This is a genomic window from Pseudomonas sp. WJP1 (genome assembly GCF_028471945.1).
GTDB lineage: Bacteria > Pseudomonadota > Gammaproteobacteria > Pseudomonadales > Pseudomonadaceae > Aquipseudomonas.
This window is the reverse complement of record NZ_CP110128.1, coordinates 4,765,341-4,880,683: the sequence shown is the minus strand read 5'-3', so window position 1 is coordinate 4,880,683 and position 115,343 is coordinate 4,765,341. Positions and strand designations below refer to the sequence as shown.

100 protein-coding genes (2 of these 100 cut by a window edge) are annotated in these 115,343 nt (G+C 61.1%); 57 read left to right on the top strand and 43 right to left on the bottom strand.

Going from position 1 to position 115,343, the window contains the following annotated elements; genetic code table 11:
* From OH720_RS21915 to OH720_RS21820, 20 genes are all read left to right on the top strand, one after another.
* Positions 1-774, top strand: the 3' portion of a protein-coding gene (locus tag OH720_RS21915; protein ID WP_272602891.1) for a VOC family protein. The gene continues 132 nt to the left of window position 1, outside the view; only the last 774 of its 906 coding nucleotides appear in the window; its start codon lies off the left edge, out of view; its stop codon occupies positions 772-774.
* On the top strand, positions 771-1,646 hold the full coding sequence (locus tag OH720_RS21910; protein ID WP_008056573.1) for a CoA transferase subunit A: 876 nt from the start codon (positions 771-773) through the stop codon (positions 1,644-1,646). The genes OH720_RS21915 and OH720_RS21910 overlap by 4 nt, the downstream gene beginning before the upstream one ends.
* An 11-nt stretch (positions 1,647-1,657) precedes the next feature.
* Positions 1,658-2,455: a CoA-transferase subunit beta gene (locus OH720_RS21905; RefSeq protein WP_272602890.1), complete on the top strand. Its 798-nt coding sequence runs from the start codon at positions 1,658-1,660 to the stop codon at positions 2,453-2,455.
* Between the two features lie 16 nt (positions 2,456-2,471).
* Complete coding sequence (locus tag OH720_RS21900; RefSeq protein ID WP_008056570.1) at positions 2,472-3,383, top strand: enoyl-CoA hydratase; 912 nt, start codon at positions 2,472-2,474, stop codon at positions 3,381-3,383.
* Entirely contained in the window at positions 3,380-4,510 is a 1,131-nt protein-coding gene (locus OH720_RS21895) for an NAD(P)H-dependent flavin oxidoreductase (RefSeq protein WP_272602889.1), read from the top strand. Before OH720_RS21900 ends, OH720_RS21895 begins: the two co-directional genes overlap by 4 nt.
* An 18-nt stretch (positions 4,511-4,528) precedes the next feature.
* The gene (locus OH720_RS21890; protein WP_008056567.1) at positions 4,529-5,281 is read left to right on the top strand and encodes an enoyl-CoA hydratase family protein; all 753 of its coding nucleotides are present in this window, start codon (positions 4,529-4,531) and stop codon (positions 5,279-5,281) included.
* A 9-nt stretch (positions 5,282-5,290) separates the two neighbouring features.
* On the top strand, positions 5,291-6,451 hold the full coding sequence (locus OH720_RS21885) for an acyl-CoA dehydrogenase family protein (RefSeq protein ID WP_272602888.1): 1,161 nt from the start codon (positions 5,291-5,293) through the stop codon (positions 6,449-6,451).
* 9 nt (positions 6,452-6,460) lie between these two features.
* Positions 6,461-7,519: an acyl-CoA dehydrogenase family protein gene (locus tag OH720_RS21880; RefSeq protein WP_272602887.1), complete on the top strand. Its 1,059-nt coding sequence runs from the start codon at positions 6,461-6,463 to the stop codon at positions 7,517-7,519.
* Between the two features lie 3 nt (positions 7,520-7,522).
* Positions 7,523-8,674: an acetyl-CoA C-acetyltransferase gene (locus tag OH720_RS21875; RefSeq protein ID WP_272602886.1), complete on the top strand. Its 1,152-nt coding sequence runs from the start codon at positions 7,523-7,525 to the stop codon at positions 8,672-8,674.
* Between the two features lie 34 nt (positions 8,675-8,708).
* The gene (locus tag OH720_RS21870) at positions 8,709-9,587 is read left to right on the top strand and encodes an SDR family oxidoreductase (protein ID WP_272602885.1); all 879 of its coding nucleotides are present in this window, start codon (positions 8,709-8,711) and stop codon (positions 9,585-9,587) included.
* A 556-nt stretch (positions 9,588-10,143) separates the two neighbouring features.
* Positions 10,144-10,929 (top strand): SDR family oxidoreductase, encoded by a 786-nt coding sequence (locus OH720_RS21865; protein WP_272602884.1) that lies wholly within the window; start codon positions 10,144-10,146, stop codon positions 10,927-10,929.
* 10 nt (positions 10,930-10,939) lie between these two features.
* Positions 10,940-11,410, top strand: a complete 471-nt coding sequence (locus OH720_RS21860) for a MaoC family dehydratase (RefSeq protein ID WP_008056561.1) — start codon at positions 10,940-10,942, stop codon at positions 11,408-11,410.
* A gap of 8 nt (positions 11,411-11,418) precedes the next feature.
* A complete protein-coding gene (locus OH720_RS21855; protein WP_272602883.1) occupies positions 11,419-12,627 on the top strand; it encodes an acetyl-CoA C-acyltransferase in 1,209 nt (402 codons plus the stop codon).
* Between the two features lie 202 nt (positions 12,628-12,829).
* A complete protein-coding gene (locus tag OH720_RS21850) occupies positions 12,830-13,828 on the top strand; it encodes a WD40/YVTN/BNR-like repeat-containing protein (RefSeq protein WP_272602882.1) in 999 nt (332 codons plus the stop codon).
* The gene (locus OH720_RS21845) at positions 13,815-16,205 is read left to right on the top strand and encodes an efflux RND transporter permease subunit (RefSeq protein WP_272602881.1); all 2,391 of its coding nucleotides are present in this window, start codon (positions 13,815-13,817) and stop codon (positions 16,203-16,205) included. The genes OH720_RS21850 and OH720_RS21845 overlap by 14 nt, the downstream gene beginning before the upstream one ends.
* Before the next feature lie 48 nt (positions 16,206-16,253).
* Positions 16,254-17,504, top strand: a complete 1,251-nt coding sequence (locus OH720_RS21840; RefSeq protein WP_272602880.1) for a helix-turn-helix transcriptional regulator — start codon at positions 16,254-16,256, stop codon at positions 17,502-17,504.
* Positions 17,505-17,636: 132 nt separating this feature from the next.
* Positions 17,637-18,401 (top strand): SDR family oxidoreductase, encoded by a 765-nt coding sequence (locus tag OH720_RS21835; RefSeq protein ID WP_272602879.1) that lies wholly within the window; start codon positions 17,637-17,639, stop codon positions 18,399-18,401.
* A gap of 23 nt (positions 18,402-18,424) precedes the next feature.
* Positions 18,425-19,258, top strand: coding sequence for an SDR family NAD(P)-dependent oxidoreductase (locus OH720_RS21830; RefSeq protein ID WP_272602878.1), 834 nt, complete (start codon positions 18,425-18,427; stop codon positions 19,256-19,258).
* 120 nt (positions 19,259-19,378) lie between these two features.
* Positions 19,379-20,416, top strand: a complete 1,038-nt coding sequence (locus OH720_RS21825; protein WP_008056553.1) for a Rieske 2Fe-2S domain-containing protein — start codon at positions 19,379-19,381, stop codon at positions 20,414-20,416.
* A gap of 24 nt (positions 20,417-20,440) precedes the next feature.
* On the top strand, positions 20,441-21,619 hold the full coding sequence (locus OH720_RS21820; RefSeq protein ID WP_272602877.1) for an MFS transporter: 1,179 nt from the start codon (positions 20,441-20,443) through the stop codon (positions 21,617-21,619).
* A 27-nt stretch (positions 21,620-21,646) separates the two neighbouring features.
* On the opposite strand, the gene OH720_RS21815 is transcribed toward OH720_RS21820, so the two are convergent.
* Positions 21,647-21,805, bottom strand: coding sequence for a DUF2986 domain-containing protein (locus OH720_RS21815; RefSeq protein ID WP_272606501.1), 159 nt, complete (start codon positions 21,803-21,805; stop codon positions 21,647-21,649).
* A gap of 112 nt (positions 21,806-21,917) precedes the next feature.
* Entirely contained in the window at positions 21,918-22,922 is a 1,005-nt protein-coding gene (locus OH720_RS21810) for an amidohydrolase family protein (protein ID WP_272602876.1), read from the bottom strand.
* Positions 22,923-23,249: 327 nt separating this feature from the next.
* Between OH720_RS21810 and OH720_RS21805 the strand changes: the two genes are divergently transcribed.
* The 3 genes from OH720_RS21805 to nahK all read left to right on the top strand — a co-directional run bounded on the left by OH720_RS21805 (position 23,250) and on the right by nahK (position 28,384).
* On the top strand, positions 23,250-24,434 hold the full coding sequence (locus OH720_RS21805; RefSeq protein ID WP_180206737.1) for a porin: 1,185 nt from the start codon (positions 23,250-23,252) through the stop codon (positions 24,432-24,434).
* A 217-nt stretch (positions 24,435-24,651) separates the two neighbouring features.
* Positions 24,652-25,815, top strand: a complete 1,164-nt coding sequence (gene nosP, locus OH720_RS21800) for a nitric oxide-sensing protein NosP (RefSeq protein WP_272602875.1) — start codon at positions 24,652-24,654, stop codon at positions 25,813-25,815.
* Complete coding sequence (nahK, locus tag OH720_RS21795) at positions 25,745-28,384, top strand: hybrid sensor histidine kinase/response regulator NahK/ErcS' (RefSeq protein WP_442967214.1); 2,640 nt, start codon at positions 25,745-25,747, stop codon at positions 28,382-28,384. The genes nosP and nahK overlap by 71 nt, the downstream gene beginning before the upstream one ends.
* Positions 28,385-28,489: 105 nt before the next feature.
* On the opposite strand, the gene OH720_RS21790 is transcribed toward nahK, so the two are convergent.
* The 6 genes from OH720_RS21790 to OH720_RS21765 form a co-directional block, all read right to left on the bottom strand.
* Positions 28,490-29,155 (bottom strand): response regulator transcription factor, encoded by a 666-nt coding sequence (locus OH720_RS21790; protein ID WP_008056546.1) that lies wholly within the window; start codon positions 29,153-29,155, stop codon positions 28,490-28,492.
* A gap of 56 nt (positions 29,156-29,211) precedes the next feature.
* Positions 29,212-29,769 (bottom strand): PQQ-dependent catabolism-associated CXXCW motif protein, encoded by a 558-nt coding sequence (locus OH720_RS21785; protein ID WP_272602874.1) that lies wholly within the window; start codon positions 29,767-29,769, stop codon positions 29,212-29,214.
* A 246-nt stretch (positions 29,770-30,015) separates the two neighbouring features.
* Complete coding sequence (locus OH720_RS21780; RefSeq protein WP_272602873.1) at positions 30,016-30,807, bottom strand: ABC transporter permease; 792 nt, start codon at positions 30,805-30,807, stop codon at positions 30,016-30,018.
* Positions 30,804-31,532, bottom strand: a complete 729-nt coding sequence (locus tag OH720_RS21775) for an ABC transporter ATP-binding protein (RefSeq protein WP_272602872.1) — start codon at positions 31,530-31,532, stop codon at positions 30,804-30,806. Before OH720_RS21775 ends, OH720_RS21780 begins: the two co-directional genes overlap by 4 nt.
* The gene (locus tag OH720_RS21770) at positions 31,529-32,488 is read right to left on the bottom strand and encodes a YVTN family beta-propeller repeat protein (protein ID WP_272602871.1); all 960 of its coding nucleotides are present in this window, start codon (positions 32,486-32,488) and stop codon (positions 31,529-31,531) included. The genes OH720_RS21775 and OH720_RS21770 overlap by 4 nt, the downstream gene beginning before the upstream one ends.
* Positions 32,489-32,516: 28 nt before the next feature.
* The gene (locus OH720_RS21765) at positions 32,517-33,701 is read right to left on the bottom strand and encodes an ABC transporter substrate-binding protein (RefSeq protein ID WP_272602870.1); all 1,185 of its coding nucleotides are present in this window, start codon (positions 33,699-33,701) and stop codon (positions 32,517-32,519) included.
* A gap of 157 nt (positions 33,702-33,858) precedes the next feature.
* On the opposite strand from OH720_RS21765, the gene OH720_RS21760 reads away from it, so the two are divergent.
* The 15 genes from OH720_RS21760 (at position 33,859) to OH720_RS21690 (ending at position 49,356) form a co-directional block, all read left to right on the top strand.
* A complete protein-coding gene (locus OH720_RS21760) occupies positions 33,859-34,023 on the top strand; it encodes a hypothetical protein (protein WP_272602869.1) in 165 nt (54 codons plus the stop codon).
* A gap of 56 nt (positions 34,024-34,079) precedes the next feature.
* On the top strand, positions 34,080-34,541 hold the full coding sequence (pedF, locus tag OH720_RS21755) for a cytochrome c-550 PedF (protein ID WP_272602868.1): 462 nt from the start codon (positions 34,080-34,082) through the stop codon (positions 34,539-34,541).
* Between the two features lie 3 nt (positions 34,542-34,544).
* A complete protein-coding gene (locus OH720_RS21750) occupies positions 34,545-35,420 on the top strand; it encodes a substrate-binding periplasmic protein (protein ID WP_272602867.1) in 876 nt (291 codons plus the stop codon).
* Between the two features lie 9 nt (positions 35,421-35,429).
* The gene (locus OH720_RS21745; RefSeq protein ID WP_272602866.1) at positions 35,430-36,191 is read left to right on the top strand and encodes a quinoprotein dehydrogenase-associated SoxYZ-like carrier; all 762 of its coding nucleotides are present in this window, start codon (positions 35,430-35,432) and stop codon (positions 36,189-36,191) included.
* Between the two features lie 16 nt (positions 36,192-36,207).
* Positions 36,208-37,146, top strand: a complete 939-nt coding sequence (locus tag OH720_RS21740) for a quinoprotein relay system zinc metallohydrolase 1 (RefSeq protein ID WP_272602865.1) — start codon at positions 36,208-36,210, stop codon at positions 37,144-37,146.
* A gap of 257 nt (positions 37,147-37,403) precedes the next feature.
* The gene (locus OH720_RS21735; RefSeq protein WP_272602864.1) at positions 37,404-39,179 is read left to right on the top strand and encodes a PQQ-dependent methanol/ethanol family dehydrogenase; all 1,776 of its coding nucleotides are present in this window, start codon (positions 37,404-37,406) and stop codon (positions 39,177-39,179) included.
* Between the two features lie 164 nt (positions 39,180-39,343).
* Positions 39,344-40,864, top strand: coding sequence for an acetaldehyde dehydrogenase ExaC (exaC, locus tag OH720_RS21730; protein WP_110754382.1), 1,521 nt, complete (start codon positions 39,344-39,346; stop codon positions 40,862-40,864).
* Positions 40,865-41,109: 245 nt separating this feature from the next.
* Entirely contained in the window at positions 41,110-41,181 is a 72-nt protein-coding gene (gene pqqA, locus OH720_RS21725; protein WP_003253598.1) for a pyrroloquinoline quinone precursor peptide PqqA, read from the top strand.
* Positions 41,182-41,236: 55 nt separating this feature from the next.
* The gene (gene pqqB / locus OH720_RS21720; protein ID WP_272602863.1) at positions 41,237-42,151 is read left to right on the top strand and encodes a pyrroloquinoline quinone biosynthesis protein PqqB; all 915 of its coding nucleotides are present in this window, start codon (positions 41,237-41,239) and stop codon (positions 42,149-42,151) included.
* 123 nt (positions 42,152-42,274) lie between these two features.
* Positions 42,275-43,027 carry a pyrroloquinoline-quinone synthase PqqC gene (pqqC, locus tag OH720_RS21715; protein WP_272602862.1) on the top strand — a complete coding sequence of 251 codons (753 nt, stop codon included), beginning with the start codon at positions 42,275-42,277 and terminating at the stop codon, positions 43,025-43,027.
* The gene (pqqD, locus tag OH720_RS21710) at positions 43,024-43,296 is read left to right on the top strand and encodes a pyrroloquinoline quinone biosynthesis peptide chaperone PqqD (protein WP_272602861.1); all 273 of its coding nucleotides are present in this window, start codon (positions 43,024-43,026) and stop codon (positions 43,294-43,296) included. The genes pqqC and pqqD overlap by 4 nt, the downstream gene beginning before the upstream one ends.
* Positions 43,274-44,416: a pyrroloquinoline quinone biosynthesis protein PqqE gene (gene pqqE / locus OH720_RS21705; protein WP_272602860.1), complete on the top strand. Its 1,143-nt coding sequence runs from the start codon at positions 43,274-43,276 to the stop codon at positions 44,414-44,416. Before pqqD ends, pqqE begins: the two co-directional genes overlap by 23 nt.
* Positions 44,417-44,618: 202 nt before the next feature.
* Positions 44,619-45,782 (top strand): alcohol dehydrogenase-like regulatory protein ErcA, encoded by a 1,164-nt coding sequence (gene ercA / locus OH720_RS21700; RefSeq protein ID WP_272602859.1) that lies wholly within the window; start codon positions 44,619-44,621, stop codon positions 45,780-45,782.
* Positions 45,766-47,505, top strand: a complete 1,740-nt coding sequence (locus OH720_RS21695) for a PAS domain-containing hybrid sensor histidine kinase/response regulator (RefSeq protein ID WP_272602858.1) — start codon at positions 45,766-45,768, stop codon at positions 47,503-47,505. Before ercA ends, OH720_RS21695 begins: the two co-directional genes overlap by 17 nt.
* A gap of 204 nt (positions 47,506-47,709) precedes the next feature.
* Positions 47,710-49,356 carry a phosphoethanolamine transferase gene (locus OH720_RS21690; RefSeq protein WP_272602857.1) on the top strand — a complete coding sequence of 549 codons (1,647 nt, stop codon included), beginning with the start codon at positions 47,710-47,712 and terminating at the stop codon, positions 49,354-49,356.
* A 112-nt stretch (positions 49,357-49,468) separates the two neighbouring features.
* Here OH720_RS21690 and OH720_RS21685 read toward each other — a convergent pair whose 3' ends face one another.
* Positions 49,469-52,093, bottom strand: a complete 2,625-nt coding sequence (locus tag OH720_RS21685) for a glycosyl hydrolase family 5 (RefSeq protein ID WP_272602856.1) — start codon at positions 52,091-52,093, stop codon at positions 49,469-49,471.
* Positions 52,094-52,567: 474 nt separating this feature from the next.
* Between OH720_RS21685 and OH720_RS21680 the strand changes: the two genes are divergently transcribed.
* Both OH720_RS21680 and OH720_RS21675 read left to right on the top strand, forming a co-directional pair.
* On the top strand, positions 52,568-54,607 hold the full coding sequence (locus tag OH720_RS21680) for an NADPH-dependent 2,4-dienoyl-CoA reductase (RefSeq protein ID WP_272602855.1): 2,040 nt from the start codon (positions 52,568-52,570) through the stop codon (positions 54,605-54,607).
* A 167-nt stretch (positions 54,608-54,774) separates the two neighbouring features.
* Complete coding sequence (locus OH720_RS21675; protein WP_272602854.1) at positions 54,775-55,701, top strand: 1-aminocyclopropane-1-carboxylate deaminase/D-cysteine desulfhydrase; 927 nt, start codon at positions 54,775-54,777, stop codon at positions 55,699-55,701.
* A gap of 8 nt (positions 55,702-55,709) precedes the next feature.
* On the opposite strand, the gene OH720_RS21670 is transcribed toward OH720_RS21675, so the two are convergent.
* The 3 genes from OH720_RS21670 to OH720_RS21660 all read right to left on the bottom strand — a co-directional run bounded on the left by OH720_RS21670 (position 55,710) and on the right by OH720_RS21660 (position 58,539).
* Complete coding sequence (locus tag OH720_RS21670) at positions 55,710-56,270, bottom strand: cytochrome b (protein WP_272602853.1); 561 nt, start codon at positions 56,268-56,270, stop codon at positions 55,710-55,712.
* A gap of 188 nt (positions 56,271-56,458) precedes the next feature.
* Positions 56,459-57,286, bottom strand: coding sequence for a phosphonoacetaldehyde hydrolase (phnX, locus tag OH720_RS21665; RefSeq protein WP_272602852.1), 828 nt, complete (start codon positions 57,284-57,286; stop codon positions 56,459-56,461).
* 143 nt (positions 57,287-57,429) lie between these two features.
* The gene (locus tag OH720_RS21660; protein ID WP_272602851.1) at positions 57,430-58,539 is read right to left on the bottom strand and encodes a 2-aminoethylphosphonate--pyruvate transaminase; all 1,110 of its coding nucleotides are present in this window, start codon (positions 58,537-58,539) and stop codon (positions 57,430-57,432) included.
* A gap of 109 nt (positions 58,540-58,648) precedes the next feature.
* Here OH720_RS21660 and OH720_RS21655 point away from each other — a divergent pair, with 109 nt between their 5' ends.
* Positions 58,649-59,512, top strand: coding sequence for a LysR substrate-binding domain-containing protein (locus tag OH720_RS21655; RefSeq protein ID WP_272602850.1), 864 nt, complete (start codon positions 58,649-58,651; stop codon positions 59,510-59,512).
* Positions 59,513-59,631: 119 nt separating this feature from the next.
* Here OH720_RS21655 and OH720_RS21650 read toward each other — a convergent pair whose 3' ends face one another.
* The gene (locus OH720_RS21650) at positions 59,632-60,504 is read right to left on the bottom strand and encodes a LysR family transcriptional regulator (protein ID WP_272602849.1); all 873 of its coding nucleotides are present in this window, start codon (positions 60,502-60,504) and stop codon (positions 59,632-59,634) included.
* A gap of 267 nt (positions 60,505-60,771) precedes the next feature.
* On the opposite strand from OH720_RS21650, the gene OH720_RS21645 reads away from it, so the two are divergent.
* Positions 60,772-62,097 carry an MFS transporter gene (locus OH720_RS21645; protein ID WP_272602848.1) on the top strand — a complete coding sequence of 442 codons (1,326 nt, stop codon included), beginning with the start codon at positions 60,772-60,774 and terminating at the stop codon, positions 62,095-62,097.
* A gap of 25 nt (positions 62,098-62,122) precedes the next feature.
* On the opposite strand, the gene OH720_RS21640 is transcribed toward OH720_RS21645, so the two are convergent.
* A complete protein-coding gene (locus OH720_RS21640; RefSeq protein WP_272602847.1) occupies positions 62,123-63,532 on the bottom strand; it encodes a type VI secretion system Vgr family protein in 1,410 nt (469 codons plus the stop codon).
* A gap of 224 nt (positions 63,533-63,756) precedes the next feature.
* On the opposite strand from OH720_RS21640, the gene OH720_RS21635 reads away from it, so the two are divergent.
* Complete coding sequence (locus OH720_RS21635) at positions 63,757-64,461, top strand: YebC/PmpR family DNA-binding transcriptional regulator (protein ID WP_008063883.1); 705 nt, start codon at positions 63,757-63,759, stop codon at positions 64,459-64,461.
* 988 nt (positions 64,462-65,449) lie between these two features.
* Positions 65,450-66,508, top strand: coding sequence for an IS110 family transposase (locus tag OH720_RS21630; protein WP_272606494.1), 1,059 nt, complete (start codon positions 65,450-65,452; stop codon positions 66,506-66,508).
* A 418-nt stretch (positions 66,509-66,926) separates the two neighbouring features.
* Here the strand turns inward: OH720_RS21630 and zapE are convergent, their stop codons facing one another.
* Positions 66,927-68,057, bottom strand: coding sequence for a cell division protein ZapE (zapE, locus tag OH720_RS21625; RefSeq protein ID WP_272602846.1), 1,131 nt, complete (start codon positions 68,055-68,057; stop codon positions 66,927-66,929).
* A gap of 244 nt (positions 68,058-68,301) precedes the next feature.
* Between zapE and OH720_RS21620 the strand changes: the two genes are divergently transcribed.
* The 4 genes from OH720_RS21620 to OH720_RS21605 all read left to right on the top strand — a co-directional run bounded on the left by OH720_RS21620 (position 68,302) and on the right by OH720_RS21605 (position 73,057).
* Entirely contained in the window at positions 68,302-68,775 is a 474-nt protein-coding gene (locus OH720_RS21620) for a MarR family winged helix-turn-helix transcriptional regulator (RefSeq protein WP_272602845.1), read from the top strand.
* A complete protein-coding gene (locus OH720_RS21615; RefSeq protein WP_272602844.1) occupies positions 68,772-70,241 on the top strand; it encodes an efflux transporter outer membrane subunit in 1,470 nt (489 codons plus the stop codon). The genes OH720_RS21620 and OH720_RS21615 overlap by 4 nt, the downstream gene beginning before the upstream one ends.
* Before the next feature lie 15 nt (positions 70,242-70,256).
* The gene (locus tag OH720_RS21610) at positions 70,257-71,459 is read left to right on the top strand and encodes an HlyD family secretion protein (RefSeq protein WP_272602843.1); all 1,203 of its coding nucleotides are present in this window, start codon (positions 70,257-70,259) and stop codon (positions 71,457-71,459) included.
* Positions 71,460-71,527: 68 nt separating this feature from the next.
* Positions 71,528-73,057 carry a DHA2 family efflux MFS transporter permease subunit gene (locus OH720_RS21605; RefSeq protein WP_272602842.1) on the top strand — a complete coding sequence of 510 codons (1,530 nt, stop codon included), beginning with the start codon at positions 71,528-71,530 and terminating at the stop codon, positions 73,055-73,057.
* A 125-nt stretch (positions 73,058-73,182) separates the two neighbouring features.
* On the opposite strand, the gene lpxH is transcribed toward OH720_RS21605, so the two are convergent.
* A complete protein-coding gene (gene lpxH, locus OH720_RS21600; RefSeq protein WP_272602841.1) occupies positions 73,183-73,935 on the bottom strand; it encodes a UDP-2,3-diacylglucosamine diphosphatase in 753 nt (250 codons plus the stop codon).
* The gene (locus OH720_RS21595) at positions 73,932-74,435 is read right to left on the bottom strand and encodes a peptidylprolyl isomerase (RefSeq protein ID WP_008001184.1); all 504 of its coding nucleotides are present in this window, start codon (positions 74,433-74,435) and stop codon (positions 73,932-73,934) included. The genes lpxH and OH720_RS21595 overlap by 4 nt, the downstream gene beginning before the upstream one ends.
* 251 nt (positions 74,436-74,686) lie before the next feature.
* Between OH720_RS21595 and OH720_RS21590 the strand changes: the two genes are divergently transcribed.
* Together OH720_RS21590 and cysS are read left to right on the top strand one after the other, a co-directional pair.
* Positions 74,687-76,384 (top strand): glutamine--tRNA ligase/YqeY domain fusion protein, encoded by a 1,698-nt coding sequence (locus OH720_RS21590; protein ID WP_272602840.1) that lies wholly within the window; start codon positions 74,687-74,689, stop codon positions 76,382-76,384.
* A 17-nt stretch (positions 76,385-76,401) separates the two neighbouring features.
* Positions 76,402-77,784: a cysteine--tRNA ligase gene (gene cysS, locus OH720_RS21585; RefSeq protein ID WP_110754345.1), complete on the top strand. Its 1,383-nt coding sequence runs from the start codon at positions 76,402-76,404 to the stop codon at positions 77,782-77,784.
* A gap of 190 nt (positions 77,785-77,974) precedes the next feature.
* On the opposite strand, the gene OH720_RS21580 is transcribed toward cysS, so the two are convergent.
* Positions 77,975-79,810: a sigma-54-dependent Fis family transcriptional regulator gene (locus tag OH720_RS21580; RefSeq protein ID WP_272602839.1), complete on the bottom strand. Its 1,836-nt coding sequence runs from the start codon at positions 79,808-79,810 to the stop codon at positions 77,975-77,977.
* Positions 79,811-80,112: 302 nt separating this feature from the next.
* Between OH720_RS21580 and OH720_RS21575 the strand changes: the two genes are divergently transcribed.
* The 6 genes from OH720_RS21575 to OH720_RS21550 are packed head-to-tail and all read left to right on the top strand — an operon-like array spanning position 80,113 to position 86,080.
* A complete protein-coding gene (locus tag OH720_RS21575; protein ID WP_180206855.1) occupies positions 80,113-81,207 on the top strand; it encodes an ABC transporter ATP-binding protein in 1,095 nt (364 codons plus the stop codon).
* On the top strand, positions 81,207-82,322 hold the full coding sequence (locus tag OH720_RS21570; protein WP_272602838.1) for an ABC transporter ATP-binding protein: 1,116 nt from the start codon (positions 81,207-81,209) through the stop codon (positions 82,320-82,322). The genes OH720_RS21575 and OH720_RS21570 overlap by 1 nt, the downstream gene beginning before the upstream one ends.
* A complete protein-coding gene (locus OH720_RS21565; RefSeq protein WP_020801179.1) occupies positions 82,319-83,185 on the top strand; it encodes a carbohydrate ABC transporter permease in 867 nt (288 codons plus the stop codon). Before OH720_RS21570 ends, OH720_RS21565 begins: the two co-directional genes overlap by 4 nt.
* Positions 83,186-83,212: 27 nt before the next feature.
* Positions 83,213-84,007 (top strand): carbohydrate ABC transporter permease, encoded by a 795-nt coding sequence (locus OH720_RS21560; RefSeq protein ID WP_442967213.1) that lies wholly within the window; start codon positions 83,213-83,215, stop codon positions 84,005-84,007.
* Positions 84,008-84,017: 10 nt separating this feature from the next.
* Positions 84,018-84,290: a DUF2160 domain-containing protein gene (locus OH720_RS21555; protein WP_008061969.1), complete on the top strand. Its 273-nt coding sequence runs from the start codon at positions 84,018-84,020 to the stop codon at positions 84,288-84,290.
* 47 nt (positions 84,291-84,337) lie between these two features.
* The gene (locus OH720_RS21550; RefSeq protein ID WP_008061970.1) at positions 84,338-86,080 is read left to right on the top strand and encodes an ABC transporter substrate-binding protein; all 1,743 of its coding nucleotides are present in this window, start codon (positions 84,338-84,340) and stop codon (positions 86,078-86,080) included.
* 199 nt (positions 86,081-86,279) lie between these two features.
* On the opposite strand, the gene OH720_RS21545 is transcribed toward OH720_RS21550, so the two are convergent.
* From OH720_RS21545 to OH720_RS21430, 24 genes are all read right to left on the bottom strand, one after another.
* The gene (locus OH720_RS21545) at positions 86,280-86,657 is read right to left on the bottom strand and encodes a type II toxin-antitoxin system VapC family toxin (RefSeq protein WP_008061975.1); all 378 of its coding nucleotides are present in this window, start codon (positions 86,655-86,657) and stop codon (positions 86,280-86,282) included.
* The gene (locus tag OH720_RS21540) at positions 86,654-87,085 is read right to left on the bottom strand and encodes a type II toxin-antitoxin system Phd/YefM family antitoxin (protein WP_272602837.1); all 432 of its coding nucleotides are present in this window, start codon (positions 87,083-87,085) and stop codon (positions 86,654-86,656) included. The genes OH720_RS21545 and OH720_RS21540 overlap by 4 nt, the downstream gene beginning before the upstream one ends.
* A gap of 207 nt (positions 87,086-87,292) precedes the next feature.
* Entirely contained in the window at positions 87,293-88,756 is a 1,464-nt protein-coding gene (gene nuoN, locus OH720_RS21535) for an NADH-quinone oxidoreductase subunit NuoN (protein WP_008061979.1), read from the bottom strand.
* Between the two features lie 7 nt (positions 88,757-88,763).
* Complete coding sequence (gene nuoM / locus OH720_RS21530) at positions 88,764-90,296, bottom strand: NADH-quinone oxidoreductase subunit M (RefSeq protein WP_008061980.1); 1,533 nt, start codon at positions 90,294-90,296, stop codon at positions 88,764-88,766.
* A 39-nt stretch (positions 90,297-90,335) separates the two neighbouring features.
* Positions 90,336-92,189, bottom strand: a complete 1,854-nt coding sequence (gene nuoL / locus OH720_RS21525; protein ID WP_272602836.1) for an NADH-quinone oxidoreductase subunit L — start codon at positions 92,187-92,189, stop codon at positions 90,336-90,338.
* Positions 92,186-92,494, bottom strand: coding sequence for an NADH-quinone oxidoreductase subunit NuoK (gene nuoK / locus OH720_RS21520; protein WP_007946416.1), 309 nt, complete (start codon positions 92,492-92,494; stop codon positions 92,186-92,188). Before nuoK ends, nuoL begins: the two co-directional genes overlap by 4 nt.
* Before the next feature lie 2 nt (positions 92,495-92,496).
* Positions 92,497-93,000, bottom strand: a complete 504-nt coding sequence (gene nuoJ, locus OH720_RS21515; RefSeq protein ID WP_008061982.1) for an NADH-quinone oxidoreductase subunit J — start codon at positions 92,998-93,000, stop codon at positions 92,497-92,499.
* Positions 93,001-93,009: 9 nt separating this feature from the next.
* Positions 93,010-93,555 carry an NADH-quinone oxidoreductase subunit NuoI gene (nuoI, locus tag OH720_RS21510; protein WP_007970449.1) on the bottom strand — a complete coding sequence of 182 codons (546 nt, stop codon included), beginning with the start codon at positions 93,553-93,555 and terminating at the stop codon, positions 93,010-93,012.
* Positions 93,556-93,567: 12 nt separating this feature from the next.
* Positions 93,568-94,575 (bottom strand): NADH-quinone oxidoreductase subunit NuoH, encoded by a 1,008-nt coding sequence (gene nuoH / locus OH720_RS21505; protein WP_272602835.1) that lies wholly within the window; start codon positions 94,573-94,575, stop codon positions 93,568-93,570.
* Complete coding sequence (gene nuoG / locus OH720_RS21500) at positions 94,572-97,286, bottom strand: NADH-quinone oxidoreductase subunit NuoG (protein WP_272602834.1); 2,715 nt, start codon at positions 97,284-97,286, stop codon at positions 94,572-94,574. Before nuoG ends, nuoH begins: the two co-directional genes overlap by 4 nt.
* A gap of 137 nt (positions 97,287-97,423) precedes the next feature.
* Positions 97,424-98,779, bottom strand: a complete 1,356-nt coding sequence (gene nuoF / locus OH720_RS21495; RefSeq protein ID WP_020799543.1) for an NADH-quinone oxidoreductase subunit NuoF — start codon at positions 98,777-98,779, stop codon at positions 97,424-97,426.
* Positions 98,776-99,273, bottom strand: a complete 498-nt coding sequence (gene nuoE / locus OH720_RS21490) for an NADH-quinone oxidoreductase subunit NuoE (RefSeq protein ID WP_008053447.1) — start codon at positions 99,271-99,273, stop codon at positions 98,776-98,778. Before nuoE ends, nuoF begins: the two co-directional genes overlap by 4 nt.
* 2 nt (positions 99,274-99,275) lie before the next feature.
* Positions 99,276-101,060 carry an NADH-quinone oxidoreductase subunit C/D gene (gene nuoC, locus OH720_RS21485; RefSeq protein ID WP_272602833.1) on the bottom strand — a complete coding sequence of 595 codons (1,785 nt, stop codon included), beginning with the start codon at positions 101,058-101,060 and terminating at the stop codon, positions 99,276-99,278.
* A 73-nt stretch (positions 101,061-101,133) separates the two neighbouring features.
* Positions 101,134-101,808 (bottom strand): NuoB/complex I 20 kDa subunit family protein, encoded by a 675-nt coding sequence (locus tag OH720_RS21480; protein ID WP_008061991.1) that lies wholly within the window; start codon positions 101,806-101,808, stop codon positions 101,134-101,136.
* A 10-nt stretch (positions 101,809-101,818) separates the two neighbouring features.
* Positions 101,819-102,232 carry an NADH-quinone oxidoreductase subunit A gene (locus OH720_RS21475; protein ID WP_003223812.1) on the bottom strand — a complete coding sequence of 138 codons (414 nt, stop codon included), beginning with the start codon at positions 102,230-102,232 and terminating at the stop codon, positions 101,819-101,821.
* Positions 102,233-102,706: 474 nt separating this feature from the next.
* Positions 102,707-104,032 (bottom strand): isocitrate lyase, encoded by a 1,326-nt coding sequence (gene aceA, locus OH720_RS21470; protein WP_007970439.1) that lies wholly within the window; start codon positions 104,030-104,032, stop codon positions 102,707-102,709.
* A 473-nt stretch (positions 104,033-104,505) separates the two neighbouring features.
* Positions 104,506-105,267 carry a secretin N-terminal domain-containing protein gene (locus tag OH720_RS21465; RefSeq protein ID WP_272602832.1) on the bottom strand — a complete coding sequence of 254 codons (762 nt, stop codon included), beginning with the start codon at positions 105,265-105,267 and terminating at the stop codon, positions 104,506-104,508.
* Between the two features lie 217 nt (positions 105,268-105,484).
* Positions 105,485-105,910 (bottom strand): GNAT family N-acetyltransferase, encoded by a 426-nt coding sequence (locus OH720_RS21460; RefSeq protein ID WP_032831798.1) that lies wholly within the window; start codon positions 105,908-105,910, stop codon positions 105,485-105,487.
* Positions 105,903-107,072, bottom strand: coding sequence for a ribosomal protein uL16 3-hydroxylase (locus tag OH720_RS21455; protein ID WP_272602831.1), 1,170 nt, complete (start codon positions 107,070-107,072; stop codon positions 105,903-105,905). Before OH720_RS21455 ends, OH720_RS21460 begins: the two co-directional genes overlap by 8 nt.
* Positions 107,073-107,158: 86 nt before the next feature.
* The gene (gene purB, locus OH720_RS21450) at positions 107,159-108,529 is read right to left on the bottom strand and encodes an adenylosuccinate lyase (protein WP_272602830.1); all 1,371 of its coding nucleotides are present in this window, start codon (positions 108,527-108,529) and stop codon (positions 107,159-107,161) included.
* Between the two features lie 124 nt (positions 108,530-108,653).
* Positions 108,654-109,277, bottom strand: a complete 624-nt coding sequence (gene hflD, locus OH720_RS21445) for a high frequency lysogenization protein HflD (protein WP_272602829.1) — start codon at positions 109,275-109,277, stop codon at positions 108,654-108,656.
* On the bottom strand, positions 109,274-110,407 hold the full coding sequence (gene mnmA, locus OH720_RS21440; RefSeq protein WP_272602828.1) for a tRNA 2-thiouridine(34) synthase MnmA: 1,134 nt from the start codon (positions 110,405-110,407) through the stop codon (positions 109,274-109,276). The genes hflD and mnmA overlap by 4 nt, the downstream gene beginning before the upstream one ends.
* A gap of 59 nt (positions 110,408-110,466) precedes the next feature.
* Positions 110,467-110,913 (bottom strand): NUDIX hydrolase, encoded by a 447-nt coding sequence (locus OH720_RS21435; protein ID WP_272602827.1) that lies wholly within the window; start codon positions 110,911-110,913, stop codon positions 110,467-110,469.
* Positions 110,914-111,127: 214 nt separating this feature from the next.
* Positions 111,128-113,353: an NADP-dependent isocitrate dehydrogenase gene (locus tag OH720_RS21430; RefSeq protein WP_008062015.1), complete on the bottom strand. Its 2,226-nt coding sequence runs from the start codon at positions 113,351-113,353 to the stop codon at positions 111,128-111,130.
* 494 nt (positions 113,354-113,847) lie between these two features.
* On the opposite strand from OH720_RS21430, the gene icd reads away from it, so the two are divergent.
* Positions 113,848-115,104, top strand: coding sequence for an NADP-dependent isocitrate dehydrogenase (icd, locus tag OH720_RS21425; RefSeq protein ID WP_007951441.1), 1,257 nt, complete (start codon positions 113,848-113,850; stop codon positions 115,102-115,104).
* A gap of 81 nt (positions 115,105-115,185) precedes the next feature.
* On the opposite strand, the gene cspD is transcribed toward icd, so the two are convergent.
* Positions 115,186-115,343, bottom strand: the 3' portion of a protein-coding gene (gene cspD, locus OH720_RS21420; protein ID WP_272602826.1) for a cold shock domain-containing protein CspD. 97 nt of this gene lie beyond the right edge of the window; only the last 158 of its 255 coding nucleotides appear in the window; its start codon lies beyond the right edge, outside the window; it ends in the stop codon at positions 115,186-115,188.

Genomic DNA, 115,343 nt, shown 5'->3' with positions numbered 1-115,343 from the left:
GACGAGCGACCCTTTCGCATGCTCATCGTCGAGGGTGCCGAAGCGGGTTACCTGGCGTCTGGCTGGGAACTGGCCAGCGAAAAGGCTTTCAACGCGGCGCTACAGGCCCTTAAGCAGAACGGCGTGCGCTGGCAGGCGGGCACTGCCGCCGAGGTCGAGCAGCGTGGCGTACAGGCGCTGGTCAGTGTCCTTGATCCGTCCGGCAACCGTCACGAGCTGAGCTGGGGGCATCGCTCCGATTGCCTGCCATTTGTCTCGCCCCAGGGTGTGCCGGGTTTCATCACCGGTGACATGGGCCTGGGGCACACGGTGCTGCCGGCCCCGGACTTCGATGCCACCCTGGCATTCGCCAAGGATGTGCTGGGGTTCGAACTGTCGGACATCTTCAACTTTCGCCCCGACCCGCTGGCGCCGCCGATCCGGATTCATTTTCTGCATTGCCGCAACAGTCGCCACCACTCGTTGGCGCTCGCGGAATTCGCAGTCCATTCGGGCTGTGTGCACGTGATGGTGGAAGTGGGCTCGATGACCGAAGTGGGGCGTGCCCACGACCGGCGCCTGGCCCATCAGGTGCCGTTGTCGGCGACCCTCGGCCAGCACCTCAACGATCTGATGACCTCGTTTTACATGAAGACCCCATCCGGCTTCGACCTGGAGTACGGCTACGGCGGCCTGCAAGTGAACTGGGCCGAACACTCGGCCTTCGAATTTACCCGCGTAAGCCTGTGGGGGCATGACTTTTCAGTCGGCCAACAACAAGGAGATGAGCAATGAACAAGCAAATGACGGCGGCTGACGCGGTGGCGCAACTGCGTGATGGCATGACCATCGGCTTCGGTGGTTGGGGCCCGCGGCGCAAGCCGATGGCGGTGGTTCGCGAGATCCTGCGATCCGATGTCAAGGACCTGACCGTGGTGGCCTACGGTGGACCGGAAGTGGGCATGCTCTGCGCAGCGGGCAAGGTGAAAAAGCTGGTGTTCGGCTTTGCCACTCTCGACGCCATCCCGCTGGAACCCTACTACCGCAAGGCCCGGGAAGCCGGTGGCCTGGAATTGATGGAAGTCGACGAGGGCATGTTCCAGTGGGGACTGCGTGCGGCGGCCATGCGCCTGCCGTTTTTGCCGACCCGCTGCGGCCTGGCCACCGATGTCACGCGCCTCAACCCTGAGCTCAAGACCATTCAATCGCCCTATGCAGACGGCGAGGTTCTGTTGGCCATGCCGGCGCTGAATCTGGATGTCGCCTTTGTTCACGTCAACGTCGCCGACCGATTGGGCAACACGCTGGTCACAGGCCCCGACCCGTACTTCGATCACCTGTTCGCCCGCGCTGCCGGGCAGTGCTTCGTGTCTTGCGAACAGCTGCATGAACGCCTCGAGTTGAGCACCGAACAGGCACGTTGCAACACCTTCGAACGCTACCTGGTCAGCGGCGTGATCCATGCCCCCTTTGGCGCCCACCCGACCGCCTGCCAGCCCGAGTACGGCTGGGACCTGAGCCACCTCAAGCGTTATGCCGCCAGTGCTGGCGAGGAGGGCGGCTGGCAAGCCTACGTCGAGGAGTACGTGGCGGCGGGCGAAGTGGCTTATCTGGATAAAAACGGCGGTGCCGAACGCATGGGCTCCCTGGCCCTGCCGGTGTTCTGAGGAAGATGAAAATGTCGACTACCTGTGAATTTACCCTCGCCGAACTGATGATCGTCGCGGCCAGCGAAGCCTGGCGCGACAACGGCGAATTGATCGCTTCAGGCCTTGGCGTGATCCCGCGCCTGGGCGCGAGCCTGGCCAAGCTCAGCCACAGTCCGCAATTGCTGATGACCGACAGCGAGGCCTACCTGGTCGAGGACCCCATCCCCCTGGGCCCGCGTGGTGATTTTGTACCGCGTTACTCGGGCTCGATGAACTTCGAGCGGGTGTTCGAGTGCGTCTGGGGTGGTCGTCGCCACGCCATGATCGGCCCGACCCAGATCGACCGCTGGGGCCAGAGCAACCTGTCCTGCGTGGGTGATTACCACAAGCCCAAGGCCGCCATGCTCGGTGTCCGTGGCCTGCCGGGCAACAGCATCAACCATATCAACTCGTTCTTCGTCCCCAACCACAACACCCGGGTGTTCGTCAGCGGTGAAGTGGACATGGTCTCCGGCGTCGGCTTCAAGGCCGAGCGCTGGCCGCAAGGGGTACGCCGCGACCTGATGGACATTCGCCTGATCGTCACCGACCTGTGCGTGATGGATTTCGACGGCCCGGACCGTGCCGTGCAGGTGCGCAGCCTGCACCCGGGCGTGAGCTTCGAACAGGTGCAGGAATGCACCGGCTTCCCGTTGCTCAAGTCGTCGGCGCTCAAGGAAACCGTGCACCCGACTCCCGAGCAGTTGGCACTGATCCGTCGACTCGATCCCCACGATTACCGCAGCACGGCGATCAAGGGCAACCCGGCCGGCATTCGCGCGGCTTAACGCGAGGGACACGAGCATGAACAGCCCTGACAGTGAATTCGTCCAGCGTGAAGACCATTCGGTCTACGAAACGCAGGAGCCGGTGTTGTACGCCGTGGCGGAGGGTATCGCCACGCTGACCATGAACCGGCCAGGCTTCAACAATGCGCAGAACTCGCAGATGACCTATGCGCTGGATGCGGCGTTGCGCCAGGCGGTCAACGATGATGCGGTCAAGGTCATTGTGCTGCGTGGGGCCGGCAAGCACTTTTCCGCCGGCCATGACATCGGCACGCCGGGACGGGATATCAACAAACCGTTCGAGCGCGCGCACCTCTGGTGGGACCACACCAACAAGCCTGGCGGCGAGCAGCTCTATGCCCGCGAGCAAGAGGTGTACCTGGGCATGTGCCGGCGCTGGCGCGAATTGCCCAAGCCGACCATTGCCATGGTCCAGGGCGCCTGTGTCGCCGGGGGGCTGATGCTGGCCTGGGTCTGTGACCTGATCGTGGCCAGCGACGATGCTTTTTTCCAGGACCCAGTGGTGCGCATGGGCATTCCGGGAGTGGAGTATTTTGCCCATCCCTATGAGCTCAACCCGCGTATCGCCAAGGAGTTTCTGTTCACCGGTGATCGCATGAGCGCCGAGCGCGCTTACCAGATGGGCATGGTCAATCGGGTATTGCCTCGGGAGGCGCTGGAGCAGGCTACCTACGCGCTGGCGGCCAACATTGCCCGTCAACCGCGCATGGGCCTGGCCCTGACCAAGCAGGCGATCAATCATGTTGAAGACCTGCAGGGCAAGCGCACGGCCATGGACGCCGCCTTTGCCTGGCACCATTTCGCCCATGCGCACAACGAGTTGCTGTCGGGTGACAAACTCGGCGGATTCGACGCCAAGGCCATGGCCCAGGCGAACAAAGCTGCCGCCAGCGGAGAGCAGGCATGAGCCGCTGGATGAGCACGCCGCTGACCGAAGCCCTGGGGTGCCGCTATCCGATTGTGCAGACGGCCATGGGCTGGGTCGCTGACGCCAACCTGGTGATCGCCACGACCCGGGCCGGCGGTTTCGGTTTTCTCGCCGGTGCGACCATTGCAGGCGAAGCCCTGGAGAGCGAAATCCAGAAGGTGATTACCGCCACCGGTGGCAGCAACTTTGGCCTGAACTTCCACATGTTCCAGGAGAACGCCGGGCAGTGCGTCGACCTCGCGATTCGCTACCGCTTGCGCGCAGTGAGTTATGGCCGAGGCCCGGACAAACAGACCATTGCCCGGTTCAAGGCGGCCGGGGTGCTGTGCATCCCGACGGTGGGGGCGCTCAAGCATGCCCTCAAGGCCGTGGAACTGGGCGCGGACATGATCACCATCCAGGGCGGTGAGGGCGGCGGGCACACCGGTGGTGTGCCGAGTTCGATCCTCCTGCCTCAAGTACTGGATGCGGTGTCGGTGCCGGTGATTGCCGCCGGGGGTTACTCCACCGGACGGGGCCTGGCCGCAGCGCTGGCCGCCGGAGCCTGTGGCATTGCCATGGGCACAAGATTCCTCATGACCCGTGACTCGCCGACACCTGCAGCCACCCTGGTGCATTACCTCAAGGTCAGCGACCCGCAGCGGGTACGGGTGAGCACTGCAGTCGACGGCATGCGCCACCGCATGATCGACAACCCGTTCATCAACCGCCTGGAGCAGGCCGGGTCACTCGGGCGTCTGCGCATCGCCTTGCGCAGCGCCTGGAAATGGAAACAGCAAACCGGCATGAGCCTTGGGCATCTGTTCGCGGTGCTGCGCCAGGCCCTCAAGGAAGACCCCGGTGCGGTGTCGCAAACGGTCATGGCCGCCAACCAGCCGGTGTTGCTGCAGCGCTCGATGATCGACGGCGTGCCGGACGAGGGGATTCTGCCCAGCGGCCAGGTCGCCGCCGCCATCAGTGAGCTGAAGACCTGCCAGCAGGTGATCGAGGAAATTGCCGGGCAAGCCGAACGCTGCCTGGATGCCCTGATGGCCCGACAACACGAACAAACGCCTGCGCGGGCGCAGGAAAACTGCAGCCCATCTTCAATCGAGCAGGCCCGCTGAGCACTGGAGAAGACAACCATGAGTCAAGCATTTACTACACAGATCGACGCGGGCATTGCCGAATTGGTGCTTGCCAAACCGCCAGTCAACGCCCTGGACAGCCAGGAATGGATGGAGCTGGCCGAGGAGGTCCAGGCGCTGGGTGCCAATCCTCAAGTCCGGGTGATCGTCATTCGCGCTGAGGGCCGCGGCTTTTGCGCCGGTGTCGACATCAAGGAACTGGACGCCCACCCCGATCGGATCATCGCGGTCAACGCCGGCAACTACGCGGCGTTCAAGGCAGTGCACCGCACCCCGGTACCGGTGATCGTCGCCGTGCATGGCTTTGTTCTGGGTGGTGGCATCGGCATTACCGGCGCCGCCGACATTGTCGTGGCCTCCGAGTGCGCCACCTTCGCCTTGCCTGAAGTGGACCGCGGGGCCATGGGTGGCGGTGCGCACCTGCAGCGATTGTTCCCGGTGCAGAAGGTCCGTTACCTGTTCTTCACCGGCGACAAGATCGGCGCCGCCGAGGCTGCGCAGTACGGTTTTATCGAGCGCGTGGTGCCCAGGGAACAGCTGCGTGAAACAGCGCTGGAAATCGCGGCCAAGATCGCCGCCAAGAGCCCGGCAATGATCCGGATTGCCAAAGAAGCCCTCAACGGTATCGAAGACGGCAACCTGGAAGACAAGTACCGCTGGGAGCAGGGCTTCACCCTGCAGGCCTACACCAGTCCGGATTCTGCCGAAACCCGCCGCGCCTTCGTCGAAAAACGCGACGCGAAGTTCTGAGAGGCTGCCATGGAACTAGCTTATACCCCGAAACAAAAGGCCTTTCGCCAGGAAGTCCGCGAGTGGCTGGCGGCCAATCAGCCAACGGCACCCTTGGCCAACTACGACACCCGCGAAGGCTTCGAGCAACACCGTGCCTGGGAAGCGAAGCTGTTCGAGCAACGCCTGTCGATGGTCATGTGGCCCAAGGAGTACGGGGGCCGGGATTGTGACCTGATCGAGTGGCTGATTTTCGAAGAGGAATACTACGGCGCCGATGCGCCGATGCGCATCAACCAGAACGGCCAGCTGCTGCTCGGACCGACCCTGATGGAGTTCGGCACCGAGGCGCAGAAACAGCGCTTCTTGCCGCGCATGGCCTCAAGTGTCGACATGTGGGCCCAGGGCTGGTCGGAACCGAATGCCGGCTCCGATATGGCCGCGATCACCAGCAAGGCCATCCGCGATGGCGACCACTATGTGCTCAACGGACAGAAAACCTGGTCCAGCCGCGCCTTGTTTGCCGATTGGCTGTTTGGCCTGTTTCGCAGTGACCCGGCCTCGACCCGGCACAATGGCCTGTCGTTCGTAATGGTGCCGCTCGATGCCCCGGGGGTGACCATTCGCCCGATCCGGGCCCTGAACGGCAAGAACACCTTCGCTGAAGTGTTCTTCGACGATGTGCGGGTGCCGGTGGATAACTGCATTGGTGCCGAAGGCCAGGGCTGGCATGTGGCAATGGCCACCGCAGGTTTTGAGCGTGGCTTGCTGTTGCGCTCGCCGGCGCGCTTCCAGGCCACGGCGCGCAAGCTGGTGCAGCTGTACCACGCCCACCGCGAGAGTGCCGATCGCGACCCAAGCATTCGTGACGCGGTGGTCGATGCCTGGCTGGGCGCCGAAGGGTATGCGCTGTCGTCCTATCACACCGTCGGGCGCTTGAGTCAGGGGGCACAGATAGGTGCCGAGTCGAGCATCAACAAGATTATCTGGTCGGAACTCGACCTGAAGATGCATGACACCGCCATGCGCATCCTCGCCTCCCGCGGCGAGTTGTTGAACAGCGCACCGCAGTCGCCGGGTGGTGGCTGGCTCGACGGTTTCCTGTTCGCCCAGGCCGGGCCGATCTACGCCGGCACCAACGAAATCCAGCGCAACATCATCGCCGAGCGGATGCTCGGCCTGCCGAAATAGGAGCCGGCCATGGACTTTACCTTTACCGATGACCAGCTCACCTTTCGTGAAGCCATCAGCCGTTTCCTGATGACCGAGGCGGCCCCCGAGATGCTGCGCGAAATCTGGGAAACCGACGCCGGGCGCTCGGCAGAGTTGCGCGGCAAGATTGCCGAGCAGGGCCTGACGGCCTTGTCGGTGCCCGAGCAGTTCGGCGGCCTGGGCATGGACGATGTGGCCTGGTCGTTGATGACCCAGGAACTGGGTTACTACGCCATCCCCGACTCGCTGGCCGATACCGCTTATGTGATTACCGGCCTGCTCAATGGCCTGCCGGCGGACAACCCGCTCAAGGCCAGCCTGCTGCCACGCATCGCCGATGGCAGCGTGCGCATGGCGATCGGGCACCCGATCAACCCGCTGGTGCCCGATGCGGACATGGCCGAGTGGCTGATCCTGGCCCATGGCGATGAAATGCATGCGGTCCCACGCTCGCAGGTTGATGTGCAGGCCAACGCCAGTATCGATGCGTCCCGCCGCCTGGGCCAGGTGAGCTGGCAGCCCGGCCCCGAGACCCTGCTGGTCGGTGGCGAACAGGGCCGTGCCTTGTGGGCCCAGACCCTGAATCGTGGCGCCTTGTCGGTGGCCGGCCAACTGCTGGGGCTGGCCCAGCGGATCCTCGACCTGTCGGTGGACTACGTGGCCCAGCGCAAGCAATTCGGCAAGCCGATCGGCAGCTTCCAGGCGGTCAAGCACCACCTGGCCGATATCGCCAGCAAGATCGAGTTCGCCAAGCCGGTGCTCTATCGCGCGGCCCACGCCCTGGCCAAGGGTGAGCGGGGCGCCGACGTCTACGTCTCGCAAGCCCGGCTGGCCTGCTGCGACGCCAGTTGGCTGGCGGCGCGCCATGGCATCCAGGTCCATGGTGCCATGGGTTACACCTGGGAAGTCGACCTGCAAATGTTCATGAAACGTGCCTGGGCGCTGGACCCGTCCTGGGGCGACCGCGCCACCCACAAATCCCGCGTCGCCGCCTATGTGCTCAGCGACGAAGCCCGGCTTGGGCCGGGCACCACCTTCGAGGACTGAGCCATGCCCCAAGCGTATATAGTCGATGCCCTGCGCAGCCCCACGGGCAAGCGCAAGGGTAGCCTGGCCCATGTGCATGCCATCGACCTGGGTGCCCATGTGTTGAAGGCGCTGGTCGAACGCAACGCGATTCCCGCCGAAGACTACGACGACGTGATCTTCGGTTGTGTCGATGCCATCGGTTCGCAAGCGGGCGACATTGCCCGCACCAGCTGGCTGGCCGCGGGCCTGCCGCTGAATGTTCCGGGCACCACCGTTGACCGTCAGTGCGGTTCGTCCCAGCAGGCGCTGCACTTTGCCGCTCAGGCGGTGATGAGTGGCATGCAGGACGTGGTGGCGGTGGGCGGCGTGCAGACCATGACCCAGATCCCGATCTCGTCGGCGATGCTCGCGGGTCAGCCCCTGGGGTTCAGCGACCCGTTTTCCGGCAGCAAGGGCTGGCAGGCACGTTTTGGCAACCAGCCGGTCAATCAGTTCTACGCCGCCCAACGCATCGCCGATCACTGGCAGATCAGCCGCGCTGACATGGAAGGGTACGCCCTGGAAAGCCATCGACGCGCCCTCGCGGCCGCCGACGCCGGCTATTTCGCCAGCGAGATCGTGGCCTGTGAAGGCCTGGCGTTTGATGAAACCCCGCGGGTCAGCAGCCTGGAAAAGATGGCCAGCCTGGAACCGGTGAGCCCGCAGTTTCCGTCGATCACCGCGGCAGTGTCGAGCCAGACCTGCGATGCCTCGGCAGCGCTGCTGGTGGTCTCGGAAGCGGCACTCAAACGCTACGGGCTGACACCCAGGGCGCGTATCCATCACTTGTCGGTACTGGGTGATGATCCGATCTGGCACCTCACCGCACCGATTGCGGCCACCCGTGCGGCGCTGAAGAAAGCCGGCATGGGCATGGCGGACATCGACCTGGTGGAGATCAACGAGGCCTTTGCCTCGGTGGTCATGGCCTGGGCCAAGGAACTCGATTACGACCCGGGCCGTACCAACGTCAATGGCGGCGCCATCGCCCTCGGCCATCCGCTGGGTGCGACCGGTGCGCGATTGATGACCACGCTGCTGCACTCGCTTGAACGCACGGGCGGGCGCTACGGCCTGCAAACCATGTGCGAAGGCGGTGGCCAGGCCAACGTCAGCATTATCGAACGGCTCTGAAGCCGCCCCACACTCAGGAACAGGAAAACACTCCATGGGAATCTGTGCAGGTCGTACCGTGATCATCACCGGTGCCGGAGGCGGGCTCGGCCGCGCCTATGCGCTGGCCTTCGCTGCCGAAGGCGCCAACGTCGTGGTCAATGATATTCGGCGCGAGGCGGCCGAAGCCGTGGTCGACGAGATTTGCTCGAACGGTGGCCAGGCGATCGCCAGCGATGGCGATATCACCACCCTGAGCAGCGCCCAGGGCATCGTCGATGCCGCGCTCGCGGCCTTCGGCGAAGTCCATGTGCTGGTCAACAATGCCGGGGTCCTGCGTGACCGGATGTTCATCAGCCTCTCGGAAGAGGACTGGGACATGGTGATGCGCGTGCACCTGAAGGGGCATTACTGCCTGGCCAATATTCTCGGGCGGCGCTGGCGTGACCTGGCCAAGGTCGGTACACCGGTGGCCGCGCGCATTATCAATACCAGTTCCGGGGCCGGCCTGCAGGGCTCGATCGGGCAATCGAACTACTCGGCGGCCAAGGGTGGCATTGCATCCCTGACCCTGGTGCAAGCGGCGGAACTTCGGCGCTATGGCGTTACAGCCAACGCCTTGGCCCCGGCGGCGCGCACGGCGATGACCGAAAGCGCCATGCCGGATATGGTCAAGAAACCCGAAGACGACAGCTTCGATGCCTGGGCGGCGGAAAACGTCGCTCCCCTGGTGGTGTGGCTGGGCAGCGAAGCGTCCGGGCATGTCAGCGGCCAGTTGTTCGAGAGCCAGGGTGGGCGAATCTCCCTCGGCGACGGTTGGCGCACGGGCGTTACCCGCGACAAGGGCGCGCGCTGGCAGGTAGCGGAAGTGGGCGCGGCAGTTGATGCGATCCTTGACGAAGCACCCAAGGCCCAGAAGGTCTGGGGCACATGAGTCCTTCCTCCGTGTAGGGCGAGCCCGCTCGCGATGAACGTCAACCATAGAATCTCCCACAGGGGATCAGGTACAGCCGTAAAAGTCAGGTCGGCTGTCAGGCCGCCTCGCTTTGGCTTTAGATTTCGGCGCCCCGTTAAACCACGATGGCCGAACGCAGGCATTGTGCAGTGGGTAAACCGGCAGGACGCCGGTTTAGCCGCGCTGGGCCAGGGATGGCCCATCGCGGCGACCCACGGAGCAATGCCGGAGTGAGGGCATGCCGAGCCATAGCGAGGCACCGAGTGGTGGGGCAAGAGCCTTTTGGTTACTTTTGGGCTCTTTTCAAAAGTGACCCGCCGTAAGGGCGGAACCCTTAGTAGCCGTTACCGCAGCAATGGATATGTACTCGGTAAAGCAGTTGAGCGTTTTCCCCTCAACCATAGAATCTCCCACATTTGAAATGCATTCCCTTATAGACCCCCGCTGATACCTACCCCGTCCGTTTTGACGATGTGCCCGCTCCCGGCGGCCTTTATACCTGTAGACATCGTGTTTTCTGTCAGAGGTATAGATCGTGAAACAAGCCCCTCCCTATGTTCCTGGCCACCAGTTGCTGGCTGGCAAATCCGTTCTCATCACTGCCGCCGCTGGCGCAGGCATCGGCTACGCCGCGGCCAAGCGCTGTGCCGAGGAAGGCTGCCGCGCCCTGATGATTTCCGATGTGCATCCCCGGCGCCTGGAGCAGGCGGTCGAGCAGCTCAAGGCCGACACCGGCTTGCAGGCGGTGTACGGCCAACTGTGCAACGTCACCGTCGAGGCCGAGGTGCAGGCGCTGGTCGCCGCCGCCGAGCAGGCCCTTGGTGGCGTCGATGTGCTGATCAACAACGCTGGCCTCGGTGGTTCGAAGCGGGTGACCGAGATGAGCGATGAGGAATGGCTGCGGGTCATCGATGTGACGCTCACCGGCACCTTCCGCATGACCCGCGCGATGTTGCCGTACATGGAACGTCGCGGTTCGGGCGCCATCGTCAACAACGCCTCGGTGCTCGGCTGGCGTGCGCAGAAGGAACAGGCGCACTACGCCGCCGCCAAGGCCGGGGTCATGGCCCTGACCCGTTGCAGCGCGCTGGAAGCGGCCGAAAGCGGCGTGCGCATCAACGCGGTGTCGCCTTCGATCGCCTTGCATGAATTTCTCAAGAAGGCCTCCAGCGAAGAAATGCTGGCGAAGCTGGCCGACCGTGAAGCCTTCGGCCGTGCCGCCGAAGTCTGGGAGGTCGCCAACGTGATGATTTTCCTGGCCAGCGACTACGCCTCCTACATGGTCGGCGAAGTGCTGTCGGTCAGTTCGCAACAGGCTTGAGGACATCCCCATGAGCACCCGATTCAGCAGTGCCGAGCAAATGCTCAAGGCCCAGGGCCTGGACCTGGGCGTCACCGACTGGCTGCAGCTGACCCAGGAGCGGGTCAACCTGTTCGCCGATGCGACCGGCGACCAACAGTGGATACACGTCGATCCCGAGCGCGCCGCCAACGGGCCGTTCGGGGCATGCATCGCCCATGGCTACCTGACCCTGGCGCTGGCCAACCTGTTCATGCCGCAGCTCATGAGCATCGACAACATGGCCATGGGGGTCAACTACGGCACCGACCGCGTGCGCTTTCCCGCCGCGGTGAAAGTCGGCGCGCGGGTGCGCGGCCGAGGCCAGGTGACCAGCGCCGAGATGATCGGCAGCGCCGTACAGCTGGTGGTGCGCATCAGCGTTGAAATCGAGGGCGCCGAGCGCCCCGGCTGCGTGGTCGACACCATCAGTCGCTACACCTTCAATCCCATTACCGAGTGAGCCTTTGCATGGACAAGAATGACGTTGTAATCGTTGCCACCGCGCGTACTGCGCTGGCCAAATCCTTCCGCGGCTCGTTCAACGACACCGAAGCCCCGGTGCTCGGCGGCCATGTGGTGCGGGCCGTGGTGGAACGTGCCGGTATCGATCCGGGTTCGGTGGACGATGTGATCATGGGCGCAGCCGTGCAGCAGGGCACCCAGGGCTACAACATCGGCAGGCTCTGCGCCTACACCGGCGGGCTGCCGGACAGCGTGCCGGGCATGGCCCTGGATCGCATGTGCGCCTCCGGCCTGATGAGTATCGGCATGGCGGCGAAGAACATACTGGCCGGTGAAATGAGCATTGCCATCGCCGGCGGCGTCGAGTCGCTGTCGCTGACCCAGAACAAACACAAGAACACCTACCGCAATCAGTCGGAGGCGGTGCTGGCCCGTATGCCCAGCGCCTACATCCCGATGATCGAAACCGCCGAGATTGTCTCGCAGCGCTACGGTATCAGCCGCGCCGTCCAGGACGACTATGCGCTGCAAAGCCAGCAACGCACGGCGGCTGCCCAGCGTGATGGTTTGTTCGATGGCGAAATCGTGCCGTTGCAAGCGCGCAAGCAACTCTTTGACAAGGAAGGTCAGCCCGATGGCCATGAATCGGTGCTGGCCGATCGCGATGAATGCAACCGGCCATCGACCCGGCGCGAAGACCTGGCAGGCCTGAAACCGGTCTGGAAGCACGGTCAATGGGTCGTGCAGGGTGAGTTCATTACCGCCGGCAACGCCTCGCAGTTTTCCGATGGCGCCTCGGCCAGCTTGCTGATGAGCCGCGGGCAAGCGGCGGCGCTGGGCCTGCAGCCGCTGGGCATCTATCGCGGCATCGCCGTGGCTGGCTGCGCGCCGGAGGAGATGGGTATCGGGCCGGTGGTCGCGGTGCCCAAGCTGCTCAAGCGCTTTGGCCTGAGCGTGGCCGATATCGGTCTGTGGGAAATCAATGAAGCCTTTGCCTGCCAGGTGCTGCATTGCCGCGACGCCCTGGGCATTCCCCCGGAGCGCCTGAACGTCAATGGCGGGGCCATCTCCATCGGTCACCCGTTCGGCATGTCCGGTGCGCGCATGGTCGGTCACGCCCTGCTTGAAGGGCGTCGCCGCGGCGCGCGCTATGTGGTCGTGGCCATGTGCATTGGCGGCGGCATGGGCGCGGCGGGCCTGTTCGAACTTCCTTGATCACGGATTGGGTCGTTCGGCACCGGGGTAGGCCATTTGGACGATGCCCCGGGAGCCGGGCAGGACGACTATCTACACACCTCAGTCAAGAGCGGTTGCAAGCGCCGCACCTCGTGGGTGCGGTGATTCACTTCTACAAGAATAAGAGGGTGGGCTGTATGTCTATTGTCGAGCGCCTGGATGTTGCTGCAAGGAGTCGCCCATGCGCCAGTTGATCGCTTACCTGGTGTGCATTGCGGTCGCCGCAATCGTCGCGCTGGCGTTTACCCCGCGTGAGGGCGCGAGCGTCGGCGAAACGGCGCTGAACACCGACCGCATGCAAATCAATGGCCTGCTCAACCTGGGCAAGCGCCAGGTGGCGGTGGGCGAACGCGGCACCATTTTGATCAGCGATGACCGCGGCCATGCCTGGCGGCAGGCCAGTGTCGAGCCGCGCCGGCAGATTTCCCTCACCGCCATTACCGCATTGAGCGCCGGGCAACTGATTGCCGTTGGCCAGGATGGGTTGATCCTGCGTTCCTCCGACGAGGGCAGCAGCTGGCAGGAGGTTCACTACGAGCCTGAAGCCGGCGAGCCATTGCTGGGCGTTTGGGCGGCTGGCGGTGACCAGGTCTTTGTGTTCGGCAGCTACGGCAAGTTCTACCAGTCCGACGATGCCGGGCAGAGCTGGCAAGTGCTGGCGCTGGAAGTCGATCGCTCTCACCTCAATGCCATGGACGGCGGCAGTGATGGCCGGCGCATGCTGGTCGGCGAGCAGGGCCTGGTCCTGCGCAGTGCCGATAACGGCCAGCACTGGCAACAGTTGCCGACGTTCTACAACGGCTCGCTGTTTGGCGTGGTCCGCCTGAGTTCCCAGCGTTGGGTGACCTACGGCATGCGCGGTCATGTCTTCGTCACCGATGACTTCGGCGAGCAATGGCAGGCCATCAAGGTCGGCAACACGCAACCGCTCTATGGTCATGTGCTGCTACCGGACAACGGCGGGGTACTGATTGTCGGCGCGGGCAGTTCGATGGTGCGCCTCGATGGCCAGGGCCACCTGCTCGGCACCAGCCGGCAACCCGGGCTTGGGACCTTGACCTCAGCTGTTGTGGTGGAGGGCGACCAGGTGCTGGTGGCCGGTGAACGTGGTGTGTATCAGGGCAGCGGCAACAGCGTTGCCGTGCTGGGCAAAGGGGAGCAGCGTCATGAAACACGGTAAATCCTGGGTCGACCGCATGGTCGAGCGCTGTGCCGACCTGTTGCTTGGGCAACGCAAACTGCTGCTGTCGGTGTTTGTGCTGCTGACCCTGGGCCTGGGGTACAGCGCCACGCACACCCAGCTCGATCCTGGCTTCAACAAGCAGATCCCGGTAAGGCATGAGTACATGCTCAACTTCCTCGGTTTCAGTCAGTATTTCACCGGGGCCAACCGTTTTCTGGTCAGCGTGAAATGGAAAGGCGAAGGGGATATCTATAACCCGCAGTTCCTCGACACCCTGCGCAAGGTCACTGACGATGTGTTCTTCATCAACGGGGTCAGCCGCGCCAGCGTCACCTCGTTGTTTACCGCCAATGTGCGCTACATCGAAATCACCGAAGAAGGCTTTTTCGGCGATGTAGTCGTGCCGCCACGCTTTACCGGAACTGCCGAGGACCTGGCCCAGGTGCGCAGCAACGCCGCCCGCTCCGGGCAGGTCGGACGGCTGGTGGCCAACGACCTGAAATCGGCCATGGTGCGTGCCGACTTGCAGGACGTCGACCCGCAGACCGGCAAGGCGGTCAGTTATGTGGACGTGTCCCGGAGCCTGGAAGACATCCGCGCCAAATACGCCAGCGACCAGGTGGAAATCAACATCGTCGGCTTCGCCAAGCTGGTGGGCGATGTGGTCGAAGGCCTGATGACAGTGATCGGTTTTTTTGTCGTCGCCTTCCTGATCACCGGCCTGCTGCTGTGGATCTACTCGCGGTCGTTGCGCCTGACCGTGGTGGCCTTGCTGGTGGCCTTGCTACCGGTGGTCTGGCTCCTGGGACTGCTGCCGCTGATGGGCCTGGGTATCGACCCGATGTCGATTCTGGTGCCGTTCCTGATCTTCTCCATCGGCGTCTCGCACGCCGTGCAGATGACCAATGCCTGGAAGCAGGAAGTCCTGGCCGGAAAGGACTCGGTGCAGGCGGCGCGACTGGCTTTCTGCAACATCTTCATTCCCGGTTCCCTGGCGCTGCTGATGAATGCCCTGGGTTTTGCCGTGATCATGCTGATCGACATCCCGATCGTGCATGAACTGGGCGTGACCGCCTGCATCGGTGTGATGCTGATGATCATCACCAACAAGATGATGTTGCCGATCATCATTTCCCATTTGCGCCTGGAGCGTAGCGTGCTGGCCAAGGGGCGCGTCCAGCAGCAGGGCAGGCACCCGCTGTGGTGGCGGCTGTCGGCACTGGCCGAGCCGCGTCCGGCGCTGGCGGTGCTGGTGCTCAGCCTGATGTTGCTCGGCGTCGCGGTGCTCAAGGCGCGGCAGCTGGAAGTCGGTGACATCGGTGCCGGTGCGCCGGAGTTGCGCGCCGAGTCGCGCTACAACCAGGACAACGCGAAGATCGTGGGCAGCTATTCCATCGGCCTCGATGTGCTGGCGGTGTTCGTCGAGGCCCAGGGCCTGGAAGAGGCCTGCCTGTCGCCGACGGTGATGCGTGCCGTCGAGGCCTTCGACTTCAAGATGCGCAGCGTCACGGGGGTGCAGTCGGTGCAGAGTGTGGCCGGTTTCGGCAAGACGGTGATTGCCGGCAACAACGAAGGCAACCCGCGCTGGGCGGCCATTCCGGGCTCGTCCCGGGGGTTGAGCCAGGGTGCCCGGGCCTATATGCCCGATGACGGCCTGGTGACCGATGGCTGCCAGCAGATGCAGATCCTGGTGTTCCTCTCCGATCACGATGGTGCGACGGTGTCCCATGTGGTCAAGGAAGCCAAGCGGATTATCGACCAGGTCCAGGTCCCGGAAATCAAATTCCTCCTGGGCGGTGGCAACGTGGGGGTGATGGCGGCGTCCAATGACGCGGTCAAGCGCGCCGAGGTGCTGATGCTGGTGGCGTTGTTCGGCTCGGTGCTGCTGTTTTGCTGGCTGACGTTTGGCTCATTGCGCGCGGTGCTGTGCATCCTGGTACCGCTGGCCATCGTTGCGGTGCTGTGCAACGCGCTGATGGCCATGCTCGGCATCGGCCTGAAGGTGGCGACACTGCCGGTGATGGCGCTCGGGGTCGGAGTAGGGGTGGACTACGGCATTTACCTCTATGAACGGATCCAGCATGAAATGGCCGACGGCGCCGACCTGCGTAATGCGTTCTACCGGGCCATGTGCCAACGCGGAACGGCGGCCGTATTCACCGCCCTGACCATGTCGATCGGGGTCTGCACCTGGGCCTTTGCGCCGCTGAAGTTTCAGGCCGACATGGGGGTATTGCTATCGTTCATGTTTCTGGTCAATGTGCTTGGGGCGATTTTCCTGCTACCGGCGCTGGCCGCCTGGTTCAATCAGGGCAAGCCATTGGTGGCGGCCAGAACAGGCCGCGCGCCGAATGCGCAAGCGTTCGAATCATAACAATAAAAACGGGCATGGCCTGAGCTGTGTCCCGCGAGGAAACGAGCGATGGAAAATTCCAGTTTGAGTGTTCAGGCCCTGGCAGAAATGGGCGTGGAGCTGGCTGAATATGACAGGCTCATCGGCGAGTTCTACGACGGCTCGCTGGATCACAAGTTGATGGCCAAGACCCTGCGCCATGTCCGCAGCTTGTTCCAGGCCAACTATGTCACCTTGATCCTGCGAGTGCCTGAGCAGCCGGACCTGGGCCTGATGATTGTCGTCGGCGACATCGAAGGTGATGGAGAGGTGAGTTACTGGCCTTATCAACAATCGGTCACGCCCTTCAGCAACCCGCCGATCGACCAGGTGTTCACGGTCGAGGACCTGATGACCGAGGCGCAGTGGACCAGTTCGGTTTACTACAAGACCTATGGCACCCTCCACGACACCTTCCACATCATGGGTGCCGATGTTTCCACGCCCGATGGCGGCAAGCTGCGCTTTCGCATCACCCGGCCGAAAGCCGCGCCGAAGTTCAACGCCTCCGAACGCACCTTGTGCGCAATGCTCCTGCCGCACCTGCGCCGTGCGATGCATGTGCACAACCTGCTCGATCGCAGCGAATCGATCGGTGAGTTGTACTCCCAGGCCATCAGCCGCTTGTCAGTGGCTACCATCGTCCTGGACCAGACGGGTAGCGTGCTGCGCCTGAACCCCGTGGCCAGCGAACTGCTCAAACAGGCTGATGGACTCAAGCTGGTCGGCGGTCGTCTTGAGGCCACTTACCCCACCGATAATCGCGAACTGCAGCGCCTGGTGCGTAATGCCTTCGCGCGCGAAGCGAGCAGTGAGCAGGTCAGCACGGCGGCTGAAGCGATGTCGGTGTCCAGGCCATCGGGACAGATCAACCTGGGCGTCGTCGTCGAGCCGATTCCAACCCAGGACTGGGCCGAAGGCAAGAGCAAACCTGTGGTGGTGGTGTACATCCGCGACGCCGTCGGCCGTTCCATGGCCAGTGAAACGGTGACCAAGCAACTGTTCAACCTGACGCGGGCCGAAACTGCATTGGCCATGGAGTTGGCCAATGGCCTGTCGCTCGAAGAGGCCGCCGAAGTGCTGAATGTGCGTCGCAACACTGCCCGGGCGCACTTGCGCTCGATTTTCTCGAAGACCGGGGTCCGGCGCCAAACGGAGTTGGTGCGCATCATCCTCAATAGTGTGGTTGCCCTGGGAAAGCCCAAGTTGGCGATGCTGGCAAGCGATAAGCCCCAAACGCCGGCGTTGAAACTGGCTCAGCCGGTACGCAACCGCGCCTGAGCGTGGTCCTTGTCAACCGAACGCCCCGATCTTGCTCGCAAGAACGGGGCGTTTTAGTCCGTGCGGACGATGTTGGCGGGTTTGTACGGCCACAATACTAGCCGACACCATCATTCAATGAGGACGTACGTTATGCCAGTTACAGCGGTCAGCGGTTCTGCATCCGGTATTGGCGCGGCAGTCTGCCAGGCGCTGCGCGCCGCAGGGCACCGTGTCATCGGTATCGATCGGGCAAACGCCGAGGTCATCGCCGACCTGTCCAGCCCGAGCGGACGCCAGGCAGCCATCAGTGCGGTGCTTGAGCAAAGCGCAGGCGTGCTCGACGGCTTGGTGTGCTGCGCCGGGGTAGGTTCCAGCGCGACGTCCGATATCATTATCGCGGTCAATTACTTCGGCGTCAGTGAGCTGCTCGACGGTCTGGCCGATGCCCTGGCCAAGGGCGACAAGCCGGCCGCCGTGGTGATCGGCTCGATTGCCGCCACCCACGCCAAGCCTGATCAGCAGCCGATGGTCGCGGCCATGCTCGCCGACAACGAAACCCTGGCGCTGGAACATGCCAATGCCCTGGGGCTGTCCCACGTCGCCTATGCCAGCTCCAAGTACGCGGTGACCCGCAATGCCCGCAGCAAGGCGGTTGCCTGGGCCAAGCAGGGCATTCGCCTGAATGTGGTGGCGCCGGGAGCGGTCGAGACGCCGTTGCACCAGGCGTCGCTGAACGACCCGCGTTTTGCCAAGGCCGTCCGTGAGTTCGTCGCACCGCTGGGGCGCTCCGGTCACCCCGAGGAAATCGCTCAAGTGGTGGCGTTCCTGCAGTCCGCACAGGCCAGCTTTGTCCACGGCAGCGTGATCTTTGTCGATGGCGGTATGGATGCCATGGTCCGCCCGGCCAGTTTCTGACCCTTGCCACAGAGAGCATGACCATGACCAAGGTGGCATTCATTACCGGCGCCAGCCGCGGTATCGGCCGGGAGACGGCATTGGCTTTTGCCCGGGCCGGATTTGATGTGGCAATCAGTGCCCGTACATTGGAGGAGGGCGAGCACGCCAGCCATCGCTTGTGCGATGCCCAGGGCGTGCCCTTGCCCGGCAGTCTCAACAGCACCGCGGCGGCCATCCGCGAGTTGGGGCGCGAGGCGCTGGTGGTGCCCATGGACCTGCTCGACAGCGCCTCGGTGGTGGCGGCCGGGCAGGCCGTGCTGGCAGCGTTCGGGCGCATCGATGTGCTGGTCAATAACGCCATTTACCAGGGCAACGATTTGAATGCGGCGTTCATGACACTGCAGGCGCAGACCATGGAACGGGTATTCAAGGGCTACATACTGGCGCCGTTGCTGCTGACCCAGACGGTGCTGGCGGCCATGCTCGAACGGGGTTCGGGGGTGGTGATCAACGTGACCTCCGGAGCCGGCGAGGGCGACCCGCCCGTGGCCGCCGTCGACGGCGGCTGGGGGTACGCCTATGGGGCAGGCAAGGCTGCGGTTTCCCGGGTGTCCGGGGTGCTTGCCGCCGAGCTGGGAAAGCAGGGGATTCGCGCCTTCACGCTCAATCCCGGGGTGGTCACCACCGACGCACTGAAGGCCACGATTGGCGAGAGCGGCTTGCTGGCCATGCGCATCGGCACCGCTCCCCCCCAGGTGCCGGCCGCAGTCATGGTGTGGCTGGCGACTGCCAGGCAGGCGGTGGATTTTCAGCGGCGCACGATTGCCGCTCAGCCCTTTGCCCTGGAGCATGGAATCGTCGCGGACTGGCGCTGACAGTCTGGAAAGTCGTGGTGGAAGGCTCATCTAGTCCATGCGGAGGATGAGCTCCGGCATCTGCTCGGTGAAGATTGACCGGGCAAGTTATCGGGGATTTCCACACGAGGAACAATAACAATGACCAAGCTCGCTGCAATCAATGTCGAAAATGCTCTGGCCCCTCGCTTTGGTCGAGGCTGGCACTGCCTGGGTGAAGCGGCCGACTACCGTGACGGCCAATTGCACACACTGGATATCTTTGGCACGCGCTTGCTGGCGTTTGCCACGTCCAGCGGCCAGATCAGCGTCATCGATGCGCATTGCCCGCACATGGGCGCCGACCTGTCGCGCGGTACCCTGGAAAACGACCGCGTGGTCTGCCCATTTCACCACTGGCAATACGACGCGAGCGGCAAGTGCGTGGAGATCCCGTACTGCAAGCGCATCCCGCCCAAAGCCAAGACCCGCAGCTGGCTGACCTGTGAAGAGAACAGACTGCTGTTCGTCTGGAATAACCCGCAAGGCAAGGCTCCGGCAGACGAGGTGGTGATTCCTCATCTGCCCGAGCAGGACAGCGACGAATGGCTGCACGACTGGCACATGGACAAGCTGATCATCGAGACCAACCCGCGGGAACTGGTCGACAACCTGGCGGATGCCCAGCATTTCGGCCCGGTTCACGGCACTCCGACCAAGTATTTCGCCAACGTTTTCGAAGGCCACATCGCCCAGCAGATTTTCCACGGTGACTCCGAGCGACTGGGCGGCGACCTGGTGGCCGAGTCGGCTTACTACGGGCCGGCGACCCATTTCACCCGCATGCGCGCGGTGTTCGAAGGCATGGAAATCCACTCGATCCTGCTCAACTGCCACGTGCCGATCAATGGCAACAGTTTCGAACTGCGCTTTGGTTGCATGGTGAAAAAAATCCCGGGCTGGAGCGAGGAGCAGAACCGCGCCCTGGCTCAGGACTATGTGATGCGCAACCGCGAGTCGTTCTATCAGGACGTGGACATCTGGGCGCACAAGATTCGGGTCAACAACCCGGTCCTGGCTGAAGGGGATGGCCCGGTCTACCAACTGCGTGAATGGTACGACCAGTTTTTCATGGACGAAGAAAGCGTGCCGGCGGCCATGGCCGAACGCCGCGAAATCATCACCGTCGGCCAGCGCTGATAACCACCCGGGCAGGAACGCAAAATGAACATGAGTGGCCGTAAAACACTGGCGATCATGCTGGCCGCCAGCTTTGCCTCGACGATTGGTGGCTTGCCATTCAATACCTTGCCTATCCTGCTCGGTTCGATGGTTGACAGCCTTGGGTTCAGTGTCCAACAGATCGGCCTGCTGGGGTCGGTGTGTTTTGCCGGCTACCTGCTCGGCACGCTGGTGGCCGTGATGCTGATTGACCGCTTGAACTGGCGCTGGTTGACCCTGGGCTGTGCGGTCGGGGCTGCGGCGGCGTACTGGATGTCGTCATGGCTACCGGCTGCGGCGCAGTTGCCGGTGTGGGCCGTGATCGGTTTTTTTGCCGCGCTGATGACCTGCCTCGGCATGCGCATCATGGGCGAAATGGCCAACAAGGAACGCGCCTTGGGTATGCGTCTGGGCATCGAGCTCGGGGTGGTGGCTGCCGTGCTTTTCGCCTTGCCATCGCTGGTGATTGCGTATTTCCACTACGCCGGCGCGGCCTTGATGCTGGCCGCGATCATCCTGTTGTTGAGCCTCAGCGCATTGGTATTGCCAAAGCGCCAGGACTTTATTGGTGAAACAGAGCAACTGCATGGCGGATCGTTGCTCTCACGCTTTCGATTGCCGCCTGCAGCTTATGCCGCGTTGGCCTTTTTCTTCCTGTTCGGCGTGGGGCAAATCGGCCTTTGGGCGTTCCTTGAACGTTTGGGCCATGGCTTGGCGCTGCAGCCAACGGAGCTGGGTATCGTCTTCGCTGTGTTGAAGTTACTGGGCGGCGCAGCTTCGCTTGTCCTGGCCGTGGTGGGCGACCGCCTGGGCGTGCGCTTGCCCCATGTCATCGTCCTGGCGGTACTGGGAACGGGGCTGATGTTACTGGGCAACGCCAAGGGCTTCCTGATGTATGCCGCCGGTGCCTGGATCTGGGAGGTGGGGTTCACCTGGGGCTGTGTCTACCAGACCGCGGCGATTGCTCGCCTGGACAGCAGCGGTCGCTCGATCATGTTGATTCCCGGAGCCTTTGCCTTGAGCTCCATGGCTGGCCCAGCCGTGGCCGGGCAACTGGTCGGCCAGGGGTTTGGCGCTCTGCTATGGCTGGCGGCCGGCTGTGCACTGATCCCGGTACTGGCCTTTACCTGCCTGCTGGCGCAGCGTTTGAGAGGCCTCTACGCGCTAACGCCGCTTCGATAAATTGAACCGGCAGAGAAGATTCGCAGATCAGCTCTCTGCGGCAATGACCGAGTCCTGGCTGGCTTCAGCAGCCAGTTTCAATCGGTCCGCCTTACAAATGTACTTGGGCTTTTTCGGAGCCAGTTTGGCGCTGGCCTTCTTGGCCTTTTCCTTGAACAGCTGCTGCAGTTTTTTCTGACGGTTCATGTTTTTCCACCCGGCTTGTAAGTTCTCGAATGATATCAGCGTAGCCAATGCCTGGCAGGGCTTGTTGGTCACCTCTTTAGCCTGCCAGGCTGAAGTATCCGGGCTTTTTACATCAGGCGGTGAACCCGAACAGGCGTCTTGGGGTTTCCCACAGTATCTGGTGGCGGTCACTGGCACTCGGGAACATCTCGCCGAAGGTTGTCAAAACGGTGCCCAACTCCATGTGTTGACGCGCGCGCAAGAACGGCCAGTCGGTGCCCCATATGCAATTTTCGGCAGTGAAGGCCTGCAGCAATGCCTGCTGGTAGGGCTGGGCATCGGTGTAGGGGGAGCTCATTTTCGAGTATTGCGACAGCCCGGAAAGCTTGACGAAGGTACGTCCGTTGCCGGCCAGGGACAGCAGTGCCTGGAAGGCCGGCTGCTGCAAACCGGCACTGGCATCGGGCCGGCCGGAGTGGTCGATCAGCACACGGGCGCGCGTGCGCTGCAGCAAGGGCAGCAGCGTTAGCAACTGGTCGTCTTTGACCTGGACCTGGGCAAACAGCTCCAACTCGGCCAGGCGCTCCATCAGGGTGTCGACTTTCGCAAAGCGCTCGGGACCCAGCAGCGCAGCATTGAGTGCGACGCCGACCACGCCCTGTGCCTTGTACTGTGCGAGCGTTTCGCTGGAGACGTCGTTCGGCACCACGACCACACCTTTATGGCGGCCCTTGTTGCGAGCCAGCGTGTCCAGCAGGCAACGGTTGTCGAAACCATAAGCGGAGGTTGGCTGCACGATCACTGAATGGCGAATGCCATAGGCCTGCATGACTTGCTCGTAATACGCCGCAGGGCCGACCTCAGGCCCTGCGGGTTGGTAGGTGGAGTCAGCGGGATAGGGGTATTGGACGGGGTCGATCACATGGTGGCGGCAGTCGATCTTGGGTTGTGAAAACAGACTCAGTAGCTGGGCATCCATGGCCATGCCTGATGATTGTTCTGCGCCTTGCTGACTATGGCGTGAGGCGGCCTGGCTGAGGATCGGCAGGCCCAGCGCGGCGCTGGCAGTCAGTACGACGGAGCTGGTCTTGAGCAGCGAACGGCGGGAAAAACCGGATGCATCGAGGCGCGTGGTCATGTTCAAACCCTTGTTTTATTAGTATGTGCGGCTACAGCGAGTCGTGGCATCGACCTTAACCAAGCGCTTCCCGAGCGTCGTCTGTGAACTCATTAAGCGGGTATCGGTTTTTTTTATGGACGCCCCCGGCTCCTCTGGATGCCAGTCGGGTCTACAGGCCTACGCCCTAAGTTGTGAGCCCTGCAGACAGGCGGTCTTACGCCACAGTTGTCGCACGCTTGCGGCCATTCCAAAGCACCTCGAAACCACCCCCAAGGCAGCGTATGGCGCCGCCCGTCAGCTTTCGATAATCGCCTCCGACACCTCGTCCCAGTCGCGGAGCGCGCCATGCACAACAATAAGAACTTCACGCATCGTTTTTTACCGGCGTTGATCGCCAGCCTGTCTTCCTTCGGCATGAGTGCCACGGCCCAAGCCGAGATCATGCTGTATGACAAGGACCAGACCACATTCTCCACCGACGGCTACATCAACGCCTTCTATGTGAACAGTGATGTCGACCGCGCCGGCGACCAGTTCGACCGCCGTCAATCGCGGGTGAAAATGGGCTTTTTGCCCAACTACCTGGGCTTCAACATGGGCAAGCAGGTCGATGACCTCAAGCTCGGTGCCCGCGCCTCGTTCTGGGTGACCATCAACGACAGTGAAACCAATGGTACCGACACCGCCATCGATGTGCGGCAGTTCTACGGCACCGTGGCCAATCCGGGATGGGGCGAAGTGTTGATCGGCAAGGACTTCGGCCTGTTTGCCCGCTCCAACATCCTGCTCGACGAGATGCTCGCCGGTTACGGCCAGGTCAGCGATACCCTTGGATTGGTGGATGGCGGCGGGGTGTCGTTCGGCAACATCGGCACCGGTTACCCCTATCCGTTCCCGACCTCGCAGATTACCTACCGCACGCCGGTGATGGACGGTTTGCGCGTGGCGGTGGGGATCATGGACCCGGTGGACACCAATGACAGCAGCCCGACCGGCAAGGCCTACCAGGAAAACCCGCGCACCGAGAGCGAGATCACCTACCAGTTCGATCTCGCCGGGGCGCAGATCTACAGCTGGGTCAACGGCAGCTACCAGACCTCGGACAATACCGATTCCACCGTCGACACCGTCACCTCCAAAGGCGTCGGTTATGGCGTGCAGGCGAAAATGGGCGGCTTGTCCCTGACCGGGTCGGGCTTCCAGGCCAAGGGCATCAATCCGTTTTTCACCAACAACGCGGGCGAGCCGACCCTGCGCAACGTCGACAGCGACGGCTACCTGTTGCAGGGCTCCTACAAACTGGGCAAGAACCGCCTGGCGTTGTCGTACGGCAAGACCAATGACGATGGCAACGGCGTGGTCGGCAGCGGCGCAGACTACGAGACCCGCGGCATCGCGCTGTTCCATGACGTGAACGACAACCTCAAGCTGGTAGCCGAGTACAACCAGTTCGAAATCAACGGCCATGACAGCAGTGCGCAGAACGAAGACACCGATACCTTTGCGGTGGGGGCTGTGTTGACCTGGTAACCCGCAAACCCCTTGTAGGAGCCCGGCTTGCCGGCGAAGGCGATTTCGATGACGCCTTCGCCGGCAAGCCGGGCTCCTACAGGGGGTGGTGTTTGCTGGATCTGCGGCACAACTCTCATCCCATTGAAGCGGCTACCTGCTACCCAAGTAGCATTCGTGGCACTTGGCAGGCTTCGTACACTCGAGCCTCACACACACGCACCTGCGAGGGGCGACGATGGAGCAGGTCCAGAACGAAGGGATCGTCAGTGCGATGTCCCAGGCCACCGATCCGCAGCAGGTGGCGCAGGAGCTGGCGCGGCAGTTGCTGCATCCGCACCTGGGCTTCGTGCTGTTTTTCTGTTCCGCCGAGTACGATTTGCCGGGGCTGGGCCAGGCGTTGCAGCAAGGCTTCGGCGGCATACGCCTGGCGGGTTGCACCAGCGCCGGCGAAATCACGGCCCAGGGTTATGGGCGCAATTGCGTGACGGCGGTGGGCTTTGATCATCGGTACTTTTCCATCGCCCTGGAATTGATCGACGAAATGGAGCACTTCAGCCTGATCGACGCGCAGCAGATGGTCGAGCGCCTGGTCAACGGCTGTCGCAGTAACACCCTGGCCCCCATCAAGGGCAACAGCTTTGCCCTGACGTTGCTCGATGGCCTGTCCAGTCGCGAAGAAATGGTCCTCGCCGCCTTGAGTGCCGCATTGGGCGACATTCCGCATTTTGGCGGCTCGGCCGGTGACGACAACTACCTGACCCACACCCATGTCTACTTCGACGGCGGGTTTCACAGCGGCGCGGCGGTGGTGGTGCTGGTCAATACCTGGCTGGACTTCGAAGTGTTCACCACCCATCACATTCTGCCGCGGGCGGAGAAACTGGTGGTGACCGGTGCCGACAGCGCCTCGCGGCGGGTTTTCGAACTCAACGCCGAGCCGGCCGCCGCCGAGTACGCCCGGCACATCGGCGTGCCGGTGAGCGAACTCGACCACCGGGTCTTCGCCGCGCACCCCTTGGCGGTGCGGATCAACGAGCAGTATTACGTACGCGCCATCCAGCAGGTTCATCCGGACCTGAGCCTGAGTTTTTATTGCGCGGTGGAGAACGGCATCGTGCTCACCGCCATGACCCCGGGCCCGATGCTGCCGAACCTGCAAAACCTGTTCGACGGCTTGCAGCAACGGCTCGGCGATCTATTGCTGACCATTGGTTGTGACTGTTTCCTCAGGCGCCTGGAGCTGGAAGACAACGGCAGCCTGGACCTGATCGGCAGTTTTTTGCGCGAACAGCGGGTGATGGGGTTCAACACCTACGGAGAACAGTTCAATGGCATGCACATCAACCAGACCTTCACCGGCGTTGCCATTGCCCGCGGCAAGTCCCGTGGACAGCGCTGAACTGCGGGCGCAAATCGCCGTCCTGCAGCGCGACAACCAGAAACTGCAGCGCATCAACGCGGCGCTGATCGAGCGCATCGAGTCCGGCGTTACCCGCGGCAACGATCCGTATGCCGCCTTCCAGCACTCGGTGGTGCTGGCCGAGCAGGTGCGTGAACGCACCGATGCCTTGAACCAGGCCATGGCCGAACTCAAGGCCGGCAACCATCTGCTCAGCGACGCCCGCCTGCGCGCCGAGACGGCCCATCAACACCTGATCGATGCCATCGAGAGCATTTCCGATGCCTTCGTGCTGTTCGATGCCGAGCAGCGCATTGTCTTGTTCAACAGCCGGTTCAAGGCGTTCTGGAGCAACAGTCGCGTGCGGATCAACGCCGGCATGCGCCTGACCGAGGTCAAGCGCCTGATGCTCAATAACGGCCTGTTTACCGAAGAAACCCGCGGGCATGCCGACGAAAACCTGCTGTATCGCTTGCAGGACGGTCGCTGGCTGCAGGTCAGCGAACGGCCGACCCAGGAAGGCGGGCGGGTGATCCTGTTCACCGACATCACCGATGTCAAGCTCAGCGAAACCGTGCGCCGCGAACAGGCAGTGGCGCAGAAGTCGCACTTGCTGCAACGGGCGGTCGACAACTTGTCCCAAGGGGTGGCCATGGTCAACGCCGAGGGCATTCTCGAGCTGTGGAACCGACGCTTCCTCGAGCTCAGTGGCCTGGCGCCGGTGGCGGCCCATCGTCCGTTTGCCGAAGTCATTGCCGACAGCGAATTGACCCTGCTGACCCCGGCCAGCCGTGGCGCCAACGGGCGCCCCGTGCAGGAGTGCGAACAGCGCCTGTGCGACGGCCGGGTCCTGGAAATCCGCACCCATCCGTTGCCCACCGGCGGCTTCGTCAACACCTTCACCGACATTACCGAACGCTACCAGCACGCCGAAGCCCTGAGCGAAAGCGAGCGCTGGATTCGCCTGATCACCGACCACGTGCCGGCGTTGATCGCCTACCTCAATGCCGACCTGGTCTACGAGTTCACCAACAAGGTCTACGAAGAATGGTACTGCTGGCCGCGGGGCGTGATGCTCGGCCAGAGCCTGCGCGAAGTGCACAGCGAGCAGCATTACCAGCGCCTGGAGTCGTACGTGGCGCGGGCGCTGGCCGGGGAGAGCGTGACCTTCGAATTCGCCGAGACCAACGTGAACAACCAGGAGCGCTACATGTTGCGCTCCTATGTGCCCAATCGCCTGGCCAGCGGCGAGGTGGTGGGGATCTTCGTGTTGATCCGCGACATCACCGAACGCCGCCGTACCGCCGAGGCGCTGCACCAGGCTTATCAGAATCTCGAACTGCGGGTGCGCGAGCGCACCGCCGAACTGACCACCCTCAACGACCAGTTGCGGCGCGAAATCGACGAGCGTCGCCGGGTCGAGTCGCGCTTGCGTGAGGCCAAGCTGGAAGCGGAACAGGCCAACCTGTCGAAAACCAAGTTTCTCGCCGCCGTCAGCCACGACCTGCTGCAACCGCTGAACGCCGCGCGGTTGTTCACCAGTGCCTTGCTGGAACGGCGCGAGCCGATGGCCAGCGAGAACCTGGTGCGCAACGTCAGCAATTCGCTTGAAGATGTGGAAAACCTGCTGGGCACCCTGGTGGATATTTCCAAGCTCGACGCCGGGGTGATCAAGGCCGACATAGCGCCGTTCGCCTTGAGCGAACTGCTGGATAACCTTGCCGCCGAATACACCCAGGTGGCGCGCAGCGAAGGCCTGCAACTGCATTTCATCCCCTGTTCGGCCCTCGTTCGCAGCGACATCCAGTTGCTGGCGCGGATCCTGCGCAATCTGTTGAGTAACGCTATTCGCTACACCTACAGCGGTCGCGTGGTGCTGGGTTGCCGGCGTCATCACCAAAGCCTGTCGATCCAGGTCTGGGACAGCGGAATGGGCATCGCGGAAAATCGCCTGGAAGAAATCTTCCAGGAGTTCAAGCGCGGCGACGTGCAGCGCCCCGATCAGGATCGTGGATTGGGCCTGGGCCTGGCGATTGTCGAGAAGATTGCCGGCATCCTCGGGCACCGCATTGACGTGCGTTCGTGGCCAGGCAAGGGCTCGATGTTTTCAGTGGAAGTGCCGATGAGCGCCACCGCGCCCACGCCATTGCCGAGCCTGTTGATGAGTGAACCGATGCTCGAACGACTGCGCGGAGCGCGGGTCTGGGTGCTGGACAATGACGCGACCATTTGCGCCGGTATGCGCACCTTGCTCGAAGGTTGGGGGTGCCGCGTGGTGACGGCGTTGTCGGAAGAGGATCTGGCGCGGCAGGTGGACAACTACCATGCTGGTGCCGACCTGTTGATCGCCGACTATCACCTGGACAACGACCAGAACGGCGTCGATGCCGTCGCGCGGATCAATGCCCGCCGTGCCTGTGCGATCCCGGCCATGATGATCACCGCCAATTACAGCAATGAACTCAAGCAGCAGATCCGCGAACTGGGCCATACCCTGATGCACAAACCGGTGCGGCCGATGAAGCTGAAGACGGCGATGAGTCATTTGTTGGGCCAGGGGTCCCTGTAGGAGCGAGCCTGCTCGCGATGGTGGTGAACGATGACACTGGGTGCCTGACACCCCGCGTCGTTCTCACGTCCATCGCGAGCAGGCTCGCTCCCACAGGGGGGGAGGTCAACGGCGCAAATAAGACCCGAAATCGATATCCCCGGCACTCAGGATCGCCTGCACCCGGTTGTGCACGTTGAGCTTGCGCAGGATCGCCGAGACGTGGGCCTTGACCGTGGTTTCGGCGATTTCCAGGGTGTAGGCTATCTGTTTGTTCGATTCACCCTTGGTCATACGCTCCAGGACCTGCAATTGCTTGCGAGTCAGGGCCTGGAGCAGTTCCGGCGGGAAGCTCGGGGCATCGTTCATCCGCCGGTGCGTGCTGCTTTTGGCGGTGCGGATGATGTCCGGGGGCAGGTAGACATTGCCGTTTAGAATCTGCTGGATCGCCTCGGTCATCTGCGCGCGGGGCGAGGATTTGGTGATGAAACCCACCGCGCCGTAGGTGATGGCTTGCAGGACGATCTGCTTGTCCTGCTCGGCGGAGACGATGACCACGGGAATGGTCGGCGCTTCGTTGCGCAGGTTGATCAGGCCATTGAGCCCGTGCATGCCGGGCATGTTCAGGTCGAGCAGGATCAGGTCCAGGTCGTCGTGCTCCTGGGTCAGCGCCAGGGCACTGTCCAGGTCGGCGGTTTCCATCACTTCGCTACCGGCAAAGCCATCGCTGATGACGTTGTGTATGGCTTCGCGAAACAGCGGGTGATCGTCGGCAATCAGAATTTTGTACATAGCCTTTCACCTCATTATTTTGATTATGGTGTGGCAACAACACGCAGGCGTAAAGCTCAGGGAAAGGGTTCGGGCAGGGCTGGCGTGACCGGCAGCCTGGCCGCTTGCCAGGCGTCGAGGCCATCGCGATACCAGTACAAAGACTTATAGCCCAGGCTGGCCGCACGTTTGACCGCGTTCCAGCTCAACCAGCAGTCGGAGCGGCAGTAGAAGACCAGCGGTTGCGTCGGGTCGCCGCTGGTCAGCTTTTTCAGGTTGCCCGCGAAATAGTCCTGCCATGGCGGCGTCAGCTCACCGTCGCCGGTGTTCGCCAGCCAATGGCTGCCGGGCAGGTTTTCGTGGGGCTGGTCTTCGATGAAGCGGCCTTGCAGCCATTGGCGACGGTAGACGTCGATCAGCAGCGGGCGCGGGTTTTGTTCCAGCAGGGTTTGCAGGGCCGGGGTGTCGACGATGGTTGCGCCTTGCAGCTGGGTCGGCGTCGGGCTGCGGTACAGGTCGATGCGATAGCCGTCATCGGAAAACAGCGGGGTTTGTGCGTATGCACCGCCCAGCCACAGGCTCAGCGACAACGCAGCGAGTGTGGGACGCAACAGGTGACGTCGGGCACGCGGCATGGGGTAGGTCCTTATAGTTATGAACCCATTACATGCCAGTCGCGATGCGTTGGGAATGCGACGATAGACAGGTGGAACCAGTACTAAAGTCGTAATTTTTCCCCATGCCTCCTACACCTATCTGCACACAATGAAGATCAAATGTGGGAGCGGGCTTGCTCGCGAAAGCGTTGTGTCAGTCAACTCATTTGTTGAATGTGGCGCCGCTTTCGCGAGCAAGCCCGCTCCCACATTTGGATCGTGTTGTTAGTTGGATTTGCGCAGGGCGGCATGCTGCGGGTTGAAGGTGAGCACGGCGAGCAGAGCGAACAGCAGCGTCAAACCCACGCACACCGCCAGTGCAAGCGGATTGAACCGCTCATACAGCGCAAAGCGCACCAGCTCAACCGCATGAGAGAACGGGTTCACCGCGCACAACCAGTACAGCCACTCGCTGGCCTCGCGCATTTTCCACAGTGGATACAGCGCCGAAGACAGGAAAAACAGCGGGAAAATCACGAAGTTCATCACCCCGGCGAAGTTCTCCAGCTGGCGGATCGCGTTCGACAGCAACAGGCCCAATGCACTGAGCATCAACGCCACCAGCAACAGCGCCGGCAGGGCGATCAGCAAACCCATGGCGGGCGGTCGCACGCCGTAGAGCCAGGCGATCGCCAGGAAGGCGTACACCTGCAGCAGCGAAATCAGTGCGGTGGCCAGCAGCTTGCTGCACAGCAGGAAGGTCCGGGGCAGGGGGCTGGTCAGCAGCACGCGCATGCTGCCCATCTCGCGGTCGTAGACCATCGACAGTGACCCCTGCATGCCGTTGAACAGCAGGATCATGCAGGCCAGTCCCGGGATGATGTAGACCTCGTACGGAATGTAGGTGTCGTAGGGTTCGATGATGGCGATGCCCAGTGCGGCGCGAAAACCCGCGGCGAACACCAATAGCCACAGCAACGGCCGCACCAGGGCGCTGAGAAACCGCGTGCGTTGCAGCACGAAACGCAGCCACTCGCGCAGCACGATACCGCGCAAACATTGCCAATAAGCGTTCATCGGGCAGCTCCTGTGGTCAGGCGAGTGAAGGCCGAGCCCAGGTCGCCACCGTGTTCCAGGCTCAGTGCATCGGCTTGTCCGCTGGCGACCAGGCGGCCCTGATGGAGGATCAGCAAGTCATCGCCGGGCTGCACTTCGTCGAGCAGATGCGTGGTCCAGAGCACGCTGATGCGCTGCTCGTGGCACAGCGTGCGAATGTGCTGGTTGAGCGCCAGGCGACTGGCCGGATCGAGGCCGACGCTGGCTTCGTCGAGCAGCAACAGGCGCGGTTCATGCAGCAGGGCGCGGGCGATTTCCACCCGTCGGCGATGGCCGCCATTGAGTTCGCGCACCCGTTCGCCACGGCGTTCGCCCAGGGCCTGGCGAGCCAGTTCCGCATCGACCCGCAAGCCGGTCTGGCGACGGGACAAGCCATGCAGGGCGGCGTGGTAACGCAGGTTCTGCTCGACGCTCAGGTCCAGGTCCAGGGTGCTTTGCTGGAACACCACACCCAGCTGTTTCAGCGCCGGGCGCGGGGCGCTGCGCAATGAACAGCCGCCGACCCGGATGTCGCCGTGCTGCAGGTCATAGAGCCGGGTGAGCAAGGCGATCAGGGTTGATTTGCCGGCGCCGTTGGGCCCCAGCAGCGCGGCGAATCGCCCGGGTGCCAGGCTGAAGTTCACCTGGCGCAAGGCCTCCCGAGGCCCGTAGGCAAAGCTCAGGTCGCTGACTTCCAGGGCGTTCATGGGGTCACCACCACGCCCCATGGATAACGTCCGACCTTCACCGATTTGCTGACCTTGAGGTTGTCGACATCGATCACCGAGACATCGCCGCTGACGCCGTTGGTGGCGAGCAACTGCTTTTGATCCGGGGTGAACGCCAGTTGCCAGACGCGCCGGCCCACCAGCAGATAATCGAGGATTTCGAAGGTCTTGGCGTCGATCACAGCCACGTGGTTGGCCGGGCCCAGGGCGACGAAGGCGTACTTGCCGTCGGCGCTGAGCTTGATGCCCACCGGCTGCACTTTATCCGGGTGCACGCCCTTGATCTGGAAGTTCAGGGTCTTGAGGATGTGGCGGTTGGCGACGTCGAGAATCGTCACCGTGCCACCGATTTCCGCCGAGGCCCAGAGCTGCGAACCGTCGTTGTTGAACTCGACGAAGCGCGGTCGTTGATCCACCAGCGTGCTGTCGGCCAGGGTCTGGGTGCTGGTGTCGATCCAGTGCAGCATGTTGGTGGTTTCGCTGGTGTTCACCGCCCACTTGCCATCGGGGCTGACGGCCATGCCTTCGGGCTCGACGCCGACGTTGATCTGCCCGAGTACCTTGGACGTCTCGGTATCGATCACCGTGACCAGCGCATCGTCTTCGTTGGAGACGTACAGCCAGCGATTGTTGGGGTGCAGGGCGAATTGCTCGGGGTCTTTGCCGGATGGCAGTTCCTTGATGATCTTGCGGGTGGCCACGTCCATCACCTGCACCCGGTCCGAGTCGCTGGCGCAGATGTACAGCAACTTGTTGTCATGGGACAGCAGCAGGCCACGGGGGCGCTGGCCGACGGGCAGGGTGTCGGTGACTTGCAGGGTCTGCATGTCGATCAGGCTCAGGCTGTTGTCCTTTTCGTTGGAGACCCAGGCGGTGCTGGCGGCGGCGTGGCCGGCGGCGAGTAGCAGGGCGCAAGAAAGCAGAGTGCGGCGCATGGCAGTTTCCTTGTTGTAGTTGTTGTAATCACGGAAAGCGGCAGCTGACCTCGGGTTTGTCGTAACCCAGGCTGTCCATCTCGTTGAAGGGGTGCAGGAAGCCGTCCTGGGGCGAGGTGCTGACCAGGGCCCGCGGCTGTACGATCGGAATCGGTTGGCGCAGCTGGCCGTTCCACGGGCGGTAGCTGAGCTTGCGCCCCTTGAAACCGTCCAGCGGCAACTGGTCGCTGATTTCCAGGTCGCGGATCGCCATTGGCTCGGTCTGTCGCGATTTGCTCACGGCGCTGGCGATGCTGCGCACGGCGATCCAGGCCGCGAAATCGCGGTCATTCATCCAGCGTCCGGCCAGGGCTTCGAAACGCTTCTGCAACTGTGCGGCGCCGTAGGTTTCCACGGTCTTGTGCCAGCCCACCGGGGTCAGGCCCTGGGTACCGGCGACCGGGCGCGGGTACCAGGTCTGGTACGGCACGTACTCGCCGAAATCGCCGCGCTCATCTGCCACCAGCACCACGTCGTATTCGGCGGTCTGGGTAAACAGCGGCATGTCGGCCTGGGCGCTGCGCCGTTGATCGTTATCGAAGCTCCAGGGTTTTTCCGCCACCAATTGCAATCCGAAGCGCTTGGCCGCGCGGCGCAGGGCTGCGGCATAGGCTTGATCGTCCGGGGTCGGGCCGACAATCAGCAGCGCCCGTTGCCATTTGCGCAGCACCAGGAATTGCGCCAGCGCGTCGGCGAGCATCGCCCGGCTTGGCAGGCTGTGCAGCACGTTGGGCAGGCAGTCGGTGCTGCGCAAGCTGTCGTCGGGGCTGCCGGCGTTGAATAACAGGCTGTCGGGCAGCGCTGCACTGAGTTGGCGCAGGCTGCTGGCAGGTGCGTTCACCACGAACAGGCGCAGGCCTTGCTCGTGCTGGGATTTTGCAGCGTTAAGCAAGGCTTCGGGGCTGTCGACGCTGGCGCTGATCAGGCTGTAGGCATGATTGAGAAAGCGCCCGGTGCTATTGCTGTCGGTGATCGCCAGTTCGGCACCGCGCAGCCCGGCGTCGCTTGGTTCGGGGATGACGTTCGACAGCAGCGGGCCGGGGTCCGGGCGGTAGGCCAGGTAGCCGATGCGCACCTGCAACGGCGCATCCGCCGCCTGGCTCTGGGTGACCAGCCCGGCGGCGCAGACAATCGCCAGCAGGTAGATCAAGGCGTAAGGGGCAAGCTGGCGCATAGGGCACTCCATTACAGGTAGCGCCAGCATAGGAAGCCCATGCAGCCGTGGAAATATGCAGAAAGTACCGACCAGCCAGTACCAAGGTAGTAGCTCGCCCCTTGCGGCGCGGTTCTAGCATGGGCAACAACGGCCACTGATCTTGAGGGGACTGACCATGCGTATCGTCAAAGCATTGCTTCTGCCGTTTCTGCTGATCCTGACCCTGATAGGCGTCGACCGACTCCATGGCCCGCGTCCCGTGTCCAACGAACGCCTTACTACCAAGGGATTAGACGGCGGCCACCAAAGCAGCATGGGGCCTTCGTACCGGGCTTTCTAAGATGGCCGCCATAGCCTCTGCCAAGAGGTTTTGCGTGCAATCCTGAGGGCATAACAATGAAAACAAAACGCAACGCCTTGCTCGTCACCGGGCTGCTGGCCGGTCTTATCAGTGCAGGCTCCGTCTGGGCCCACGGCAATGTGGTGCCGCAGGCCGTGGAAACCAAGGGACTGACCCCGATCAAGGATGCCGGCGTGCAGCTCGATTCCGACGGTTGGGCCTCGGTGAATCCCTACCGCAAGTCCCCGGAACACGATAAGGCCGTGGAAATCGGCGCCTCGGCCTACAACCAGAACTGCGCGGCCTGTCATGGCCTGGAAGCCAAGTCCGGCGGCATCGCCCCCGATTTGCGCATGCTCGATGTCGCTGACGCCGGTGATGAGTGGTTCGTCGAGCGTGTGCGCAATGGTGCGGTGCGTGACGGTCGGGTGTACATGCCGAAGATGGCTGACTACCTGAGCCAGGAAGCCCTGTGGGCGGTGCGTACTTACCTGGACAGCGTCCACGTCGAGGAGTAATCCATGCGCCTGCTCGCGGTCTTGATCAGTGCTGTGTGGCTGTGCTGCCAGTCGGTGCAGGCGCAGGTTCGCAACTATGACGAAATGATTGCCGCCGGGGAGTTGAAGGTGGCGGTCTACAAGGACTTCGCACCCTACAGCTTTGAAGACGCCGGCCAGCCCCGTGGAGTTGATGTGGAACTGGCCGAGGCGTTGGCCAAGGCATTGGGCGTGCGCCTGACGCTGATCTGGGCACCCGCCGGGGAAAAACTCGACGACGACCTGCGCGATTACATCTGGCGCGCCAGCCCTCTGCACAATCAGCAACTGGCCGACCTGATGATGCGGGTGCCTTACGACAAGGATTACGCGCAGAAACGCAACGAGTTCGGCGAGATGGAAAACGGCCATGTGGTGATGTTCGGGCCGTATCAGAACGAGCAGTGGCAAGTCGCCTACGACCGGCGCCGCCTGGACAAGGTCGCCAGCGTCACCGTATTCGAACAGCACCCGATCGGCGTCGAGGTCGACAGCGTGCCGTCGTTCTACCTGACCTCGGTGTTCAACGGCATGCTCGCCGGCAAGACCCGCCACTATCCGGGTGTGCCCCAGGCGTTTGCCGCGATGAAGGCCGGCGAGGTCGACGCGGTCATGGCGATGCGCGGCGAGATCGACTGGCAAGTGCATGAAGCCGCCGACCCGCAATTGGCCCTGGCAGAAAATGCCTACCCGAACATGGGCAAGCAGCTCTGGGAGATCGGCATGGCGGTGCACGAAAGCAATCGGCAACTGGCCTATGCCGTGGAGGAGGCGCTGGAAAGCCTGATCCGCGAGGGCTCGGTGAGAACCATCTACGGCCATTACGGCCTGCGCTACGACGTGCCCGAAATGTACCAATAGGAGCAGGCTATGAATTGGCAAAGGAGTTGTCTGTTGGCCTGCTGTTTGAGCCTGGCGGCCCATGCCGCCGCTGTCGACCCCGGCAAAGACCCGGTGCCGTCGGTGATGTGGGGCTTCTATCACAAGCAAATGCTCGGTGATGCGCCCTTCGTGTTCGACAAGCGGGTCAAGCTGCTGGCGCCGCCGTTCGCCGAAGATGCCCGACAGGTGCCGATTGAAATCGATGCCCGGGCATTCACGGGCGAGGTGGTGAAAATCCTCGCCTGGGCGGAACTCAATCCCTTGCCGAAAATCGTCGATTTCGAACCGCTGGCCGGTGTGTTGCCGTGGCTGTCGATCCGTATCCGTGTCGAACAGGCCACGCCCTTGCGCGCGGCGGTGCTGACCCGTGACGGTGTGTGGCATGTCGGTTCGACCCTGATCGATGCGGCGGGTGGCGGCTGCACAGCGCCCAGCGTGGTGCGCACCCAGGCCGGTTGGGAAGAACACATCGGCGAAGTACTGGGCGGTCGGTATCCGCGCGAGGATTTCAGCCGTGTGCGCTTGCAGGTGGCGCATCCGATGGACAACGGCATGGTCAGTGGTATCCCGGAGTTTTTCCTCAACCATGCCGAACTGCGCGACCAGCACGATCAACTGCTGGCGCGCCTGGAACTGTTCCCCGCCGTCAGCGAAAACCCCAGCCTGGCCTTTGATCTCGAAGGGGCAGGGCAGACGCGCCTGTTGCTGCGCGATAACAGCGGCAATCAATTCGATGCGTCGATCCCCTGAACGCGAGGAGCCTGTCATGCGCTGGATGCTGCTGTTGTTCATCGGCCTGGGCCTGCCAGCCATGGCCGATCTCGAATACTCGCTCAAACCCCGGCAGATCGCCGAAGACACCTGGTTGCTGGAAGGCAGCACCGACAATTTCGCCAAGGACAATGGCGGCAACATCGTCAACACGGCATTCATCGTAACCGAGCGCGGCGTGGTGGTGATCGATACCGGGCCGTCCAAACGTTATGGCGAGGCCATGCGCCGGGCCATTGCGGCGACTACTGACAAGCCGGTGATCCAGGTCCTGTTGACCCATCATCACCCCGACCATGTGCTGGGCAACCAGGCGTTTGCCGACGTGCCGATTGGCGCCTTGGCCGGCACCAGCGAGCTCTTGCAAAAGCAGGGCGATGCCATGGCCGAGAACATGTATCGGCTGGTGGGCGACTGGATGCGCGGCACCGAAGTGCTGTTGCCGACCCGGACGCTGACGGCCGGTGTGGAAAGTTTTGGGAATCACGATTTTCGCTTGCTGAGCCTGGGTGGGCATACGGGCGCGGATCTGGCTATTCTCGACCAGCAAACCGGCGTGCTGTTTGCCGGGGACCTGGTGTTTTATCAGCGGGCACTGACCACGCCCAACAGTCCGGGGCTGTCGGTGTGGCTGGCCGACATCGCGACCTTGCAGGGGTTGCCCTGGACGCAGATTGTGCCCGGCCACGGACCGGTCGCCAGCAATCCGCAACCCTTCGTGCAGATGCGCGATTACCTGGGCTGGCTCGATCAACTGATGCGCGAGGGCGCGGCCCATGGCAACGACATGGCCGAGATGATCCGCAGCCCCATTCCCGAACGATTCGCCGGCATCAGCCTGAGCCGTTATGAGCTGATTCGCAGCGTCAGTCATTTGTATCCGCGGTATGAGCGTGCGCAGATGACACGTGTCGACACTGGCGCCATTCATTGAAGCATACCGATACCCTGTGGGAGCGGGCTTGCCCGCGATAGCGAACTATCAGTCGACAAATGTGTTGAATGTGCAGCCGCCATCGCGGGCAAGCCCGCTCCCACAGGGGGCAGTGTTGTCCATCACTACCGAACCTGTACCAAGGAACTAGAAATCTCCACATTGCGGGCAATTGTTGTCCGGGCGGCGGCGCCCAAGAATCTGCACCACACCGGGAAAATTTCCCGGAAATAACAAAAACTGCAGAGGAAGCCGTCATGACTCAACCCGCACGTCGCCAGCCCTTCGTCTTGAGCCTGTTGCTCAGTGCCATGCTGTTGTCCGGTCAGGCATTGGCCGGGGTTTCCGACCAGGACATTCTCCAGGACCCGAAAAACCCCGAGCAAATCGTCACCAACGGTCTGGGTGTGCAGGGACAGCGCTACAGCCCGCTGAACATTCTCAACGTCGACAACGTCAAGGACCTGCGACCGGCGTGGGCATTCTCCTTCGGCGGCGAAAAGCAGCGCGGCCAGCAAGCGCAGCCGATGGTCAAGGACGGAGTGATGTACATGACCGGCTCCTATTCACGGGTGTTTGCCGTGGATGCACGCACCGGCAAGAAACTCTGGCAATACGACGCGCGCCTGCCGGATGACATTCGCCCCTGCTGCGACGTGATCAACCGTGGTGTCGCGCTGTACGGCGACCTGGTGATCTTCGGCACCCTCGACGCCAAGCTCGTGGCGCTGAACAAGGACACCGGCAAAGTGGTCTGGAGCAAGAAAGTCGCCGACCACAAGGACGGCTACTCGATCAGCGCCGCGCCGCTGGTGATCAACGGCAAGCTGATTACCGGCGTGGCCGGTGGCGAATTCGGCGTGGTCGGCAAGATCGAAGCCTACGACCCGAAAAACGGTGATCTGCTGTGGACCCGGCCGACGGTCGAAGGCCATATGGGTTACGTCTACAAGGACGGCAAAGCCGTGGAAAACGGCATCTCAGGCGGCGAAGCGGGCAAGAGCTGGCCGGGCGACCTGTGGAAGACCGGCGGCGCGGCACCTTGGCTCGGCGGTTACTACGATCCCGAAACCAACCTGCTGCTGTTCGGTACCGGCAACCCGGCGCCCTGGAACTCGCACCTGCGCCCTGGCGACAACCTCTACTCGTCGTCGCGCCTGGCGCTCAACCCGGATGACGGCACCATCAAGTGGCACTTCCAGAGCACGCCCCACGACGGTTGGGACTATGACGGCGTCAACGAACTGGTGTCGTTCAACTACACCGAGGGCGGCAAGGAAATCAAGGCGGCGGCCACCGCTGATCGTAACGGTTTCTTCTACGTGCTCGATCGCACCAACGGCAAATTCATCCGTGGTTTTCCGTTCGTGGACAAGATCACCTGGGCCACCGGCCTGGATAAAACCGGCCGGCCGATCTACAACGAAGCCAGCCGCCCTGGCGCACCGGGTACCGAAGCCAAAGGCAGCTCGGTGTTCGTAGCGCCGGCATTCCTCGGCGCGAAAAACTGGATGCCGATGGCCTACAACCGCGACACCGGGTTGTTCTACGTGCCGTCCAACGAATGGGGCATGGACATCTGGAACGAAGGCATCGCCTACAAGAAAGGCGCGGCGTTCCTCGGTGCCGGCTTCACCATCAAGCCATTGAATGAAGACTACATCGGCGTGCTGCGGGCAATCGATCCGAAAACCGGCAAGGAAGTCTGGCGGCACAAGAACTTCGCGCCGCTGTGGGGCGGTGTGCTGACCACCAAGGGCAACCTGGTGTTCACCGGCACGCCGGAGGGTTTCCTGCAGGCATTCAACGCCAAGACCGGCGAGAAGGTCTGGGAATTCCAGACCGGTTCCGGCGTACTCGGCTCTCCCGTGACCTGGGAAATGGACGGCGAACAGTACGTCTCGGTGCTCTCCGGCTGGGGCGGCGCCGTGCCGCTGTGGGGCGGCGAAGTGGCCAAGCGGGTGAAGGACTTCAACCAGGGCGGCATGCTCTGGACCTTCAAGCTGCCAAAAGACCTCGTAGCCAAGCACTGATTCCGAGTCTGCCGCATGGATCGTTCCCACGCAGAGCGTGGGAACGATCACCTACTACCAAATAACGAGAGCCCCTCCTGCCAACGATGCATTCGTCTGGCGCGCGGGGCTCTCTAGTATCGGTTCATCGCCTGTACAGGCATCGACCCAGACAGAGGCCCATCATGATCTACGCCCAACCCGGAACACCCGGCGCCGTCGTTACCTTCAAGCCACGCTACGGCAACTTCATCGGCGGCGAATTCGTCGCGCCGGTCAATGGCGAGTACTTCACCAACACCTCGCCGGTCAACGGTGAAGTGATCGCCGAATTCCCGCGCTCCAGCGCCGCCGACATCGACAAGGCCCTCGACGCCGCGCATGCCGCCGCTGATGCCTGGGGCAAAACCTCAGCCCAGGACCGCTCACTGGTGTTGTTGAAAATCGCCGATCGCATCGAGCAGAACCTGGAAATCCTCGCCGTCACCGAAACCTGGGACAACGGCAAGGCGGTGCGTGAAACCCTCAACGCCGACGTGCCACTGGCGGCCGACCACTTTCGTTATTTCGCTGGCTGCATCCGTGCCCAGGAAGGCGGCGCTGCCGAGATCAACGAGCTGACCACCGCCTATCACTTCCACGAACCCCTGGGCGTGGTCGGGCAAATCATTCCGTGGAACTTCCCGCTGCTGATGGCCGCCTGGAAACTCGCGCCGGCACTGGCCGCCGGTAACTGCATCGTGCTCAAGCCCGCCGAGCAAACGCCGCTGTCGATCATGGTCTTCGCCGAACTGATCGCCGACTTGCTGCCGGCGGGTGTACTGAACATCGTCCAGGGCTTCGGTCGCGAAGCCGGCGAGGCCCTGGCCACCAGCAAGCGTATCGCCAAGATCGCCTTCACCGGCTCGACCCCGGTGGGTGCGCACATCATGCATTGCGCCGCCGAGAACATCATTCCGAGCACCGTCGAACTGGGCGGCAAGTCGCCGAACATCTTCTTCGAAGACATCATGAACGCGGAACCTGCGTTCATCGAAAAAGCCGCCGAAGGTCTGGTGCTGGCGTTTTTCAACCAGGGCGAAGTGTGCACCTGTCCGTCGCGGGCATTGGTCCAGGAGTCGATCTACGAGCCCTTCATGGCCGAGGTCATGAAGAAGATCGTCAAGATCAAACGCGGCAACCCGCTGGACACCGAGACCATGGTCGGCGCCCAGGCATCGGAACAGCAATACGACAAGATTCTTTCGTACCTGACCATCGCCCAGGAGGAGGGCGCCGAGCTGCTCACCGGCGGCGCGGCCGAGCGCCTGGAAGGCGACCTGTCCAGCGGCTATTACATCCAGCCGACGCTGCTCAAGGGCCACAACAAAATGCGCGTGTTCCAGGAAGAAATCTTCGGCCCGGTGGTGGGCGTCACCACCTTCAAGGACGAAGCCGAAGCGCTGGCCATCGCCAACGACAGCGAGTTCGGCCTCGGCGCCGGCCTCTGGACCCGCGACATCAACCGCGCCTACCGCATGGGCCGGGCGATCAAGGCCGGGCGCGTGTGGACCAACTGCTACCACCTGTACCCGGCGCATGCGGCGTTCGGTGGCTACAAGAAGTCTGGCGTCGGCCGGGAGAACCACAAGATGATGCTCGACCATTATCAGCAGACCAAGAACCTGCTGGTGAGCTACGACATCAATCCGCTTGGGTTCTTCTAACCCTTTCAAAAACACCACAACCCCCTGTAGGAGTGAGCCTGCTCGCGATAGCGGTCCGACATTCAACATCAACGTTGAATGTCCAGACCTCATCGCGAGCAGGCTCACTCCTACATTGTTTTTGTGTGTCAGCACCCCCTACCAACGCACCCCCAAACCTCCTTCGAAAGTAGCATTCGGGCGCCCGGCGCGCCGTGCATTAATGGTGCTACCGGACTCACCCGGCACAAGAAGAGGAATGACCCATGTGGACTAAACCCGCGTTTACCGATCTGCGCATTGGCTTCGAAGTGACGATGTATTTCGCCAACCGTTGATTGTCCGCCCGGCCAGCCGTTGCGTTGGCCGGGCCTGCCTTCTGGAGCATTGCCCATGCACATCCGCGTTCTCGGTTCCGCCGCTGGCGGTGGTTTCCCGCAGTGGAACTGCAACTGCCGCCAGTGCGCCGGTGTGCGCAATGGCAGCCTGCGGTCCCGGCGTCGCACACAGTCCTCGATTGCCCTGAGCGACAACGGTGTGGACTGGGTGCTGTGCAATGCTTCGCCGGACATCCGCGCGCAACTCGAGGGTTTTGCGCCGCTGCAACCGGCGCGCCGCTTGCGTGACAGCGCCATTGCTGGCGTGGTGTTGCTGGACAGCCACATCGATCACTGCACCGGTCTGCTGAGCCTGCGTGAAGGCTGCCCCCATAAGGTGTGGTGCACCGAGCGGGTTCATCAGGACCTCAGCAGCGGCTTCCCGCTGTTCACCATGCTCAGGCACTGGAACGGTGGATTGCATTGGCAACCGATAGCGCTGGAGCGTGAGCCGTTCAGTATCGGCGCCTGCGCGCACCTGCGGTTTCATGCGATTCCATTGGTCAGCAACGCACCGCCGTATTCGCCCAATCGCGGCGATCCGCAACCGGGCGACACCATTGGTTTGTTCGTTGAAGACCAGCGCAGCGGTGCCTCGCTGTTTTACGCACCTGGCCTGGGGCAGGTCGATGATCAGGTACTGGCCTGGATGCAGCGCGCCGATTGCCTGTTGCTGGACGGCACCCTGTGGCGCGACGACGAGATGCGCATTTGTGAAGTCGGCCAGAGCCTGGGCAGCGAAATGGGCCATCTGGCACAAAGCGGGCCCGGCGGCATGCTGGAAGTGCTGGAAGGTTTCCCCCGCCAGCGCAAGGTGCTGATCCACATCAACAACACCAATCCGATCCTCGATGAAGACTCGGCCGAGCGGGCGCTGCTGGAGCGGCGGGGGATCGAGGTGGCTTATGACGGCATGAGTATTGAGCTGTAGCTGATGGCCCTATCGCTGGCAAGCCAGCTCCCACAAGGATCAGCGGCGTACACAAAACCTGTGGGAGCTGGCTTGCCAGCGATAGGGCCGGATCAGACACCGAAGATTCCCGGGAGACCCGAAATGACCAACACACCGATGACCCCCACTGAATTCGAGCAGGCCCTGCGCGCCAAAGGCGCCTACTACCACATCCACCACCCATTCCACCAAGCCATGTACGCCGGCCGCGCCACTCGCGCACAGATCCAGGGCTGGGTCGCCAATCGCTTTTACTATCAGCTCAACATCCCGCTCAAGGATGCCGCCATCCTCGCCAATTGCCCCGACCGTGAAGTGCGCCGCGAATGGCTGCAACGCATCCTCGATCACGACGGCGTCCCTGGCAGCGAAGGCGGCATCGAAGCCTGGTTGCGCCTGGGCGAGGCGGTGGGGCTGGATCGCGAGCAAATTCTATCCCAGGAGCTGGTGCTCCCCGGCGTACGTTTCGCCGTGGATGCCTACGTCAATTTCGCCCGTCGTGCCTGTTGGCAGGAATCGGCCAGCAGCTCGCTGACCGAGCTGTTCGCACCGCAGATCCATCAATCGCGACTCGATGCCTGGCCGACCCATTACCCGTGGATCGACGTCGCCGGCTACGACTACTTCCGTACGCGGCTGAGCCAGGCCCGGCGCGATGTCGAGCACGGCTTGCGCATCACCCTGGCACACTACGTCACCCTCGAGGCCCAACAACGCATGCTGCAGATCCTGCAATTCAAGCTCGATGTGCTGTGGAGCATGCTCGATGCCATGAGCATGGCCTACGAGCTGGAGCGCCCGCCGTATCACACCGTCACCCGCGACAACGTCTGGCACCGGGGGATTGCCCTGTGAACCTGATCAACCGCGAGCAGTCACCTTCATTGCGCCGCGGCTTTCGCCTGCAATGGGAACCGCGCCAGGACTGCCACGTGCTGCTGTACCCCGAAGGCATGATCAAGCTCAACGCCAGTGCGGGGCAGATTCTCGATCTGCTGGACGGCCAGCGTAGCGTCGCGGCGATCATCGATCGGCTGACGGCGAGTTTTCCCGACGTGCCGGGAATCGACGAGGACGTGCTGGCCTTCCTGGAGGTGGCCCATGCGCAATTCTGGATCGAGTGACGCGCTGCCGGGGCCACCCTTGTGGCTGTTGGCGGAGCTGACCTATCGCTGTCCGTTGCAGTGTCCGTATTGCTCCAACCCTTTGGATTTCGCCCGGCACGGCGAGGAACTGAGCACGCAGGAATGGATTCGCGTATTCCGTGAGGCGCGGGACATGGGCGCCGCGCAATTGGGCTTTTCCGGTGGCGAGCCACTGGTTCGGCAAGACCTGGCCGAGTTGATCAAGGCCGCGCGGGACATGGGTTACTACACCAACCTGATCACCTCGGGCATCGGCCTGACCGAGCAGAAAGTGCGGGACTTCAAGGTCGCCGGGCTCGATCACATCCAGATCAGTTTCCAGGCCGCCGACGAAGCGGTGAACAACATGCTCGCCGGCTCGCGCAAGGCCTTCGCGCAGAAACTGGCGATGGCCCGGGCGGTGAAAGCCCAGGGTTATCCGATGGTGCTCAATTTCGTCACCCACCGACACAACATTGATGACATCGCCAGGATCATCGATTTGTGCCTGGAGCTGGAAGCGGACTTCGTCGAGTTGGCCACCTGCCAGTTCTATGGCTGGGCCGAGCTCAACCGCGTCGGCCTGTTGCCGACACGCGAGCAATTGCAGCGCGCCGAGCGCATCACCAACGAGTATCGCCAGCGTCTTGAGGCGCAAGGCCACCCGTGCAAGCTGATATTCGTCACCCCGGATTACTACGAAGAGCGTCCGAAAACCTGCATGAACGGCTGGGCCAACCTGTTTCTCGACATCACTCCGGACGGTACGGCGTTGCCGTGTCACAGCGCCCGGCAACTACCGGTGCAGTTTCCCAACGTGCGCGAACACAGCATCGAACATATCTGGAACGATTCGTTTGGCTTCAACCGTTTTCGTGGCGATGCCTGGATGAAGGAACCCTGTCGTTCCTGCGATGAGAAACACAAGGACCTGGGTGGCTGCCGCTGCCAGGCGTTCATGTTGACCGGCGATGCCGAGAACGCCGACCCGGTGTGCAGCAAGTCGCCACACCATGGCGTCATCCTCAAGGCCTGCGAGGAGGCCGATGCACCGGGGCTGGGCATGGAACACCTGACGTTGCGCAATGAGAAAGCTTCGCGCCTGATCTACCGCGGATAAGCCGAACACCGCAAATCCCCTGTAGGAGTGAGCCTGCTCGCGATGGTGTGTCAGCGAAGCAGGTGGCGACTGACACACCATCGCGAGCAGGCTCACTCCTACAAGGGATCTGCGATGATTCCAGCCATTGGTCTGATTGCATTAATGGCCGGATGGGTTAGTGTGGCTTTACCTTCCAAAACAATAAAAAACAGGCTTTCCAATGAGCCAGAGTCTCAGCCAGCTGCGTAAATTCGTTTCGCCTGAAATCATCTTCGGTGCCGGCTGCCGGCACAACGTCGGCAACTACGCCAAGACCTTTGGCGCGCGCAAGGTCCTTGTGGTCAGCGACCCCGGGGTGATTGCCGCCGGTTGGGTCGCGGATGTCGAAGCCAGCCTGCAAGCCCTGGGCATCGAATATTGCCTCTACAGTGGCGTCTCGCCCAACCCGCGGGTGGAAGAGGTGATGCTGGGTGCCGAGCTGTACCGGGAAAACCACTGCGATGTGATCGTCGCCGTCGGCGGCGGCAGCCCGATGGATTGCGGTAAAGGCATCGGCATCGTCGTCGCCCATGGCCGCAGCATCCTCGAGTTCGAAGGCGTGGACACCATCCGCGTGCCGAGCCCGCCGCTGATCCTGATTCCGACCACCGCCGGCACCTCGGCCGACGTTTCGCAATTCGTGATCATCTCCAATCAGCAGGAGCGCATGAAGTTCTCCATCGTCAGCAAGGCGGTGGTGCCGGATGTGTCGCTGATCGACCCCGAAACCACCCTGAGCATGGACCCGTTCCTGTCGGCCTGTACCGGTATCGATGCGCTGGTGCACGCCATCGAAGCCTTCGTGTCCACGGGGCACGGGCCACTGACCGATCCCCATGCGCTGGAAGCCATGCGCCTGATCAACGGCAACCTGGTGCAGATGATCGCCAACCCGACGGACATCGCCCTGCGCGAGAAAATCATGCTCGGCAGCATGCAGGCCGGGCTGGCGTTCTCCAACGCGATCCTTGGCGCGGTGCATGCCATGTCCCACAGTCTCGGCGGCTTTCTCGACCTGCCCCATGGGCTGTGCAACGCGGTGCTGGTGGAACACGTCGTGGCGTTCAACTACAGCTCGTCACCGGATCGTTTCAAGGTGATTGCCGAGACCTTTGGCATCGACTGCCGAGGCCTGAACCAGCGGCAGATCTGCGGGCGCCTGGTCGAGCACCTGATCGCGCTGAAACACGCCATCGGTTTCCACGAAACCCTCGGTTTGCATGGGGTCAGTACGTCGGACATTCCCTTCCTGTCGCAACACGCCATGGATGATCCGTGCATCCTTACCAACCCGCGCGAATCCAGCCAGCGTGATGTCGAGGTCGTCTATGGCGAAGCCCTCTGACGAACAGCAACAACGGGCGCTGGCCGGACTGCTCGGATTAGGCAGTCATTCGGCGCGCAAGAGCCATTACCCGGAACTGGCCGCGCGCCTGGATGAACTGGAAGCTGAGCGCAACCGCTACAAATGGCTGTTCGAAAACGCGGTCCACGGGATTTTCCAGGCCAGCCTGCAAGACGGCATGCGCGCCGCCAACCCGGCAATGGCGCGCATGCTCGGCTATCAAGACCCGCAGGAGGTGCTGTTCTCCCTGGCGGACCTGGCCAGCAACCTGTTTGTCGGCGGCGTGCGGGAGCTGGAAGACATTGGCGAAATCCTCACCCACCAGGGCAGCCTGCACGGCTATGAAACCCAGTTGCGACGCAAGGATGGCAGCTGTCTCGACGTGCTGATGAACCTGCTGCTCAAGCCCGGTCAGGAAGGGCTGGTGGAAGGGTTCGTCGCCGACATCACCGAACGCAAACTCGCCCAGCAACGCCTGCAGCAACTCAATGACGAGCTGGAGCAGCGCGTGACCGCGCGCACCGATGAGCTGCTGGAAGCCAACCGCAACCTGCAACAGCAGATCACCCAGCGCAAGCAGATCGCCGAAGCCTTGCGCGATGCCCGTGACGCCGCGGAGGCGGCCAATCACAGCAAGGACAAATACCTCGCCGCCGCCAGTCACGACCTGCTGCAACCCCTCAACGCCGCGCGGTTGCTGATCTCCACCTTGCGTGAGCGCAAGCTGCCCGAAGTCGAGCAGGTGCTGGTCGAACGCACTCACCAGGCACTGGAAGGCGCTGAGGATCTGCTCACCGATTTGCTCGATATCTCAAGGCTCGATCAAGCGGCGGTCAAGCCGGATGTCGCGCTGTACCGCCTCGACGAATTGCTCGGGCCATTGGTCTCGGAGTTCCAGTCGGTGGCCGAGGCCGCCGGCTTGCGTTTGCGTGTGCACATGGGCGACTACGCCATTTGTACGGACTTGCGCCTGATGACCCGGATCCTGCGCAACTTCCTCAGCAACGCCTGCCGCTACACCGACGAAGGCAGCATCCTGCTCGCGGCAAGGCGCCGGGGCGACAGGCTGCGCCTGGAAGTGTGGGATACCGGGCGCGGGATCCCGGCCGATCGCCTCGATTCGATCTTCCTCGAATTCAATCAACTGGACGTCGGCCGCGCGGCCGACCGCAAGGGCGTGGGGCTGGGGCTGGCGATCGTCGAGCGCATCGCGAAAATCCTCGATTACCGGATCCAGGTGCATTCACTGCCGGGCCGGGGGTCGATGTTCAGCATCGAGGTGCCGATTTCCCGTGAGGTGCCGTTGCCCATCAGCCTCACGGCGCCTCAACCGGGCACGGGTAATCCGTTGCCGGGCCGGCGTTTGCTGGTGCTGGACAATGAAGTGAGCATCCTTGAGAGCATGAGCGCGTTGCTCGGGCAGTGGGGCTGCGACGTCGTCACGGCCACCGATGAAGCCTCGGCGGTGGCGGCCCTGGCGGGCCAGGCACCGGAACTGATTCTGGCGGACTATCACCTTGACCACGGCGTGGTGGGATGTGACGTGGTCAGGCATTTGCGCGAGCATTACCGCCAGCCGATTCCTGCGGTGATCATCACCGCGGATCGTACCGATCAGTGCCGGCGCTCACTGCAACGACTTGAAGCGCCGCTGCTGAACAAACCGGTGAAACCCGGCAAGTTGCGTGCGGTGTTGAGTCAGTTGTTGGGGGCGCCGGCTTGAAGGCAGGTCGCGGATAATCTCCTGCGAGTTGACCCGCGTGCTGACAAGAATAGTGTTGCCCTCAGTGTCTGAACCGCGCTATAGCCGAGACTCGCTACGTTTGGACGCCAAAGGAGAGAATATTTTTAACGAGATACAGCGAGCGCGCCAATTGGAGCTACCCTCTGAGGAGGCATATGGGTATCCTGCGAGAATAATTATCAAATGAAAAACTCTGCCAAAATTATCGATTACTCATTTAAAATATTAAAAGCAGAATGGCCAAATTTAGTATTGTGGTCATATCTGCTATCACCGTTGATTGTTAGAACGCTAACAAACTATCAACACTCTAAAATTGATTTATTGGTCTTTTACACCCTTGGCATGTCGGTGTTGTGGCTTTTGGCAATTAGATTTATTTCATCCAATCAATTCAAAGTTCACATCATTCTGCTGCCATTTTATTTGGTAGCAGCTGTTGATCTCTTTTTGGTTTTAAATTTCAACTCAAAATTAACAGCGGCCTATATATTTATTGGTTTGACAAACTATAAGGAGGCAAGCGATTTTTTACCGACCTATTGGCAGTCCATCAGTATCGTTTTGGTGATTTTCATATTTTGCTATGGGGTTGGATTAATAGGCCTGCATAAGCGCGAATTATATAAAAACAAAGGTATTTTTGTTCTGGTTGTTAGCGCCTTGCTGGTGGGGTATGGGGCGTATTTTTATAAAACTGTCAAACTTAATTCTCTCGGGAAATCTGCAGTCATGGATCTCCTTGCAAAAGATCAAAGCACGCCAGTAGGTTATTTATCGCAAATTGCCCTTACTGCAGACTTGTATTTGGGGACGGAGAAACTTATCAAGCGTCGTCGAGAGGCTGATGTAAAAATAACCAGCATGTCGGATCAATCAAATATAGAAACTATTGTTTTTGTGATCGGTGAGTCATCACGGCCGCACAACTGGTCCCTCTACGGTTATCACAAGGAAACAACCCCAAATCTCGGTAAGCAGGCGGGGATTTTCAAGTTTAATCATATTTGCACGACAGCCCCATATACCGCGTTTGCGGTTCCTTCAATGTTGAGCCTTGAGCCTATATGGGATTGGGAATCCATTGTGTCAACAAAATCATTGGTGAGTATATATCGCGCAGCCGGGTACATGACCTATTGGTTGTCTGTGCAGGAAGTTGATAGTTTTGGCGGAATAATTCCACAAATAGCTGCAGAGGCACAGTACCGTCATTATTTTGAGAGAAGCTATGATGGAGCATTAATTTCAGAATATGAAAAAATACTAAAAAAAGGCGATACAGAAAAGAAAGCCATATTTATTCATGTCAAGGGTAGTCATTTCGAGTATTCACGCCGATACCCAGAACATTTCGATAAATTCCAGCCGTCAACAAACAGCTTCAAAGACAAAATTACCGCGGAATATGATAATAGTATTCTATATACGGACTGGCTATTGAGCACAATTATTGATCAATTGAAGTCAAGCAAAAAACCATCTGTCTTGTTTTATTCATCGGATCATGGTGAAAACATGATGGATGACAGTCAAGGGCTCTTGGGTCATGGGATTGGCAATAAATATGACCTCCCGGTTTCGGCATTTATCTGGGCGTCGGATAATGTTTCAAGTCAGCAATCGCTCAAGCTTTTAAAGCTGAGGGAAAGAGAAAGTCAGAAAATCAGCATATCATCCTTGCCCCATACTCTTTTAAATATCACTGGGGTTTTCACGAATAAGTATAAAAGTTCGGATGATTTATTAAGTGATGATTTTGTATCGTCGAAATGTCCACATCTGCTCGGCGCAGGCTATGTTCCATCGTTCGATTTTGACACCCATTAAATAGCCCTCGCTGAACAACGCCGCAAGGCGTTGATCCATCAGGTTGACTTCCTGATTTCAGGTCTGGCGTGCAATTCCACGGCAGTAAGGCTTCAAAGTCATCTCACGTCGCCTAAGGTTGTGCTTGCGTGACGCCTTTTTTCAAAAACAACCAGTTCGACGCCTGCAGGCCGTCGAACTTGATTGTATAGCGGCCATCAAGGTAGGTCGCGGGCAGCTTCTTCATTTGCCCCAGAATGCCGTGGGTGAACAGTGTCAAGCCTTGCGGCGCCTGGATTGTTAGCGTGCCCTCGAGGGGCTCAACGTAAAAAGGTATTTTGGCGTCGTCTTGGGGGATGGCACGGGTGCCTAACGAAATCAGTAAATCCTGCGATCGGCCCAAAGGCGCGTCGTCCAGACTTTGCACCACCACACTGGCGTTGGCGGTCTTCACTTGAACTTGAATGTTGCCGAGGCTGATCGACTCGCCGCCGATCCAGCCGGTAGCGGCCTGGGTACGTGGTGTATTGATGGTGTAGATGCCTTGTTTCCAGTTGCGCTTTAGCTCACCCGTGTCTGTCGTGGACTCGCTGGCATTGGTGTCCAGCAGCGACTGGCCAGGGTCATGAAATTCCTGTGCATTGCTTGGGATAACGCTCTGTTGCAACCAAGGCAATTGCGGCGTCTGTGGCATCGCGATTTCCAGCTTGCCTTTCTCCATGGCTGTGCGCAGTAGAGCAGAGTTGGCCGGTGTGATCATTTGGTTGAACAGGGTGCTTGGCGTCGGCGCGAAGACGTAGGTCGTTGTTGCTTCGCGAACGTCTGCACGGCGATAAAGCAAGGCAGCGGCGGGCAGAGTGGCCAGCATTGCAGGGTCGTTATAGGTGTGCCAGTTGCTGGCACTCATGTCTTCGCCCCCCAGTGGCTCCTGGCTGTAGGCATATTGCATCAGTGCATCCCAGCCTTGGTGTCTGGCGGTGCCGGCGATATAGAGTGGCAGCGAGTGACGGTCTGGTGTCGGGAAGGGCTCATTGTTCCACTCGGTGACAGTCAAGGGTTTGCCGGTGACCTGGCCGGCAGCAAGCCAATTCACTATGCCGTCGCTGTAGAGCGGGTTTTTCTCTATCTGTCCCGAACCCCCGTAGCTATGGACGTCGATTACGTCGCCGGCGGTAAGGGCCGGCAGGGAGTTCAGACCATTGCGGCCCCAGCTACTGGTTGTTGCGATGGGGACCTTCACGCCTATTCCACGCAGGTGTTGAATCATGTCGACGTTGAAACGTCGCTCCAGATCGTTAAGGAACAGCTTGGAGGAGCCTGGCTCCCAGGAGCGCCAGGTCTGGTCTGCAGACAGATTGTGCTGCTTGGCAAAAGCCTCGGCCTCCGCCATGTAGACGCGATTGTGCTTCGGCAAATTCTTGTCTGGCAACAAGGCGTTGCCAAAGTGATTGGTGACGTCGTTTTCGTTGGTAATCAATACGGCGGCGATCGCCGGGTCGTCTTTGTAGGCGAGACCGGTGTAGCTGTTTACATGGGTCAGGTAGGCTTCGGCAAAGCGCTTCATGGCTTTCTGAATGGTGAGATTCACATAGGAATAGCCCTTGAGATAGGTAAAATTCTGCTCTTCTTTTGGCAATTCATCGAAGCCATAAATGTTGTCGTTTTCAGTGAAGACTCGCTGGACGTGCAGATCGAGCCACACATAAATGCCTTCGTCTTTCAGGCACTTGATCCACCAGTCGATTTTTTTCAGCGATTGCGGGCTCAGTTGCTGGGTGCTGCGCGTGACCCTACCGTCGCCAAAGATGTTCGGGAAGACCCATGGCGAGTCATGGTGGTGCAGTCGTACGAGATTGAAGCCCAGTGCCGACAGGCGTTTGGCCTGCAGCTTGATTGCATCGTCTGGCGTGAGGAACAGCGTGTAGGCCGAAAGGTTGGTGCCCCAGAAACGCGCCGCCGTGTTGTCGGCAAATAGCAATTGCTCGCCGGAGGCTTTGACGAAGCCGCGCTTGCCTGCAGGTTTTTCCTGAGTGTTGAGAAAGGACAGGTCGACCGGCGAGGATTTCCAGTCGAGCTTGTCAGTCGGCCAGCTCTTTGGGTCCGACAGCCCGAAGCGCTCGGTAGTGGTCGGGCCGACCGCCACATCGCCAGAAACGCTCAAGGTGGCTGTGAAATCCTGGCGGCCAGGTTTGATCGTGTTCTTGTAGAAAAAAGCGCGCACCTCGGATTTACTGCCCGATTCAAAGTACACACCCGCCAGTGCGGGCTCGAAGCGCATTTCGATGCGTCGACCTTGTGCATTGCCCCAGGTCCAGCCGCGGTTTTCGGGTAGCAAAGTGGGCTCGCCCATTTCTCCAGCGAAAAGAGCGGGGTCGAATTCGAAGACGATGCCACCACCTGAAACGCCAGACTTCCCGCTGTGTGCATCCAGGGTAAAGTTCCAGCTCAGTTTTTGCTCGCCTTGCTTCTGAATCTGCGCAGTCAAGTCGAAATCCAGCGCTTTGTTTTTGCCTGCAAGGGAGTATCGATAAGGGGTGTTTACCTTGAATTCGGTCTGCAAATACGTCCAGTCCCAGTTCCTCCCAAAGAACGAGAATGTCGTAGCAACTACCGGACTGCCACCACGCACCAGCATTGGCAGGCCGTTGCGCTCATCCACACTGACGACCCAGTCCGACGCCCAGGTACGAAATGGCCAAATAGCAAAAAACGGCAGTAGCAGGAGCAGTATCCGGGGACGGCGAAACAATTGGACCATGGGTTCTACCTGAGTTGGACATGGGCACTCACCGTGACGGCGGTCGAGGTGTGCTTGAGCCTGCGCGCCATCCGAGTATAGGCAACTCCAGTCCAGCCACCGACCAATACACCACGGGGATCACCGTGATACTGCTAACGGCAAAAAAACTTCAATGAACAGGTAGAGCGTTTGGCGCAAAGTGTCGGTGACCGTGGTTTCGCGCAGGCAAAGCAGACTCGTCGAAGCGGTAGAGGGCCACCAAATACCGAGCGTCAGAGTCTGGCCATTCACTGCCCATCGTGGCGGGCAGATGTCGACAGCTTGCTGCCTCTCGCAATCAGCCGTTAGCCCGAAAAAAGCGCACATTTCGGTCATTAAGTTGTCAGTTTCGGTCATTGAGTGCCGACGGTGCGGCTCTTAGTCTGTCGAACATGACTGACGGGAGCCGTAGAGCTCCCGCTTTATCCGTGATCGCTCGCTGTGGAGTTACCGATGACCGCCGCTCACTACCCGCACCTGCTGGCCCCGCTGGACCTGGGATTCACCACGTTGCGCAACCGTACCCTGATGGGTTCGATGCACACCGGCCTTGAGGAAAAGCCCGGTGGTTTCGAGCGCATGGCGGCGTACTTCGCCGAGCGTGCCCGTGGTGGTGTCGGCCTGATGGTCACCGGGGGCATCGGCCCGAACGACGAGGGCGGTGTGTATTCCGGTGCGGCCAAGCTGACCACCGAGGAAGAAGCGCTCAAGCACCAGATCGTCACCCGCGCGGTGCACGAGGCGGGCGGCAAGATCTGCATGCAGATCCTCCACGCCGGTCGTTATGCCTACAGCCCGAAACAGGTCGCGCCAAGCGCCATCCAGGCGCCGATCAACCCGTTCAAGCCTAAAGAGCTGGACGAGGAAGGCATCGAGAAACAAATCCGCGATTTCGTCACCTGCTCGACCCTGGCCCAGCAGGCCGAGTACGACGGTGTCGAAATCATGGGCTCCGAAGGTTATTTCATTAACCAGTTCCTCGCCGCCCACACCAACCACCGCACCGACCGCTGGGGCGGCAGCTACGAAAACCGCATGCGCCTGCCGGTGGAAATCGTCCGTCGTGTGCGTGAGGCGGTTGGCCCGAACTTCATCATCATTTTCCGCCTGTCGATGCTCGACCTGGTCGAAGGCGGCAGCACCTGGGAAGAAATCGTGCTGTTGGCCAAGGCCATCGAGCAGGCCGGCGCCACGATCATCAACACCGGTATCGGCTGGCACGAAGCGCGGATTCCGACCATTGCCACCAAGGTGCCGCGCGCAGCCTTCAGCAAGGTCACGGCCAAGCTGCGCGGCTCGGTGAACATTCCGCTGATCACCACCAACCGCATCAACACCCCGGAAGTCGCCGAGCAGATCCTGGCCGAGGGCGATGCCGACATGGTGTCCATGGCGCGGCCGTTCCTGGCCGACCCTGACTTCGTCAACAAGGCCGCTGAAGGTCGCGCCGATGAAATCAACACCTGCATCGGTTGCAACCAGGCGTGCCTGGACCACACCTTCGGTGGCAAGTTGACCAGTTGCCTGGTCAACCCGCGTGCCTGCCACGAAACCGAACTCAACTATGTGCCGGTGCAGCAGATCAAGAAAATCGCCGTGGTCGGTGCCGGGCCTGCCGGCTTGTCCGCCGCGACCGTGGCCGCCGAGCGTGGCCATGAAGTGACGCTGTTTGATTCGGCCAGCGAAATCGGCGGCCAGTTCAACGTCGCCAAACGGGTGCCGGGCAAGGAAGAGTTCTTCGAGACCCTGCGTTACTTCGGTCGCAAACTGCAGACCACCAACGTCGAGGTGTGCCTGAACACCCGCGTCGATGTCGCCAGGCTGGTCGAGGGCGGCTACGACGAGATCATCCTGGCCACTGGCATTGCGCCGCGGTTGCCGGCGATTGAGGGCGTGGAAAATGCCAAGGTGCTGAGCTACCTGGAGGTGCTGCTTGAGCGCAAACCGGTGGGCAAGCGTGTCGCGGTGATCGGTGCCGGCGGTATCGGTTTCGACGTCTCGGAATTCCTGGTGCACCAGGGCGAGGCCACCAGCCTGAACCGCGATGAGTTCTGGAAGGAGTGGGGCATCGATACGCACCTCGAAGCACGCGGCGGTGTCGCCGGGATCAAGGCGGCACCCCATGCCCCGGCCCGCGAAGTGTTCCTGCTGCAACGCAAGAAATCCAAGGTTGGCGACGGCCTGGGCAAGACCACCGGCTGGATTCACCGCACGGGTCTTAAGAACAAGCAGGTGCAGATGCTCAACAGCGTCGAGTACCTGAAGATCGACGACCAAGGCCTGCACATCCGTATCGGCGAAACCGGTGAACCGCAGGTGTTGCCAGTGGACAACATCGTGATCTGCGCCGGGCAGGATCCGCTGCGCGAGTTGCAGGACGGCCTGGTGGCGGCGGGGCAGAACGTGCATCTGATCGGCGGCGCGGATGTCGCGGCGGAGCTGGATGCCAAGCGGGCGATCAACCAGGGATCGCGGTTGGCGGCCGAGTTGTAATCCGCGGGTCAAACGTGCCAATGGCTATCGCGGGCAAGCCCGCTCCCACAGGTTCCAGGTTGCTCATGCATTTTGTGAACGACGCAAATCCACTGTGGGAGCGGGCTTGCCCGCGATGGCGTCCGCAAGGCTGCTAATATGCCGGCTCTTTACCTGAGCCGGCCTCAATGCTTATTCCTCCCCTCGACTGGCTACCCCAAGCCCCCCTCGAACCCCTCCATCTCGACTGGCTAAAAACCGCCAACATCGAACTCGCCATCCTGCGTCTGGACCAGATCGACCCGCTGATCAGCGGCAACAAGTGGTTCAAGCTCACCGAACACCTCAAGGCCGCTGATCATGCAGGCGCCAAGGGCATCATCAGCCTCGGTGGCGCGCATTCCAATCACCTGCATGCGCTGGCCGCTGCCGGCAAGCGATTCGGTTTTGCCACGGTCGGCCTGTTGCGCGGGCACGCTCAGCAAACGCCAACGGTGAACGATTTGCAGGCGTTCGGCATGCAACTGCACTGGCTGGGTTACGGCGGCTATCGGGCGCGGCATGAGGCGGGCTTCTGGGAGCCCTGGCAGGCGCAGTATCCCGATCTGCTTGCGGTCCCGGAAGGCGGTGGCGGTTTGCCGGGAGCCCAAGGCTGCGTGCAGCTCAAGGCACTGGCCTGCCAGCAACTGAGTGGCCTGGGCTGGAGCGACTACAACGGTTGGTGGCTGGCCTGTGGGACCGGCACGACCCTGGCCGGGCTGGTCATGGCCGAAGCGGGGGAGCACCCGGTCTACGGTGCGCTGGCGGTACCCGACGATCATGGTGTGGTGCAGCAGGTTGAGAGGATTGTGGAGGAAGCGGGCGTGAATGCTCCGTCTTATGAACTGTTCGACGCCAGCCGGGGTGGCTTTGCCAAGGTCGACCCGCTGTTGCTCGAATTCATCGAGCAAACCGAACAAGCCAGCGGCATTGCCCTGGAACCGCTGTACACCGGCAAGGCGTTGCTGGCGCTCAGGCAGCAGGTCGAGGCGGGGAGGTTTGCCCCAGGCACGCGGCTGATCTTTATCCACACCGGCGGTTTGCAGGGCCGCCGGGGATTCAGTCCACAAACCTGACAGGTGTTTCAGGTATCGCTGTTCACCCGCTTGGGCATCATCCGCAGCAAGGTGTTATCGCCCACCACATAGTGGTGATACAGCCCGGCGACGGCGTGCAGGCCGATCAGCCAGTAGCCGATGGTGCCACCGAGCACGTGCCAACCCTGCATCTGCTTGGCCAGGTCCTTGTTTTCCGCGACCAGAAGGGGCAGGTCGAAGCCGTAGAACATCACCTGGTTACCTTTGGCGCTGGTGACCAGCCAGCCAAGAATCGGCATGGCGATCATGAAGAGGTAAAGCGCCCAGTGCATCAATCTGGCCAGCACCGTTTGCCAGCGAGGCGAGGCCGGAAAGATCTGGGGTGCCGGGCCGAGGCTACGGGCGAACAAGCGTAGCCAGACCAGCACGAACACGGTCAGGCCGAGCATGAAGTGCGATTCCACGATCAGCGTTCGACCACCGCTACCCTTGGGAAAGAGGCCGCGCAGTTCGATGCAGGCGTAAACCAGCGCCAGCAGGACCAGCATCAACCAATGCAGTGCGATCGAGACGGTGCTGTAGCGCGAGTCGGAATTCTTCCACGGCATACGGTGTTCCTCACAGGTCCGGTTTGCAGCCACCGTTCTTGATCGACGGTGTGCTTTAACTGTAATCCTGTTTCTTCGCACTTGCCTGTGACGATTGGGCGTTCAATGCTCTAAATCAGTGGATTGCGCGAAAAAAAGCGCCAGCCCTTGAATGGGGCTGGCGCTTTATCATCAACAGAGAGGCGTTATCAATTGCTTTGCGGCATCTCGCCTTTGGCCAGGCGCTGGTTGATGTCGGCAATAACTTGTGGCAAGTCGGTGATGGTGTCGATCATGTAGTGCGGGCGCGAGCCTACGAACAGGGCGTGGATACGCTTGCGCTCGCTGTCGAGCGTGTCGCTGTCCAGGGCACGATAGCCTTCGTAGTCCAGGCCCAGCGCGTTGCCCGAGCAGATCAGCGCCACGGTCCACATGCCGGCACGACGGCCTTCGAGAATGCCCGGCACGGTGTCGTCGATCTTCACGCAGGCGGCCACATCGTCGATGCCCAGGGCGATCACGTTGGCCAACGCCTGGGCTGGCCATGGGCGGCCGTTCGGCACTTCGTCGGTGGCGACCACGTGATCGGCCACGTAGCCGTTGGTGGCGGCCAGCTCGACGACTTTGTCCATGACCTGTTTCGGATAACCGGAGCAGGAGCCGATCTTGATCCCCTGTTGGCGCAGGTTGGCGATGGTGTCCAGGGCGCCGGGAATCAGTGCCGAGTGCTCGGCGATTTTCTCGATCTGCAGTGGCATGAAACGCTGGTAGATGGCGGTGACGTCATCGTCAGTCGGCGTACGGCCGAACACCTTGCGATAGCGCTCGGCGACTTGTGGCTGGTCGCACAGGGTACGGATGTGGTCCCACTTGCCCATGCCCATCGGGCCACGGGCCTCTTCGATGGAGACCTGGACGTCGAACTCGGCGAAGGCCTCGACGAAAATCTGCGTCGGCGCGAACGAGCCGAAGTCGACCACGGTGCCGGCCCAGTCGAGGATGGCGGCTTGCAGTTTGGTTGGGGTGGTGTAGTTCATGGTGATCAAATTCCTGAATTGGCAATACGATTCAATGTAGGAGTGAGCCTGCTCGCGATGAGGCCATGTCAGTCGACATCAATGGTGAATGCCAGACCGCTATCGCGAGCAGGCTCACTCCTACAGGGGGAACGGGGTGTGGTTTAGATCTCTAGGACTTCCATCTCGCGCAGCACCTCGGCAATCGCCGCCACCGCTTCGCGCATTTCCGCCGGTTGCACATGGCCGATGCAGCCGACGCGGAACGTCTCGACCTGGGTCAGCTTGCCGGGGTAGAGGATGTAACCCTTGGCCTTGACCCGCTCGTAGAACTCCTTGAACTGATAACGCGGATCTTTCGGGGCATGGAACGTGGCGATGATCGGGGCCTGGATGGCGGCTGGCAGGAAGCTGCGCAGGCCTAGGGTGGCCATCTCTTCCATCAGGGCCTGGCAGTTGGCGGCATAGCGCTGGTGCCGGGCGGGCAGGCCGCCTTCTTCGTTGTATTGCAGCAGGGCTTCGTGCAGCGCGGCGACCACGTGGGTCGGCGGGGTGAAGCGCCATTGCCCGGTCTTGGCCATGTAGGTGTGTTGGTCGTGCAGGTCCATCGCCAGGGAGTGCGAGTTGCCGGCGGCGTTGGCCAGGGATTCTTTGCGGGCGAAAACGAAACCCATGCCCGGCACGCCTTCCAGGCATTTGCCGGAAGCGGCGATCAGCGCATCGAACGGCACCTGTTGGGCGTCCACCGGCAGCGCGCCGAAGGAGCTCATGGCGTCGATGATCAGGCGTTTGCCGTGCTGTGCGACCACCTGGGCGATTTCCGGCAGCGGATTGAGGATGCCGGTGCTGGTTTCGCAGTGAATCAGTGCCACGTGGGTGATGCCGCCATCGGCCCGCAGCAGACGGTCGACGTCGGCGGCGGTGGTCGGTTCGTCTTCGGCGGTTTCGAAGGTGCTGAACGAGCGCCCCAGCACGTCGCAGATCTTCGCCAGGCGCTTGCCATAGGCACCGTTGATCAGCACCAGGACCTTGCCGTCGCGCGGCACCAGCGTGCCGATCGCCGCTTCGACGGCGAAGGTGCCGCTGCCTTGCAGTGGCACGCAGTGGTGGCTGGCCGCGCCGTTGATGATCGCCAGCAGTTGCTCGCAGAGGCTGGCGGTCAGCTGGTTGAAACGGTCATCCCATGAACCCCAGTCAACCATCATCGCCTGACGGGTGCGGGCCGAAGTGGTCAACGGGCCGGGGGTGAGCAGGATGGGGGCGGCAGTACTCATTCTCGTGTCCTCGCAATCGATGGGATGAAGCTACGGGGCTTAAATTGCAATTTGCCGAGATATCAATCAAATTGTTTGTTGTTATGCCAGCCATCAGTGAGAGTTATTCATGAACCTGTTTCAGCTCCGCGCTTTCGATGCCGTGGCCCGTGAGGGCAGTTTCACTCGCGCCGCTGCTCGACTGTTCATCAGCCAACCGGCGGTCACCGGGCACATCAAGGCGCTGGAGGAGCACTACCAGATCACCCTGTTGCGCCGCACCGCCCGCAGGGTGGAACTGACGGAGGAGGGCACTCGATTGGCGGCGATCACTCGGGCGATGTTCGGCCTGGCCGAAGAGGCGCAAGCGATGCTGGAGGCCAACCGGCAGTTACTGACCGGGCGCCTGGAAGTAGCGGCGGACGGGCCGCACATGGTCATGCCGATGCTCGCGAGCCTGCGTGCGCGTTATCCCGGCATCACCGTGAACCTGCGCCTGGGTAACGCCCAGGAAACCCTGGCGGCGCTGTTGTCCGAGCATGCCGACGTGGCGGTATTGACCGAGGTCGAGCCGCGCAAGGGCCTGCACTTGCAAGCCCTGAGCGAATCGCGGATTTGCGCGCTGGTGCCCGAGGGGCATCCCTGGGCGCGGCGGACCAAAGGCGTGCCGCTCAAGGAGCTGGACCAGGTGATCATGGTGTTGCGTGAACCGAGTTCGATCACCCGACGCACCTTCGATGACGCCTGCGTCCAGGCGAAGGTCAATCCGCGGGTGTTGCTGGAGCTGGACAGCCGGGAAGCGGTGACCGAGGCGGTCGCTGCCGAGTTGGGGGTGGGCGTGGTGTCGTCGGTGGAGGTCAGCCATGACCCGCGGGTGACGGCGGTGCCGATCATTGGCGAGGGGTTGGTCAATCGGCACATGATGGGGTGCATGGAGCGGCGGCGGGATTTGCGTTTGATTCAGGCGTTTTTCGGGCTAGCGCCAGGCAGGTAGACCGAGGTGCGGCCATCGCGGGCAAGCCCGCTCCCACAGGATTTATGGTGGGCCACACATTGTGTTTACGACGCAAAACACTGTGGGAGCGGGCTTGCTCGCGAAGGGGCCAGACCTGTCTACACCAGACTTTCGCGCACCATCTCCAGAAACGTCGCCACAATCCGCCGCGAGCTCTGTTCGCGCAAACACACCAGCGTCTCCGTCAGCCGCCGTTTGCAATCGGTGATCGGCAACGCGCACACCCGCGAGTCGGCGCCGAATTCCGCCGCCGACACCACGCCAATCCCGATCCCCACCACCACCGCCTCACGCGCGGCTTCCCGACCTTCGACCTCGATCGCCGGGCGAATGCGGAACCCCGCGCCGGCCATTTCTTCTTCCAGGGTCTGGCGGGTCACCGAACCGATTTCCCGCAACACCAGCGGCGTGTCGTCCAGGTCTGCAAGGGTGATGGATTGGCGATCCGCCCACGGATGATTGCGCGACACGAACGCCACCATCGGGTCATTGCGCAGTGGTAGCGAGATCAATCGTTCGTCGCTGACCTCGCGACCGAGCAATGCCAGGTCGGCCTGATAGTTGAACAGGCGGAACAACGACTCGTCCGTGTTGCCGGTTTCGATCTTCACGCTGATGCCGGGGTAGCGTTCGCAGAACCGGGCGATCTGTGGCAGTACATGCACCGGCGCATCCACCGCCAGAATCAGGCTACCGGTCTGCAATGCCTGGGAATCCTGCAGCAATTCCTGGGCCTCGGCTTCGATCACGAACAGTTTCTGGGTGACGCTCAGCAAGCGCTCGCCTAGGTCGGTGAGGCGCACCGAGCGTTTGTTGCGGTGGAACAGCAGCACACCGTAGCGCTCTTCGAGTTTGCGCACTTGGTCGGAAATCGCTGGCTGGGTGAGAAACAACCGCTCGGCGGCTTTGGTGAAGCTTCCATGCACAGCCACGGCGTGAAAAGCTTTGAGTTGGGCGTGGGAAACCGACATGGGCGTCTCCAGTAACAAGCAGTGCTTATTTTGGAAATACGATAAATCGATTTCACTTATTAAACATTAATTGTTTCTATCCACCTCAGGCTCCGTGACTGCTCAGTCGAACAGCGCGGGTGCCATGAGCCTGTACGTATAACCACAGGACTCATCTGACCGCAATCGCCTACAGGGACAAGGCGATTTCGCAGTGCTCAACAATAAGAATACAGGCGTTTTTTTTTACATCTGCCGGCACACTCAGGCCCTGAGGTCAGAACCACAATGAACCAGCACATCGGCACCCTGAAGCGTTGGCGCGTGCAGATCTTCGCGATCACCTGGCTCGCCTACGCCGCGTTCTACTTCACCCGCAAAGCGTTTTCCGTGGCCAAGCTCGGTATCGGTGAAGATCCGACCTTCATGCTCGACAAGATGGCCATGGCCAACCTCGACGCGATTTACCTGACCGCCTACGCTATCGGCCAATTCACCTGGGGCATCCTGGCCGACCGCTTCGGGCCGCGGGTGGTGGTGCTGGGTGGCTTGCTGATTTCCGCGGCGGCGGCGCTGGTGATGGGCAGCTTCGCCACTTTGCCGATCTTCGCTACCTGCATGCTGATTCAAGGCCTGGCGCAGTCCACCGGCTGGTCGGGGTTGTGCAAGAACCTTGGCAGTTTCTTTCCCGCCCAACAACGCGGGCAGGTGTTGGGATTGTGGAGTTCCTGCTACGCCTTCGGCGGCCTGGTGGCATCGCCATTTGCCGGTTGGTGGGCCTATACGCTGATCGGTAGCTGGCATGCGGCGTTCATTTCCAGTGCGGTGGTGGTTGGGCTGGTCGCCGTGCTGTTTTTTATTTTCCAACGCAATAAACCGCAAGACGTCGGCTTGCCGGCCGTTGAGCCGGAGCCTGAGCTGAGCGCCGACGAGGCCCTTGCCCAAAGCAAGATCAGCCTGTGGGAGCCGTTGAAGGACATCCTGCGCAACCGCACGGTGCTGGTGCTCGGATTGGCGTATTTCATGCTGAAGCCGGCGCGCTACGCGATTCTGCTCTGGGGTCCGGTGATCGTTTTTGAACAGATGCCCTCGGTGGGCAAGGTCGGCGCGGCGATCATTCCCACCGCGTTCGAACTGGCCGGCTTGCTCGGGCCGATCATGATCGGCCTGGCCTCGGACAAACTGTTCGGCGCCCGGCGCATGCCGGCCTGTGTGATCAGCCTGTTGGCGCTGACCGTATCGCTAGCCTTCTTCATGGGCGCCCTGCATACCGGCAGTGTGGTCCTGGTGGTGGCCCTGCTGTTCGTCATGGGCCTGACGCTCTACGGACCTGACTCAATGATCAGCGGCGCGGCCGCCATTGATTTCGGCACCGCCAAGGCCGGCGCCACGGCGGCGGGTTTCGTCAACGGTTGCGGTTCGGTCGGGGCGATTCTCGGCGGATTGCTGCCAGGCTACTTCGACTCCGTGACCGTCTTCATCGTCTTTGCCGGCTGTGCGATGTTCTCTGCCCTGGTGCTGATCCCGCACTGGAACAGCCGCCCCGGGAGCCAGGGTACCCAGCATGCCTGCGTACCGAACCAGGCGATGATCATCAAACCCCTGCGTACCTGACCGATCCGGCAACCGCGGCTGATGCTCAAGGCGCGGGGTCGGTACGACTGATCAACCAGTCGAGCAGCAGGCGAGTGTCACTGCGTGGGGTGTCGGCGCGCACCGCTGGCGGGCGGCGACGCTGTCCACTGCTGGCGCAGAACACCGGACGGTCCGGGTCGCTGTCGAGAAAACTGACCCAGCCATCGCTGCCCGCCGTAGGCAGCGAAATCTCTTGCCCTGGGGCCTGGGGCATTGCCATCGCGACGGGTAGCCACAGCCCTGTGGCCGCCTCGGGATCGACATTCGTATCGGGCCACACACTCACTTGCAGGCGACCTTGATCATCCTGTTTCGCCTGCTGCCCGGCCAGGCCACAGACCCGGGCAGGCTGGAAACCGGGGATGCGCGGCCTGGCCTGGTCCAGGGGTGGGCGAAATATTGTCGACCACGGAATGGCCGTGAACTGATTGCGATAGCGCCGGGCAATGCTGTCCTCAGACAGGATCGAACCCTGCTGGCCTTGATGCCGCGCCTGGCAGACCAGCCACTGGTCGTTGAACCCCGGCACGGGATGGTCGGCCACCTGCACGATGCATGCGCTGCGTAACAGAGGCTGATTGCTTTGCCCGTGAAGCTGCAATTGCTGGCAACGCATACGCTGCAGGTCGCGGCGCTCGAGTTGATCTCGATGGCGCTGTTCCTGGGGAGGGCGGGGCGTGTGGGAAAAGGCGTGATTGGCCGCGGCTTCATCGACCTGGACACCGCGATTTTTCGCCTCCACTCGTGGGTAAACGGTTTGTGAGTCATGGTGCTGGAACAGCTCGCTGATCACAGGTGCAGTGCTTTCGCCCGATTCATCGCAGTGGAAAGGCATCAGCAGCGGCTCTTGGGGAAAACTCATGTTGTCGTCGGCCAATACCAGCACATGCCCGTGGCGGGAGTGTTCGAAGTGGTAGTGAATGCCTTCTTCCTCGCACAGGCGCTGCAGCAAGGCCAGGTCGGTTTCCTCGTACTGAATGCAAAAAGGCCGCAGGGGATAATGCCCGTCTGCCAGTTCCAGGCGATAGCTGTCGGCGTGCAGGTCATGCTCCTCCAGCAGCTGGCGCAGGATCATGGGCACGCTGAGGCGCTGGAAGACCCGCCGTGATCTGTATCGATCCAGCGCTTGAAGGGCGGGCACCAGGACCAGTCTGTAGCCGATCCGGCCGCGCCCCCGATGTTCGCAGCTGGCGCTGTGCAGCACGCCATGGATGCCCAGGCCTTGTCCCAGGTCGAGCAGCGCCGGTTGTTGCAGCAGCCGTTCGAGGTTGAGCGCCGGTGCCAGGCCGATCACTTCGATATCGAATCGATAGGGTTGGTTGAGGGCCTCGTGCCCACTGAACTGCACTACTTGCAAACTCAGGTGGTCGTCGAGGAGTGTGAGGGTGTAGGGACTTTCCTTGTCATTGTGCATCGAACGCGCTTCTGCCATGGAGTACGGCCACAGAGAGTACAAACCCGCATGCCTTGTGGACATCGCCAACCGAAATTTCAGAATCGCCCTACAACCATCGGTAAAGATGTCGATCCGTGGATGAGCCTGAGATTTTTTGGTCGATTGCCAACTTTAGGCCGTATAAACTTGGCGTCATGCGTCGGCCAATAGATGTTTCGGCGCCATAGACAAGAGAGTGAGTAATGGGCGCACAGTGGAAGGTTAAACACAAAGAAGCGGCAGCCAACGCCAAGGGCAAGATCTTCGGCAAACTGGTGAAGGAAATCACCATTGCTGCGCGCAACGGTGCCGATACCGCCACCAACGCACACCTGCGTCTGGTGGTCGAACAGGCGAAAAAGGCCTCGATGCCCAAGGAAACCCTGGATCGCGCCATCAAGAAAGGTGCCGGTCTGCTGGGCGAAACCGTGCAATACCATCGCGTCACCTATGAAGGCTTCGCGCCGCACCAGGTGCCGCTGATCGTCGAGTGCGTGACGGACAACATCAACCGTACCGTCGCTGAAATCCGCGTTGCCTTCCGCAAGGGCCAACTGGGCGCTTCCGGCTCGGTGGCCTGGGACTTCAACCACGTGGGCATGATCGAGGCCTCGCCGGACACCCCGGACGCCGATCCGGAAATGGCCGCCATCGAAGCGGGTGCCCAGGATTTCGAGCCGGGCGAAGACGGCGCGACGCTGTTCCTGACCGAACCTACCGACCTGGACGCGGTACAGAAAGCCCTGCCTGAGCAAGGTTTCACCGTGTTGTCGGCCAAGTTGGGCTACCAGCCGAAGAACCCGGTCAGCGGCCTGAGCGATGAGCAGATGGCTGAAGTCGAAGCGTTCCTTGAAGGCCTCGATAACCATGACGACGTGCAGGATATGTTTGTCGGCCTGGCCGGTTGATTTGCGCCCTCACGGCGACTGAAAAACCATCCTTGTAGCCAGGCTTGCCGGCGAAGGCGGCCTGGCATCCGACTAATCTCTCTCGACTTTACCCGATCCTGGCTTGCCAGCGATGACGGCCTAACAGCTGACCATTCTCGTTCAGGCGTACATATCCATTCCTGCGGTAACGGCCGCTTATGGTTTCGCTTTTACAGCGAGTCACTTGGAAAAGCCCCAAGTAACCAAGGGCTCTTGCCCCTGGCGTTCGGCCCCTCGCTAAGGCTCGGGGTACCCTCGCTCCGGTCCTGCTCCGTGGGCCCGCCGCGATGGGCCATCCTTGGCCCAGCGCGGCTAAACCGGCATCCATGCCGGTTTACCCACTGCGCAGAACCTCCACTCGGCCTCTCGAGGGGGCAAGAAAATCAAAAGCCAGATCAAGATCAAACGCAAAAGCGAGGCGGCCTGACAGCCGACCTGATTGCAGGTCGGCCAGCGATCCAACTGTGGGAGCCAGCCTGCTGGCGATGGACTTCCAGGCGAAGCTTTTATCCAGACAGGACACGTTATCGTTGGCGACCATCGCCAGCAGGCTGGCTCCCACAGGGGATCAGGTACACCCGTAAGAGTCAGGTCGGCTGTCAGGCCGCCTCGCTTTGGCTTTTGATCTGGGTGCCCCGTTAACCACGATGGCCGAACGCAGGCATTGCGCAGTGGGGAAACCGGCAGGACGCCGGTTTAGCCGCGCTGGGCCATGGATGGCCCATCGCGGCGACCCACGGAGCAATGCCGGAGAGAGGGCATGCCGAGCCTAAGCGAGGCACCGAGTGGTGGGGCAAAGCCTTTTGCTTACTTTTTGGCGTTTGAAAAAGTGAGTCGCTGTAATTGGATGGACTCGCCCGCGCCGAGGCGTCAATGCGCCACGGGGGCAGTCTAAGAAGCCACCGACAGCGAGGGCGAATCCATGAAAAAGCATACGACGGTTAAACAGTCTTTGTCTTCCAGCGATCTGTCGGCCTGCACGACAGTGGCGGTCGATTTGGCCAAGCAGGTCTTTCAGGTGGCAGGCGAAGACGCTCTTGGCCAAGTGCTTTACGAAGAACGCATCAAGTCGCGTGAAGCCTTTCATGCCTTTCTGCGCCAACTGCCGCCAAGCATAGTAGTGCTCGTGGAAACAGGTCCAGGCGCTCAAGCATGGGCGCGCCAACTACAGGCTCAGGGCAATCTGGCGCGGATTCTTCCGGCACAGCTTGTGGCCCTGCACCGCAGCGGCGCCAAAAATGATCGAAATGATGCACTGGCCATATTGCGTGCCGGGCGCGACAGCAAAATTGCCGCGGTCCCCATCAAAAGCGCCACCGCACTGGCCATGCAGGCCTTGCACCGGGCCCGCCAGGGTTATGTCCGTCGGCGCACAGCCATGAGTAACCAGATGCGCGGTTTGCTGATGGAGCATGGCGTTGTCCTGGCACAGGGTGATGCGGCGATCAACCAGACCCTGCCTCGGGTGCTGGAAGATGCCACTCAACCGTTGCCGGAGATGTTGCGTGAACTGATCGACGAGCTGCTGGGTGAGTGGCGCCAACTGGGCGAACGGGTCAACGTCCTGACCGGTCGCCTGGAGAAGGCCGCGAACGAGGACAAAACGGCCCGACGGCTGATGACCGTGCGCGGGATCGGCCCGATCATCGCCACTGCGCTTTTGGCCAAGCAGACCGACCCTGAGCGCTTCGCCAATGCACGCCAGTTCGCCGCCTACTTCGGCATGGTGCCTGAGCAGAAAAGCAGTGGGCAGAAAATTCGCCTGGGCCGGATAAGCAAACGCGGCGACAGCTATGTGCGCAGCCTGATGGTTCAAGGTGCTCACGCGGTATTGAGGCATTTGCGCGCGGATTCGGAGCTGCCCGACGATCGTCGCTTGCAACGGTGGCAGGCCCGGCTGGGGCGCAAGGAAGCGGCGATACGCTTGGCGAACCGCAACCTGCGAATCGTTTGGGTGCTGCTACAAAATGAGCAGACTTACCGCAGCCAACCGGCCCATGGCCGGCCAGCTGCGCCAAGTCACTGAACAAAAGCGTTCTGCCACCGGGGCGCCACGGCGCTTCAGCCCCTGCTAGAAAACATTGACCCCAGGTCAGACCGTCGCGGATCGATGCCTGCGCTCTTACCGGCCTTCGAGGCCTGCATGTAATCGGCATACCGCGAGCTCAACCAATGTCGGCCAGAAGCCGCAGACAGGGCTTCCTCGAACAGGCCTTATACATAGATGCAACCGGGTAGCAGTGTTTGAAAAACAGGTGGCCAGTGGGGGCGAGTCCATACATAAGAGCGAAACCATAAGTGGCCGTTACCGCAGCAACGGATATGTACTCAGAAAACAATCTCCCACAACAAGCTTCGACGCGGCATGGATCAACGTTGGTAGAGGCTCAGGAGCTGCCGCAGGCTGCGATCTTTTTCTTCAATCCCCAGAAAATTGCCCCGACTCAAACCCCCTCCCTTACCTCCACCAATTGCCCCAACCGACTACGCGTACGCGCCAGGTCTATAGCGTCACCGCCCAGACTTTCGCGCAGGGAGCGCTGGCCCAGCAATGTCAGGTGCTTGTCCTGGTCATACAAAACGTCGACCAGGTTGATGAAGCGCTGCTGGGCGGCAATCGAGCAGTCGGCGAGGTCGGGCAGGTCGTCGATGATCCAGTGATCGAAGCGTCGGCACAGTTCCAGGTAATCCATGACCGCTGTGGGGTGGTCGCACAGGTCGCTGAAGGTGAAGCCGACGGTGCGTCCTTCGCAGAAGCGGGCCGATAGGTGGCGAGTGCCAACGGGCAGGGCAATGGCCGGTCCGTTCGGCTCCGGAAGGTTCGATGCCTGGCGTTGCGCCAGCGTGGCGGGCCAGACGTAGCGGCCCTGGGTGAACAGCTGGTGCGCATGGGTTCTGGCGAGGCTGCGATAGTCGTGGGGCCCGCCGACTTCCATGACCTGCATGCGCGCATTGATCAGGTCGATCACCGGTTTGAAGCGCGCATGGTAAAGCGGGTTGGGCAACAGGCCTTCCGGCGGGTAATTGGAAGTGACCAGCAGCAGGATCCCGCGGTGGAACAGTGCCTTGAACAACCGCGTGATGAGCATCGCATCACCGATGTCATGGACGTGAAACTCGTCGAAACACAGCACCCGGCAATCGCTCAGCAATTCATCCAGCGTGGTCGCCAGCGCATCCGGTTGGTCGCGATGGCTGAACATGCCCTCGTGCAGGCGGGCAAAAAAACCGTGGAAGTGCAGCCGCTGCTTTTGGGCAAGGGGGATCGCCTGGAAAAAACCGTCGAGCAGCCAGCTCTTGCCACGCCCAACGGCGCCGTGCAGGTAAAGCCCGGGCAGTGTCTTGCCCGTGGTGCTCAGCAGCTTTGAGGCGTGCTGCGCCATGCAGTCGATGACCCGTTGTTGGCTATGGCTGAGGGTGTAGCCCTGGGAACAGGCCTTGCGGTGAAAGTAGTCGTGGATGACCCGCGCATGCGCGCAGTGGCTGTCGGGCCTGGCCGATACCTTGCCAAAGAGGCGGCGCAACGCTGGCCAGCGCGGTGTGAGTCGCGAATGTTTGGGTGGTCGAGCGGCCACTGTGATGTCCCCGTGATCTTCAGTCCGGCTCCTTTAGCCGCGGCGGCTTAGTTTAACCAGTTGGGTAGTTTTGCTTCCAGTTGTGCCGTCGGTTTTGCGAGCGATGAGGTCGGTAAATCAGCCCAATATCCGACGCCTTTGGTCAAGTAATTGCTAAGCAACCTAACAATTACGTTGACATTGACTGCCTAGGCAGTAACATCTCGACATACATTCACTGCTTAGGCAGCTAATTGGTGTCCAGATGAAGCATTTCACGCCAGACGATTTCCACAATTGCCACCTCGGCCTCCTGCTCGGGCGCGCGGCGTTGCTCAAGGACCGGATCATCGATACGCACATGGAACCCCACGGCATCACCGCGGCGCAGTTCAAGGTGCTGATCATCATGGCCCAGTTCGGCGTCGATTCGCCGGGTGAGCTGTGTCGGCACCTGTCCCTGGACAGCGGTTCGATGACCCGCATGCTCGATCGTCTGGAGCAGAAAGGTTTCCTCGCACGCCAGCGCTCCGAGGCGGACCGTCGTCAGGTGCAGCTGGTGCTGACCGAGGAGGGCCAGAAACTGGCCGATCGCCTGCCGCACATCGGCGCCGAAGCCATGAATGAACTGGCCGGGGCCATCACTCCGGAAGAACTAAAAACCCTGGAGTCGATCCTGAAGAAAATCCTGGTGGCGGCCGGTGACTCGATCACCCTGCTGCGGGTAGGTGACCAATGAGCATTAAATCCTTGCGCAGCGGCCTGAGCCTGGTGCTGTTGGCCATGAGCCTGGCCGGTTGTGCCAGCTACAGCGGCCTGACCACCGAAGGCGTCAGCCTCGATGCGAAGAACCTCAAGGCCGGGCAATCCCTCAGCGGCGTGACGCTGTCGCAGGCGGCCTGGCCAAAAAGCGACTGGTGGAAAAGCCTCGGTGATCCGCAGCTCGACGGCCTGATCCGCGAAGCCCTGCACGACAGCCCCGACATGCAGATCGCCGACGCCCGTGCCCACCAGGCCAGCGCCGCCGCCTACGCTGCCGACGCCGCGCGGATGCCGACCCTGGATGCCAGCGCCGGCGTCAGCCGTTCGCGTCTGGCCCGGGACCAGGACCCGCTGGGGCAGGGCGACAATTACTCCACCGTGCGCAACATCAGCGCCATCTTCAATTACAACTTCGACCTCTGGGGCGGCCAGCGTGACGCCTGGGAAGCGGCGCTGGGCCAGGCCCGTGCTGCCGAAGTCGACCAGCAGGCCGCGCAATTGACCTTGTCCGCTGATGTGGCCCGTGCCTACAGCGACCTGGGGCAGGCGCACATCGTCCATGACCTGTCCGCCGAAGACCTCAAGCGCACCCGGCAAATGCTTGAGTTGAGCCAGCGCCGCCTGAGTTCCGGGATCGACAGCCAGTACCAGTTCCAGCAGACCGAAAGCCTGGAAGCCACCTCCGAAGCCAATCTGATCGACGCCGAGAAGCGCCTGCAAAGCGCCAAAATCGCCCTGGCCGTGCTGCTTGGCAAAGGCCCGGATCGCGGCAATGAAATCACCCGGCCGAACATTCTCAAGCCAGGCGCCGTGGCCTTGCCGTCGGTACTGCCGGCCGAACTGCTCGGACGTCGGCCAGACCTGGTGGCCGCGCGCTGGCGGGTCGAAGCGGCGAGCAAGAATATCGATGCCGGCAAAACTCAGTTCTATCCGAACTTGAACCTCAGTGCCGCGGCCGGTGCCGAATCATTGTTGGGGGATGCGATGTTTGGTTCGGCCAGCCGCTTCTTCAATGTCGCGCCGACGATTTCCCTGCCGATTTTCGACGGTGGCCGTCTGCGCGCCGACCTCGATTCCCGCGACGCCGACTACGACCTGGCGGTGGCGCAGTACAACAAAACCCTGGTCAGGGCGCTGGGCGACGTCAGCGACAGCATCAACCAGCTGCGTGACATCGGTCGACAAATCGTGGCCCAGCAACACGCCACCGACATCGCCCAGGACTCTTACAACACCGTGGTCCAGCGCTACGGTTCCGGCATCGGTAACTACCTGGACGTGCTCAGCATCGAGCAGCAGTTGCTCCAGGCCCAGCGCCAGCTGGCCAACCTGAATGCCGAGCAGATCGACCTGTCGATCCAGCTGATACAGGCGCTGGGCGGCGGTTTTCAGCCTGAGGCGATTGCCTCGGCCACTGCCGCGCCCGCCACGCTGACCCAATAATTCAAGGAATTTGTCATGGCCACTGCCGATACAACGCCAACCGCTGAAAACACCCCGGTCAATCCCGATTCGGGCAAGCGCAAGTTCATGCTGCTGGCCCTGGCCGTGGTGGTCGCGCTGAGCGGCGCGGGCGTCTGGGCCTACCACGAGTTTTACGGGCGCTGGAGCGAAAGCACCGACGACGCCTATGTGAATGGCAACGTGGTGGAAATCACCCCGCTGGTCACCGGCACCGTCGTCAGCATCGGCGCCGACGATGGCGATCTGGTCCACGAAGGCCAGGTGCTGGTGAACTTCGACCCGAACGACGCCGAAGTCGGCCTGCAAAGCGCCCAGGCCAACCTGGCCCGCACCGTGCGTCAGGTTCGCGGCCTGTACAGCGACGTCGACGGCATGAAAGCCCAGGTCAACGCCCAGCAAGCCGAAGTGCAAAAAGCTCAGGACAACTTCAACCGGCGGAAAAATCTCGCCGTCGGTGGGGCGATTTCCCAGGAGGAACTGTCCCACGCCCGTGACGACCTGACCTCGGCGCAAAACGCCTTGGCCAACGCCCAACAGAAGCTCAAGACCACCGCCGCACTGGTCGATGACACCGTGGTTTCATCGCACCCGGACGTGATGGCTGCCGCGGCGCAATTGCGTCAGGCCTATCTGAACAATGCGCGCAGCACCCTGATCGCGCCGGTCACCGGCTACGTGGCCAAACGTACCGTGCAACTGGGGCAACGGGTGCAGCCGGGGGAGGCGCTGATGGCGGTGATTCCGCTGGATCAGTTGTGGATCGACGCCAACTTCAAGGAAACCCAGCTGCGCGATATGCGTATCGGCCAGCCGGTGGAGATCGAAGCCGACCTCTACGGCAGCAGTGTGAAATACAGCGGCACCATCGACAGCCTTGGCGCCGGCACCGGTAGCGCGTTTGCCTTGCTGCCGGCGCAGAACGCCACCGGTAACTGGATCAAGATCGTGCAGCGGGTGCCGGTGCGGATCCATGTCAACGCCCAGCAGTTGGCCGAACATCCCCTGCGCGTTGGCCTGTCGACCATGGTCGAGGTGAACCTGCGCGACCAGAGCGGCCCGGTGCTGGCGCAACAGCCGCCGCAAAAGGCGTCGTTCAGCACCGGCATCTATGACCGCCAGTTGACCGAGGCCGACGCCATGATCACGCAATTGATCCACGACAACAGCGCCGCGGTCAGCAAGACCGCCCATCGCTGATTCGCCGATCCGCCATCACACCGCTCCCACAGGGTTAGCGGCGCCAGCCGAGTTTCAAAGGATTCGCGATGAGCAATAACGCCTCTTTCACGCCCCCCAGCCTGGTGCTCAGCACTATCGGCCTGTCGCTGGCGACCTTCATGCAGGTGCTCGACACCACCATCGCCAACGTGGCGCTGCCGACGATTTCCGGCAACCTGGGGGTGAGTTCGGAGCAGGGCACCTGGGTCATCACGTCTTTCGCGGTGAGCAATGCGATCGCGTTGCCGCTGACCGGCTGGCTCAGCCGGCGGTTCGGTGAGGTGAAGCTGTTCCTGTGGGCGACCATTCTGTTTGTGCTTGCCTCGTTTCTCTGTGGCATTTCCACTTCGATGCCGGAGCTGATCGGCTTTCGGGTGCTGCAAGGCCTGGTGGCCGGGCCGTTGTACCCGATGACCCAGACGCTGCTGATCGCCGTCTATCCACCCGCCAGGCGCGGCATGGCCCTGGCGTTGCTGGCGATGGTCACGGTGGTCGCGCCGATTGCAGGGCCCATCCTCGGCGGCTGGATCACCGACAGCTACAGCTGGCCGTGGATCTTCTTCATCAACGTGCCGATCGGCATCTTCGCAGTCATGGTCGTGCGTTCGCAGCTCAAGGCGCGGCCGGTGGTGACCAGTTATCAGCCCATGGACTACGTCGGCTTGATCTCCCTGGTCATCGGCGTCGGGGCGTTGCAGGTGATCCTCGACAAGGGCAATGACCTGGACTGGTTCGAATCGAGCTTCATCCTCATCGGCGCGGCCATTTCGGTGATTGCGCTGGCGGTGTTCGTGATCTGGGAAATGACCGACCAACACCCGGTGGTCAACCTGCGGCTGTTCGCCTACCGCAACTTCCGCATCGGCACCCTGGTGCTGGTGTTGGGCTACGCCGGATTCTTCGGGATCAACCTGATCCTGCCGCAATGGCTGCAAACCCAGATGGGCTATACGGCCACCTGGGCCGGCCTGGCGGTGGCGCCGATCGGGCTCCTGCCGGTGCTGATGTCGCCGTTTGTCGGCAAATACGCGCACAAGTTCGACCTGCGCTTGTTGGCGGGCCTGGCGTTCCTGGCCATTGGCTTGAGCTGTTTCATGCGTGCCGGCTTTACCAGCGAAGTGGACTTCCAGCACATCGCCCTGGTGCAGTTGTTCATGGGCATTGGCGTGGCGCTGTTTTTCATGCCGACCCTGAGCATACTGATGTCGGACCTGCCGCCGAGCCAGATCGCCGATGGCGCGGGCCTGGCGACGTTCCTGCGGACCCTGGGCGGCAGCTTCGCCGCCTCGTTGACCACGTGGATCTGGATTCGCCGGGCGGACCAGCACCATGCGTACATGAGCGAAAGCATCAGCACCTATGAACCTGCAACCCGCGAGGCCCTGCATGCGCTGGGTGGTGCGAGCAACCCGGCGTATGCGCAGCTCGACCATGTGTTGACCAGCCAGGCGTACATGCTCTCCACTGTGGACTACTTCACCTTGCTGGGGTGGGCGTTCATGGGGTTGATCGTGATCGTATGGCTGGCGAAACCGCCGTTTGCGGCGAAGGCGGGGCCTGAAGCCAGCGGCCATTGATGCAGAGCGTGGTCAATGTGGGAGCGGGCTTGCTCGCGAAAGCGGTGTGTCAGTTGATACAAATGCTGGCTGACAGGACGCCTTCGCGAGCAAGCCCGCTCCCACAAGGGGGGTGTGCTAGGTAGTTAGTTCGTGGGGGCTGCGAGTTGCGGTGGCGGCGTGAAATCGAACGGTGCCAGGGCAAACCCGCTGTCGTCGACCTGCAACGCCCAGCCCTGTTTATCCCAATCCCCCAGCACGATGCGCTTGGCCGCCAGGTCGCCAATCTGCAGCTTGTGAATGGCCGGACGATGGGTATGCCCGTGGATCAACGTTTTCACGCCATATTGCTGCATGATCCGCGGAATTTCCTCGGGCGTGACATCGACAATGTCATTGGCCTTCATCCGCGTCTGCGCCCGGCTTTCACTGCGCAGCTTGCGTGCCAGCTTGTGGCGGGTACGCAGCGGCAAGTGACGCAGGATGAACAGGGTGATCGGGTTGCGCAGGTAGCGACGCAGCTTCATGTAGCTTTCGTCGCGGGTGCAGAGGCTGTCGCCATGCATCAACAGCACGGGTTCGCCATTGAACTGCACGACACTCGGGTCTTTGAGCAGGGTGCAGCCGGCCTGTTTGCAGAACGCCTTGCCCAGCATGAAGTCGCGATTGCCGTGCATCAGGAAAATCGCCGTGCCGCTGTCGCTCAAGTCGCGCAGGGCCTGGCAGATGGAGCGCTGGAACGGCGTCATGGCATCGTCGCCAATCCACGCCTCGAAAAAGTCGCCCAAAATATACAGTGCACTCGCCGCACGGGCGCGCCCGGCGAGTAAATCCAGAAACGCCCGGGTAATGTCCGGGCGCTCCTCTTCCAGATGCAAGTCTGAAATCAGCAGTATCACTCAATGATCTCGGCTTTCTCGATGATCACGTCGTCTGCAGGTACGTCCTGGTGGCCGGCCTTGGAAGTGGTGGCCACGCCTTTGATCTTGTCGACAACGTCGGTTCCGGCGGTCACTTTACCGAATACCGCGTAGCCCCAGCCTTGAACGTTCTTGCCGCTGTGGTTCAGGAAGCTGTTGTCCGCCACGTTGATGAAGAACTGGGCGGAAGCCGAATGCGGCTCCATGGTGCGGGCCATGGCGACGGTGTACTTGTCGTTGGAAAGACCGTTGTCAGCTTCGTTCTGGATGCTTGGGCGCTTGTCTTTCTTTTCTTTCATGCCTGGCTCGAAACCGCCGCCCTGGATCATGAAGTTACCGATGACACGGTGGAAAACAGTGTTTTCGTAGTGACCGGCTTTAACGTATTCGACGAAGTTGGCCACGGTGATCGGGGCTTTGTCGGCGTTCAGTTCGAGGACGATGTCGCCGAAGTTGGTAGTCAGTTTGACTTGGGTCATGATCGTTACTCACCTTATGAATTCGTGGTCTTGGGACATTCCATCCCGCAACCGGTTCAGCCTGTCTCGGCCAAGGTGCGCAGTTTAGCGTGACAGGCACGAATTTCGAGGCTGTTTTTTCAATTACGGCCTATTAAATGCGACGGTTTACAGAGTGCGCTCTGTCAGGTACTTGACGGCATCGGCTATGATAGCGGCTTTGTTTTGTCCGGCCTTCATTACGGCCACGCACTTGTACGTTCAAGGATCCTATGAGCAAGCCCACTGTCGACCCTACCTCGAATGCCAAGACCGGCCCTGCCGTGCCGGTCAACTTCCTGCGGCCGATCATCCAGGCAGACCTGGACTCGGGCAAGCACACGCAGATCGTTACCCGTTTCCCACCTGAACCCAACGGCTACCTGCACATCGGTCACGCCAAGTCGATCTGTGTGAACTTCGGCCTGGCCCAGGAGTTCGGCGGCGTCACGCACCTGCGTTTCGACGATACCAACCCGGCCAAGGAAGACCAGGAATACATCGACGCGATCGAAAGCGACGTCAAATGGCTGGGCTTCGAATGGTCCGGTGAAGTGCGCTACGCTTCGCAGTATTTCGACCAGTTGCACGACTGGGCCGTCGAACTGATCAAGTCCGGCAAGGCCTATGTCGACGACCTGACCCCGGAACAGGCCAAGGAATACCGTGGCACCCTGACCGAGCCAGGCAAGAACAGCCCGTTCCGCGACCGCAGCGTCGAAGAGAACCTGGACCTGTTCGCCCGCATGAAAGCCGGCGAGTTCAAGGACGGCGCACGCGTGCTGCGGGCCAAGATCGACATGGCTTCGCCGAACATGAACCTGCGCGACCCGATCATGTATCGCATCCGCCACGCCCATCACCACCAGACCGGCGACAAGTGGTGCATCTACCCGAACTACGACTTCACCCACGGTCAGTCGGACGCCATCGAAGGCATCACCCACTCGATCTGCACCCTGGAGTTCGAAAGCCACCGTCCGCTGTACGAGTGGTTCCTGGAGAACCTGCCAGTACCGGCCAACCCGCGTCAGTACGAGTTCAGCCGCCTGAACCTGAACTACACCATCACCAGCAAGCGCAAGCTCAAGCAGCTGGTCGATGAAAAGCACGTCAACGGTTGGGACGATCCGCGCATGTCCACGCTGTCGGGCTTCCGCCGCCGTGGCTACACGCCGAAATCGATCCGCAACTTCTGCGAAATGATCGGCACCAACCGTTCCGACGGCGTGGTCGACTTCGGCATGCTCGAATTCAGCATCCGCGACGACCTCGACCACAGCGCCCCGCGTGCCATGTGCGTGCTGCGTCCGCTGAAAGTCGTGATCACCAACTACCCGGAAGGTCAGGTCGAGAACCTCGAGCTGGCGTGCCATCCGAAAGAAGACATGGGTGTGCGCGTCCTGCCGTTCGCCCGTGAGCTCTACATCGACCGTGAAGACTTCATGGAAGAGCCGCCGAAAGGCTACAAGCGCCTGGAGCCGAACGGCGAAGTGCGCCTGCGTGGCAGCTACGTGATCCGCGCCGACGAAGCGATCAAGGACGCCGATGGAAACATCGTCGAACTGCGCTGCTCCTACGATCCGGACACCCTGGGCAAGAACCCGGAAGGCCGCAAGGTCAAGGGCGTGGTGCACTGGGTGCCGGCCGCTGCCAGCGTCGAGTGCGAAGTGCGCCTGTACGATCGCCTGTTCCGTTCGCCGAACCCGGAGAAGGCCGAAGACAGCGCCAGTTTCCTGGACAACATCAACCCTGACTCGCTGCAGGTACTCACCGGTTGTCGTGCCGAGCCTTCGCTGGGCAACGCACAGCCGGAAGACCGTTTCCAGTTCGAGCGCGAAGGTTACTTCGTCGCGGATATCAAGGACTCGAAACCCGGTCAGCCGGTGTTCAACCGTACCGTGACCCTGCGTGATTCGTGGGGCCAGTGATTCAAGGATCCTCTAAAGTGCTTTCGATCTACAACACGCTCACCAAGAGCAAAGAAGTCTTCAAGCCGCTCGATGGCAACAAGGTGCGCATGTACGTGTGCGGCATGACCGTGTACGACTACTGCCACCTGGGCCACGGGCGCAGCATGGTCGCCTTCGACCTGGTGACCCGTTGGCTGCGTTTTAGCGGCTACGACCTGACTTATGTGCGCAACATCACCGACATTGACGACAAGATCATCAATCGGGCCAATGAGAACGGCGAGTCGTTCGAAGCCTTGACCGAGCGCATGATCGCGGCGATGCACGAAGACGAAGCGCGCCTGAACATCAAGAAGCCAGACATGGAGCCGCGTGCCACGGATCACATCCCGGGCATGCACGCGATGATCCAGACCCTGATCGACAAGGGTTATGCCTACGCCCCGGGCAATGGCGACGTGTACTACCGCGTCGGCAAGTTCATGGGCTACGGCAAGCTGTCGCGCAAGAAAATCGAAGACCTGCGCATCGGCGCGCGCATCGAAGTCGACGAGTCCAAGCAGGACCCGCTGGACTTCGTGCTTTGGAAAGCCGCCAAGCCGGGTGAGCCGAGCTGGGAATCGCCGTGGGGCGCCGGGCGTCCGGGCTGGCACATCGAGTGCTCGGTGATGTCCACCTGCTGCCTGGGCGAAACCTTCGATATTCATGGCGGCGGCAGTGACCTGGAGTTCCCGCACCACGAAAACGAAATCGCCCAGAGCGAAGCGGCCACCGGCAAGACCTACGCCAACGCGTGGATGCATTGCGGCATGATCCGTATCAATGGCGAGAAGATGTCCAAGTCCTTGAACAACTTCTTCACCATCCGCGACGTGCTCGACAAGTACCACCCGGAAGTCGTGCGTTACCTGCTGGTGTCGAGCCACTACCGCAGCGCCATCAACTATTCGGAAGACAACCTCAAGGACGCCAAGGGTGCCCTGGAGCGTTTCTACCACGCGTTGAAAGGCCTGCCGAGCGTGGCGCCGGCCGGCGGCGAAGCCTTTGTCGAGCGTTTCACCCAGGTGATGAACGACGATTTCGGCACGCCGGAAGCCTGCGCAGTGCTGTTCGAAATGGTGCGCGAGATCAACCGCCTGCGCGAAAGCGATTTGAACGCAGCGGCCGGCCTGGCTGCCCGTTTGAAAGAACTGGCCAGCGTGCTGGGTGTGTTGCAACTGGAAGCCGATGACTTCCTGCAAGCCGGTGCCGAAGGGCGCGTGGATGCAGCGGAAGTCGAGGCGCTGATTGCTGCGCGCCTGGCGGCACGCGCCGGCAAGGACTGGGCCGAATCCGACCGCATCCGCGACCAGCTCACCGCCATGGGCGTGGTGCTGGAAGATGGCAAGGGTGGGACGACCTGGCGTTTGGCTGACTGACAGCTTTATCCGCTGCAAAACAAAACCCGCCTTGTGCGGGTTTTCGTTTTTCAAGGCGTAAGTGCAGCGGTGTCCCGGCTGGCCTCATCGCGGGCAAGCCCGCTCCCACAGTGATCGAAGTGAATTTCGATTTTGTGAACGGCGCAAAACCCTGTGGGAGCGGGCTTGCCCGCGATTGACTGCGCAGCAGTCAGCTGTCTGATTGGCGCAACCGCTTGTAAAGGGTATTGCGGCTAACCCCCAGCCGCCGCGCCAGATGCGAAATATTCCCCCCGACCGCCTGCAACTGCCGATTCAAATCCTCGGCATCATCCAGATCCACCGCCAGCGGCTCCGGCGTCTCCACTGGCTCCATCTCCAGATCGACAAAAAAATCATCCGGCAAATGCTCCGGTCGCACCGGTTGCTCCTCGGCCATCGCCAGCGCCACCTGCATCACGCTGCTGACCTGCCTTAAATTCCCCGGCCACGGATGACGGCTGAACAATTCCAGCACTTCGCGGCTCAACCCGGCCCACTGACACGGTTCGCGGTGCTGTTCCCACAAGCGTTTGAACAGCGCCTCCTTATCACTTCGCTCCCTTAACGGCGGCAGTTCCAGGGTCAGGCCGCCGATGCGGTAGTACAAGTCTTCTCGAAACCGCCCCAGTTGCACCTGTTCGCGCAACGAGCGGTTGGTCGCGGAAATGATGCGGATGTCCACCGGGAACAACTCGCTGCTGCCCACCGGTTGCACGCAACGCTCCTGCAACACCCGCAGCAAGCGGGCCTGGGTCGGCAGCGGCATGTCGCCGATCTCATCGAGGAACAGCGTGCCTTTGTCAGCCTTGCGGATCAGGCCGATGCTGCCTTTCTGGTTGGCGCCGGTGAACGCGCCTTTTTCATAGCCGAACAGCTCAGACTCCACCAGTTCGGCGGGAATAGCTGCACAGTTAACGGCGATGAACGCCTGTTTGTTGCGCGAGCTGGCCTGATGCAGGGCTTTGACGAACACCTCCTTGCCGACCCCGGTTTCGCCGTGAATCAACAACGGAATGTCTTTTTCCAACAGGCGCTCGGCCTGGCGCACGGCTTTTTCCACGCGGCTGTCGCCAAAATGCAGGGTGTTGAGGCTGATGGCGGCGGGCGCTATGACGCTGGGTTCAGTGAACACTCGCGCCTGAACAGGGGCCACATTTGGCCGCTTCAGCAGGCACTGGAAGCGATTGCGCCCCGACGTCTGAAGCGAGAAGGGCAGGCCTTCGGGTTGATTCAGCAGCTCCAGCAACGAAACCTTGAACACGCTCTCGACACTGACCCGCGACAGGCGCACGCCCAGCAGGTTGTCGGCGCGACGATTGGCGGACAGCACCTGGCCACTCTCATCGAAAATCAGCAATCCGGCCCACTGGCTGTCGAGGTTGTTGAGGCCGGTGTTGAACGTCAGTTGAAAGTGCTGGCCGTGGAACAGGTTGAGAATCAGCCGGTTTTCCACGGTCTGGCTCATCATCTTGACCATGCCCAGGGTATGGGACGGCGGCAGGTAGCTGTCGCTGGACACATCCAGCACGGCGATGACCTTGCGCTCGGCATCGAAAATCGGCGCGGCGGAGCCGGTCATGAAGCGGTTGGCCTTGAGAAAGTGCTCATCGTGCTCGATGTGCACCGCTTGCTCGCAAGCCAGCGCGGTACCGATCGCATTGGTGCCGCTGCAGCGCTCCATCCAGCTGGCGCCGGCGCTGAAGCCACGGGTGAGGTTTGGTTCGATAAACCGTTGGGTGCCCCAGGACGTCAGCACTTGGCCCTGATTGTCGGCGAGCATGATCAGGCAGTTGGAGTTGCTGAGGATGTTCTCGTAGTACGGCAGGACTTCCTGATGGGTGGTCTGCACCAGGGAATGCTGGCTTTCCAGCAATTGCTTGATGCCTTCCGCTGGTAGCTGATCGAAGGCCGGGGTGCTCTGATGGTTGAGACCGAAGGCGCGGCAACGGTTCCAGGAGTCCTGGACGATGGCGTCGTGGGATAACGCGGGGGCAGGTGCGGCCATTCAAGTCAGCCTCTGATTAACGCTTTTATTGTTGTTATGGATTTTGCATGACGTTCAAACGCCACAAGCCTGGCTCCTACAAGGACCGTGAACAACCCATAGAGTGTTGTTCACTAATGTTCATTGTCAATCGCTGAACTGTTCAGTTGTTCAGTCGCGATTGTTCATTTGTGTTCATCAATGAACGTGACCCAGCAGTCACTTTCAAGGATTCAAAGCCAAATCAACGGCTTGCGTTTTCTGGCACAAATGTCGCTATACCGCTCGGGTCGCTTGTCTCAAAAAATAAAAAAGGCCGAGCCATGTCATTAACCCTGGAGCATGTCAGCCGCACCGTCGAGGGCCAGACCTGGATTGACGATGCGTGCCTGCGTTTCGAACCCGGATCCTTCAACGTCTTGCTCGGGCGCACGCTGTCCGGCAAGACCAGTCTCATGCGCCTGATGGCCGGGCTGGACAAGCCTGACAGCGGTCGCATCCTGATGAATGGCGTCGATGTCACCCAGCGCCCGGTGCGCCTGCGCAACGTGTCAATGGTGTATCAGCAGTTCATCAATTACCCGACCATGACCGTCTTCGAGAACATCGCCTCGCCGTTGCGCCAGGCCGGTGTGTCCAATGAGCTGATCCAGAGCAAGGTGCTGGAAACCGCGAAGATGCTGCGCATCGAGAAGTTCCTCAAGCGTTTTCCGCTGGAACTCTCCGGTGGCCAGCAGCAGCGCACCGCCATGGCGAGGGCGCTGGTCAAGGATGCCGAGCTGATACTGTTCGATGAGCCACTGGTCAACCTCGACTACAAATTGCGCGAAGAGCTGCGCCAGGAAATGCGCGAGTTGTTCAAGGCGCGCCATACCATCGCCATCTATGCCACCACCGAGCCCAACGAGGCCCTGGCCCTGGGCGGCACCACCACCATTCTCCATGAAGGCCGGGTGATCCAGAGCGGCCCGTCGGCCGAGGTCTACCACCAGCCGCAGACCGTACTGGCGGCGGAGTTGTTCTCCGAGCCGCCGATCAACCTGATGCCGGGTCGCATTGCCGGCAACGAAGTGAGCTTCGCCAACTTCGTGCACTTCCCGTTGAACGTCGACTTGCGCCCGGTGGGCGAGGGCGAGTTCCGCTTTGGTGTGCGCCCCAGCCATATCTCGCTGGTACCGAGCAACGACGATGACCTGGAACTGGCGGTGACCGTCGAAGTCGCGGAAATCAGCGGCTCGGAAACCTTCCTGCACGTGCGCAACGAGCATTTCCTGCTGGTGCTGCACTTGCCCGGTGTTCACGAATACGACGTCGATGCGCCGATCCGCATCTACATCCCGACCCATAAACTGTTTGTGTTCGATGCGCAGGGGCGGCTGGTCCAGGCGCCCGGCCGGCGCGTCGCGAGGGTTGCCTGATGGCCGAAATCCGTTTGCAGAACCTCGCCCATAGCTATACCAGCACCCCGAGCGGCCCAGAGGACTACGCGATCCGCCAGATGGACCACATCTGGGAACAGGGCGGCGCCTACGCGTTGCTCGGCCCGTCGGGTTGCGGCAAGTCGACCTTGCTCAACATCATTTCCGGCTTGCTCAGCCCGTCCCAGGGCCATGTGCTGTTCGATGGCAAGGCGGTCAACAACCTGACCCCGGAAAAGCGCAACATCGCCCAGGTGTTCCAGTTCCCGGTGGTCTACGACACCATGACGGTGTTCGACAACCTGGCCTTTCCGTTGCGTAACCAGGGCATGGCCGAGGCGAAAATTCACACCAAGGTGCGGGAAATTGCCGAAGTTCTCGACCTGCAGAGCCTGCTGAGCAAGAAAGCCAGCAACCTCACCGCCGACGAAAAACAGAAAGTCTCCATGGGCCGTGGGTTGGTGCGTGATGACGTCTCGGCCATCCTCTTCGATGAGCCGCTGACGGTGATCGACCCGCACCTGAAGTGGAAGCTGCGGCGCAAGCTCAAGCAGATCCACGAGCAGTTCAACATCACCATGGTCTATGTCACCCACGATCAACTGGAGGCCTCGACCTTCGCCGATAAAATTGCGGTGATGTACGGCGGACAGATCGTGCAGTTCGGCACGCCGCGGGAATTGTTCGAGCGGCCGAGCCACACCTTTGTCGGTTATTTCATTGGCAGTCCGGGGATGAACCTGATCGAGGTCGAGGTGCAACCAGGGGGCGTCGGTTTCGCCTCGACCCATCTACCCTTGTCCGAGGCCATGCAGAAACGCATCGCCGAGTCCGAATGGCACACCCTGAAGGTCGGCATTCGCCCGGAGTTCATCCATGTCTGGGACGAACCCTTTGATGACGCGCTGCGGGCACAAGTCGTACACGTCGAAGACCTCGGCACCTACAAGATCATGACCCTCAACCTCGACGGCGTGCCGCTGAAAGTACGCCTGGCCGAAGACAAGCCGGTGCCCGAAGGCACCGCGTATATCAGTTTTCCAGCGCAGTGGCTGATGGTCTATGCCGATGATTTCCTGCTGGAACCGCAATCGGTGGGTGAGGTGCAGTCATGAACAAGGTGCAGAACAACAAGGCCTGGTGGCTGGTGCTGCCGGTATTCCTGCTGGTGGCGTTCAGTGCGGTGATCCCGATGATGACCGTGGTCAACTACTCGGTGCAGGACATCTTCGACCAGTCCAGCCGCTACTTCGTCGGTGCCGACTGGTACAAGCAGGTGCTGCTCGACCCGCGTTTGCACGATTCGTTGCTGCGCCAGTTCATCTACTCGGCGTGCGTGCTGCTGATCGAAATCCCCCTGGGCATCGCGATTGCCCTGACCATGCCGACCAAGGGGCGCTGGTCGTCGGTGGTGCTGATCATCCTGGCGATTCCGTTGCTGATCCCGTGGAACGTGGTCGGCACCATCTGGCAAATCTTCGGCCGGGCCGACATTGGCCTGCTGGGGGCGAGCCTCAAGGCCATGGGCATCAACTACAACTATGCGGCGAACACCATGGACGCCTGGGTCACCGTGCTGGTGATGGACGTCTGGCACTGGACCTCACTGGTGGCGCTCTTGTGTTTCTCCGGATTGCGGGCGATTCCGGACGTGTACTACCAGGCGGCGCGGATCGACCGTGCCTCGGCCTGGGCCGTGTTCCGGCATATCCAGTTGCCCAAGCTCAAGAGTGTGCTCTTGATCGCCGTGATGCTGCGCTTCATGGACAGCTTCATGATCTACACCGAGCCGTTCGTATTGACCGGGGGCGGGCCGGGCAATGCCACGACCTTCCTCAGCCAGACCCTGACGCAGATGGCGATCGGGCAGTTCGACCTGGGGCCGGCCGCCGCATTCTCGCTGGTGTACTTCCTGATCATCCTGTTGGTGTCCTGGCTGTTTTATACCGCCATGACTCACTCTGACGCCAACCGCTGAGGCCATCATGAGCATGAGGCTATCCCTATGAAAAAAGTGATCCCACTGCTGATCTACATCCTGTTCCTGCTGGTGCCGATCTACTGGCTGCTGAACATGTCCTTCAAGAGCAACAGCGAAATCCTCGGCGGCCTGACGCTTTTCCCACAGGATTTCACCCTGGCCAACTACAAGGTGATCTTCACCGATCCGAGCTGGTACACCGGCTACATCAACTCGGCGTACTACGTGAGCCTGAACACCATCATCTCCCTCACCGTGGCATTGCCGGCGGCCTATGCGTTCTCGCGCTACCGCTTCCTCGGCGACAAGCACCTGTTCTTCTGGCTGCTGACCAACCGCATGGCGCCGCCAGCGGTGTTCCTGTTGCCGTTCTTCCAGCTGTATTCATCGATCGGCCTGTTCGACACCCACATCGCGGTGGCCCTGGCGCACTGCCTGTTCAACGTGCCGCTGGCAGTGTGGATTCTCGAAGGCTTCATGTCGGGTGTTCCCAAGGAAATCGACGAAACCGCCTACATCGACGGCTACAGTTTTCCCAAGTTCTTCGTGAAGATCTTCATTCCGCTGATCGGCTCCGGCATCGGTGTCACGGCGTTTTTTTGCTTCATGTTTTCCTGGGTCGAGCTGCTGCTGGCGCGGACCCTGACCTCGGTGAACGCCAAGCCCATCGCGGCGGTGATGACCCGCACGGTCTCGGCGTCGGGTATCGACTGGGGCGTGCTGGCGGCGGCGGGGGTGTTGACCATCCTCCCGGGCATGCTGGTGATCTGGTTTGTTCGCAACCACGTGGCCAAGGGCTTTGCCCTGGGCCGGGTATGAGGAGTCGATGATGGAATGGATGAGTTGGACCGTCCCCACGGCGGCGTTCTTCAGTGTCATCGCCTTGATCCTGGTGGGCATGACCACCTGGGAGTTGCGTTCGCCAAGCATTCTGCGACGGGGCTTTTTACCGATTGCCACCACCCGTGGCGATCGGTTGTTCATCGGTCTTCTCGGCAGCGCCTACCTGCATCTGCTGGTAATCGGCGTGACCGACTGGAGCATCTGGGTCGCCTTCGCGATGTCCCTGGTGTGGCTGTTGGCTGTGATGCGTTGGGGCTAGTCGAATCGCTCGGCAATGTTGCTCCGAAACTCAATAAGGAGGTCTCTATGTTCGACAAAAACAATAAGCTGCGACATAGCATTTCATTGGCAGCCATGCTGGCACTCAGCGGTTTGAGCGCTTCGGCCTGGGCCGATGCCTATGAAGACGCCGCGAAGAAATGGATCGGCAGCGAGTTCAAGCCGTCGACCCTGACGGCCGATCAGCAACTCGAAGAGCTGAAGTGGTTCATCAAGGCGGCGGAGCCGTTTCGCGGAATGAGCATCAAGGTGGTGTCGGAAACCATCGCCACCCACGAGTACGAATCCAAGGTGCTGGCCAAGGCCTTCACTGAAATCACCGGGATCAAGCTGACCCACGACCTGCTGCAGGAAGGCGACGTGGTGGAAAAGCTGCAGACCCAGATGCAGTCGGACAAGAACATCTATGACGGCTGGGTCAACGACTCGGACCTGATCGGTACGCACTTCCGTTACGGCAAGACCGAATCGATCACCGACCTGATGGCCAACGAAGGCAAGAACTTCACCTCGCCGACCCTGGACATCAAGGACTTCATCGGCATCTCCTTCACCACCGCGCCGGACGGCAAGATCTATCAGCTGCCCGACCAACAATTCGCCAACCTGTACTGGTTCCGCGCCGACTGGTTCGAACGCGCGGACCTCAAAGCCAAATTCAAGGAAAAGTACGGCTACGAGCTGGGTGTGCCGGTGAACTGGTCGGCCTATGAAGACATTGCCAAGTTCTTCAGCGAAGACGTCAAGGAAATCGACGGCAAGCGTGTCTACGGGCACATGGACTACGGCAAGAAAGACCCGTCCCTGGGCTGGCGCTTTACCGATGCCTGGTTCTCCATGGCCGGTGGCGGCGACAAGGGCATTCCCAATGGCTTGCCGGTGGACGAGTGGGGCATCCGCGTTGAGGACTGCCACCCGGTCGGCTCCAGCGTGACCCGTGGTGGCGACACCAACGGCCCGGCGGCGGTATTCGCCACCACCAAATACGTGGACTGGATGAAGAAATACGCACCACCTGAAGCGGCGGGCATGACCTTCTCCGAATCCGGGCCGGTACCGTCCCAGGGCAACATTGCCCAACAGATCTTCTGGTACACCGCCTTCACCGCCGACATGACCAAGCCGGGCCTGGCCGTGATGAACGCTGATGGCACGCCAAAATGGCGCATGGCACCGTCGCCACGCGGGCCGTACTGGGAGGAGGGCATGAAGCTGGGGTATCAGGACGTGGGTTCCTGGACGTTCATGAAGTCCACGCCTGAGAAACAAAAACTCGCGGCCTGGCTATACGCACAGTTCGTGACCTCGAAAACCGTCTCGCTGAAGAAAACCATCGTCGGCCTGACCCCGATCCGCGAATCGGACATCAACTCGCAGGCCATGACCGACCTGGCACCGAAACTGGGTGGCCTGGTGGAGTTCTACCGCAGCCCGGCCCGCGTGCAATGGACCCCGACCGGGACCAACGTGCCGGATTATCCGCGCCTGGCGCAACTGTGGTGGAGCCACATCGCCGAAGCCGCCAGCGGCGAGAAAACCCCGCAACAGGCACTCGACGGCCTGGCCAAGGATCAGGACGCCATCATGTCCCGTCTGGAGCGCTCGAAAGCCCAAGCCACCTGCGCGCCTAAAATGAACCCTGAGCGCGATGCTCAATACTGGTTCGATCAGCCGGGCGCACCGAAACCGAAACTGGCGAACGAGAAGCCGCAGGGTGAAACCGTGAGTTATGCCGAACTGCTGAAATCGTGGGAGGCGGCGCGCAAGTAAAGCGTTGGAGTGTGAAAGGCGAACGGCACCGGGAGGTGCCGTTTTCATTTGTGTCTGTTCCACCGCTATCGCGAGCAGGCTCACTCCTACATTTGATCGGCGGTGTTCGCGATTTGTGTGTCCACAGACGATCCCCTGTGGGAGCGAGCCTGCTCGCGATGAGGGTATTACAGGCAATCCATTTATTAGAGTGGACCGATCAGACTAAAACAGCTAAATCGGTGTACTTGGCAACCAACGGGTCGGCGGTGAGAAGCTTCATGGGTTCAGTCATGGCGGTTGCAACAATGAGGCGGTCGAACGGGTCGCGATGGTGATGCTCGAGGTCTTTCACAGCAATGGCATGCTCGGAAGTGACCGGCAATTCGATGAACCCGCTTTCGAGGCAGTACTGCCGGATTTCTTCCAGATCGACATTCAGCTTACCCAGTCCGACTTTGATCGCCATCTCCCAGAATGACGCTGCGCTGACATAAATGTCGGCAGCGTTCTCAATGAGCTTTCTGGCTTTGCCCGAGAGTCTCGGATCATCACTGAGTGTCCAGAGCAAAATGTGCGTGTCGAGCAGCAGCCTCATTCGCCAGTGCCTTCAAATACATCGAGCATGTCGTCTGGCAGGGGCGCGTCAAAGTCTTCCGGAAGCACCAGTTTGCCTTTCATTGTTCCGATTCGCTGTCCGCTGGGTTTTCCAATTGGAACCAGGCGCGCAAGGGCCCGACCATGTTTGGCGATCGTGATGATCTGTCCGGCTGCTGCATCATCGACGAGTTTGGACAGATTATTTTTGGCTTCGGCCAACGGAACGATGATCATCATTTCTCCCCCATATTCTGGACAAATATAGCCAGAATTTTCGCGCACGACAAAGAAGCTTGGTTTCTCGGTGATAGCCGGGGAATATTTGGAACTCTTCACTCTATGGCTTAGCAACGTGACATTCCCTTGGCGCTCGGCAGCCAGGGAGTCCAAGCCTTCTATCAGTTCGGAAAAAATGTCACGTTTCATTGTCGGTTCTCGCATTGGTTTCTCAATCTGGAAGCTATTCAAGATAGAGCCAAATGCTCAGTGCTGGATGTAGGACAAGACGGCTACTACCGCGTGAGCTTTCTGGATTTATTGGAGGAGGAGTGCACACCGGTAATAAATCCCACAAACGCAAAAACGGCACCCGAAGGTGCCGTTTCTGTTTACTACCGAGTGAAGCTTAAGCGATCAACCCGCCAGACCCGATTGCTGTACCAGGTTCAACAACGGCTGTGGATACAGGCCGAGGAAGAAGGCCAGTACCGCGATGGCGAGCAGCATCACGCCGCCTGCACGTTGCTCCCAATGTAGCTGGGCATCGTGGCGACGCAGGTTCGGTTCGATCAGGTACAGGGTGACCATGACGCGCAGGTAGTAGAACACGCCGATGGCGCTGCCCAGTACCAGGGAGCCGACCAGCCACCATTGTTGCGACTGGACACCGGTGGCGATGATGTAGAACTTGCCGATGAAGCCCGCGGTCAGCGGGATACCGGCCAGGGACAGCATCATCACGGTCAGTACGGCGGTCAGGTACGGACGGCGCCAGAACAGGCCGCGGTATTCGTACAGGGCATCGGCGTCACGGCCGTTGTACGGCGAGGACATCAGGGTGATCACGCCGAACGCGCCGAGGCTGGTGATCACGTAGGTGACCAGGTACACGCCGATGGCTTCCACGGCCAGGCCCTTGCTCGCCACCAGGGCGATCAGCAGGTAACCGAAGTGGGCGATGGAGGAGTAACCCAGCAGACGCTTGAGGTTGCTCTGGGTCAGCGCCAGCAGGTTACCGAACAGGATCGACGCGATGGCGATGATGGTCAGCACGTCGCTCAGTACGCCGCTGCTCGCCGCTGGCGAGATCTGGAACAGACGCACCATCACCGCGAACACGGCAACTTTGGAAGCGGTCGCCAGGAACGCTGCCACCGGTGCCGGAGCACCTTCGTAAACGTCTGGTGTCCAGAGGTGGAAAGGTACCAGCGACAGCTTGAACGCCAGGCCGATCAGCATCATGCCCAGGCCCAGTTGCGCCAGCGAGCTTGGCAGGCCAGTGGCCGCCAGGGCCTGGCCGATGCCGACGAAGCTCAGGGAGCCGGAGTCGGCATACAGCAGCGCCATGCCAAACAACAGGAACGCGGAACCGGCAGCCGACAGCACCATGTACTTGATGCCGGCTTCCAGCGAACGCTTGTTGAAGAAGGCGTAGGCCACCAGACCGTAGACCGGTACCGACAGCAGCTCCAGGCCGATGAACAAGCCGGCCAGGTGCTGCGCGCTGACCAGTACCAGGCCACCGGCGGCGGCCATCAGGATCAGCAGGTACAGTTCTTCACGGTTGCCCGGGTAACCCGAACCGCCATCGCCGAGGTAGGCGTGGGCGAGGGTCACACAGGCCAGGGTGGCGACCAGGATCAGCGCCATGTACAGGCAGGCGAAGGTGTCGATCTGCAGCAGTGGAGTCACCGCCAGTGGCGCGACTTTCAGGGCCGGCAGGATCGACAGCAACGCCAGGTTCAGACCCGCCACCGACAGCAGGAAGGTCTGGGAGTGGTTACGCCGCCAGGCGATCGCCAGCATTACCACGATGATCGTGGCACTGGTGATCAACAGCGGCCCCAGCGCAATAAAGTGTTGAAGTGTAAATTCCATAGCGCTCTTACCGGGCCGAAGCGAGTTGAGTGAAGGCGGTGCCGAGCCATTGCTGCACGCCATGCATCGTAGCGGCAGAGGTATCGAGGAACGGTTGCGGGTAGACGCCGATGTAGATCAGCAGCGCTGCCAGACCGACCACCATGATCATTTCGCGACCGTCCATGCCATGCAGTACCGCGTCCGACTTGGCCGGGCCGAAGTACGCACGGTGGATCATGATCAGCGAGTAGACCGAACCGAACACCAGGCCGGACGTCGCGATGATGGTGACCCATGGAGCGATCGGGAAGGTGCCGATCAGGATCAGGAACTCACCAACAAAGTTACCGGTACCCGGCAGGCCCAGGGACGCGGCTGCGAAGAACAGGCTGAGGGCCGGCAGGTAGGCGATCTTCGACCACAGGCCACCCATTTCACGCATGTCGCGGGTGTGGGTGCGTTCGTACAGCTGGCCACTCAGGATAAAGAGTGCCGCGGCCGACAGACCGTGCGCCAGCATCTGCATCACTGCGCCCTGCAGCGCCAGTTGGCTGCCGGAGTAGATGCCGATCAGAACGAAGCCCATGTGGGAAACGGACGAGAAGGCGATCAGACGCTTGATGTCGGTTTGCGCGAACGCCAGGAACGCACCGTAGAAGATCCCGATCAGACCCAGGGTCATGGCGAACGGCGCGAACTCGGCCGACGCATTCGGGAACAGCGGCAGGGCGAAACGCAGCAGGCCGTACGCAGCAGTTTTGAGCAAGATACCGGCCAGGTCCACGGAACCTGCGGTCGGTGCCTGGGCGTGAGCGTCAGGCAACCAGGAGTGGAACGGCACGACTGGCAACTTCACCGCGAAGGCGATGAAGAAGCCGAGCATCAGGATGTACTCGGTGGTCGTCGACATCTTGGTTTTCAACAGGTCGGCGTAGTTGAAGGTAATCACGCCGGTGTCGTTGAAGTTGACCAGTACCAGGCCCAGGATCGCCACCAGCATGATCAGGCCGGAAGCCTGAGTGAAGATGAAGAACTTGGTCGCCGCGTAGATCCGGGTTTTCTTGCCGTCCGAAGAACTGTGACCCCAGAGCGCGATGAGGAAGTACATCGGCACCAGCATCATTTCCCAGAAGAAGAAGAACATGAACAGGTCGAGGGCCAGGAACACGCCGACGACACCGCCCAGGATCCACATCAGGTTCAGGTGGAAGAAGCCAACGTGACGCTGGATCTCTTTCCACGAGCAGAGGACCGAAAGGACACCCAGCAGGCCGGTCAGCATGATCATCAGCAGCGACAGGCCGTCGAGGGCCAGGTGCACGCTGATGCCGAAACGCTGGATCCAGATGTGCTTGAACTCAAGCACCCAGGCCGGGTCGGCGCCAGGCGCCGGGGCAAACGAATAGTCGCCGTGGGCCCACAGCCAGAGGCCGAGGGCGAGCAACAGGGACATGGTGATCAGCGCAATCCAGCGGGGGAGGGTGGCGCCGAAGCGCTCACCCAGCCAGCACAGCAGGCCGCCGATGAAGGGTATCAGGATTAGCCAAGGCAGAATCATGACGGGCTCAATTCCTTTCGCAAGTTCGCAAGGTTCATATCAGACCGCTACCAGCACGACGGCGCCGATTACCAGCACGGCACCAGCAGCCATCGAGGCGGCATACCAACGCAGTTGACCGGTCTCGGTACGGCTCAGGGCGGTGTGACCGCCTTTGGCCATGCGCGGGATCAGACCGATGGTCTGGTCGAGCGGGTCTTTGCGCAGGATGTGGCTGATCGCCAGGTAAGGCTTGACGAACAGTTTGTCGTAGATCCAGTCGAAGCCCCAGGCAGCGAACCACCAGGCCGACAGGAAGCGGCCGATGCCGCTGTTGGCGATGGCGGTGACGAAGCGACGCTTGCCGAGGAACAGCAGCGCGGACAGCAGGATACCGGCCAGGGCGATGGCGCCCGAAGCGATTTCCAGGCTGTGCTTGGCTTCGCCGCCGGCATGGCCGACGCTTTGCGGCAGCACGCCATGCAGCGGTGGAACGATCATTGCGCCGACGAAGGTCGACAGCACGATCAGCACCGACAGTGGCAGCCAGTGAGCGATACCGTGACCGGCGTGGGCTTCGGTCTTCGCTTCACCGTGGAACGCGATGAAGATCAGGCGGAAGGTGTACAGCGACGTCATGAACGCACCGACCAGACCTGCATACAGCAGGCCTTCGTGGCCGCTGGCAAACGCTTCCCAGAGGATTTCGTCCTTGGAGTAGAAGCCCGCGGTCACCAGTGGCAGGGCCGCCAGGGCCGCGCCGCCGACGATGAAGCTGGCGTAGGCCAGGGGCAGTTTTTTCCACAGGCCGCCCATCTTGAAGATGTCCTGCTCGTGGTGGCAGGCAACGATCACCGCACCGGAAGCAAGGAACAGCAGGGCCTTGAAGAAGGCGTGGGTCATCAGGTGGAAGATCGCACCATCCCAGGCACCAACGCCCAGGGCCAGGAACATGTAGCCGATCTGGCTCATGGTCGAGTAGGCGAGGATACGCTTGATGTCGGTTTGCACCAGTGCGGCGAAACCGGCCAGGACCAGGGTCACGCCACCAACGATGCCTACCAGGTGCAGGATTTCCGGCGCCAGGGTGAACAGGCCGTGGGTACGGGCGATCAGGTAGACGCCCGCGGTCACCATGGTTGCGGCGTGGATCAGTGCCGAAACCGGGGTAGGACCGGCCATCGCATCCGCCAGCCAGGTTTGCAGCGGCAGTTGCGCGGATTTACCGACAGCGCCGCCCAGCAGCATCAGGGTGGCCATGACCATCCAGAAGTCGCCGGCCTGGAATTTCTGCGGTGCCAGCACCAGCAGTTCCTGGACGTTCAGCGTGCCCAGTTGGGCGAACAGGATGAACAGGCCGATGGCCATGAACACGTCGCCGATACGGGTCACGATGAAGGCCTTGAGCGCGGCGTTACCGTTGTTGCGGTTGCTGTAGTAGAAACCGATCAACAGGTACGAGCACAGGCCCACGCCTTCCCAGCCGAAGTACAGGAACAACAGGTTATCGCCCAGCACCAGGAACAGCATGCTGGCGATAAACAGGTTGGTGTAGGCGAAGAAACGCGAGTAACCGGCTTCACCGCGCATGTACCAGGATGCGAACAGGTGGATCAGGAAGCCGACGCCGACCACCACACCGAGCATGGTCAGGGACAGACCATCCAGGTACAGGGCAAAGTTCGGCGTGAAGCCTTCCACCGCCATCCACTGCCACAACACCTGGGTGTAGTGGCCGCCTTCAGGTGGTGCGACGTTGAACTGCCAGATCACGTAAGCGGTGACGATGGCAGACAGGCCGACGGAACCGACGCCGATCAGCGCCGAGAGGTTTTCCGAGAGGCGTCCACGGGAGAACGACAGCAGCAGGAAACCAATGAGAGGGAATACGAAAGTCAGATAGAGAAAATTCATCCGCGCATCTCACTGGCAGCGTCGATATCGAGCGTGTGGAAGCGGCGATACAGTTGCAGCAGGATCGCCAGGCCAATACTGGCCTCGGCGGCTGCCAGGCTGATCACCAGGATGAACATGATCTGTCCATCCGGCTGCGCCCAGCGGCTACCGGCAACGATGAACGCCAGCGCGGAGGCATTCATCATGACCTCCAGGCTCATCAGCACGAAAAGAATGTTGCGGCGGACCATCAGGCCGACCAGGCCGAGGCAGAACAGGATGCCGGCGACCGCCAGACCATGCTCCATGGGGATAGCAGGCATCGTCATTGCTCCTTGGCTTCGTTGCGGCCCAAGTGGAACGCCGTGACGGCTGCGGCGAGCAGCAGCATCGAGGCGAGTTCGACCACCAGCAGGTACGGACCGAACAGGCTGATGCCCACGGCCTTGGCGTCTACGGTGGTGTGGCCGACGGCTTCACCGGTCTGGTGGGAGAACAGCACGTACAGCAGTTCCACCAGCAGCAGTGCGGCCAGGGCGACCGGGCCGCCCCAGATACCGGGCTTGAGCCAGACGCGCTCCTGCTGAACCGAGGCGGGCCCCAGGTTCAGCATCATCACCACGAATACGAACAGCACCATGATGGCGCCAGCGTAGGCGATCACTTCCAGGACACCGGCGAACGGCGCGCCGAGGGCGAAGAACGTCATCGCCACGGCGATCAGCGAAATGATCAGGTAGAGCAGGGCGTGCACAGGGTTGGTGTTGGTGATCACGCGAAGCGTGGACACCACAGCGATACCCGATGCGAAATAGAAAGCGAATTCCATCTTTCTTCCTTAAGGCAGCAAGCTCTTCACGTTGATCGGTTCGGCTTCATTCTGCGCGGAGCCTTTCGGCTTACCGGCAATCGCCATACCTGCAACACGATAGAAGTTGTAATCAGGGTTTTTGCCGGGGCCGGAGATCAGCAGATCTTCTTTCTCGTAAACCAGGTCCTGACGTTTGAACTCGGCCATTTCGAAATCCGGTGTCAGCTGGATCGCGGTGGTCGGGCAGGCTTCCTCGCAGAGGCCGCAGAAAATGCAGCGCGAGAAGTTGATGCGGAAGAAATCCGGGTACCAGCGACCGTCTTCGGTTTCAGCTTTCTGCAGCGAGATGCAACCGACCGGGCACGCGACGGCGCACAGGTTGCAGGCTACGCAACGCTCTTCGCCGTCGGGGTCGCGGGTCAGGACGATACGGCCACGGTAGCGCGGCGGCAGGTAGACCGGTTCTTCCGGGTACTGCAACGTGTCGCGCTTGCGGAAGGCGTGGCCGAAAATCATCACCAGGCTGCGAAGCTGGGTGTAGAAGCCATGCACGATGTCAAATATGTACTTCATGATTCTCTATCCTCACTGAGCCGCGACGGCGGGCGTGTTGAGCAACACGATCGCAGCGGTCACCAGCATGTTGACGAGGGTCAGCGGCAAGCAGAACTTCCAGCTGAAATCCATCACCTGGTCATACCGTGGGCGCGGAATCGAGGCGCGCAACAGGATGAACATCATGATGAAGAAAGCGGTTTTCAGTGCGAACCAGATGAACGGGATCTGCGGCAGGATGTTGAACGGACCGTGCCAGCCACCGAAGAACAAGGTCACCAGCAGTGCCGAAATCAACACGATGCCGATGTACTCGCCAACGAAGAACATGCCCCATTTCATACCGGCGTATTCAATGTGGTAACCGTCGGCCAGTTCCTGTTCCGCTTCCGGCTGGTCGAACGGGTGACGGTGAGTCACGGCCACGCCAGCGATGAAGAAGGTCAGGAAACCGAAGATCTGCGGAATGATGAACCACATGTTCTGCGCTTGGTATTCAACGATGTCGCGCATGTTGAACGAGCCCACCTGGATCACGATGCCCATCAACGACAGGCCCATGAACACTTCGTACGACACGGTCTGTGCCGAGGCCCGCAAGCTGCCCAGCAGGGCGAACTTGTTGTTGCTCGACCAGCCGGCGAACAGCACCGCGTAGACCGACAGGCCGGCCATGGCGAAGAAGAACAGGATGCCGATGTTGATGTCCGCCACGCCCCAGGTCGGGGTGATCGGGATGATCGCGAAGGCAATCAGCAGGGCGCTCATGGCGACTACCGGTGCCAGGGTGAAGATCATCTTGTCGGCGAATGGAGGCGTCCAGTCTTCCTTGAAGAACATCTTGATCATGTCGGCGGCGATCTGGAACGCGCCGAACGGACCGACGCGGTTCGGACCGTAACGGTCCTGCCAGAGGGCGAGCAGGCGACGCTCGACCCAGCTGAGCAGGGCGCCGCAGACCACCACGGCAAGCAGGATCACCACGGCCTTGAGGACCGCGATGATGATGTCGATCACTTCAGGAGTGAACAAGGTCATTGCGCTGCCTCCTGCAGACCGTCAACGGATTTGCCAAAGATTGCTGGCGGAATGCCGGCGATGCCCGCAGGCAAGGCCACCAGGCCAGCGCCCAGTTCTTCGTTGATGCGCAGCGGCAGACGCAGGGTCTGGCCAGCCACGTTCAAGCTCAGCATGGCGCCGTCGTTGACACCCAGGCGGTCGGCTTCGGACTTGGCCAGGGCGACGTAGGCGGCCGGGATGCGTTCCTGGACCGGCGCGGCTTTCGAAGAGTTCTCTTCGCTGCCGAACAGGTGGAAGAACGGCACGACCTGCCAGGTACCCGGGGCCGGGTTGAACGCGCGCGGAACAGCGGCGAACCAGTTCAGCGAATCACCGCTGCTTTCGATCAGGCGGGTGCCCGGGTCGCCAGCGCGGATGTGACCACCGACTTCGTCCTGGAACTTGTTCCAGGCTTGCGGCGAGTTCCAGCCCGGAGACCAGGCGAATGGCACTTGCTGACGTGGTTCGGCCGAACCCGAGTAACCTTCCATGGAGAAGGCGAACGCGGTGTCCTTGTCCTGCGGGGTACGCGGCTCGTGCACGCTGATGTCGGCACGCATGGCGGTACGACCGGAGTAACGCAGCGGTTCACGGGCCAGTTTCATGCCCTTGATGCGGAACGCGGCGGACGGTGCAGCATCGACGATGCGGTTCAGTTGCGGCGTGCTCGAAGCCACGGCGGCGGTGACGTGGTCCAGTTGGGTCCAGTCGATCGGCTTGTTCAGCAGGGTCGCGCGCAGGGCATGCAGCCAGCGCCAGCCTTCGTGAACCAGGATGCTGGCATCCATGTACTTCGGATCGAACACCTGGAAGAAACGCTGGGCGCGGCCTTCCTGGCTGACCAGGGTACCGTCGCCTTCAGCGAAGCTGGCGGCTGGCAGGACCAGGTGCGCGCGATCGCTGGTGGCGGTCTTCTGGTGATCAGCCGCGATCAGCACTTTGGCGGCGGTCAGGGCAGCATCGACCTTCGCTTTGTCGGTACGGGTGTACAGGTCGTTTTCCAGCACGACGATGGCGTCGGCTTTACCGTCGATCACCGCTTGCAGCGCGGCGTCGACCGATTCGCCACCGAGCATGGCCAGGCCGAGGCTGTTGGCCTCTGGCACGATCAGGCTGATGGAACCGTTCTTCTCGCGCAGCTTCAGGGCCTTGGCGATGTTGGCGGCAGCCTCGATCAGCGCTTTGGAACCCAGGGAGGTACCGGCGATGATCAGCGGGCGCTTGGCCGCGAGCAGGGCGTCGGCGATGCGCTTGGCCAGCTCGAGGGCTTCGGCGTCCAGGCCTTCTACGGCTGGAGCGCTGGCGTCGAGGGCGTGAGCCACGGCGAAACCGATGCGGGCCAGGTCGTCGGGCGCTGCGTGCACGCACTCTTCAGCGATGTCGTCGAGCTTGGTTTCAGCCAGGCTTGCGATGAACAGCGGGTTCAGCGCGTGCTGGCCGATGTTCTTCACCGCGGCGTCGAGCCAAGGCTGGACGCGCATGGCGTCGGCCATGTCTTCGGCCTTGCCCTTGACCGATTGACGCAGGGACAGCGCCACACGGGCGGCGGTCTGGGTCAGGTCTTCACCGAGGACGAAGATGGCGTCGTGGTCTTCGATGTCGCGCATGTTCGGCACAGGCAGCGGGCTGTCTTTGAGCACCTGCAGTACCAGACGGATACGTTCCAACTCGGCGGCTTCGATACCGGAGTAGAAGTGCTCGGCGCCGACCAGTTCGCGCAACGCGTAGTTGCTTTCGAGGCTGGCGCGTGGCGATCCGATGCCGACGATGTTGCGACCGCGCAGCAGGTCAGCGGCTTTATCCAGGGCTTCGTCGAGGCTCAGCTTGGCGCCGTTGGCCAGCAGTGGCTGACGTGGACGGTCGGTGCGGTTGACATAGCCATAGCCGAAACGGCCACGGTCGCACAGGAAGTACTGGTTGACCGAACCGTTGTAGCGGTTTTCGATACGACGCAGTTCGCCGTAGCGCTCGCCCGGGGAGATGTTGCAACCGCTGGAGCAGCCATGGCAGATGCTCGGCGAGAACTGCATGTCCCACTTACGGTTGTAGCGCTCGGAGTGAGTCTTGTCGGTGAACACACCGGTCGGGCATACCTCGGTGAGGTTGCCGGAGAACTCGCTTTCCAGCACGCCGTCTTCAACGCGACCGAAGTACACGTTGTCGTGGGCGCCGAATACGCCGAGGTCGGTGCCGCCAGCGTAGTCTTTATAGAAGCGCACGCAGCGGTAGCAAGCGATGCAGCGGTTCATTTCGTGGGAAATGAACGGGCCCAGTTGCTGGTTCTGGTGGGTACGCTTGGTGAAGCGGTAACGGCGCTCGTTGTGGCCGGTCATTACCGTCATGTCTTGCAGGTGGCAGTGACCGCCTTCCTCACAGACCGGGCAGTCGTGAGGGTGGTTGGTCATCAGCCATTCAACAACGCTGGCGCGAAACGCCTTGGACTCTTCATCGTCGATGGAGATCCAGGTGCCATCGGTGGCAGGGGTCATGCAGGACATGACGATACGACCACGGGTGTCGTTCTCGTCGGTGTACTGCTTGACCGCGCACTGGCGGCAAGCGCCAACGCTGCCAAGGGCGGGGTGCCAGCAGAAGTAAGGAATATCGAGGCCTAGCGACAGACATGCCTGTAACAGGTTGTCTGCCCCGTCGACTTCGAGCGCTTTGCCGTCTACGTGGATAGTGGCCATGGTTCAAAGTTCTTCGTTGGCCCGGTGTCAGCGGGCGTGGCTAATGGAATCTTGTTATCCGCGCGAATCAACACAGCCGGTAAAGGCGTCATCGCACGAAAAGCGAAGGGCACGGACCCTTCGCCTTGTTTAAGCGTTTACGCGCCGACTACGATCGGCCTGGCCAGAGGCGGGACGGCGGCGCGGGTAGGCGCGATGCCGGCTTCGAACTCGTGGCGGAAGTATTTGATGGCACTGCCCAACGGCTCCACGGCACCCGGTGCGTGAGCACAGAAGGTCTTGCCAGGGCCGAGGAAGCCGACCAGACCCAGCAGGGTCTCGATGTCGCCGGCTTGCCCTTCACCGTTCTCGATGGCCATCAGCAGCTTGACGCTCCATGGCAGGCCATCGCGGCACGGGGTGCAGAAGCCGCAGGATTCGCGGGCGAAGAACTGCTCCATGTTGCGCAGCAGGGACACCATGTTGACGCTGTCGTCCACCGCCATGGCCAGGCCGGTACCCATACGGGTGCCCACCTTGGCGATGCCGCCGGCGTACATTTGTGCGTCCAGGTGTTCCGGCAACAGGAAGCCGGTACCGGCGCCGCCAGGCTGCCAGGCCTTGAGCTTGTAACCGTCGCGCATGCCGCCGGCGTAGTCTTCGAACAGCTCGCGAGCGGTGACGCCGAATGGCAGTTCCCAGAGGCCAGGGTTCTTGACCTTGCCGGAGAAGCCCATGAGCTTGGTGCCCATGTCTTCGCTGCCTTCGCGAGCCAACGATTTGTACCAGTCCACGCCGTCGGCAATGATTGCCGGCACGTTGCACAGGGTCTCGACGTTGTTCACGCAGGTCGGCTTGCCCCACACGCCAACGGCGGCCGGGAAGGGCGGCTTGGAGCGCGGGTTGGCGCGGCGGCCTTCGAGGGAGTTGATCAACGCGGTTTCTTCACCGCAGATGTAACGCCCGGCGCCGGTGTGCACGAACAGCTCGAAATCGAAGCCGCTGCCCAGGATGTTTTTACCCAGCAGGCCCGCTGCCTTGGCTTCTTCCACGGCACGGTTGAGGTGCTTGGCGGCGGTGGTGTACTCGCCACGCAGGAAGATGTAGCCACGGTAGGTTTTCAGTGCGCGGGCACTGATCAGCATGCCTTCGATCAGCAGATGGGGCAGTTGCTCCATCAGCATGCGGTCTTTCCAGGTGTTCGGCTCCATTTCATCCGCGTTGCACAGCAGGTAGCGGATGTTGATGGATTCGTCTTTGGGCATCAGGCCCCACTTCACGCCAGTGGGGAAGCCTGCACCGCCGCGACCCTTGAGGCCGGAGTCTTTCACGGTCTGGACGATATCGTCCTGGGCCATGTCGGCGAAGGCCTTGCGCGCAGCAGCGTAACCGTTCTTGGCCTGGTACTCGTCGAGCCATACGGCTTCGCCGTCGTCACGCAGGCGCCAGGTAAGCGGGTGAGTCTCGGCCGAACGCTTGATGCGGTTGGCCGGGCCGAAGGAAGTCAGGGTCATACGTAGCCCTCGAGCAATTTGGCAACGCCTGCTGGCTGCACATCACCGAAAGTGTCGTCGTCGATCATCAACGCCGGCGCCTTGTCGCAGTTGCCGAGGCAGCAGACCGGCAGCAGGGTGAAACGACCGTCGGTGGTGGTCTGACCCAGGCCGATGCCGAGTTTGCTCTGGATTTCGCTGACCACCGACTCGTGGCCGCCGATGTAGCAGACCATGCTGTCGCAGACGCGAATGATGTGACGGCCTACTGGCTGACGGAAGATCTGGCTGTAGAACGTCGCCACGCCTTCAACGTCGCTGGCCGGGATGCCGAGGATCTCGCCGATGGCGTACAGGGCGCCGTCCGGCACCCAGCCACGTTCCTTCTGGACGATCTTCAGGGCTTCGATCGACGCCGCGCGCGGGTCTTCGTAGTGATGCAGCTCGTGCTCGATGGCCGAGCGCTCGGTTTCACTCAAGGTGAAACGGTCTGTCTGGATAAGCGTGCTGTTCATGCTTAGCGGTCCACGTCGGCCATAACGAAATCGATACTACCCAGGTACGCGATCAAGTCCGCGACCATGCTGCCTTTGATCACCGAAGGGATCTGCTGCAGGTGCGGGAAGCTTGGGGTACGAATCCGGGTGCGGTAGCTCATGGTGCCGCCATCGCTCGTCAGGTAATAACTGTTGATGCCCTTGGTCGCTTCGATCATCTGGAAGGATTCGTTGGCCGGCATGACCGGGCCCCACGAAACTTGCAGGAAGTGCGTGATCAAGGTTTCGATGTGCTGCAGCGTGCGCTCTTTCGGTGGCGGGGTAGTCAGCGGGTGATCCGCCTTGTACGGGCCTTCCGGCATGTTGCGCAGGCACTGGTCGATGATCTTGATGCTCTGGCGCATTTCTTCCACGCGCACGATGCAACGGTCGTAGGCATCGCCATTGGCCGCCAGCGGTACTTCGAATTCGAAGTTCTCGTAGCCGGAGTATGGACGTGCTTTACGCAGGTCGAAGTCGCAACCGGTGGAACGCAGGCCGGCACCGGTGACACCCCATTCCAGGGCTTGCTTGGTGTTGTAGTCGGCGACGCCGATGGTGCGGCCACGCAGGATGCTGTTGTCCAGGGCGGCTTTCTGGTATTCGTCCAGGCGCTTTGGCATCCACTCGACGAAGTCCTTGACCAGTTTTTCCCAGCCGCGCGGCAGGTCGTGGGCGACACCACCGATGCGATACCAGGCCGGGTGCAGGCGGAAACCGGTGATGGCTTCGATCACCGTGTAGGCACGCTGACGGTCGGTAAAGGTGAAGAACACCGGGGTCATGGCGCCGACGTCCTGGATGTAGGTACCCAGGAACAGCAGGTGGCTGGTGATCCGGAAGAACTCGGCCATCATGATGCGGATGACGTCGACCTTCTCCGGCACCTTGATGCCGGCCAGCTTCTCGACCGAGAGCACGTACGGCAGGTTGTTCATCACGCCGCCGAGGTAGTCGATACGGTCGGTGTAAGGGATGAAGCTGTGCCAGGACTGACGCTCGGCCATCTTCTCGGCACCACGGTGGTGGTAGCCGACGTCCGGTACGCAATCGACGATCTCTTCACCGTCCAGCTGCAGGATGATACGGAACGCACCGTGCGCCGAAGGGTGGTTGGGACCCAGGTTGAGGAACATGTAGTCCTCGTTCGGGCCGGAACGCTTCATGCCCCAGTCTTCAGGCTTGAAGCGCGCGGCTTCTTCCTCGAGCTGTTGCTTGGCCAGGGTCAGGCTGTACGGATCGAACTCGGTGGCACGGGCCGGGAAGTCCTTGCGCAGCGGGTGACCTTCCCAGGTCGGCGGCATCATGATGCGCGACAGGTGCGGGTGGCCTTTGAAGTCGATGCCGTACATGTCCCAGACTTCACGCTCGTACCAGTTGGCGTTCGGCCAGATGCTGGTAACGGTCGGCAGGCTGAGGTCGCTCTCGGACAAGGCGACCTTGATCATTACGTCACTATTACGTTCGATCGACATCAGGTGGTAGAACACGGAGAAGTCGACGCCGTTCGGCAGCCCTTGACGCTTGGTGCGCAGACGCTCGTCCACGCCATGCAGGTCATAGAGCATGACGTACGGCTTGGGCAGGTTGCGCAGGAAGGTCAGGACTTCGACGAGTTTGGCGCGGGCAACCCAAAGCACCGGCATGCCGGTGCGGGTAGCCTGGGCGGTGAACGCCTCCGGGCCAAAACGGTTGTTCAGTTCGACGACCACATCCTGGTCGTCTGCCTTGTAAGGCGGGATGTACAGAGCACTGCCTGTAGTCATGGTTATTTAATCGCTTTCGGTCAACGTAAAGAATGAAGCCAGTGTCTCGTTCTATTAAAGAAGCAGAGCTGGATCAGACTTCGTCGGGGCTGCGCAGGTTGGTGACTGCGATTCGCTGTTCGCGGCGCTTGTCCTTTTCGGAAGGCATCTCGGCGCGATACACGCCTTGATCGCCAACGACCCAGGAAAGCGGACGACGCTCCTGTCCAATCGACTCCTGCAACAGCATCAAGCCTTGCAGGAAAGCTTCAGGGCGGGGCGGGCAGCCAGGCACGTAGACGTCCACGGGCAGGAACTTGTCCACCCCTTGAACGACGGAGTAGATGTCGTACATGCCACCGGAGTTGGCGCACGAACCCATGGAGATGACCCATTTAGGCTCGAGCATTTGCTCGTAGAGACGCTGGATGATCGGCGCCATCTTGATGAAGCAGGTACCGGCGATAACCATGAAATCCGCCTGGCGCGGCGATGCCCGGATAACCTCGGCGCCAAAGCGCGCGATGTCGTGGGGCGCCGTGAAGGCGGTGGTCATTTCCACGTAGCAGCACGAAAGACCGAAGTTATACGGCCACAGGGAGTTCTTGCGCCCCCAGTTGATCGTGCCGTTAAGCACGTCTTCGAGCTTGCCCATGAAAATGTTTTTGTGGACTTGATCTTCTAACGGATCGGAAACGGTTTCCCGTTGGCCAATCGGATACTGCTCGTTAGGAGCATCGGGGTCGATCCTGGTGAGATTGTATTGCATTGCCAAAGCCTCATTGTTTCAGCTTCGCTTGCCGCTTGCGCCGAGCTTCCGGAGCCCAGTCAAGGGCGCCCACTCGGAATAGGTAGACAAGGCCTGCCAACAGAATTGCTATGAAAACGAGAGCTTCGACGAATCCGGTCCAGCCGCTTTCGCGGACGGACACAGACCATGCAAAGAGAAAGAGGGCTTCGATATCGAAGATCACGAAGAGCATCGCGACCAGATAGAATTTGGCTGAGAGCCGCAAGCGGGCGCCACCTGTAGGTAGCATGCCGGACTCGAACGGTTCGTTTTTGCTGCGGCCCCAGGCTTTTGACCCAAGGAGGCTGGAGACGCCCAGCATGAAGGCACAGAGGCCGACGACGCCTAGAAGGAAAATGGCAAAGCCCCAGTTGTGGGCCATGAGTCCTGTCGCTTCGGGCATGCTGGAAATCCTTAACAGAGAGCAAAGGTCTCTGAGCTTGAAAAGGTAACAACGCAGTGACGATATGTCGCAGCAATCAATCCCGCTGATTTTATGGCTAAACACCCAGCAAGTAAAATTCCTATAGCGAAATTATTTATAGGAATAAGGACATGGCGAGCGGTAAAAGCGCCGTAGCCCTTGCGTTGCGGGCATTAGCCGGCTTTTCGGGAAATATGTTTTGTTGGGAATGTAACGAACATTTTTTTGATAAATGATAATCAATATTGTTTGGGTGGGTTTTTAAACTGTTTATCCTTCAGGGCGTTGGGAAGTTGTCTTATATGACGGTTATAGCAAGTTGCACGCGGGGCTGTTTTGCCTGTTTTTGAATGCGCAAAAAAAACGCCCCGAACCAGTCGGGGCGTCAGGTGTGCAGCGCTGCGGTTAGCTTTCTATAGGGCCCGCGGCGGCTGATGTCTCAAGCGAAGCAGATCAGTGGAACTGTTCTTCTTCGGTCGAACCGGTCAGTGCGGTTACCGACGACGAGCCGCCCTGGATCACGGTGGTCATGTCGTCGAAGTAGCCGGTGCCCACTTCCTGCTGGTGAGCCACGAAGGTGTAGCCTTTGGCAGCGTCAGCGAATTCCTGCTCCTGCAGCTTCACGTAGGCAGTCATGTCGTTGCGGGCGTAGTCGTGCGCCAGGTTGAACATGCTGTGCCACATGTTGTGAATGCCGGCCAAGGTGATGAACTGGTGCTTGTAGCCCATGGCGGACAGTTCGCGCTGGAACTTGGCGATGGTCGCGTCGTCCAGGTTTTTCTTCCAGTTGAAGGAAGGCGAGCAGTTGTACGACAGCAGTTGGTCCGGGTATTCCTTCTTGATCGCTTCAGCGAAGCGACGAGCCTCGTCCAGGTCCGGCTTGGCGGTTTCGCACCAGATCAGGTCGGCGTACGGCGCGTAGGCCAGGCCGCGAGCGATCGCCTGGTCCAGGCCGGCGCGCACTTTGTAGAAACCTTCCTGGGTACGTTCGCCAGTCACGAATGGCTGGTCGTACGGGTCGCAGTCCGAAGTCAGCAGGTCGGCGGCGTTGGCGTCGGTACGGGCCAGGATGATGGTCGGGGTACCGGCAACGTCAGCCGCCAGGCGGGCAGCGGTCAGCTTTTGTACGGCTTCCTGGGTAGGAACCAGTACCTTGCCGCCCATGTGGCCGCATTTTTTCACGGAAGCCAGCTGGTCTTCGAAGTGAACGCCGGCGGCGCCTGCTTCGATCATGCTCTTCATCAGCTCGTAGGCGTTCAGTACGCCACCGAAACCGGCTTCGGCGTCAGCCACGATTGGCGCGAAGTAGTCGATGTAGCCAGCGTCGCCCGGGTTCTTGCCGGCTTTCCACTGGATCTGGTCGGCACGACGGAACGAGTTGTTGATGCGCTTGACCACGGTTGGAACCGAGTCCACCGGGTACAGCGACTGGTCCGGGTACATCGATTCGGCGGAGTTGTTGTCCGCAGCCACTTGCCAGCCCGACAGGTAGATCGCCTGGATACCGGCTTTGACTTGTTGTACAGCCTGGCCGCCGGTCAGGGCGCCCATGCAGTTGACGAAATCTTTCTCAGGACGGAAGGCTGGCTTGGCACCCTGGGTAACCAGGTTCCACAGCTTCTCGGCGCCCATTTTTGCAAAAGTGTGCTCAGGTTGAACCGAGCCACGCAGGCGGACGACGTCAGCAGCGGAGTAAGTGCGTGTCACGCCTTTCCAGCGCGGGTTTTCAGCCCAGTCTTTTTCGAGGGCTGCAATTTGCTGTTCGCGTGTCAGTGCCATGGGAGATAAACCTCGTCGCGTCTTATGAAAAGTTGTTCTGCGGTGGAAAATTCCTGCGCTCGCTGACCAGAAGCTTAGGCGGTCAAGTCGGATTCGGCGGGGATGGCGACGGGATGAACGATGGGCTCGAGGGGAAGTGAGCAGGTAAAGGCGAACTGCGGGCGCATTCGGGCGTCGTGGGCCTTGGTACGAACATCAGTGTAGTGCCGGGTTACCTAATTACGCTTCCGTCCCTCGGGACAACTTCGTTCCAGTCGGCAACCTCGTCAAACACACCTTGTGGGCGGTACAGACACGAAGCGGTTCGCGGGGTAGGTGCGAACATCGCCTCGAAGGCCCTTGCCAGGGCCCCTGGTTAGCGGGAGCGAGGCCATCATGCCTTTGCTTTTTTGGCTCGTCAAACGTTTTGTAGTGCTTTTTTTCAAGCACTACATCTTTGGTCTAATACGACTTGTCAGTCAGTTTTTGATGTCTCAGTCCAAAGTATCGACTTTCACCCGCAGTGTCATGTCATCGCGCCCCTGGGTCCCGTAGCTGCGGGCCACGCCCTGTTTGTCAGCCTGGGTCTGGCGATTCACCCCGGCCAGCAGGATCCATTCGCCCAGGCGGCCGGTGACGGTTGTGTCGGTGCTTTGCACGTTCACTACATCGGGACGTTCCTGGCTCATGCGGTCACGGTTGGTACTGATCGACAGGCGAACGATCTCGCCGGTGACGTTGGCGGTGACATAGAAGCCCTGGGTGACGTTGCGGTATTCGGTCTGGCTGCGCAGGTCGCCGTAGGAGTCGACCTGGGTGCTGGTCAGCGGAACGCTCTGGCCGACCTGGATCAGTGCCGGCATGCCGTCGGTAGCCTGGACTTGCTGGATGCCACCTTCGCGGCTGGCGGTGCTGTGGCTGATGATGCGGGTCTGGCTCGGCCTGGCGCCGTTCACCGAGTAACCCTGATCGCCCTGGACGTTGTTTTCGTTGGTGTCGACGGTGATCAGCAGGCGTTTGGGCGCGGTATCGAGTTGGCTCAACAAGGCTTTAAGTTCGTCGATCTTGCGCTGATCGGCGTTGACGATGAGTTGATTGCCGTAGGCGCTGACCTGGCCTTCCTTGCCGATGAAATCCTGCGCCACCGGTAGCATGTCGGCGCTGCTGTGGTAGTTCAGCGGCACGATTTCAGTGGCTGCCATGAGCGAAAAACTGCAGGTCACCAGCAGTGTGGTGAGCAGGGTGCGTAGGGACATATCCGTTATCTCCGCCAGCTTCAAATTGTTGATATTGCCAGTTTGTCGGCCCGGGAGGGGGCAAGTTGAATCCTAGACAGCAAAACGCCCCGGCATCCGAAAATGGCGGGGCGTTTTGTGGTGTTCTTTCGGGCCTCTTCGCGGGCAAGCCTCGCTCCTACAGGGGGCACACTTAACCTGTGGGAGCGAGCCTGCTCGCGATGGGCGCGACTCGGTATCAAGCCGAATGGCGGACCATGTCCACATGCGGAATCCCTGCTTCCAGGAACTCCTCACTGACCATGTGGAAGCCCAGGCGCTCATAGAACGCCGTGGCTTGCACCTGGGCGCTGAGCATCTGCTGCTTCAGCCCGCGCTCTTCGGCTTCACCGATCACCGCGTGCATCAGCGCATCGCCGACTTTCAGGCCGCGCCAGTCCTTGAGCACCGACACCCGGCCGACGTGACCGTCTGGCAGCAGGCGGGCGGTGCCCACCGGAAAGTCGCCTTCGAGGGCCAGGAAGTGCACGGCCGTCACATCATCGGCATCCCATTCCAGCTCGGGTGGCACGGATTGCTCGGCGACGAACACCGCTTCACGAATGCGCCGGATCTCGGCGTTGTCCTTCTGCCAGTCTGCGACACGTACGTGAATCTTATTCATCGGCAAACCCCAGGCTTCCTTGCTTGACCAGTTCGCACAGCAGGCCGCGGCCGTCTTCGTCTGTCAACCAGTCACCCAGGTTGTCGACGTGCAGCGCGTCGGCGGCGCAGATCATCTTCAGCAGCTCGCGCAGTTTGCCCGGCAGGTAACGGCTTTGGCCGCTGGCGAACAGCAACAGGTCGTCATCGACTTCCGACCAGGCCAGGCGTGCGCTCGGGTTGCGGATCAGTACTGCACCTTGCTCCAGTGCGCCGAGCACGTCGCCTTCCTCGAGGTCTTCAGGGCCGACCACCAGTTCCGGATAGCGTGGCTCGGTCATGAACTGGCCGAACCAGGTCAGCAGCAGGCGCTCGTCGCTCATGTGCTCGGCCAGCAGGCTTTTCAAGCGGTCGAGGGCGTCGTGCTGAATCTGGTGCGGATCGACCGCAGGCACGGCGTCGGCGTCGGTGTAACGCTCTTCGTCCGGCAGGAACTGGCTGAGGAAGTCGGTGAAGTGGGTCAGCACTTCGGCGGCGCTCGGCGCGCGGAAACCGACGGAGTAGGTCAGGCAGTCGTCGACGGCCACGCCGCAGTGGGCCAGGCGCGGCGGCAGGTAGAGCATGTCGCCCGGTTCCAGCACCCATTCATCGGTGGCTTCGAAGTCGGCGAGGATGCGCAGGTCCGCGTGTTGCAGCAGCGGGCTTTCGGAGTCGCACATCTGGCCGATTTTCCAGTTGCGCTTGCCGTGGCCTTGCAACAGGAATACGTCGTAGTTGTCGAAGTGCGGACCGACGCTGCCACCGGGGGCGGCGAAGCTGATCATCACGTCGTCGATGCGCCAGCTCGGCAGGAAGCGGAAGTGTTCCAGCAACTCGCTGACTTCCGGCACGAACTGGTCGACGGCCTGCACCAGCAGGGTCCACTCGCGCTCCGGCAATTTGCTGAACTCGTCTTCGGCAAACGGGCCGCGACGCAATTCCCATGGGCGCTCGCCGTTCTCGATGATCAGGCGCGATTCGACTTCTTCTTCCAGCGCCAGGCCGGCCAGTTCGTCGGCATCGATCGGGCTTTCGAAATCGGGAATCGCCTGACGGATCAACAGCGGTTTTTTCTGCCAGTAGTCGCGCAGGAACTCGCGTGCCGTGATGCCGCCCAGAAGTTGAAGAGGAATGTCAGGATTCATGTGTAACCTATTGAAAAAAAGCACTTTTCATACGGGAATAAAAACGCCCGGCGCGGCCGGGCGTCTTAAAAGGGTCAAGCGGTCGATCAGATGCGTTTGGCTTGCGCTACAGCGTTGCCGATGTAGTTCGCCGGTGTGAGCAGTTTCAGCTCAGCCTTGGCGGCGGCTGGCATGTCCAGGCCGTCGATGAAAGTTTGCAGCGCTTCAGGGCTGATGCCTTTGCCGCGGGTCAATTCTTTCAGCTTTTCGTACGGGTTTTCGATGTTGTAGCGACGCATGACCGTCTGGATTGGCTCGGCCAACACTTCCCAGCAGGCGTCCAGGTCAGCGGCAATCTTCTGCTCGTTGAGCTCCAGCTTGCTGATGCCCTTGAGGCTGGCTTCGTACGCGATCACGCTGTGGGCGAAGCCGACACCGAGGTTGCGCAGTACGGTGGAGTCGGTCAGGTCGCGCTGCCAGCGGGAGATCGGCAGCTTGCTCGCCAGGTGCTGGAACAGCGCGTTGGCGATGCCCAGGTTGCCTTCGGAGTTTTCGAAGTCGATCGGGTTGACCTTGTGCGGCATGGTCGAGGAGCCGATTTCGCCAGCGATGGTGCGCTGCTTGAAATAACCCAGGGAGATGTAGCCCCAGATATCACGGTCGAAGTCGATCAGGATGGTGTTGAAGCGCGCGATCGCGTCGAACAGCTCGGCGATGTAGTCGTGCGGTTCGATCTGCGTGGTGTACGGGTTGAAGCCCAGGCCCAGCTCGTCTTCGATGAAGGCGCGGGCATTGGCTTCCCAGTCGATCTCAGGGTAGGCCGACAGGTGAGCGTTGTAGTTGCCGACAGCGCCGTTGATCTTGCCCAGCAGTGGAACGGCAGCGACCTGGGCGATCTGGCGCTCCAGGCGGTAAACCACGTTCGCCAGTTCCTTGCCCAGGGTGGTCGGCGAAGCCGGTTGACCGTGGGTGCGCGACAGCATCGGCACGTCGGCGAAACGGATGGCCAGTTCGCGGATGGCGTTGGCGGTCTGGCGCATCAGCGGCAGCATCACGTCATCACGGCCTTCGCGCAGCATCAGGGCGTGGGCCAGGTTGTTGATGTCCTCGCTGGTGCAGGCGAAGTGGATGAATTCGCTGACCTTGGCCAGTTCCGGCAGCTTGGCCGCCTGCTCCTTGAGCAGGTATTCGATGGCTTTTACGTCGTGGTTGGTGGTGCGCTCGATCTCTTTGACACGCTCGGCGTGCTCCAGGGAGAAGTTTTCCGCCAGGGTGTTCAACACCGCGTTGGCTTCGGCGGAGAACGCCGGCACTTCGCTGATGGCAGGGTGAGCGGCCAGGCGCTGGAGCCAGCGCACTTCAACCAGGACGCGGGCACGGATCAGGCCGTACTCGCTGAAAATTGGGCGCAGGGCCTGGGTTTTGCCGGCGTAGCGGCCGTCAACAGGGGAAACCGCAGTGAGCGAAGAGAGCTGCATGGGGTGTTCTCGGACAGTCGGGCAACGAAATGGGGCGCGTATCATACATGAAAAAATCCGCCGGTCCGTCGCCAACTGACCGGCGTATTACGCGTATTGCTAAGTTCTGTGCTGTCGATGCGGGTTATTCGTTACGCATCAATGGGTAAAGCTCTTTGAGCAATTTGCGACGACTGATCACCAGCTGCCAGCGATGACCGCCCAATTGCCGCCACAGGCGTGCCGAACGAATGCCGGCCAGCAGCAGGGCGCGAATTTTCGAGGCGTTGCTCGGTTGCTGCAGGTTGCGCATGTCACCGTGCACCTGGATACGTTGGCGCAGGGTGCTCAAGGTGTCCTGATACAGCGCGCCGCAAGCGGCGATCACGTTTTCGTGGGCCGGGCCGAAGTGCTCGACCTGGGACTGGATCTGCGGCAGGCGCTTGCCAATGATCTCCAGCATGTCCTCGCGCTTGGCCAACTGGCGCTCCAGGCCCAGCATGGCCAGGGCATAGCGCAGCGGTTCGCGCTGCAGGGCGCTAGGGTCGCGTTCGAGGGCACCGATCAAGGCGCGATAGCCTTCGCGCAGGTTGATATCGTCGCCACCATAGACTTCCAGGGTGTCCTTGGGGTCGCGAATCAGCAGGCTGCCGAGCATGCAGGTCAGGCCGGCCTCGTTGGTCTGGCCGGTCTTGGCGATCTTGTCGACCAGTACGGCGGCGAGGAATACGCCGCCCAGCGCCGTCAGTTGCTCCTGGGTCGGGCTCATTGGGCCTGGCCCTTGCTGGTCCAGGGTTCCGCCACTTCGATCACGCCGCCGCCGAGGCAGATCTCGCCGTCGTAGAACACCACGGATTGACCGGGAGTGACCGCGCGTTGCGGGTCATCGAAGGTCGCGCGATAGCCGGTAGCGGTTTTCTCCAGGGTGCAGGGCTGGTCGCCCTGGCGATAACGAACCTTGGCGGTCAGCTTGCGTGGCTGCCTCAGGTCGATCGGGTTGACCCAATAGATATCCGAGGCCAGCAGGGCGCGGGAGAACAGCCACGGGTGATCGTTACCCTGGCCAACGATCAGTTCGTTGTGTTCCAGGTCCTTTATCAACACGTACCACGGCTCGTCGCTGGCGTCTTTCAGGCCGCCGATGCCCAGGCCTTGGCGTTGGCCGATGGTGTGGTACATCAGGCCATGGTGGCGGCCGATGATTTCACCTTCGGTGGTCTTGATCTCGCCTGGTTGCGCCGGCAGGTATTGCTTGAGGAAGTCGCTGAAGCGGCGTTCGCCGATAAAGCAAATGCCGGTGGAATCCTTCTTTTTCGCGGTCGCCAGCTCGTATTTTTCGGCAATGGCGCGAACCTGGGGTTTTTCCAGTTCACCGACCGGGAACAGGGTCTTGGCGATCTGTTCGCCGCCAACGGCGTGCAGGAAGTAGCTCTGGTCCTTGTTCGGGTCCAGGCCCTTGAGCAGTTCGGTGCGGCCGTCGATGTCGCGGCGGCGCACGTAGTGGCCGGTGGCGATCAGGTCGGCGCCGAGCATCATGGCGTAGTCGAGGAACGCCTTGAACTTGATCTCGCGGTTGCACAGGATGTCCGGGTTCGGCGTGCGTCCGGCCTTGTATTCGGCCAGGAAGTGCTCGAACACGTTATCCCAGTATTCGGCGGCAAAGTTGGCGGTGTGCAGCTTGATGCCAATCTTGTCGCACACGGCCTGGGCGTCCGCCAGGTCGTCCATGGCGGTGCAGTATTCGGTTCCGTCGTCTTCTTCCCAGTTCTTCATGAACAGGCCTTCCACCTCATAGCCCTGCTCGATCAGCAGGAGGGCGGAAACGGAAGAGTCCACGCCGCCGGACATGCCGACAATGACGCGCTTCTTTTGTGTGTCAGAAGGGGCTGGATCACGCATAGGGATTCAATGAGTGTCTTGAAAAAGGACGCGATTCTAACAGGCTCGGGCCTGCAAGGCTAAAGAGAAGGGCGGATCAATTCGAGGCCGAAGTGTTTTCCGTCCAGATAATCGTCAATGCAACGGATGATCAGTTCGCTGCGCCAGTTGTCGCGCTGGCCGATTAATTCTTCGCGGGTCAACCACTTGGCGCCGACGATGCCGTCGTCCAGTTGATACTCGGGGTGATGTTTCAACGGTTTGGCGATGAAACAGACCCGTTGATAGGTTACGCCGTTGCTCGGGGCGGTATAGAGATAAATGCCCAGTACGCCGGTGGCTTCGACGTCCCAACCGGTTTCCTCGAGGGTTTCGCGCACCGCGGCCTCGGTCAGGGTTTCGTTGGGGTCCAGGTGGCCGGCGGGCTGGTTGAGTACCACGCGTCCGTGCTTGAGTTCCTCGACCATCAGGAAGCGGCCGTTGTCTTCGACGATTGTGGCGACGGTGATGTGGGGTTTCCAGTCCATAAACATCCTCGATTTCCATTGTTGAAACACGATCCACTGTAGGAGTGAGCCTGCTCGCGATAGCGGTGGGTCAGGTAAGTCAATGTTGAATGATATACCGCTATCGCGAGCAGGCTCGCTCCCACAGGGGGCGGTTTCGACAGATAAATTTGTGTGGAGCCTGAAAACACAAACCCCGGCACATGGCCGGGGTTTGTGATGTTCCCTTACAACCTTAAACCAGCGCAGCTACCGCCGCGTTGAAGGTTGCGCTTGGGCGCATGGCCTTGCTGATCAGCTCGGCATTGGCGTGGTAGTAACCGCCGATGTCCACTGGCTTGCCTTGAACGGCGTTGAGCTCGGCAACGATGGTTGCTTCGTTCTCGGTCAGGGTCTTGGCCAGGGTCGCGAACTGCGCTTGCAGTGCAGTGTCTTCAGTCTGGGCAGCCAGGGCCTGAGCCCAGTACAGCGCCAGGTAGAAGTGGCTGCCGCGGTTGTCGATGTTGCCGACTTTGCGCGATGGCGACTTGTTGTTGTCCAGGAACTGGCCGGTGGCCTGGTCCAGGGTTTTCGACAGTACCAGGGCTTTCGGGTTGTTGTAGTTCACACCCAAATGCTCAAGGGAAGCGGCCAGGGCCAGGAACTCGCCCAGGGAATCCCAACGCAGGAAGTTTTCTTCCAGCAGTTGTTGCACGTGCTTCGGAGCCGAACCGCCAGCGCCGGTTTCGAACAGACCGCCGCCATTCATCAGCGGAACGATCGACAGCATCTTGGCGCTGGTGCCCAGTTCCATGATCGGGAACAGGTCGGTCAGGTAGTCGCGCAATACGTTGCCGGTTACCGAGATGGTGTCCTTGCCTTCGCGAGTGCGGCGCAGGGTGAATTTCATTGCGTCGACAGGTGCCATGATCTGGATGTCCAGGCCGGCAGTGTCGTGATCCTTCAGGTAAGCCTGGACTTTCTCGATCACTACGCCGTCGTGGGCGCGCATCGGGTCCAGCCAGAAGATCGCCGGAGTGCTGCTGGCGCGAGCACGGTTGACGGCCAGCTTGACCCAGTCCTGGATCGGCGCGTCTTTGGTCTGGCACATGCGGAAGATGTCGCCGGCTTCAACCGACTGTTCCAGCAGCAGGGTGCCGTTGGTGTCGGTCACGCGGACAACACCGTTGGTCTTGATCTGGAAAGTCTTGTCGTGGGAACCGTACTCTTCGGCTTTTTTCGCCATCAGGCCAACGTTCGGCACGCTGCCCATGGTGGTTGGATCGAACGCGCCATTGGCCTTGCAGTCTTCAATCACTGCCTGGTAGATGGTGGCGTAGCAGCGATCCGGGATCACGGCCTTGGTGTCGTGCAGCTGGCCGTCGGTGCCCCACATTTTGCCGGAGTCGCGGATCATTGCCGGCATCGAGGCGTCGACGATGACGTCGCTCGGCACGTGCAGGTTGGTGATGCCTTTGTCGGAGTTGACCATGGCCAACGACGGACGAACGGCGTAGACCGCCTGGATGTCCGCTTCGATGGCGGCTTGCTGCTCGGCAGGCAATGCCTTGATGCGCGAGTACAGGTCGCCGATGCCGTTGTTCAGGTTGAAGCCGATCTGCGCCAGCACGTCAGCGTGCTTGGCCAGGGCGTCCTTGTAGAACTCGGCAACGATCTGGCCGAACATGATCGGGTCGGAGACCTTCATCATGGTGGCCTTCAGGTGAACCGACAGCAGCACGCCTTGTGCCTTGGCGCTTTCGATTTCAGCGGCGATGAAAGCGCGCAGGGCGTTTTTGCTCATCACGGCGCAGTCGAGGATCTCGCCAGCCTGAACGCTGGTTTTTTCTTTCAGGACGGTGGTGGTGCCGTCTTGAGCGATCAGTTCGATCTTGACCGCGCCTGGGGCGTCGATCAGGGCGGCTTTTTCGCTGCCGTAGAAGTCACCGCTGCTCATATGAGCGACGTGGGACTTGGAGTCTGCAGCCCAGGCGCCCATTTTGTGCGGGTGCTTGCGCGCATAGTTCTTGACCGACAGCGGGGCGCGACGGTCGGAGTTGCCTTCGCGCAGTACCGGGTTCACGGCGCTGCCCTTGACCTTGTCGTAGCGCGCCTTGGCTTCTTTGTCGGCGTCGCAGGTCACGGTTTCCGGGTAGTCCGGCAGTGCGTAGCCCTGGGCTTGCAGTTCCTTGATCGCGGCTTGCAGCTGCGGAACCGAGGCGCTGATGTTCGGCAGCTTGATGATGTTGGCTTCAGGCGTAACGGCCAGGGCGCCCAGTTCGGCGAGGTGGTCGGCTACGGCTTTGTCGCCCAATTGCTCGGGGAAGCTGGCCAGGATGCGCCCTGCAAGAGAGATATCGCGGGTTTCAACGGCGATATCAGCCGAGGCGGTGAAGGCCTCTACGATAGGCAACAGTGAATAGGTGGCGAGGGCGGGAGCTTCGTCGGTGAAGGTATAGATGATCTTCGAGCGGGTGGGCATATTCGGATTAACTCTCTCTTCTTTGCTAAAGCGTGCGCAGAAACTCGAGGGGCGCCGGGTAAGCGCGTTCGTTCAAAGTCATCCATGAGCCGAATATCGAGATTTCGTTGCTGTGATGTTGGGTGCATCAGTAGGGCGTCAAGCAGAAGGGCTGCGGTAGCAGACCCTCTCATCGGGCGGAAACACTCGTCGTAGAGCTGTTCAGCCTGACGTGACCCTTTAGTCAGCGGCAGCATTATACATAGGTAGCTGGCAATCTGCCGATGCTTCATACGCATCGATTGTCGTCCATTGGTCTAAAGGTCGCAGGGGCGAGCTGCGCGTAATGTCATTCATCGTGCTTGAGTTTGGCGTTTTTCCCTTTGCTTTCAGGCTTGTAGCTCGCGGGTTACATGGCTTTGCGGCATATGAATAGAACATAGGGTTTGCGCGCCGATTTAACTGGGTTACGCTCGAACCAAGCCAGATGTTCAATCCAATCAATGGAGTTCAGCATGGGTTACAAGAAGATTCAGGTTCCAGCCGTCGGCGACAAAATCACCGTCAATGCAGACCATTCTCTCAATGTTCCTGATAATCCGATCATCCCGTTCATTGAAGGCGACGGCATTGGCGTCGACGTCAGCCCCGTCATGATCAAGGTTGTCGATGCTGCCGTGGAAAAGGCCTACGGGGGCAAGCGCAAGATTTCCTGGATGGAAGTCTATGCTGGCGAAAAAGCTACACAAGTCTACGACCAGGACACCTGGCTGCCCCAGGAAACCCTGGATGCCGTTAAAGATTACGTCGTTTCCATCAAGGGCCCGCTGACCACGCCGGTCGGTGGCGGTATCCGCTCGCTCAACGTTGCCCTGCGCCAGCAGCTGGACCTGTATGTGTGCCTGCGGCCGGTGGTGTGGTTCGAAGGTGTGCCTAGCCCGGTGAAAAAACCTGGCGACGTGGACATGGTGATCTTCCGCGAGAACTCCGAAGACATCTATGCCGGTATCGAGTGGAAGGCCGGCTCGCCGGAAGCCACCAAAGTCATCAAGTTCCTGAAAGAAGAAATGGGCGTAACCAAGATCCGTTTCGACCAGGACTGCGGCATCGGCATCAAGCCGGTTTCGAAAGAAGGCACCAAGCGTCTGGTGCGCAAGGCCCTGCAATACGTGGTGGATAACGACCGCAAGTCGCTGACCATCGTGCACAAGGGCAACATCATGAAATTCACCGAAGGCGCCTTCAAGGACTGGGGCTATGAGGTGGCGAAGGAAGAATTCGGCGCCGAGCTGCTCGATGGCGGCCCGTGGATGAAATTCAAGAACCCGAAAACCGGCCGCGAAGTCGTGGTCAAGGACGCCATCGCCGACGCCATGCTCCAGCAGATCCTGCTGCGTCCAGCCGAATACGACGTGATCGCCACGCTGAACCTCAACGGTGACTACCTCTCCGACGCCCTGGCGGCGGAAGTGGGCGGTATCGGTATCGCGCCAGGTGCCAACCTGTCCGACACCGTGGCCATGTTCGAAGCCACCCACGGTACTGCACCGAAGTATGCCGGCAAGGACCAGGTCAACCCGGGGTCGGTGATCCTTTCGGCAGAAATGATGCTGCGTCACCTGGGCTGGACCGAGGCGGCGGACCTGATCATCAAGGGCACCAATGGCGCGATCAAGGCCAAGACCGTGACCTATGACTTCGAGCGCCTGATGGAAGGCGCAACGCTGGTGTCGTCTTCCGGGTTCGGTGAAGCGCTGATCAAGCACATGTAAGCAAACGACAGGCGCACAAAAACCGCCCGATTCACTTGATTGAGTCGGGCGGTTTTTTTATGACTGGATGACGGTGCGGTGTTAAACCGTCACGGTCTGTTGCGTGGCAGGCGTTGCAGCTTTCGAAGCATCCACTGGGTTGCCGATATTCACGGCATGCAGGCCTTTCGGTCCCTGAATGATATCGAACACGACAGCCTGACCGGCTTTCAGGGTTTTATAACCATCCATTTTGATGG

What these genes read in the sequence shown, in the direction of transcription:
- OH720_RS21770 (WP_272602871.1), bottom strand. Translation starts at nt 32,488, where the DNA reads ATGCGCCGCACTCTGCTTTCTTGCGCCCTGCTACTCGCCGCCGGCCAC.
- nahK (WP_442967214.1), top strand. Translation starts at nt 25,745, where the DNA reads ATGGCATGCACATCAACCAGACCTTCACCGGCGTTGCCATTGCCCGCG.
- OH720_RS21675 (WP_272602854.1), top strand. Translation starts at nt 54,775, where the DNA reads ATGCTTATTCCTCCCCTCGACTGGCTACCCCAAGCCCCCCTCGAACCC.
- nuoC (WP_272602833.1), bottom strand. Translation starts at nt 101,060, where the DNA reads ATGACTACAGGCAGTGCTCTGTACATCCCGCCTTACAAGGCAGACGAC.
- OH720_RS21805 (WP_180206737.1), top strand. Translation starts at nt 23,250, where the DNA reads ATGCACAACAATAAGAACTTCACGCATCGTTTTTTACCGGCGTTGATC.
- OH720_RS21840 (WP_272602880.1), top strand. Translation starts at nt 16,254, where the DNA reads ATGGAAAATTCCAGTTTGAGTGTTCAGGCCCTGGCAGAAATGGGCGTG.
- OH720_RS21785 (WP_272602874.1), bottom strand. Translation starts at nt 29,769, where the DNA reads ATGCCGCGTGCCCGACGTCACCTGTTGCGTCCCACACTCGCTGCGTTG.
- OH720_RS21820 (WP_272602877.1), top strand. Translation starts at nt 20,441, where the DNA reads ATGAACATGAGTGGCCGTAAAACACTGGCGATCATGCTGGCCGCCAGC.
- OH720_RS21890 (WP_008056567.1), top strand. Translation starts at nt 4,529, where the DNA reads ATGAGTCAAGCATTTACTACACAGATCGACGCGGGCATTGCCGAATTG.
- OH720_RS21555 (WP_008061969.1), top strand. Translation starts at nt 84,018, where the DNA reads ATGGAATGGATGAGTTGGACCGTCCCCACGGCGGCGTTCTTCAGTGTC.
- OH720_RS21745 (WP_272602866.1), top strand. Translation starts at nt 35,430, where the DNA reads ATGAATTGGCAAAGGAGTTGTCTGTTGGCCTGCTGTTTGAGCCTGGCG.
- pqqE (WP_272602860.1), top strand. Translation starts at nt 43,274, where the DNA reads ATGCGCAATTCTGGATCGAGTGACGCGCTGCCGGGGCCACCCTTGTGG.
- OH720_RS21545 (WP_008061975.1), bottom strand. Translation starts at nt 86,657, where the DNA reads ATGAGGCTGCTGCTCGACACGCACATTTTGCTCTGGACACTCAGTGAT.
- OH720_RS21605 (WP_272602842.1), top strand. Translation starts at nt 71,528, where the DNA reads ATGAGCAATAACGCCTCTTTCACGCCCCCCAGCCTGGTGCTCAGCACT.
- OH720_RS21910 (WP_008056573.1), top strand. Translation starts at nt 771, where the DNA reads ATGAACAAGCAAATGACGGCGGCTGACGCGGTGGCGCAACTGCGTGAT.
- OH720_RS21760 (WP_272602869.1), top strand. Translation starts at nt 33,859, where the DNA reads ATGCGTATCGTCAAAGCATTGCTTCTGCCGTTTCTGCTGATCCTGACC.
- nuoG (WP_272602834.1), bottom strand. Translation starts at nt 97,286, where the DNA reads ATGGCCACTATCCACGTAGACGGCAAAGCGCTCGAAGTCGACGGGGCA.
- OH720_RS21690 (WP_272602857.1), top strand. Translation starts at nt 47,710, where the DNA reads ATGAAAAACTCTGCCAAAATTATCGATTACTCATTTAAAATATTAAAA.
- OH720_RS21660 (WP_272602851.1), bottom strand. Translation starts at nt 58,539, where the DNA reads ATGAGTACTGCCGCCCCCATCCTGCTCACCCCCGGCCCGTTGACCACT.
- hflD (WP_272602829.1), bottom strand. Translation starts at nt 109,277, where the DNA reads ATGAGCCCGACCCAGGAGCAACTGACGGCGCTGGGCGGCGTATTCCTC.
- OH720_RS21905 (WP_272602890.1), top strand. Translation starts at nt 1,658, where the DNA reads ATGTCGACTACCTGTGAATTTACCCTCGCCGAACTGATGATCGTCGCG.
- OH720_RS21735 (WP_272602864.1), top strand. Translation starts at nt 37,404, where the DNA reads ATGACTCAACCCGCACGTCGCCAGCCCTTCGTCTTGAGCCTGTTGCTC.
- nuoK (WP_007946416.1), bottom strand. Translation starts at nt 92,494, where the DNA reads ATGCCTGCTATCCCCATGGAGCATGGTCTGGCGGTCGCCGGCATCCTG.
- pedF (WP_272602868.1), top strand. Translation starts at nt 34,080, where the DNA reads ATGAAAACAAAACGCAACGCCTTGCTCGTCACCGGGCTGCTGGCCGGT.
- icd (WP_007951441.1), top strand. Translation starts at nt 113,848, where the DNA reads ATGGGTTACAAGAAGATTCAGGTTCCAGCCGTCGGCGACAAAATCACC.
- OH720_RS21540 (WP_272602837.1), bottom strand. Translation starts at nt 87,085, where the DNA reads ATGAAACGTGACATTTTTTCCGAACTGATAGAAGGCTTGGACTCCCTG.
- pqqC (WP_272602862.1), top strand. Translation starts at nt 42,275, where the DNA reads ATGACCAACACACCGATGACCCCCACTGAATTCGAGCAGGCCCTGCGC.
- OH720_RS21610 (WP_272602843.1), top strand. Translation starts at nt 70,257, where the DNA reads ATGGCCACTGCCGATACAACGCCAACCGCTGAAAACACCCCGGTCAAT.
- OH720_RS21620 (WP_272602845.1), top strand. Translation starts at nt 68,302, where the DNA reads ATGAAGCATTTCACGCCAGACGATTTCCACAATTGCCACCTCGGCCTC.
- OH720_RS21850 (WP_272602882.1), top strand. Translation starts at nt 12,830, where the DNA reads ATGCGCCAGTTGATCGCTTACCTGGTGTGCATTGCGGTCGCCGCAATC.
- OH720_RS21830 (WP_272602878.1), top strand. Translation starts at nt 18,425, where the DNA reads ATGACCAAGGTGGCATTCATTACCGGCGCCAGCCGCGGTATCGGCCGG.
- aceA (WP_007970439.1), bottom strand. Translation starts at nt 104,032, where the DNA reads ATGGCACTGACACGCGAACAGCAAATTGCAGCCCTCGAAAAAGACTGG.
- nosP (WP_272602875.1), top strand. Translation starts at nt 24,652, where the DNA reads ATGGAGCAGGTCCAGAACGAAGGGATCGTCAGTGCGATGTCCCAGGCC.
- OH720_RS21550 (WP_008061970.1), top strand. Translation starts at nt 84,338, where the DNA reads ATGTTCGACAAAAACAATAAGCTGCGACATAGCATTTCATTGGCAGCC.
- OH720_RS21695 (WP_272602858.1), top strand. Translation starts at nt 45,766, where the DNA reads ATGGCGAAGCCCTCTGACGAACAGCAACAACGGGCGCTGGCCGGACTG.
- nuoF (WP_020799543.1), bottom strand. Translation starts at nt 98,779, where the DNA reads ATGACCCTGACTTCCTTCGGCCCGGCCAACCGCATCAAGCGTTCGGCC.
- OH720_RS21790 (WP_008056546.1), bottom strand. Translation starts at nt 29,155, where the DNA reads ATGTACAAAATTCTGATTGCCGACGATCACCCGCTGTTTCGCGAAGCC.
- OH720_RS21670 (WP_272602853.1), bottom strand. Translation starts at nt 56,270, where the DNA reads ATGCCGTGGAAGAATTCCGACTCGCGCTACAGCACCGTCTCGATCGCA.
- OH720_RS21560 (WP_442967213.1), top strand. Translation starts at nt 83,213, where the DNA reads ATGAAAAAAGTGATCCCACTGCTGATCTACATCCTGTTCCTGCTGGTG.
- OH720_RS21460 (WP_032831798.1), bottom strand. Translation starts at nt 105,910, where the DNA reads ATGAATAAGATTCACGTACGTGTCGCAGACTGGCAGAAGGACAACGCC.
- nuoJ (WP_008061982.1), bottom strand. Translation starts at nt 93,000, where the DNA reads ATGGAATTCGCTTTCTATTTCGCATCGGGTATCGCTGTGGTGTCCACG.
- OH720_RS21750 (WP_272602867.1), top strand. Translation starts at nt 34,545, where the DNA reads ATGCGCCTGCTCGCGGTCTTGATCAGTGCTGTGTGGCTGTGCTGCCAG.
- exaC (WP_110754382.1), top strand. Translation starts at nt 39,344, where the DNA reads ATGATCTACGCCCAACCCGGAACACCCGGCGCCGTCGTTACCTTCAAG.
- nuoH (WP_272602835.1), bottom strand. Translation starts at nt 94,575, where the DNA reads ATGACCTTGTTCACTCCTGAAGTGATCGACATCATCATCGCGGTCCTC.
- mnmA (WP_272602828.1), bottom strand. Translation starts at nt 110,407, where the DNA reads ATGCGTGATCCAGCCCCTTCTGACACACAAAAGAAGCGCGTCATTGTC.
- OH720_RS21595 (WP_008001184.1), bottom strand. Translation starts at nt 74,435, where the DNA reads ATGACCCAAGTCAAACTGACTACCAACTTCGGCGACATCGTCCTCGAA.
- OH720_RS21475 (WP_003223812.1), bottom strand. Translation starts at nt 102,232, where the DNA reads ATGCCCGAAGCGACAGGACTCATGGCCCACAACTGGGGCTTTGCCATT.
- OH720_RS21900 (WP_008056570.1), top strand. Translation starts at nt 2,472, where the DNA reads ATGAACAGCCCTGACAGTGAATTCGTCCAGCGTGAAGACCATTCGGTC.
- OH720_RS21480 (WP_008061991.1), bottom strand. Translation starts at nt 101,808, where the DNA reads ATGCAATACAATCTCACCAGGATCGACCCCGATGCTCCTAACGAGCAG.
- OH720_RS21880 (WP_272602887.1), top strand. Translation starts at nt 6,461, where the DNA reads ATGGACTTTACCTTTACCGATGACCAGCTCACCTTTCGTGAAGCCATC.
- ercA (WP_272602859.1), top strand. Translation starts at nt 44,619, where the DNA reads ATGAGCCAGAGTCTCAGCCAGCTGCGTAAATTCGTTTCGCCTGAAATC.
- OH720_RS21680 (WP_272602855.1), top strand. Translation starts at nt 52,568, where the DNA reads ATGACCGCCGCTCACTACCCGCACCTGCTGGCCCCGCTGGACCTGGGA.
- OH720_RS21565 (WP_020801179.1), top strand. Translation starts at nt 82,319, where the DNA reads ATGAACAAGGTGCAGAACAACAAGGCCTGGTGGCTGGTGCTGCCGGTA.
- OH720_RS21650 (WP_272602849.1), bottom strand. Translation starts at nt 60,504, where the DNA reads ATGTCGGTTTCCCACGCCCAACTCAAAGCTTTTCACGCCGTGGCTGTG.
- OH720_RS21635 (WP_008063883.1), top strand. Translation starts at nt 63,757, where the DNA reads ATGGGCGCACAGTGGAAGGTTAAACACAAAGAAGCGGCAGCCAACGCC.
- OH720_RS21455 (WP_272602831.1), bottom strand. Translation starts at nt 107,072, where the DNA reads ATGAATCCTGACATTCCTCTTCAACTTCTGGGCGGCATCACGGCACGC.
- OH720_RS21835 (WP_272602879.1), top strand. Translation starts at nt 17,637, where the DNA reads ATGCCAGTTACAGCGGTCAGCGGTTCTGCATCCGGTATTGGCGCGGCA.
- phnX (WP_272602852.1), bottom strand. Translation starts at nt 57,286, where the DNA reads ATGAACTACACCACCCCAACCAAACTGCAAGCCGCCATCCTCGACTGG.
- OH720_RS21465 (WP_272602832.1), bottom strand. Translation starts at nt 105,267, where the DNA reads ATGTCCCTACGCACCCTGCTCACCACACTGCTGGTGACCTGCAGTTTT.
- OH720_RS21810 (WP_272602876.1), bottom strand. Translation starts at nt 22,922, where the DNA reads ATGACCACGCGCCTCGATGCATCCGGTTTTTCCCGCCGTTCGCTGCTC.
- OH720_RS21860 (WP_008056561.1), top strand. Translation starts at nt 10,940, where the DNA reads ATGAGCACCCGATTCAGCAGTGCCGAGCAAATGCTCAAGGCCCAGGGC.
- pqqB (WP_272602863.1), top strand. Translation starts at nt 41,237, where the DNA reads ATGCACATCCGCGTTCTCGGTTCCGCCGCTGGCGGTGGTTTCCCGCAG.
- OH720_RS21645 (WP_272602848.1), top strand. Translation starts at nt 60,772, where the DNA reads ATGAACCAGCACATCGGCACCCTGAAGCGTTGGCGCGTGCAGATCTTC.
- OH720_RS21815 (WP_272606501.1), bottom strand. Translation starts at nt 21,805, where the DNA reads ATGAACCGTCAGAAAAAACTGCAGCAGCTGTTCAAGGAAAAGGCCAAG.
- OH720_RS21640 (WP_272602847.1), bottom strand. Translation starts at nt 63,532, where the DNA reads ATGCACAATGACAAGGAAAGTCCCTACACCCTCACACTCCTCGACGAC.
- OH720_RS21765 (WP_272602870.1), bottom strand. Translation starts at nt 33,701, where the DNA reads ATGCGCCAGCTTGCCCCTTACGCCTTGATCTACCTGCTGGCGATTGTC.
- nuoE (WP_008053447.1), bottom strand. Translation starts at nt 99,273, where the DNA reads ATGAACAGCACGCTTATCCAGACAGACCGTTTCACCTTGAGTGAAACC.
- OH720_RS21740 (WP_272602865.1), top strand. Translation starts at nt 36,208, where the DNA reads ATGCGCTGGATGCTGCTGTTGTTCATCGGCCTGGGCCTGCCAGCCATG.
- OH720_RS21825 (WP_008056553.1), top strand. Translation starts at nt 19,379, where the DNA reads ATGACCAAGCTCGCTGCAATCAATGTCGAAAATGCTCTGGCCCCTCGC.
- OH720_RS21895 (WP_272602889.1), top strand. Translation starts at nt 3,380, where the DNA reads ATGAGCCGCTGGATGAGCACGCCGCTGACCGAAGCCCTGGGGTGCCGC.
- OH720_RS21855 (WP_272602883.1), top strand. Translation starts at nt 11,419, where the DNA reads ATGGACAAGAATGACGTTGTAATCGTTGCCACCGCGCGTACTGCGCTG.
- OH720_RS21655 (WP_272602850.1), top strand. Translation starts at nt 58,649, where the DNA reads ATGAACCTGTTTCAGCTCCGCGCTTTCGATGCCGTGGCCCGTGAGGGC.
- OH720_RS21685 (WP_272602856.1), bottom strand. Translation starts at nt 52,093, where the DNA reads ATGGTCCAATTGTTTCGCCGTCCCCGGATACTGCTCCTGCTACTGCCG.
- OH720_RS21845 (WP_272602881.1), top strand. Translation starts at nt 13,815, where the DNA reads ATGAAACACGGTAAATCCTGGGTCGACCGCATGGTCGAGCGCTGTGCC.
- OH720_RS21430 (WP_008062015.1), bottom strand. Translation starts at nt 113,353, where the DNA reads ATGCCCACCCGCTCGAAGATCATCTATACCTTCACCGACGAAGCTCCC.
- OH720_RS21590 (WP_272602840.1), top strand. Translation starts at nt 74,687, where the DNA reads ATGAGCAAGCCCACTGTCGACCCTACCTCGAATGCCAAGACCGGCCCT.
- nuoI (WP_007970449.1), bottom strand. Translation starts at nt 93,555, where the DNA reads ATGAAGTACATATTTGACATCGTGCATGGCTTCTACACCCAGCTTCGC.
- OH720_RS21615 (WP_272602844.1), top strand. Translation starts at nt 68,772, where the DNA reads ATGAGCATTAAATCCTTGCGCAGCGGCCTGAGCCTGGTGCTGTTGGCC.
- nuoL (WP_272602836.1), bottom strand. Translation starts at nt 92,189, where the DNA reads ATGAATTTTCTCTATCTGACTTTCGTATTCCCTCTCATTGGTTTCCTG.
- OH720_RS21575 (WP_180206855.1), top strand. Translation starts at nt 80,113, where the DNA reads ATGTCATTAACCCTGGAGCATGTCAGCCGCACCGTCGAGGGCCAGACC.
- OH720_RS21870 (WP_272602885.1), top strand. Translation starts at nt 8,709, where the DNA reads ATGGGAATCTGTGCAGGTCGTACCGTGATCATCACCGGTGCCGGAGGC.
- purB (WP_272602830.1), bottom strand. Translation starts at nt 108,529, where the DNA reads ATGCAGCTCTCTTCGCTCACTGCGGTTTCCCCTGTTGACGGCCGCTAC.
- OH720_RS21580 (WP_272602839.1), bottom strand. Translation starts at nt 79,810, where the DNA reads ATGGCCGCACCTGCCCCCGCGTTATCCCACGACGCCATCGTCCAGGAC.
- OH720_RS21885 (WP_272602888.1), top strand. Translation starts at nt 5,291, where the DNA reads ATGGAACTAGCTTATACCCCGAAACAAAAGGCCTTTCGCCAGGAAGTC.
- OH720_RS21780 (WP_272602873.1), bottom strand. Translation starts at nt 30,807, where the DNA reads ATGAACGCTTATTGGCAATGTTTGCGCGGTATCGTGCTGCGCGAGTGG.
- nuoM (WP_008061980.1), bottom strand. Translation starts at nt 90,296, where the DNA reads ATGATTCTGCCTTGGCTAATCCTGATACCCTTCATCGGCGGCCTGCTG.
- OH720_RS21775 (WP_272602872.1), bottom strand. Translation starts at nt 31,532, where the DNA reads ATGAACGCCCTGGAAGTCAGCGACCTGAGCTTTGCCTACGGGCCTCGG.
- OH720_RS21435 (WP_272602827.1), bottom strand. Translation starts at nt 110,913, where the DNA reads ATGGACTGGAAACCCCACATCACCGTCGCCACAATCGTCGAAGACAAC.
- nuoN (WP_008061979.1), bottom strand. Translation starts at nt 88,756, where the DNA reads ATGGAATTTACACTTCAACACTTTATTGCGCTGGGGCCGCTGTTGATC.
- OH720_RS21570 (WP_272602838.1), top strand. Translation starts at nt 81,207, where the DNA reads ATGGCCGAAATCCGTTTGCAGAACCTCGCCCATAGCTATACCAGCACC.
- OH720_RS21875 (WP_272602886.1), top strand. Translation starts at nt 7,523, where the DNA reads ATGCCCCAAGCGTATATAGTCGATGCCCTGCGCAGCCCCACGGGCAAG.